The sequence below is a fragment of the Micromonospora cathayae genome (assembly GCF_028993575.1).
Lineage (GTDB): Bacteria > Actinomycetota > Actinomycetes > Mycobacteriales > Micromonosporaceae > Micromonospora > Micromonospora cathayae.
Window position 1 is genome coordinate 2,781,728 of sequence record NZ_CP118615.1, and the last position, 113,309, is coordinate 2,895,036.

The window sequence follows — 113,309 nt, forward strand, 5'->3', positions numbered from 1 at the left end:
CCTCGTGGCTGTATCCGGTGTGCCATCGACCGGGGCCGGCCTTCGCCAGGTGTACCGGCTTCCCGATCGGCGGGCCCGATGACGAACGTGCGGATCACGCGCCCGGCCGTGGACGGCTGGCATCCGTCGGCTCTGCGCTTTCCAGGACGGACCAGCCAGCAGCAGGCGACCGAGGCGCGCAGGGACCTCGATCGGCGGTTGGCCGCCTGGCGCGCCGAGCAAGGGCTAACGCAGACGCAGCTCGCCAAGAGCATCTGTTACTCCCACAGCTCGGTCGCCAACGCCGAGATCGGGCGGGACACCAGCGTGCGCCGGTTCTGGCAGGACGCCGACCGGGCGGTCGACGCACGAGGGGCGTTTCTGGCGGCGTTCGACCAGATGGCCGCGCTGGTACGGGGACTTCCACACCCAGCAGGCGCAGGCGCGGGACGAGGATCGCCAGCGCCGCGCTGGCCGGACCGTCACCCGGGCCACTCAAGCCGCGACAGGTGACTGTCGGGGCGGAACGGTGGTCGTCGGCCGGTGGACCGGGCAGGAGACCCGCGCGCTACGCGAGGCGCTCAGGATGACCGTCCACGACTTCGCCCGCCACCTCGGGGTGGCGCCCGAGACGGTTTCCGGCTGGGAACACCGCCGCCACACGTCCACCCCTCGCCGAGAAGATCACCGGCCAGCAGATGATCACCGAGTACCACGAGGACAACCGGATCGGCGACTACATCTGGTGGGTCGGCAGCACGGCGAAGTTCGCCAACCACTACCCGAACTGGCAGTACGACTACGACATCCCGGCGATCCTGACCGAGATGTATGAGGTCAACTGGGAGACGTGGGTCAGCCGGCGTTGACCAGCTCCCGGTACTGCGGGGAGTCCAGGAAACGCGGGACGATCTCACCGTAGGCTCGCCCGAACTTCAGGGCGCGTACGTCGGCGCCGTCGACGAACCGCATCGCCGCACCTTCCCCGCACACCACATCCTCGTCCCTGGCGTCGGTCGGCGCGTAGAAGATCGAGAACTCGCCGACCGCGCCGGGGAACTTGGCCGAGGGGGCGGTGCCCTGCCAGAACAGGCGCAGCTCTTTGACCTTGAGGCCGGTCTCCTCCAGCAGCTCCCGGTTGGCGGCCGTCAGCGGGTCCTCGCCCGGCTCGATGTTGCCGCCGGGCAGGCACCAGCGGTGGGGATCTACCCGGGTGTTGCCGTCACGCAGTTGCAACAACAAACGGCCCTTCGGATCGACCAAGATCACACCGGCGATTCGCGTATCCACTCGCACAGTCACGCACCGTAGCCTAACCCTGGTCGCAGCCATCGCGAGGAGAAGCCCGGCCGCCTGGACCAACGACACCATCGCCAACGGCCAACTGACCAGTTCCACCCGCTACGACGACGCCTACCGGCCCCTGTCCTCGACGGTCACCACCTCCACCTCCACCGCCAACGGGGCCCTCGCCGGCACCTACACCACGGCGACGTACAAGGTCTGCGTACCGGGGCCTACGCCCGTCGACCTGACGTCCCCTACCGACGCCGGAACAAGAGTGTCGCCGACCTGCTCCCCGACCTTGAGAACGCGTTCGCGCGTCAACCGGCCTGACACTACGGTCGACCGATGAGCCGTACCGATCTCGACGTCCTGGTCATCGGTGCCGGCGTATCCGGTCTCACCACTGCCGTATGCCTGGCCGAGGCCGGTCTGCGGGTGAGGATCTGGGCGGCCGAACTGCCCGAGGGGACCACCTCGTACGCCGCTGGGGCGATGTGGGGTCCGTACCTTGTCGAGCCCGTCGACCGGGTGCGGGTGTGGGGCGCTCAGACGCTGGACGTGCTGCGGCACCTCGCCACCGACCCGGCGACCGGGGTGCGGCTGGTCTCCGGGGTCGAGGCGTCCCGCACGCCTGTCGAACCGCCCGGGTGGGGCAGCCAGCTGGACGGGTTCCGGATGTGCGAGCCGGGTGAACTGCCGGACGGCTTCGCCACCGGGTGGCGGTACACCGCCCCGCTGGTCGACATGCCCGTCTACCTCGGCTACCTGCGCGGGCGGCTGGAGGCGGCCGGCGGCGAGATTGTGATCCGCCGGATTCGCTCGCTTGGTGAGGCCGTTGGTGTGTCCCCGGTGGTCGTCAACTGCTCCGGGATGGGTGCCCGTGACCTCGTACCCGATCCCGACTTGGCCCCGATCCGCGGGCAGCTCGTTGTGGTCGAGAACCCCGGCATCACCGAGTTCTTCTCCGAAGACACCGGGCCCTCACCGGACCTGCTGCACTTCTATCCTCAGGGCGAGACCCTCGTTCTCGGCGGCACCGCCCAACCCGGCGAGTGGAACCGGGAACCCGATCCGGAGACGGCCGCAGCGATCGTCGCCCGCTGTGCCGACGTCGAGCCTCGCCTGCGTACCGCCCGGGTCGTTGATCACCGGGTGGGACTACGCCCCACCCGGCCGTACGTTCGGGTTAAGGAAGAGCAGCTTGGTGACGCGAAGGTGGTCCACAACTACGGCCATGGCGGGGCTGGCCTCACTCTCTCCTGGGGCTGTGCCCTCGAGATCGCACGTCCAAATCTGATCGCCTGATACAGCCCGCCTCGCGATCCTGTAGTGCTTGCCATTCCTCCGAGGCTCGCCTGCCGGGGCCCACTCGTTGGCGAAGGTCTCTATCTGGCGGAGGCGTGTCGGTGGGCAAGCCTTTGCACTGTAGGGGGAAGTCGCCAGGGTAAGCCATCTCAGATGTCACCTATCGGTGCAGCAGACCCGATTTCGGGGTCCACCCGATGACGCTGTTCACGTGGCTTCGCTAGGCCGATATCGACGCCGGCGTCACGCCCGGGACGGCCAGCACCGAGTCAGCCGAGCTGCGGGAGGCTCGGAAGCGGGTCAGGTTGTCGGAGCAGGAGAACGAGGTCCTGCGCCGGGCCGCTGCGTACCTGTCGCAGGCGAACCTGCCGGAAGGGGCTCTACCCGCTCGTGAGCGAGCTGGCCGCCGACGGGATCCCCGTGGCGGTGACGTGCCGGGTACTGACCATCGCTCGTCAGCCCTACTACCGGTGGCTCGTCCAGCCTGTGGGCGATGCCGACCTCGTTGCCGCCTACCGGGCGAACCCGCTGGTGGACGCCCACCGCGATGATCCGGAGTTCGGGTACCGGTTCCTGGTCGATGAGGCCCGCGACGCCGGGCAGCTGGTGGCCGAGCGCACCGGGTGGCCGATCTGCTCGGGTAACGGCTGGTGGAGCGCGTTCGGCAAGCGCAAGTGTCGCGGTAAGGGCGGCAAGGTAGGCCCGCCGGTGCACGACGACCTGGTCTGCCGGGACTTCACCGCCGTCGGCCCGAACCGGCTGTGGCTGGCCGACATCACCGAGCACCACACCACCGAGGGCAAGCTCTACCTCTGCGCGATCAAGGACGTCTGGTCGAGGCGGATCGTCGGCTACTCCATCGACTCGCGGATGAAGTCCCGCTTGGCCGTCACCGCCCTGGACAACGCCGCCGCCAGACGCGGTGGCCTGGCCGGGTGCGTGCTGCACACCGACCGCGGATCCCAAGGCGGCCTCATGGGCCTTCACCAAACGTGCCCGCGACTCCGGCCTGATGCCGTCCATGGGCAGCATCGGCGACTGCTACGACAACTCGATGATCGAGGCCTTCTGGTCGAGGATGCAGGTCGAGCTGCTGAACCGCCGCCGCTGGCGCACCCGTATCGAACTCGCCAACGCAATCTTCGACTACCTCGAGATCTGGCACAATCGCCAACGCCGGCATAGCAGCATCGGCATGCTCACCCCGATCGAGTTCGAGCGGGCGTCCGCGGTGGCATGAGATCACTTATCCGACTCCGGTCAACCCGGGGCAGACCAGGCCCCCATCGGCAGAAGCCCCACCTGTTCCTTCTTCTTCGCGTTCACGCTGATCACCGGCTGCCCGGCAGCCTGATGGTCTTTGACCTGGTTGTTGAGATAGCGGGACTGGATATCCCGTACCGCGTCCTGCGGTATCCCTGCAATTACCGCATCCGGCCGATTGCTTCGGCCAGTGCCGCCGCAACGTCAGGTCGGGAGAAATCCCAGACCATCAGCAGTCCGTCTGGGCTGGTGACGGTAAGCCTTCCATACAGCATGATCGGCAGTTGTCTGTTGTTCTTGAAGCGGCGATCCGGGCCGCCGGACTTGTTGCTGTACTGCCACGTCGTCCCAACACACTCGGCGTCGGTTGGCGGCGTATCCGACTCGATGAACCGTTGGGCCTGCGCATGGGCGTTCACTGCGGCGTACGGGAGGCCGGCGTAACGGTGACCGTGGCGGACGATCACCCGGTCCGGCAGGAAGTACAAAGAGCGGTCTTCTCCATGCAGGCTCGGTACGGCGATGTTCGTCACGAGCATGGGCGGACCAGCCAGATCCACCGAGGCTGGGCTGCGGCGGTTCAGGGCTGCGGCTCCGGCGTTGACTTTCCGCTGATATGGAGTGTTGAGAGCACCTTCGGCTTCGACGTGCCAGACGCGCTGCATACGGCTGACGAAGCTGCTGCTCGTGGTGAAGCGCTCGTAGTTGACCGCCGGTACGTCGTCAACCTGGTAGAAGACGACGACTGATCGCCGCGCAAGGTCGCGCTGCCACAGCCACCACACTGCGGGTAGGCCGGGCACGAGCAGCAGGAGCCCGAACGGTGCAGAGAATAGGGCCAGGACTGCGACGGCGGCAGCGGCCCACGGCCACAGCAGGTGCCGTTGGGCTGCGGTCTGGATCTGACCGATCAGGTCGGAGGGATGTGCTGCAACCAGCTGCTGTACCGGCGTACCGGACAACTCCTGCATGACGATCCCGTCGTTGTGGGTCGCTGGCAGCATCGACGGCGGCGATCCGGGTGAGGTTGGGGTGGGTGCCCGGCCGCCGAAGTAGGTCGTGCCGAGACCGGCAACGCGGACGTAGTTGCCGCGAGGCCCAGTCCCGACACGGAACCCTGGGACACCAGCGGAGACGCCGACGCCAGATGGTGACAGGTTGAATCTAAAGGGGCCCGCTTTGAGGCTGGTCCGCAGGTAGAAACCCATGAGTGCCCTCGCGTCGTCGCTGACAATGCGGGCAACGATAGGTCTTCGTGCGCGGCGAGATAACCAGACTATCGGATATCAGGGAGCACTGAACGGGCAGACCCACGTGGAAGACGGCAAGATCAGATAACGACCATGCCGCCGACGGGCATGGCGGGGAAGCCTTGCTATATCGCGCGACGTGGTTCTCGTGCCGTGCAGCCTTCACCGCTTATCCGGCTGGCTCGTGTGGTGGTTCGGGGTGAGCCACCCCGGGCCCCCATCAGGGGCCAAGGCCGAGGCGAGACAGGCTGACCGAAGCGCATCACCAAGCCGGATGCCTTTCTGTCGGTAATCAGACTGAAGTCGTCGCTCGGGTATCCGTGGTCGGCTGGATGGCTGCTCTGCTGATCTGAGTCGTCGATGTCCGGTCGGCGGCTACGGCGCTACTTTCGTCGGGCAGTCATGATGCCTGGGGAGAGCAATGGGATATCGCTTCAACGCGCCACCGAACTGGCCGCCGCCGCCTGCTGGGTGGGTGCCGCCTACGGGTTGGAGACCGGATCCTGCCTGGGGCCCTCCTCCGGCGGGGTGGCAGTTGTGGATTCCGGACTCGCCGGCTCCGGCACCGGCGGTACCCGTTACGGCCGACGCGCAGGCTGATGGCGCTCCTGTCGTCGTCCCGCCGCAGCGCAATGGGAGTCCGGACATTCCTCTGTTCGGTGCTCGGGGCAAGGCGCGTGAACTGAACGTGGAGAACGCACAGCTCCGTAGCGAGCTGGACCAGTTGCGCGTCGAGCTGACGGGCTTGCGGGCGGAGATGTCACGGCTCGGTGTGCTCTCAGCGATGGAGTTGGAGCAGCACCGGGACCGGCTCAGCCGCGAGGTCGCCGACCTGACCGCGAAGGGCAAAGCGCGGAAGGCCGAGCTCGAGCGGCATCTGCGTGAGCTCCGGCAGCAGATTGTGGTCACTGAGGAGACGGCACTGCTGCAGGAAGCTGGGGTCTATCAGTATCGGCATCCCCTGTCGGACGCGGTCGCCTATCAGAGCCAGCTCAGCCGGCTTCAGGACCAGATCAAGGCCATGACCAGGAAGGACGGGGGAGCGGTCAAGGCGGCTACCGGGTGGACGGTCAACGGCTCGGCCGCAGAGGGTCGGGTCATGATCCGGGACTTCTCCAAGCTCATGCTCCGCGCCTACAACGCCGAGGCGGACAACCTGGTGCGCGGGTTGAAGCCGTACAAGCTCGACTCGGCTGTAGATCGGCTGGGGAAGGTGACGGTCACCATCGCCAAGCTCGGCAAGACGATGCAGATCCGGATCGCTGAGGAGTACCACCGGCTGCGGATCAAGGAGTTGGAGCTGACCGCCGACTACCAGGAGAAGCTGGCCGAGGAGAAGGAACGGGAGCGGGAGGAGAAGGCCCGGCTGCGCGAAGAGCGACGTGCGCAACAGGAGATCGAACGCGAACGCGCCCGGCTCGACAAGGAACGCCAGCACTACGCGAACGCCTTGGCCGCTTTGCAGGCCAAGGGTGATGCTGACGGTGCCGCCCAGATGCAGGACCGGTTGGCCCAGATCGACACCGCGATCCAGGACGTCGACCACCGGGCCGCCAACGTCCGGGCCGGCTACGTGTACGTGATCTCCAATCTCGGCGCGTTCGGCGAGAAGATGGTCAAGGTCGGCATGACCCGTCGCCTGGACCCGCTGGACCGGGTACGTGAACTCAGTGACGCCTCGGTGCCCTTCAACTTCGACGTCCACGCCCTGTTCTTCTCCGACGACGCTGTCGGTATCGAGGCGCAGATGCACGCACGGCTGGCCGACCGAAGGGTCAACCTGGTCAACCACCGTCGCGAGTTCTTCTACGCCACGCCGGAGGAGGCCAAGGAACACCTGCTGGCGTTGACCGGCAGCCTGCTGCAGTACGAGGAGGTCCCGGAAGCCCTGGAGTACCGGCAGAGCCTCACCCAGGCCCAGGAGCAGCCAGTCGCGACCACATGACATGCCAAGGCAGAACCGCCGGTGGCCGCTGAGCCGGTGAGTCCAACGGATCAATCGTGCCCGCAGCCGATCCGACGACTGCCATGAGCAATGGTCGCCGGCGGGCCAGCCGTTACGACCATGAGCAAGTGGTATCCCGAGATGGAGAGGTACGTATGCCGTCGGGTGAACCGTTCGTCTATGGGTCAGCGGTCGGCAGCGCAGTTGTTGTCCCGGGACCATCCGCATACCGACAGGTCCGAGGGGCGTGATCTGTCCCGGCGCGACGACAACGGCAGGCTGATCCAGGGCTACCCTCTGACGACGACAACCCGCCTTCGCAGCTCAATGATTTCGCGCGCTGCCAGCGTTCCAGATGATCCGCCACCGAAAGGGCTCTACCTGCCCTTTCTGTCTCCCTGAGAGGAGGACGGGTGTCCCCGTCCGAGTCCCCCTTCCACCTGTGGATCGCGATGGACGACACGCGCACCGTCGTCGCCCTAGCGCCGCTCAAGGTTTCCCGCAATCCGGCACGGCACGAGTGGGGAAGCATCACCGACCTGCGCGCCGAGCCCGAGACCGAGAGGCCCGAGAGCGTTCCGCGCATCATCGTGTTGTCGACATTGGTATTGATCGGCTCCTTCGGACTGTGCCTCACCGGAGCGCCAGGGCCGGTGGTCTTCTTGCTTGCCGTTCTCGCGCTAGGTGTCGGGTCGGCGTCCTACCTCTACAAACCTCCGCCGGCGATGGTGGTGGCACGGGATGAGGCGACCTTTCCGGAACTTCACCGGACCCTGGAAAGCGCCCGTGAGCGCACCGAGTTCGCTGATCTGCTCCGGATGGCTGAGCGAGCTGGAAGGGTCCTTCCCGCCGTGGAGGCCGCCGTGGATCCAGCTGAGGGCGGGGAACTGCTGGCCCAGGTGCTGTGGGAGGCCGCCGACGTGCTCAGCCGACGGCAGCAACTCCGCCCGCAGGTGGCCAGGCCCCCATCGGCGTCGGCCGGCCCGGCGGCTACCCGCGCCGCGCAGACGCTCGCGGAGCAGCGGGGGGCAGCGCAGGCGCTGTGGATGCAGACCGAGGCGGAGTTGGAACGCATTCAGACCGCCCTTGAGCTTGCCGCTGTCGCCGGAGAGAACGTGGCACACGATTCAGGTGCCCTTGACGTGGTGCGAGAAGCATACGAGGAACTGGTTGCCGTATACGGAAACCGGCACTAGGACCAGCCAGCGCACCGGGGGCCGAACTAACGTTTGCAACGCTCGCCACCGCTTGAGACCCGATGCCACGCGGGGTGCTCCTTGGGTGCTCCGGCGCGATGGACGGGCCGACGCTTGATGGACCGGGCGGGACGCTTTCCCGCTGAAGCTGGGGGCTGACCGCGAACAGATGGACTTACGCCGCCGGGTTGGATGCAACAACTCGACTAACGTCTATCTCTTAATCCGCGGGTTCGGGGTTCGAGTCCCTGGCGGCGCACCAGCAGCAAGGCTCTGACCTGGGTTTTCACCCGGGTCGGAGCCTTTCTTGCTTCCGTGGCGGTGGGCCGGTGCTCGGTGGGTGCTCGGGAGCCGTTGGACCGGTGCGGCTGCCGGTGGACGGGTGCGTGTCGGTGGACGTCCGGTCCGGGCCGGTTCGGTGAGGGGGTCTGGTGTCGGTGCCGGTGGTGATTCCGGACGGGATCCGGGCTGACGTGGAAACGTTGTGGCGTCACCACGACCTGGGCCACGAGTTGCGTCGGTGTGACGTGGGGATCGGGTTGGGTAGTCATGACCTCGGTGCGGCGGTGGTCGCGACCCGCCTGTTCCACGAGGGCCTGTTCCCGTGGATCGTGTTCACCGGCGCGAACGCTCCGACGACGGTGGAGCGGTTCCCGCGCGGTGAGGCGGTGCACTACCGGGAGTACGCGGTCGAGCATGGTGTGCCGGCGGAGTCGATTCTCGTGGAGCCGCGGGCGACGAACACGGCCCAGAATCTCGACTATTCGCGCCGCCTGCTGGCGGAACGCCGGATCCCGGTGCGTTCGGTGTTGCTCATGTCCCGGCCGTACCAGCAGCGCCGGGCCTACGCCACCTGCAAGCTGATGTGGCCGGAGGTCGACGTGGTGTGCGCGTCGAACCCTCTTGAGCTGGACGACTACGTGGGCAGCATCGGTGACCCCCGGCGGGTGGTGGACATGCTGGTCGGGGACACGCAGCGGATCGAGGTGTACGCCGAACGCGGGTTCGCGGTTCCGCAGAAGGTGCCGGACGAGGTGCAGGCGGCCTTCGGTCGCCTGGTGGCGGCGGGGTACACGAGCCGGCTCGTCTGAGCGGAGTCGGTTACCAGCGTGGCCCGCCCGGTCGGATGCCCATTCGTTCGCTGAGTTCGACGGCCGGCCGGGGCGGTCGGGGGCGGGTGAGGATCTCCCGGACCAGGTCGCGGGAGAGCCGGTGGTCGCGCACCTGGTCGGGGCCGATGACCTCGGCGTCCAGGAGGGCGGCCAGCGCTTCGTCGATGCGGTTCCATCGAGCGAGTGCGCGTGCGGTCTCGATGGCCTGTCGGACCTGCCGTTCGACCGGAAGTGCGGTGGTGTCGAGCAGTGGTTTCGGCTTGAAGGTCCGGGCCTACGACACAGCGGGCCACTCCGCCTGAAACAGCACCAGTTGCCCACGTGCTGACACGCTGTGCCGGTCCTGGCCGCACTGTCTCGTGCGGCCAGGACCGACGTCTGACACCTGAGCTGGCCGGTCGGTTGTCGCTACGGCAGCGAGTTGAGCACCATGGCGCCGATGTCACGGCCGAGTTGGGCAGCGTCCTGGGAGCCGGAACGGTCGTTCATCATGACCGCCACCACGATGCCGTCCTCGGGGTAGATCCGTAGGTAGGCGAGGGCGCCCGTCCACGAGCCGTCCTTGGCGACCACCTGGTGGCCGTTCTCGACGCCGGTGTTCCAGCCGTAGGCGTAGTTGCTGTCGGCGTCCGGCGCGGTCCACATGGTGTCCAGCGACGCCTGGGTCAGGATCTGGCCCGCCGCGAGCTTGGCGCCGAACCGGCCCAGGTCGTACACGTTCGACTGGATCCCGCCGCCGAGGGTCTTCCAGTCCTTGTTCTCGAGCGGCGCCTCCGCGTTGCTGGTCGTGTACTCGGTCATCCGCCGGACGCCGGCGCTCAGGTCCGCCGGGGCGAGCGTGCCGAGACCGTAGGGAGTGGTCAGCTTCGTACGCACCAGGTTCTTGATGTTGTCGCCGCCGGCTGCTTCGAGACCGGCGCCGAGCAGGGTGTAGCCCGGGGTGGAGTAGTGGTAGTCCGGAGGCGCGCATACCAGCGGCTCGTCCCAGAACTCGTCGGCGGCGGCGAGAGCGGTCGCGTACGGCACGTTGTCGAAACCGGACGTGTCAATGTCTCCGTAGTGGCCGACGCAGCCGCGGCTGCTCAACAGGTCGCCGACCGTGTGGGTGTGGTGCGCCGGCATCGACGGCACGAGGTCGCGGCTGGCGTCGTCGAGGTCGACCAGCCCCTGCTCGACCATCCGCATGGTCAGCACGCCACCGACGGCTTTACTCACCGACGCGATGCTGCCCACGTGCCCGCTGTCCATCCACACGTTGTCGTCGATGTCGGCGAAGCCGAAGCCGCGCAGGTACTTCGCCTGGTTGTTGTGGAACACCGCCACGCTGACACCGGGCACGGCGGTGCTGTCCAGTTCGGCCTGGATCCTGGTGTTGACAGCGGTTTTCAGCGCCCAGTCCGGACGGTCGTTGTTCTGCCGCCAGATCCCGGCGTACCGCACGCCGCCGGCGGTGTCGTACTTGTTGTAGGCCACCAGCCGGTAGCCCTCGTCGGAGTAGCGGTGCCAGTAGTTGGCGAAACCCGCGGCGGTCATGTCGCGGCGTTCCACCCAGCCGCGGCCGTTGCGGTTCTCCACCCAGATGCCGGCGTAGCGCTGACCCGCGGTGGTCCGCACCGACTCGAACGTCAACATCCGGTAGTCGCGCTGAAGCTCGGCGAACTTCGTCGAGAACTCGGCGGAGGTGAGATCGCGCCACAGTGCCCACGCGAGGTTCTCGGCGTTCTGGACCCAGATCACCGAGTAGCGCAGGCCCTGCGAGGTGTCGTACACGTCGATGTCGATGGGCATCCGTCCGGCGCGGCGCTGCTCGTCGAACTTCGTCGAGAACTCGGCGCTGGTCAGCCCTCTGAACGAGGTCCAGGACAGGTTTTCCACGTTCTCGACCCAGACCCCGGCGTAGCGACGTGCCCCGCCGACGAGGTAGGTCTCCTGCTCGGTCAGCCGCATGCCCTGATTGCTGGCCTCGACCCAGGCGGCATGAAACCCTGCGTCGTCGAGGTCGCGTAGCTCCTTCCAGCCCCGCTTGTCGGTGTTCTGCTGCCACACCGAGCCGACCCGGTACGCACCACCGGTGGTGTCGATGTCCAGGTCGTCGATCAGGTAGCTCTTGCTGTGCGTGGCGAACGAGGTCGCGAACTGGGCGCTGGTCTGGTCACGCAACGACAGCCACGAGACCGAGTCCGGATCGAAGATCGGGGACGGCACGCCCGGCACCGCCAGTGCTGGCGGGCCGCTCAGCGCCGCCCCGGCCAGGACCGTGGCGAGCACGACGGCCACCCGTCTGCGCATGGTCATGATGCACTCCTGACGTCTGATGTGCCTGTCCGGCACAGGTGAGACGAATGAGTGCCTACGGTCCGGCAGTCCATGGGCAGGCACTGCCGATTCTGAACTCGGTTGAACGCAGGGCTGAACATCGTTGAACAGATGAACCTGTCGGGGCATTGACCGAAGTCGTCAACGTGGTGAACGCGGCGGCTATCGTGTTCCAGGAGGGTGGCCGGATGACCGACGACAGGGGCATGTCAGACCTGACCCGCATGTTGCGCCAGCTACGGCGGCGCGAGGCGAGGGTGCGGGGCGGGGCGGAGCTGACCTACCGGGAGTTGGCCACCAGGACGGGCTGGTCACTCGGGATCATCGCGCAGTACTTCTCCGGCAAGTCGCTTCCGCCGGTAGACCGGTTCGACGTCCTGGTCCGGCTGCTGGGCGCCTCTCCTGCTGAGCTGGGCGTCCTCGCGACGGCGCGGGACAGGGCCGATGACCATCGACGCGGTCCCACCCCGGCGGCGGGCGGCGTCACCCCGCGTCGTGCCGACGTCAGACTGCTCGGACCGGTGGAAGTGGTCGGGCCGGGCGGCCGGGCGGCGCTGGTGGGTGTGCGGCAGCGAGCCCTGATCGGCCTGCTGGCCCTCGAAGCCGGCCGAGTCGTCACCAAGACCCGGCTGGTGGACGCGCTGTGGGGCGAGGCACCACCCCGGACCGCGATCGAGAGCCTGTACAGCCATGTCGCACGGGTCCGCAGCTCCCTCGACGCCTGTGGACTGCCGGGCCTGCTGATAACCCGTGCCTCGGGATACGTCCTCGCGGTGCGGCCCGACGAGGTGGACGTGACCCGCTTTGCCGAACTGGCAGCTCAAGCGCGACGGGCCCTTGCCGGCGGCCGGACGGCCGATGCCGCCGCAGGTCTTCGTGACGCGCTGGCCCTCTGGCGGGGTGACGCGCTGGCCGACGCGCAACCGGCCGGCTGGGTGGCGGCGGAGGTCGACCGGCTGCACGAGATGTGGCTCGGCGCGCAGGAAGATCTGTTGGACGCGCGGCTGCGTCTCGGCGAGCATGTCCTCGCTGTCGATGAGCTGGAAAGGCTGCTCGTCACCCGTCCGGCCCGGGAGCGAATTGTCGAACTGCTCATGGTGGCCCTCTACCGGGGTGGACGGCAGAACGAGGCTGTCGAGGCGTACCAGAGGCTGCGCGGCCATCTTGCCGAGCAGTTGGGCGTGGAGCCCGGCCCCCGGGCGGCACATGTGTACACAGCCGTGCTGCGCGGGTCCCCCGAGCTTGATCTCGATTCGGGCGACGCGGCCCGGACGGGGATACCCAGACCGGCGCAGCTGCCGTCGCGAGTGGGCCATTTCGTCGGCCGCGACGGGGAGCTCGCCGTCCTGGGTGGCCTGCTGAAGGGCTCCGCGAAGGCCGGCCGGTTGGGTGTGGTGTGCGGCCCGGCAGGCATGGGCAAGACCGCGCTCGCGGTGCAGTGGGCACACCGGGTCGCCGGCAGGTTTCCCGACGGGCAGCTCTACCTTGACCTGCGCGGTCACGACCCCGCCACCGCGATGCCGGTCGCCGAGGCGCTGACGCACCTGCTGCGCGGGCTCGATGTGCCGTCCGACCGGATACCGGCCGATCCGGCCAAGCTGGTCGGCCTGTACCGGTCGGCGCTGCACGACCGGCGCGTCCTGATCCTGCTCGACAACGCCGCCGCGGCTGATCAGGTGACCTCACTGGTGCCCCCGTCGGGTGGCAGCCTGCTGCTGGTGACCAGCCGCAACCAACTGGCCGGCCTCGCGGTGGACTACGCCGTGATCAGTGTCGACGTTGACGTGCTCTCGGCCGGGGAGGCGCTGACGCTGCTGAACAGGGTGCTGGGCGTCGACCGCGTCGACCGGGAACAAGCCGCTGCCAGCAAGCTCATCGACCTGTGCGGTCGGATGCCCCTGGCCCTGCGGATCGCCGCGGCCAAGCTCGCCACCCGCCCGCCGCGGCCGATCGCGGAGCTCACCGCCGATCTGGCTGGTGCCGACCGGCTTGCCATCCTGGCCGTCCCAGGGGACTCGCGCAGCATCAGAACCGTCTTCGCCAGCGCCTACCAAGCCCTGAGCCCAGCCGCCGCATGCCTGTTCCGCCGAATGGGCCTGCACCCCGGCACCACGTTCGCGCTGGCGCTCGCGGCCGCGGTCGTCGGCGCCTCCCTCGCCCAAGCCCGCAGCGCTCTCGACGAACTGGTCGGTGTCCACCTGCTGATCGACATGGGCACCGGCCGCTACCGCTTCCACGACCTCATCCGCCTCTACGCCGCCGAGCAGGCCGAGTCCCACGAGGACGACGTGAGCCGGATCATCGACTGGCATCTGATCGTGGCTGAGGCCGCCAACCGGGTGTTCGACCCGGCACGCGACCGGGCGGGACCGCTGTCGGTCCACCCGCCCATCGAAGCCCCGTTTCCCGCCGATCGTGACAGCGCCCTGGCCTTCCTTGATGAGGAGCGCGCCAATCTGCTGCCGGTGGTGCGCCACGCCGGCGAACAGGGCCACGACCGCGCCGTGTGGCAGCTCGCCTATCTGCTGACCAGCTTCAATCTCGTACGTGGGCACCGGGCCGACCAGGCCGAGATGTGCCGCTTCGGCCTGGCCGCAGCGCAGCGCCTCGACGACCCGACGGCTGAGGCGCTGATGCGGAGTCTGCTCGGCATGGCCTGTAACGGCACGCAACGTTACGCAGAGGCGCTGGAGCACCTGCAACACGCACTGGAGCTCACCCGGACCCTCGGCGACAAGCGGGGGCAGGGCATGGCGCTCAACAACATCGCCATGGCGTACGGCCGGTTGGGCCGGCTGGACGCGGCAGCCGACGCGTTCGGTGAGGCCCTGGCGCTGCACACCGCCGACAGCCACCCGCCGGGCATTGCCCTTGCCCTGAACAACCTCGGCCACATCTACACCCTGATGGGCAGGCCGGAGCTCGCCTTCGAGCCGCTGTCGCAGGCGCTCGCGCTCGCCCGGGAGATCTGCCACTCCCCGCTGGAGGCGTCCGCGCTGCACAGCCTCGGCGAGGTCCACCTCGCCGAGGCGGAGCACGACAGCGCGCTCGACTGCTTCACGAAGGCTCTGACGATCCGGCGACGGATCGGCGAACGGCGCCGGGAGGCCGAAACGCTCAACCTCATCGGCCGCGCCCTCCAGGGTCGTGGCGACCACGCAGCCGCCACCGGACACTTCCGGCAGGCATTGGCGCTCAGCGTGGAGCTCGGCGACCGGCACCTCGAGGCGGCGACCCTGGCCCACCTGCGTGATGACCAGCCGGCTGAAGGGGTCTCACGAGCCTAGCAGGGTGACCACGGCCACGCCGTCGACGACGGTACCGTGCGAGGGCGCAAAGGCCCGGACGTAGAACCAGCGCCGTTGCGGGGCTTCCGGACGCGACAACAGCTTGACCGGCAGCGCGACCAGCGTCGCCCCCGCCGGCACGGCCACCACCCGGTCGGTGACGCCGACGAAGTCGACGCCCGCCTGGGCGGTCCCGTCCGCAGTTTCCCAGCGCGCCGTCATCACTGGTCCCGGTGGCGGAACCAGATAGATGGCGCCTTCGACCAGGTCGCACAGCCGCCGTTGTTCACCGACTATCCACGGCTCACCGGGCGGGGGCGTCTGGTCGACGACCCACTGCGGGCAGATCTGGTCGTCCACCGCCCAGGCAAACCCGAGGCCATCGTCATCGAGAATGCGCCCGTACCCGACGCCGTGGGCCACCCTGACACCCGGACTCGGGTTGACGAGCGTCACCCGGAAGTCTTCCAGCGCGGGTTCCGGCACGCTGTCGAGCGCCACGGTGACAGTGATCCTTCGGGTGGTGGAATCCCCCGCAGCCCAGCGCAGCTGGCCCGCTGACAACGCGAAGTCCACGCCCGGCTGGGCGCCGCCGGCCGTGACCGCGTAGGCGACCTGGCCCGAGGCCGCACACCCGCCCGAGAACACCGTGAAGATCAACCTGCCGGCGCCCTCGCTGACCGTCACCTCGGGATTGATGACGATCACACGCTGGCAGGCCGCCAGACCCGGACTGCCGACAGCCACCAACGAAGCCGCGACGACGAGGAGCGCAGCGACACATCTGGCGAGTACCCGCCTCAACTCTTGCACCATACGAAGCATCCTCGGTCCGCCGCCTTGCACGAAGCTTGTGGGCCGGTCCTCCGTCCGGCCGGTCGCCGACCCTCGTCTGGACCGGTCCGCTCACGGTCCCGGACCGGCGTGTCGGCCAGGTCGGCGAGGGGGACGTCGAGGGCCTGGCTGAGTGTCGGGACCGCCCGTCGGCTCGTCCGGTCCGCGCGGGATGTGGGTGGACCGTGTCCGCATCGGAGCGGGGTGGGGACGGCCGCTCGGACGCGACCGTCCCCAGGGGTACCGCAGGTCCGGTCAGCGGTTCGCGGCCCCGCCGCCGGCGGCTGGCTGGACGCGTTCGAACCGTACCCGGCTCAGCCATCCCGGGAAGTCGCTGAGCACGTACAGTTCGCCGTGCACGTCGGCGTCGATCGCGGTCGGCTGGGTGGGGAAGTTGCCGATGGTGGCGGTCTCGTAGCCGCCCGTGGATTTGGGACGTACGGCGAACGCGAGGGTGGAGCAGTAGTCACTCGCGATGTAGGTCCCCCGTGCCTCCGGGGTGGCGGACCCCCGGTACACCACGCCGCCGGTCACCGAGCAGCTTTCGGTCATGAAATGTTCGTACTCGAAGACCGGGTCGGTGTAGACCACGCCCGGGCGGCACTGCGTCTGGTCGAACACCGGGGTGCCTTCCCGGCAGGACCAGCCGAGGTTCGCCCCACCCTGCCACGGGCGGATGTGGTTGACCTCCTCGACCAGGCCCTGGCCGACGTCACCGATCCACAGTGAGCCGTCGGCCGGGTCGACGGAGAACCGCCACGGGTTGCGCAGCCCGTAGAGCCAGATCTCCGGCCGCGCACCGCGCTTGTTGACGAACGGGTTGCTGGTAGGTACGCAGTAGGGCTTCGCCCCGCAGGTGCGGGTGACGTCGATCCGCACGATCTTGCCGAGCAGGGTGCCGAGGTTCTGACCGGCCTTGTACGGGTCGTTCGCGTGGCCGCCGTCACCGAGGGACCAGTAGAGGTAGCCGTCGCGGCCGAACGCCACCTGTCCGCCGTTGTGGTTGTTGTACTCGGCATGCTCCTGGGTGAGCAGCACCTGTAGCCGCTCGGGCGCGCTGATCGGCAGTCGCGCCAGGGTCAGTGCGCCGGCCGGCAGGCTCGTGTAGGCCACGTAGAGCATCCCGGTCCGCGCGAAGTCCGGCGCGGGCGTGATGCCGAGGAGACCGCGTTCGTTGCCCGACGGGTCGATCCGGGCGGTCAGGTCGAGCACCGGCTCGGCCGCCAGGCCGGTGTCGGGGTGGTAGGCGCGGACGGTGCCGTTCTTCTCCGCGATCAGCATCCGGCCGTCCGGCAGCCCGGCGAGCGCGATCGGACGTCGTAGGCCGGAAGCCACCTGTTCGGACACCACGGTCAGCTCGGTGAGGGGCACCGCCCTGGTGTGGGGTGTGTCGGCCGGCCCGGTGTGGGGTGTGTCGGCCGCCGAAGCCGGTGGCACCAGGAGCGGGGACAGGACCAGAGCGAGCAGCCCGGCCAGTGCGGGGGCTGGACGACGGCGCCATCGTGACATGTTCTCAGCTCCTCGATCGGGGTGGAGGACGCGGAGCGTTTCACGATACATCAGCCTTTGTCGATTTTGGGATCATGGGCCCGCGCCGGTGAAGCGCGACGGACGCGAAGAGATCGACAAACGTCGGCCTGGCCGGTCTGCGCGACACGGTCCGGCGGGGTGGCGGCCGAAGGGGACGACCGCCACCGCGCGCCGGTGCCGCGCCACGGTGGTACGGGGTTGTCGGACGGTCAGTTGCGCCTGCTCCACTGCTGGTTGCCGCCTCCGTGGCACGCCCACAGGTGCAGTTGCGTCCCGTTGGCGGTGCCGGCGTTGGCGGCGTCCAGGCAGAGACCCGACTGGGCGGAGGTGATGGTTCCGTTGCTGGTGAAGTTCCACTGCTGGTTCGCGCCGCCGTGGCAGTCCCAGATCTGTACGACGGTGCCGTTGCTGGTGCCCGATCCGCTGGCGTCCAGGCACTTGTTGCCGTAGACGGTCAGGGTGCGGCCGGCGGTGTAGGTCCAGCGCTGGTTGGTGTTGCCGTGGCAGTCCCACAACTGCACCCGGGTGCCGTTGCTCGTGCTGGAGTTGGGGACGTCGATGCAACGGTCGGACGGGCCGTTCGCGATCATCACGTTCGGCTGGTTGGCCGGCGGCGTGGTCGGCACCGGGTTGCTGGGCGTCGGGCCGCTGGTCGGCGGGGTGGACCCGAACTGGGTGAAGAACTTCCACACCTCGGGCTTGACCCAGCTCCGCGCGCCGCTCTCACAGCCGGCGCAGCCGTCCACCGGACCCTGCTGGTGGCCGCCGTCGAACGGGGCCCAGACCACCGGGTAGCCGGCCCGGCAGGAGTAGGTGGTGACGATGTGGGTCAGGCTGCCCCGGGCGGGCTCGGGGGCGTTCTGTGTGGCACAGCCGTTGTTCCTGAGCCACCTGTCGCGCAGCGACCGGCCGCTCTGGATGTTGTCGCTGATCCCGTGGATCCCCAGGTACGCCACGGGCTGGGTGCCGCCGGTGCAGCCACTGATCTCGCCCGGGGCGGCGATGGCCGCGACCGCCCGGAACACGGTCGGCCGGGAGCACGCCAACGAGTAGCTCATCGCGCCGCCGTAGCTGAACCCGACCGAGAAGCGTTGCGTCGTGTCGACGCAGAGCGCGTTCTCGATGACGCGGATCATGTCGTCGGTGAAGGTCACGTCCTCGCCGTTGGTGTTGGCCCAGCCGTTGCCGATGCCCTGCGGGGCGACGAAGACCGTGCTGTTGTTCGACTGCGACAGCATGCCGTAGTAGGCCCAGGCGTAGCCGTCGCTCCCGCCCGAGGCGACGTCGTTGGCGGTGCCGCCCCACCAGTGGAACCCGAAGGCCAGCCGGTGCGGGCGGGTGTTGTCGTAGCTGTCCGGGAGCCGGAGAATGAAGCTGCGGCTCTTGCCGCCGCTGGAGATGGTGTGGGTGCCGCTGTTCAGCCCCGGGGCCTTGCCGCAGCCGGCCGTGGTGGCCGCGGCCGCCGGTGTCACGTTCGTGACGACGTACGCGCCGGCGGTGGCCAGGACCATGGCGGCCAGGACGGCCCCTATCCAGTGGGCCGGGCGTTTGCGAGGTGACACAGGTTCGTCTCCTTACCGGGAAGGCCGCCGTCCGGCTCCGGGGGGCGAGCCGAACACCAGCGCCTGAGCCGTACCGACCGGACGCGTGGGCGTGGACCGAAGCGTCGACGTCGGCGGGAGGGTGGCCGAAGCCGTGGCGGCGGCCGTCGACCGGGCCGGTGTCACCTCGACCCGACGTGTCGGGCCCAGGCCGGTATCTATCGATGGTTATATTCGTATGACGTACGATGTTCGTCAAGTCCTGGCTGCTGGGAGCTGACCGGTCGCCCGCCGGGCGCGGGCTCGGCGGCCTGCCCGTCGGTCGGGTAGCGGCTCGACGCCGTGCTGACCTGCCGCCCGACCCGGCGGGGACCGGGCGTCGACGGGGCGCCTGAACCACCTCCCGATCCGCTGAAACCACGTCCCCGTCTCACGCGTCATCCGATCTGAGTCGACCGAGGACCCCAGCCGGCAGGGCTGTCGGCCCCGGCGACCGAGGCAGCCGGGAGGAATCGTGTTGGTGCGTAGATGGCTCGTTGGTGCGGGTCTGGTGGTGTCGGCCGCTGCCGCGATGGTGCACGGAGGGCTACCGGCGTCCGGGAGCGCCGCGATGAAGGAAGCGGCGGCTGGGGCGGCGGTACCGGCAGCGGCACCGGTGGCCGGGACGGCGTCGGTGGGCGGGGCGGTGCCGGTGGGCGGGGCGGGGTCGTCCGGTGTCGCGGCGGCCGGCCCGGTGACGAAGCCGACCGTGGACCCGGTCCTGTCCGGCACGCGCCGGGTCACGATCGTACGGGTGGGTGCCTTCGAGTCGGGGCTGTCGCTGCTCGACGGCGGGCGGCTGGCCGAGGTGGACGACGACCGTGGCCGGCAGGTGTTCGTGCCGACCCCGCTGGGCGCGGGGGAGTTCCTGGTCAAGTCGTACTACGGTGGCGGCACCGGGCAACCGGTGTGCTGGCAGGCGTACAACCCGGGCAACAGCCAGCCGCTGGTCGTACGGGGTGCCACCTGCCGGGCGGGCGACCCGGCCCAGCGGTTCGTCATCGCACCCGCCTCCGCCGGAGGTCTCCGCGAGTACCTGATCAGCAACCGGTGGGCGTACCTGCGCGACTCCGCGCGCTCCGGCCTGATCCTGGAGGAGCTGGGTGACGCCCCGCCGTTCAGCAGCTTCCGGTTCAACGACGTCGGACCGGCCCCGCGCCGGCGGTGACCCGGTCGGCGGTCCGGCCGGCGGTGTCCGGCCGGACCGCCGGCGTTGCGCGCGGTGCCGCGACTTCCAGGACCAACCAGGCGCGACTTCCAGGATCAACCAGGTCGGGTGGAGACTTCTTGCCGATGCGTGACGCTGCCGAGTTCGACGTCTTCTACTCCGCGTCCGCACACCGGGTGCTGGGACATCTGTATGTGATGATCGGCAACCGGGTCGAGGCGGAGGACGCGGTGGCGGAGGCGTACGCCCGCGCCTGGGACCGCTGGGCGGTGGTGCGGCAGTGCGACAGTCCGGAGGCGTGGGTGCGTCGGGTGGCGTACCGGGTGGCGGTGAGCGCGTGGCGTAAGACCGTCAACCGGATGCGGGCCCATCGGCGGGAGGCGACCGAACAGCGGGTCGACGCCGTCTCGGTCGATCATGTAGCGATCGTGGCCGCGCTGCGGCACATCTCCGCCGAGCAACGTCGGGCGGTGGTGCTGCACCACCTGGTCGGGCTGAGCGTGGCCGAGATCGCGGCGGAGGTCGGCGCCAACGAGAACACCGTCAAGACCCGGCTGGCCCGGGGGCGGCGGGCCCTCGCCACGCACCTGACCGAACCGGAGTACCACGGCGTGGACGAAAGGGCGCAGTCATGAGCTCCGACAACCAGCTCGACGACGCCCTGCGGGCGCTGGCCGGGCAGGGCGGGCGGGGGAGGGTCCCGGCCGCCGTGGACGTCCGGCGTCGCGGCGACACCCGCCGCCGGCGTCGACGGGCGGCCTCGGTCTCGCTCGCCGCCCTCGCCGTCGTGGTGCTCGGCGCGGGGGTCGCGCTGACCCGCCCTGACGACGCGCCGCCCACCATGCCGGTCGGCCCGGTGGCCCCGACCGCCGGCCCGGTCGCGTCACCCGGGCCGACCGACCGGTCACCCGGCTCGACCGGCCCGTCACCCGGCTCGACCGGCGGCGGCTCTCCGCCGCCCACCGGTTCGTCGAGCGCACCGACCGGATCGTCGAGCCCGCCGGCCGGCCCGTCGGGCGGTGATCGGCTGCTGTCCGGGCAGCGTCAGGTCACCATCGTGCGGGTGGGCGGGACGGGCGGGCTGTCGCTGCTCGACGACGGCCGGTTGGCGGAGGTCGACGGTGACGAGGGACGCCAACTGTTCGTGGTGGTGCCGCAGGGGCAGCCCGACACGTACCTGATCCGCACCGCCGAAACGGGCACCGACCCGACCGGCACCTGCTGGCACGTCCGTTCGTCGGGCAGCCAGCCGCTCCGGGTCGAGGCGGCCCCCTGCGCGCCGGACGAACCGCGGCAGCAGTTCACCGTCGTCCGTGACGGCGCGTCGACGTACGTCATCAGCAGTCACTCGGCCTACCTGCAGAACTCGCCGACCCGGGGGCTGATCCTCGAGGAGGCCGGCGACGCGCCGGTGACCACCCTGTTCCGGCTGGTCGACAACGGGCCCGCACCGGAATGACCGGCTCCGGCGGCGGTACCGGGGCCGGAGCCGCGGCGTGGTCCGGCCCGGCACCACCCGCCTGGTCCGACCACAATTATGTATAGACGACAGTAAATTAATAGTTGCGTCCGGTGCGGCCTGCGACCTACGCTTCGAGACGACATAACGCAACTGCGGGCAAGAGAGTGTGAGCGGGTGGCGGGAATCCCCGGCGGCACAAAAGGGGTGCCGGCGGGGTGCTTGTCGCCCGGAACGCGCGTGGGCCTTGTCGCCGTTCGTTGCCTTTTCCGGTCAGGAATCCGCTCACGGTCGAGCACGTCGGCATCGTCCCGTGCCTTCCGGCGTGTCGGCCGATGTTCGCCCGGTGGCCCGGCTGTCGCGCGCCGACGCCGGAGGCCGGCGGACATGTGCTGTGGGCGGCAGACGAAAGGAACGGTACGTGAGGCCAACCGTCTCCACCGCCCGAAGGTCACTGCTGGCAGCCGCGCTGCTCGCCGCCACCGTGCTGCCGGCAGTGATCGCGAACCAGACGCCGGCCTCGGCCGCCGTCCAGCAGACCTACCACGTCGCCCCGGACGGCGACGACGCCAACCCGGGCACTGTCCAGGCGCCGTTCAGAACCCTGCAACGTGCCCGGGACGTCGTGCGTACGGTCAACGCGAACATGACCGGCGACATCCAGGTGTACCTTCGGGGTGGACGGTATCCGGTGACCAGCACCATCGATTTCGGGGCGGCTGACTCCGGCACCAACGGCCACCGGGTGCTCTATTCCGCCTACCCCGGCGAGACCCCGGTTCTCGACGGTGGGGTGCAGGTGACCGGGTGGACCCAGCACGGCGGCAACATCTGGAAAGCGCCGCTGGACCGCGCCAACAAGCTGCGCGCGCTCTACGTCAACGACAAGCGGGCGTACCTGGCGTCGAAGACGATCAGTTCGGCGGGCTGCTACGGGACGTACACCATCACCGCCGGGCAGGCCGCGTGGGCCTGGGAGTCGGGGTCGCAGTGCGACGGCGCGAAGTACAGCCTCAACGACTTTCCCGCCGTCGCCCGCAACCACGACGACCTCGAGATCGAGACGGCGACCACCTGGACCACCGCCATCGTGGGCGTCCGCCAGGTGACCACGAGTTCCGACGGCGCGAACCGGGTGGCGCTGTTCCAGCAACCGGGTGCCGCCATCGCACAGGGCGCGTTCAACGGCAACGCCCAGCCGGGCGGCTCCCACAAGGTGATGAACGCCTACGAGTTCCTGGACGCGCCGGGCGAGTTCTACTTCGACAAGATCGCCCGGACCCTCTACTACTACAAGAGCAGCACGGAGAACATGTCGACCGCGACGGTCTACGCGCCGAACAACGTGACCACCGTGCTGCGGGTCGCCGGCAGCTCGACGAGCAGCCACGCGCGCAACATCACGTTCTCCGGGCTGACCGTCCAGCACTCCGACTGGAACCTGGTCAACGTCGCCGGCTCCGCCTTCAAGCAGGCCCAGCAGGGGAACCTCGGCGCGTTCGCGTACGCGAAGCGGAACTTCCACGACTACTACTACCGCAACGTCGACGTCACACCGGGCATCATCCAGATCGAGAACGCCGACGGGATCCTGCTGCACCGCAACCGGGTCCAGCACACCGGCGCCGACGGCATCAACATGGTCAACGACGTGCAGAACACCCAGCTGACCGGGAACCACACCAACGACATCGCCGGATCGGCCGTCACCGTCGGCCATCCCCAGCACGTGTACATCGGCGACCACACGTCGAGCAACCGGGAGAAGTGGTCCCCGCAGGTCGAGGGACTACCGAAGAACATCGAGATCAGGAACAACTACCTGTACGACAGCGCGGTGCTGTTCAACGGGCACAGCCCCATCTCGGCGTACTTCGTGGACACCCTGACCGTGCAGCGCAACCGGATCGAGAAGGCCCCGTGGTCCGGTATCACGCTGGGTTGGGGCTGGTGGAACTTCGACGGCTCGTCGGGCTCGATCGCGCCCAACCGGCCCACCACCACGGCGCGGAACAACACCATCAGCCACAACCACATCATCGACACGGTGCAGCGCCTCAGCGACACGGCCCCCATCTACACGCTGGGCAGCCAGCCGGGGACCACGATCACCGACAACTATCTCCAGGGCGTGCCGGCCGGTCACAAGTACGGCCTCCACCCGGACGAGGGCTCGGCGTACATCACCTTCCGGGACAACGTCCTGAGCGTGGACAAGAACATCACCTGGCTGCTCAACTCCGACGACTTCGGCCGCAAGCACGACCTGAGCGTCACGCAGACCCACGGGCCGATCAACAAGGTCTCCAACAAGAACCTGCCCAACAGCACCATCCACGACATCCTCGTCTCCTCCGACTACGTCTGGCCGGCCCCGGCGTACGGCATCGCCGCCAACTCCGGCCTGGAGGACGCGTTCCGGGACATCGTCCCGGCGGGCAACCTGTCCCTGCCGAACCACGTCCTGCCGGCCAGCACCTTCGTCAGCAGCGCGACGGCGACGATCCCGATCCGGAGCACCGGCGACGCGACCAGGACGGTCTGGCTGGCTCCCGCCGGCACGACCACCTTCACCGCCGGCCCGACGATGACCCGGGCCGGGGGCACCGCCACGTCCATCGCCGTGCCGACAGCCCAGGGCGAGTACCGGCTCTACGTCCTCGACGCGCAGGGCAACCGGTCCGCCGAGTCGGGCTCGCTCGTCCGGCAGCAGGGCACCGGCAGCGGCCAGCAGGGCGGCCGGCTGGTGGGCGGACAGTCCGGCCGCTGCGTCGAGGTGCCGAACTCCAGCACCACCAGCGGCACCCAGGTGCAGCTGTGGGACTGCGGCGGCGGCACCAACCAGCAGTGGACCCACACCGCCGGCAAGCAGCTGACCGTGTACGGCAACAAGTGTCTCGACGCGAACAACGCGGGCACGACCAACGGCACCACCGTCATCATCTGGGACTGCCACGGTGGACTCAACCAGCAGTGGAACCTGAACGCCAACGGCACCATCACCAACGTCCAGTCCGGACTCTGTGTCGACGCCAACGGCGCCGCCACCGCCAACGGCACGAAGATCATCCTGTGGTCGTGCAACGGCGGCACGAACCAGCAGTGGAGCCTGCGTAACTGACCGCACGTACCCGGGGCCGGGTCGGCCCGACCCGGCCCCGGGCCTGCCGCTGCGTGCCCGCGAGGCCCGGACCGGCCGGGTGGCGGTCGTCGCGCGCGGTGCCACCGGCCCTGCGCCCCAAGGTTGGGAGCGCGCCCAAGGCGGGTCACCGCCCCTATCCTTGGCGCGACGTACCGTCACACTCTGGGAGGGACTGATGAGGCAACGCGAGTTGTCCGGCAGTACGGGGATCCAGGTCAGCCAGCTCTGTCTCGGTGCCATGCCGTTCGGCACCGACGTCGACGAGGAGACCGCGTTCGCGATCCTGGACCGCTTCGTCGAGGCGGGTGGCACCACCATCGACACCGCGAACTGTTACTCGTTCTGGGTACCCGGCGGCGTCGGCGGTGAGAGCGAGACGGTGCTCGGCCGTTGGCTGTCCCGGCGGGGTGGCCGGGACGGCCTGGTGCTGGCGTCGAAGGTGGGCTCCGGGCCCGGGGCGCACGGCGGGGCCGAAGGGCTCGCCCCGGAGGTGATCCGTACGCAGCTCGCCGGCTCGCTCCAACGGCTCGGCGTGGACCACCTGGACCTGTACTACGCGCACCGGGAGGACCGCGACACCCCCGACGAGCAGACCCTGGCGGCGTTCCACGAGGCGGTGATCGAGGGAAAGGTCCGGACGCTGGGGGCCAGCAACCACGCCGCCTGGCGGCTGGCCGAGACCCGGGCGCTGGCCGAGGCGCGGGGCTGGACGCCCTACACGGTGGTGCAGCAGCGGTACTCGTACCTGTTGCCCCGTCCGGCGACGGCGTTGCCCGAGGGTGGGCACGTGCACGCCAGCGACGATCTGCTGGACCTGGTCCGCAGCCGGGGTCTGACCATGTTCGCGTACAGCACCCTGCTGTGGGGTTCGTACACCCGGCCGGACAGGCCGCTGCCGGAGCACTACCAGCACCCGGGCACCGAGCGTCGGCTCCAGGCGCTGCGGGAGGTGGCGGACGAACTGGGGGTCACCGTGAACCAGGTGGTGCTGAGCTGGCTGATCGGCGGGGACCCCGCCGTCGTGCCGATCGTCGGCGTCAGCTCGGTGGCCCAGCTCGACGAGGTCCTCGCCGCGGTCGACGTGGATCTGCCGGTCGAGCTGCGTAAGCGTCTCGACGAGACCTGCTGAACGGGGTCGTGCCGGCGACCGGGCAGGGGCATCCCCTGCCCGGTCGTGTGCCCGGCCAGGGCCCCGTTCCGCTCTCCACCCGTGCGGGAGCGGAACGGGCCCTGTGGCCGGGCCGGGCGGCGAGATCGACGACCCGCGACCGGCGAGCTGGTTCGTGCGGCGTCACCAGGTCAGCGGAAGGGTGTCGACGAACCGGGTGAGTGTGCCGGCGAGGAGCTGGTGGTCGCGGCGGGAGGGGTGCCAGTCGCAGCCGAGCTTGTCGAGGCCCAGAACGTTGTCGTCGAAGTAGAGCGACCGGATCCGGGTGTCGCCCCGCTCCGCCCGGGTCCGGACGATCTGCTGGACCGAGGTGGCGAGCGCCGTCGTGGGGGACAGGTCCGGGTAGGTGAGCACGATGAACGTGTCGGGGCCGTACCGGGTCCGCAGCTTGTCGAGAAAGGCCAGGTAGGCGCTCCGGAAGTCGGCGGCGAGCTGGTCGATGGTCGTCCACCGCTCGCCGGCGTTGAGGGCGGTGGAGAAGTCGTTGATGCCGAGGCCGACCACGACCAGCTGCGGTTTCCAGGTACCCGGGTTCGGCCATACCGTGCTGTCCGGGTGGGCCTGGAGGTCGGTCTCGTAGTAGGTGCGGAAGGTGTCCGTGCCCTGACCGTTGTAGTTGCGCACCATGCCGAGGCCGGACTGGGCGATGAGCTGGTAGTCGGCGTTCAGGCCCTGCGCGGTGAGGGCGCCGAAGGTGACGTCGGCGTTGCTGTTGCGGGCGATCCCGCCGGTGCCGGAGCAGTCCCGGGTCGTCGACATGTTGCCGTAACCGGCGGTCCAGGAGTCACCGAGGAACTCGATCTGTCGGCTGCGGGCGGCGGGTTTGGTCAGGATCGCGCCGCCGGGGGCGGCGACGAGGCCACCGAACTCGCCCGCGGTCCACGGGCTCTCGGTCCGCTTGACGAGTCGTACGGTGTGGTCGCCGTCGGCGAGGTCCCGGACCCAGTAGGTGGTCCGACCCGGGGTGACCAGGGTGGCGACGGTGGTGCCGTCGATCTGGACGGTGTAGTCGTTCTGGGAGTCGTCGAGGACGATCCCGACGCCGGTGCCGCGGAAACGGCCCTCGAAGTAGACGCCGGGCCACGTGTACCGGACGTTGTCGCCTACCGTCGTGACCCGGCCCACCGTGCTCACCTGACCCGGCCCCCCGGTGGGTGGCGGGGTGGTGGGTGGCGGAGTGGTGGGCGGTGCGGTGGTGGGTGGCACCGGGCCGTGGCACGGCACGCCGTTCAGCGCGAAGTCGGTCGGTACCGGGTTCGACGGGTTGTGCCACGAGCCGACGAAACCGAACTGGGTGCCGGCCCCGGTGTTCATGGTGCCGTTCCAGCTGGCGTTGGTGACCGTGACCTGGCCGGCGGACTGGGTCACCGTGCCGCCCCACAGCTGCCCGATCACCTGCCCGGCGGCGAACGACCAGGTCAACCGCCAACTGGTGAGCGGATCGCCGAGGTTGGTGAGTCCCACGTCCACGCCGAAGCCGCCCGGCCACTGGCTCGTCACCGTGTAGCTGACCCGACAGCCGGCGGCGGCCTGTGCGGAGACGGCGGTGGTGAGTGTGGCGGCGACGGCAGCGGCGGTGAACACCGACACCGCCGACCGGAACCGGAAACGGGTGGGTGGCATCCGTAGTCCTCCGAGGACCGCCGCGAGGGCCGCCGGCCGTCGTACGGATCGTTTCGCCGTCTTCGTTTGCGCGTCGGTGGCGAACGGGTCGGTGGTGGCGGCCACCGGGGTGGCGGCCGTACGTCCGGAGGGCGAGGTTCGCACTGGTGTACTCCCGTGGAGTCGGCGCGCTGCTCGGTGACGCTGCGGAGCGCGTCGCCCGAGGGCCCGTACGCGTCCGGGTCACACCAGGATCGACGGGTGTCCACCGGTGGAGGTCGGCGTCGTCCTCGTCGATGCGCTGGCAGCGGGGTGTGCTGTCCGTTGGCGTGGTGCGCCACCGACGGCTCGTAACGGTTCTCGGCGCACGTGTTTCGGTCTGTAGCCAGCCCGGCTCCGGGTCGGATTATTCCGCACGGCTTTTACGTGCGTCAATCTATCCTGGTGCTCGTCGGCCCGGCTCCGGGAGGCCCGGGTCCCGTGTTCTGCGACGACGTCAGGCTGCTGGACGGTGACCAGCCGAGCGAGAACCCCGACGCAGCACCGGGTGCGCTGCGCCGCTCGGCCCGCGATCGAGAACCAACGATACGGACGATGTCGGCAGGCCGCGTCGACCAGCACAATCCGCGGATGGACTCCTGGTTGACGACGGTCGGGTTGCCGGTCGCGCTCGGCATCGTCATGCTCGGCCTCGGGCTGGGCCTCACCATCGGTGACTTTCGGCGGGTGGCGGCGTATCCGAGGCTGGTGCTCATCGCCCTCGGCTGCCAGGTGGTGCTGCTGCCGGCGATCTGCTTCGGTCTGGTCCTGCTCTTCGGGCTCAGGCCCGAGCTGGCCGTCGGCATGATGCTGCTCGCCGCCTCACCCGGCGGAACCACCGCGAACCTCTACAGCCATCTCTTCGGCGGCCACGTCGCCGTCAACGTCACGCTCACCGCGGTCAACTCGGTGCTCGCCGTGTTCACCCTGCCCGTGGTGGTGAACCTGTCGGCGGATCACTTCCTGGGCGACGCGGCACCGATCGGGCTCCAGTTCGGCAAGGTGCTCCAGGTCTTCGCGATCGTGCTGGTGCCGGTCGCCCTCGGGATGGCCCTGCGGTCGCGCTTCCCCGGGTTCGCCGACCGGCTCGGCCGACCGGTGAAGATCCTCTCGGTGGTGGTGCTGGTCGCGGTGATCCTCGGGGCGGTGCTCAAGGAACGGGCCAACCTCGCCGACTACTTCCTCGCGGTCGGCGCGGTGGTGCTGGTCTTCAACGTGATCAGCCTGCTGGTCGGGTACGGCATGCCGAGGCTGGCCGGGGTCGGTCGGCGCGAGTCCATCGCCGCAGGCATGGAGATCGGCATCCACAACAGCACGTTGGCCATCACCATCGCCATCAGCCCTGCGCTGCTGGACAGCACCGAGATCGCGGTCCCGGCCGCTGTCTACGGCATCGTCATGTTCTTCACCGCCGCCGTCTTCGGCTACCTGGTCAGCCGGGGACGTGACCCGGTCGGGGCCGGCCGGGGCCGGACCGCGTGAGCCGGACACCGGCGAGGTGGTCGTTCGGGCCGCTCGGTCGAGGCGGAACCCGGGCGAGGTACGGGCGGCTGGTCGCTCGCGCAGGCCAGCGCGCCAGGTACGCCTATGATCAGGGCCGCGGGCAGGTCCCGTCCTGATCCACCACGCTGGTGCAACTGGCACACCTGAACGAAGGACGCACATGGCCCGCCCCTACAGTCCCGGACCGAAGCCGTTCGTCTTCACTGTCGGTGACGGCAACGACCAACAGGTCTCGGTGGGCGATCCTCAGGCGGCCTACGAAGCGTTCGCTGCGTTCTTCCGGGGTCGAGAGTCCGACACCTACGCCATCGAGGACGAAGCGGCGGGGCAGAAACTGGTGCTCATGCCCCGTCTGGGGGTGATCTCCCGGATCAAGGACGGGGACCAATCCCGGTCGGAGCACCTCAAGGTCGAGCGGGCCAACCGCTACCTCACGGGCGCGATGCTGTTCTTCGAGAACGGATATGCCGGCCTCGACTACTTCGGCCAGTGGTTCTCCGACCTCGCCGACCTCGACGCGTCGCCGGAGACGCGCGGTGCCGCCCGTGCCGCCACCTTCACGACGGAGGCAGCGGCAATCCACGAAGTCGGCCGGATCTGGGCGAATTCCGGCATCGTCGACCCGAGCGACCAGTACCACGTCTTCTTCGACTCGCATGACGTCGACCGTGACCGCGCCGAACGAGCCGAACTCCTCCAGCTGATCGCCTTCCTCGGGCTCGAACGCGTCGACGCCCCGGCCGGGGCCGCCGGGGGCGAAGTCTGGGTGCGTGCCGACCCGCGCCTCGACGCCGAGTATGAGCGGTGGTCGTGAACAGACGCATGAGAGACGTCGTTTTCACCCGGAGCGGCAACGGCTGGATCCCGGACGTGATCCGCGAGGACGGCGAACTGAAACTGATGCTCGCCGCCGGGGCCGACGCCAACCATGAGCCCCGCACGTTCACGTTCCCGATCGGGGACGCCCATCTTGCGGTGATCCGGGAGGACCTGGCTCGACACCTGCTGCTGTGGAGTGCGGTCCTTCCGCTGTGCGATGACGCCGGAACCCGGGGCCGGCTCGACGAGAACGCTGCCGTCGCGCTCCTGGACCCGGTCCTGCTCTCCTCGCCCGCGGACGTCGACGCGCTCTTCCGGCGCATCCGGTGGGACCGGAACCGGCTCGTCGCCCATGGTGCCGACATCGATCTGCTTGAGCGCGGTCAGGTCTGCGCGGCGATGCGTGCGGCGACGGAGGGGGCGGACGAGAAACGTGCTCAGGAGTACCACGCGGACCGCCGTCGCGCCGAGCGCGAGGTGGTTCTCGGGCCCCTCGACGCTGGGATCCTGAGGTACACCGGCCAGTATCTGCATGGCGCGACCATTCCCAGGCGGCTGCCCGACGCCGTCGACCCCGCACTGCTGCCCCAGGTCCTGCGCGTGATCGCCACCGCGGAGCAGGCGTGCGCCGGGATGCGGATCGGCCTCGATCCTCGGCGCGGGAACCGGGCCACCGACAAGCGTGACTGGGATCGGATGGCGGCGACGGTCGACGCGGCCGTGCGCCACGCACACCCCGAACTCGTCGACGACGCGGTGCGTACGGTGAGCTTCCTGATGTGCTCGGAGGCTGTGGACCGCTCCCGGAGCATGCCCGTGGACGACGCCGAGGAGACTGCCGACGACCACGCCGGCCCCGGCGCGGGTTCGGGAAAGACGGCCCTGTCGTTCACCGATGACAAGGGCGGCGAGAAGAAGTGGCTACGGGACGGTTCCCGTACCGCCTCCGCCGTGTTCTGGGAGTTCGTCGCCGACCGCTCCGCCGCCGACAACGAAGTGTTCACCATCGAGGACGAGGAACTGGGCGAGGGGATCCAGCTGCACTTCTACGCGGACTCCATCGCCCGGATCACGACGGTGCGACCCGGGGAAGCCGGGTCGGATCCGCAGTACCAGGTCGAGTACAGCCTGGTCGACGGGATCGGCGGGTACCGGAACCTGGTGAGCGCCTTCGTCCGTGGCGGCTGCGCCGCACTCGAACAGCACGGTCCCTGGATGTCGGACGTCGCCGAGTTCGAGCGCGCGCGTCGGCGGCGCGACGCCCGGTAGCCCCGGAGGAAACCACGCCCGCGCCGTTCTGCCGGACGAAGCACGTCACGATGGCCTGCTGCCGGCTCCTCAGGCACCTGATAGGTGAGTACGCCGGCGACGGGCCGGGGCACTTAGGCGCGAGGCCGGTGTCGGTCGCGGTGTCGGCGGTTCTGGGGGTGGCTCTGTGTGAATTGGAGCCGCCCCGGCTTCCGGTGGTGCTGGGATCGCCCCTGAGCGGATTTCGTCCGCGCTCGCATCGACGACGCCGGCGGTGGGTGGAGCAACGGGCTCCGGGTCTGGGCACGGGGATCCTCAGCCTGAGCTGTATCAGTGAGTGACGCGCCTTGGACACTCCATCTACTCCCCGGGTCGGAGCCTTCTCGTTTCCGCGCCGCTGGTGACGACCGGCGGCACCTGAGTTGCCGAGCCAGTTGCGTGGCTCGTCCTCACCGCCCGTCTTCCGGGTCGAGCCCGGCGATCGCGACCAGGTCTTCCGCGGGGATCCTAAGGACCTCAGGGATGTGGGAGAGCACGCTCCGATGTGGATTCATGTAGCCGCTGCGGAGCCCCATGATCGTGGCCATCGACAGGCCGCTCCCCTTGGCCATCTCCGTTACGGAGATGCCGCGCAAGTCCATCATCCTGCTGAAGACAGATCCGAAAGGGTGCGGTTCCGGCTTCCCTGTGTCTGTGGAGCTCGGACCGATGACCATGTCACCAAGCTTGTAGCGACGCTCGGGGCAACCGGAACGGTGGTGACGCCTCGAGGCGGGATGCGCCCTCCTCGGCTGGATCGCATGTGCCGGGAGGGTGGCACTTTTTCGGATAAGACCACGCCGTCCCTAGTCGACGTCGAAGGCGCTGGATCGCCATCGTGACCCTCTCCGGGGCTACGGCAACATGAATGATCTTGTTACGATTGGGGACTCGCCGCAGGCCGCGAGATCGCCCGGATCTGACCCGGAGCGACCACTGTGCTCAGGTCCCGATGCACGCTTGCGCCGAGCTGACCCGTCTCGTGTCCTCCCCGCCTCGGCCTGCGGCGTCGATCCTGATCGACCTTCAAGGGGGAGCCGCGTGTCTCACCTTGTTGCCATGCGCGGTCGTAGCCCGGCCGCCCCGATCGTGACCGGTGACCTGGTCGGCGGGCGGGAGGTGGCCGGATTCGCGTACGCGGAGGATCCGGTGCCGCCCACCCGGGACAACGACCGGTTGTTGTTCGACGGGGACCAGGGGACGACCGACGTTCCCGAGACCATCGTCCCGACCGACGCCCGGGAAGCCGAGCTGCGCGGGGTTGCTCCCCTCGACCGGCTACCCCAGCAGTCGCGGCTACCGGCCGATGACGTCTCTCCCGGACTGACCAACCGGGTGGAGGCGATGCTGGGCCGTTCGGACGCGCCCTGGCGCGCGATCGCCCGGCCGCTGATCGAGGCGTTGTACGAGACGGGGCACGACGTGTGGCTCGCCGGCGGGGCGGTCCGCGACCTCGTGCTCGGGGCCGGTCCGGCGGCGGTACGGGACCTCGACCTGTCCGGTACGGTGCCGCCCGGCAGATTCCACGAGATCGCGTACGACGTCCTGGCGCTCCTCGGCGGCACCGAGAGCGACATGCGGCTCTCCCCCGACAGTCTGGTCTGCTGGACCGAGCCCGAGAAGCCCCAGCTCGCGGAGACGGCGCTCGTCGAGTACCGCAGCCTCGCCCTGTCCGGCTTCCCGTTCCCCGGGACCAGCAGCGACTTCGGCGACGATGCCCGCCATCGCGACCTGACCGTCAACAGCCTGCACTACGACCTGCGGCGGGCGATCGTGATCGACCCGACCGGGCGGGGCATCGGTGACCTGATCGGCCCGGTACGTCGGATCTTCTGCTGCCGGGCATCGCTCGAACCCCGCGAGACGGCCGCCGTCGTGCTCCGAGCGATCAAGTTCGCGCTGCGGTGGGAGGGGGAGGGCGTCACGGTCGAACTCGGTGAGTTGCGGGAGTGGGCCGACCGGCTGCCCTCCGGCCACTGGTCGGGGCTGGATCCCTTCGTGTGGAGGGGAATCCGGGACGACCACCGGGAATACCTCAAACATACCCCAACCGACCGGCAGCTCCAGGTCGCCCGGCTCATCGGCCCGGCACCCGCCCGGTTGATCGGCGATCTCTTGGAGGTGCGGTCATGACCAGCAGGCACCGGCCGCTGAGCACCTGGGTGGCCCGGGTGTCCCCGTCGGGGCTGCTCGGGCCGGTCAACGACGGACGGGAGCGCGCGGACGCCCGTACGTTCTCCTGGTTCGAGAGCGACTGGACGCGGGCCCGGCTGCCCGCCGCACGGGCCGGCCGGGCCGCGCAGATGTCGCTCGCGCTCGTCGAGGACGGTACCGGCGCGGCCGTCGCCGAACTCGACAACTACGGCCGCCCCCTACCGGTGAGTGAGGCGGGCCTGGCGGTCGTCGCCGACGTGGAACGGCGATGGCCCTCCGTCGACGGCGACGCGGGCTGGGCCGCCCTCGCCACCGAACCGCTCCAACTGCGGCACCTGCTGCTCAGACGCCTGGTCACGGAGTCGGCCACCCCACCGCCCGCCGGGCTGTTCCACATCCTCGACTGGCATCTCGTGGCGGACCTGGCCGTACAGCTCACCGGCACGACGGCGGGGCGATCCACCGGCGGACCCCGGATCGCACTACGACACTGGTTCTCGCCGGCGGTACGGGGCCTGACCGCCGGGCTGGAGCAGCTCGACGCCGGGCACCGCGCAGGTCGACCCGACGCCCGGCATCAGGGCACCCAGGGTCTGCTCGCCGCGTTGGAAACGGCCGACGTCCTCCGGATCCCGGAGCCCACCCGCTTCGCGTTGGCCGATCTGCTCGCCGCGATCGCGGACACCCAGCCGATGTACGCGCTCGCCGCGCGCGCCCGCGGCCGCGCGTTGACCGGCCTGCCGGACGGCGACGAACTCCTCCGCATCGCCCTGTCACCGGAGCTGGTGCCCGATGCATCCCCTGGGGGGCGCGAGCAGCAGACCGACGTCATCGGCGACCCCGGGTTCACGCTGTCGGTGACGCGCACCGCCGAGGGAGAGCTCATGATCTCCGTATCCGTCACGGCCGGCGACCCGTCGGCCCTGCCCCTCTTCCTCTCCGTCGAGGTACGACTTCCGGAAGCACCGGCCGAGGACCGGTCGTACTGGGTGGCGCTGAGCCACGAGGACGACCGGCTGACCGGCAGCTTGAACCTGCCGTTGCCCCGGTCCACGTTCGTGGTCAGCGCAGCGGACCTGCCGGTCGGCGCGGCGGCGCTGCGGTTCGTCGACCCGGCGGTCCTGCTGAGCTCCATCCGGTCCAGCGACTTCGACACGGCAAACGCGTGGTTGGAGGCCGCGGAGGACCTGCCCGACGGGCACGCCGTCCGGACGGCCGCGATCCGCTTCGGGGAGCAGCGGTGACCACCACCGAGGAGACGATCGCCGGCACCGAGGAGGCGGTCGCCGCCGCTGATCTGGCGCAACTGCTCGAGATGAACCTCGACGAGGCGGAACGGTACCTGCTGATCGGGAAGTCGCAGCATCTCGTCCGGGCCGTCCGGCAGGCCGTCGAGAACGGTGCGGTCGGGGCACTGGAGCAGGCGTGCACGGGGCAGACCAGGCGGCACAGGGCACTGCCGGCGCTCTCCGAGAACCGCGTGCGGCCGGACGTCCTGGGTCCGCCGTACCGACCCGTGTCCCAGTCGACCGTCGCACACGCTCTGCGGGCACTGGCAGCCCTCGGGTTGGCGTTGACCGTCGAGCAGGATCACGATCCGACGCCCCGGGCCTACCTGGCGATGACCGAGCAGTGGCTGGCGGCGTCCCGTCTCTGTCTGCCGTCCGAGGGGTCCGAGGGGGAGGCCGACCCGGACGAGGTGTCCGCGCTGCTGCGGGCCCTCGGTGTCCCGGCGGACAGCCGGATCGGCATGCTCACGGACGGTGGCACGCTGCGGGATCCGGTACGTTCCACCGCCTGGATCTGGCTGCTGGACCTGTCCGGACGGCTGCCCGGCCGCACGAAGGGGCCGTCCTGCGGTGTGGTCTTCGACCAGGGCGAGCGCGGCGGGCGGGCGACCCTGACGCTGAGCGTCGTGCCGGGTCTGCCGCCGGTGCTGGCACCGGATCCCGCCACGATGACGCTCTGCGCCGTGGACGACGCCTTCCAGCAGATGCTCGTCAGCGTGCGGCGGATGTCCGGGAAGCTGCCCGGCGCCGTGCTGTGGTCGGTGGCCAAGGACGGCCGGCAGCTCACCGGCATCACCGGGCCGTCGATCGGGGGTGCCTTCAGTGTGCTGCACCACGACCTGACCCATCACCGGCCGGTGCTGTCCCGCCTGGGCTTCAGCGAACGACGCCCGGACACCGTCATCGTGGGAGCCGTCGACCACCACAAGCCTGACCTGCTGTGCTCGGTGGGCGGCTACCCGTCCAAGCTGAAGGCGATGCGACAGCGGGACCGGCTGATCGTGCCGGAGAGCGACTACGAGGAGGTCGTCGAACTCGACCGCATCTCGGGCGCGCATCCGACCATCCTCGGAGCGGCCACCCTCGCCGAGGCGGCCCGGCTCAGCCGCCGACCCCAGCGACGGAAGGTGCAACTGGTGGCGCTGCTGCTCGTCGGGGTCCTCGCCATCGTCGCCGGTGGGGTCGGCCTTCGGCAGTGGCTGGTGCAGCGGGCAACCGCCGCCAACCTCGAGGACGCCCGGCTGAGCAACGCCGCCAAGGCGCTCCAGGACCGCGCCGCCGCCGTCGCCGCGGGCGATCCCGCTCTCGCCCTACGCCTGGCGGCGGCCGGCGTGTCGCTCGCCCCGCAGTCGGCCACCCGCGGCAACCTGGTCGGCCTGCTCGCGTCCACCCGCTACCGGGGAGGGCTCCCGCCGGGGGAACCGCAGGGACCGACAACGGACGTGCAGCTCAGTTCCGACGGCCGGGTCATGCTCACGACGACGGGGCAGCGCGAGGCGGTGCTCTGGACCGGGGACGGCGCCCAGCGGTGGACCGAGCGGGGCCGGTTGAAGCTCGCGACCTGGGACCTGCCGAGCCTCAGTCCCAACGGCCGGTTGGTGGCAACCGCCGACGAGGACGCGCTGCTCCTGTTCAACGTGTCCGATCCCGACCGCCCCCGTCGGATCGCCCGGATACCCACCGACGCGGCCGGTCCGGTGGCCTTCAGTCGGGACGGACGGCTGCTGCTGACCGCGACGGTTCCGCCACTCGCCTGGAACGTCGCCGACCCCGCACATCCGAAACGGGCCGGAGCATCCGGCGGTGAGGTGAGCGGGGGCACCAGGATCGCGGTGTGCGGAGACGACGCCTCGGTGGCGGTCGCCGGTGCTGGCGAGGTCATCCTCTACCGGTTGGCCGACGACGGCGGCACCCGTCGGGTCGGGCGGCTGCCCGGCGACTACGCCGAGCCCGTCACGTCCCTGGCCTGCACGGCCGCCGGCAGGCTGGTGACGGGCACGAGCGGTCAGATCGGCGTCGGCGACGTCGACGGTACGGTCGCGGCCTGGGACGTCAGCTCCCCCGACCGGCCCCGCTCGGAAGCTGTCCTGCCCGGTACGAAGGGCGCGATCGACGACGTGGCCGTCAGCCCGGACGGCAGGTTCGTCGCCGCGACGGGCGGGCACGGGACGGCGGTGGCGGCGTTACCCGGCGCGTTCGCGGAGCGGCCCGTCTTCGGCCCGGTCACCGTCCTGGCGGGTGCGGGCGGCATCTCGTTCGATCATGACGGCGCGCGGCTCCTCTCGTCCGGGACCGGCGGACCGGCGGTCGAGTTCTGGGACGTCGCGGACCTCACCGGCATCGCCGGTGCCCATGACGGCGCGTACTTCAGTCACCGCTACTCGGCGGCCGGTGACCTGCTGGCCGCACCGTCCTACGACATGGACGACGGGATCGTCGCCCTCTTCCGGGTGCGGCCCGACGGGAAACCGCAGCCGCTGAGCAGGATCACGACCGCCTACGGCGACCCGGGAGGGTCCTCCCGGGTCGTGGCCCTCGCTCCCGACCGCGGCACGTTGGCCGCCGTCACCCCCGGCGGTATCGGGATGTGGAAGATCACTGATCCTGCGGATCCCCGGCCGGCCGGAGGACTCGACACCGATGCCGCCCTGGTCGACCTGGTCTTCACCCGCGACTCGTCGGTGCTCGTGGGCGTCGACACCGATGGCGAGGCCAGCGTGTGGGACCTGGCCGCCCCGGTCTGGCCCCCACCCACCAGCATCCGTCGGAAACTGTCCACGGTCCCCGGCGCGCCCACCGACGACCACGGCGCGCGGCGGAAGTGGGGCGCGGTGGCGGTCAGCGTGTCCGCCCCGCTGATGGCCACCGCCTCGAGCGACTACGGCACCGTCGCCCTGTGGCGGACGGACGACCCCCGCCGTCCCGAGCCCGCCGCGACGATCAGGTTGCCGGAACCGCCCCCGGACTGGGAGAAACCGCTGGTGGTCGCGCTCTCCGCCGACGGCACCGTGCTCGCCGCCCACCGCGGCGCCGGGACCGGCCTGCGGCTGTGGGACGTGACCGACCCGGACGCCCCGGTCGCCGCGGGCACCCTGACCGGATACGCGTCGACGGTCAACGTCGCGACGTTCGCCCCGCGGGGACGACTGCTCGCCACCGCCGACGGGGACTCCCAACTGCGGCTCTGGGACGTCAACGATCCGGCCCACCCGGTCCCGCTCCTCACCACCAGCGCGGGAATGCAGGGACACCCGCCACACCTGTCGGCGGCGTTCGCCGGCACCGGCACCACCGTCTACTTCGGCGGTGAACAGATCTACAGCTGGCCGGTCGCGGAGGCCGTCGGGATGAGCGCGGACCCACTCGCCTACGCCTGCCAGGTGGTCGGCCGGGGCCCCGACCAGGCCGAGTGGGACAGCGTGGCACCCGGGCAGCCCTGGCGAGAGGTGTGCCGATGAGCTCGTCGATCGCCACGCGCCAGAACGACCGGTACGCCCTGGACCTGCTCGCCGCGCAGCGCGTCCTCTACAGCGAGGTCAAGCGGCTGCGGCGGCTGCGCACCGGGCTCACGGCCGGGGCGGCGGCCGGGAGCATCGCCCTCGCGTCCGCGATCGAACCGGCCCGCGTCCCGGTCGGTCTGCTCTCCGGCACCGGCCTGCTGCTGTTCGGACTCGTCGCCGCCGGCCGGGAACGCCGGCACCGGCAGATCGCGGCGACGATCCAGGAGGAGTTCGACACGTACGTCTTCGGGCTGCCCTGGAACGCCCTGCTCGCCGACCCTCCGCCGACGGACCTGGTCGTCCGGTACGCCAACCGCCGTCGCCGACGCGTCCCCGACCGGGATCTCACCGACTGGTATCCGCCGCCGGCCGGCGGCAACCACGTCGCCGACATGCTCATGTGCCAGCGGGTGAACGTCTCGTGGAGCACGCCCCTGCACCGGTCCTGGGCGACGTTCCTCGGGGTCGTGCTCGCCGCCCTCGTCCTCGCCGTGACGGTGCTCGGAGTCACCGGACCGTTGAGCGGCACCGACCTGGCCGTAGCGGTGATCGCGCCGCTGCTGGCCCCGGTGCAGGGTCTGGCCGAGGCCCTGCGCGACAACGTCGTGCACGCCCGGCAGAGCGCGCGGCTGCACGCCGAGATCCTTGCCCTGTGGCGGTCGGCCCGGGACGGGGCCACGACGGTGACCACGTCCGACTGCCGGCAGGTGCAGGACCGACTCTTCCAGCTGCGCGCGGCCGGTCCCCTCGTACCGGACCGCCTGTACCGCTGGCGGCACCGTCCCCTGGCCGACGCCGTCCAGGCCCAGGTCGACCACCTCTCCGCCCGCTCCCGCTCCGGGAAGGAGCTTCCATGATCCGTCTGACCGCGCTCGCCGGCCTGATGGCCTCCGTCGCCCTCGCCGCGCCCTCCCCGGTCGCCGGCGACGACGCCGAGTTCACCGTGTACCAGACCTTCACCGCCTCGGCCGGATCCGGCGACCCCGGCGCTCCGGCACTGGCGGTCTGGATCCGCGACGCCGTCGCCTGCGAGACGTCCGGCGGCGGCAGCGCTGACCTCGACCGGCTGGCCGCCGACTTCACGCTCCGCGCCGACGCCCGGGTCGTGTTCGGCGTCGGCCTCGACGACCAGGAGGAGAGCGAGTACGGCAGCGCGGGCGTCGTCCTGCGGGGCGGGCCCGCCGAGTTCCTCGCCCTCGCACCGGTGGCGGGGACGGAACCGGGCCGGGTCGCCCTCGACATCTCCTGCCGGGCCTCCGACGGCTCGTGGACCACGATCGTGAAGCACACCTGGGAACATCCCGGCTTCGAGAGCCTTCCGTTGCTCATGCCCGACGCCGAGGTCGAACAGGGCGCACCCGTCGCGGTGTACGACGTGACGGGGGTCTACCAGGAGCAGTTGGTGGACCCGGCCGTGTTCACCGCCGAGATCGACGGCATTGTCGCCACGATCGAGCCCGCCGACGAGAACGGTGCCGCGGCGGTCCGGCCGAAGGAGCCGCCGCGACCCGGCGTACACGTGCTCACCCTCACGTTCGAGGGACGGGAGCTGGTGACGCCGTTCGTCCAACGCGACGGGGCCTCCGCGGGGCCCTCCCCGGTCGCCGGGTCCTCGTCGCCCGCGGAGCCGGCCGCAGCCGCCGGACCCGCGTCGTCGAACCCGGGCCGGTGGGCCTGGCCGCTGACCGCCGGCTCGGCCCTCGTCGTCGTGCTCGTGACGATCGTGGTCCTACGCCGACGTCGCCGTTGAGCCCGGAGCGGGCCTCAGGGGCACGGGTCGGTGGGTGCCCGGCTGTCGGTGGGTGGCCGGCCGTCGGTGGGTGGCCGGCTGTCGGTGGGTGGCCGGCCGCCCGACGGGAAACGTCAGCCCGTCGCGCGGACCACGGTCGGCAGGTGCCGGGTGCTCAGGAAGAAGGTGCCGATGGCGGCGGGTCCGTGGGCCTGGCCTTCTGCGGGTAGATCGTCTCGTGTCGGGCGAGCATGGCGACGAACTCGCTGATCTTCCGTTCGCGGGTCTGGGCCCGTTTGACGGCGTTGAGGCGGTGGATGAGGGCGAACCGGTTGGTTTTGGTGAGTACGTCGAACATGGCCTGGGCGGCGGGGTCGGTGGCGATGGCGGCGAGGAGGTCGTCCGGTACCTCGGCTTCCGATGGTGGGGCGTAGGCGGCGGCCCACCGGCCGTCCGCCTTGGCGGCTTCCACGGCGGCGCGGCCGGTGGGCTGCATGCGTCCCTGGGCCTCAAGTCGGGCCACGTGCTCGACGTTGCGTTGTGACCAGGAGCTGCGGGGGCGGCGTGGGGTGAACCTGATCCAGGAGGTCTCCTGGTCCCGTTTGCGGGCCTGTCCGTCGATCCAGCCGAAGCACAACGCCTCGTCGACCGCCTGCTGCCAGGTCAGTGTGGTGACGGTGCCGCCTTTCCTGGTCAGGGCGAGCCAGACGCCGGGCGAGGTGGCGTGGTGGGCCGACAACCAGGCGCGCAGCGCCTCGGCGTCCGCGACGATCAACTCTTCCAGCTCGGCGCCCGCCATGACGGCAGACTAGCCGCTGCGCCGTGGCCGTGGCCCGCTGGCCGCCCGGGGACGTCGTCGACGGTCGGCCCGGTCGCGTGGTGGCGCGAACACCGGCATCCCGCCGGGCGGTCGCCGGCCCGGTCGGGACACCGGGCCAGCGACCTTCTCCGGGGGGAGCGGTCGTACCGGGTCAGCGGGCCGGGGGCGGGGTCCAGCCGGTGGGCAGCTGCCCGATCCGGACCCGCTGCGGGTGGTCACCCACCGCCACGCTGGCGACCTTCTGCCCGGTGGCGAAGCTGATCGCGGTGACCCGGTCGGTGTCCGACTCGGAGATCACGCAGTCCCGGCCGTCCCCGCTGACCGTGGCCCAGTACGGCTTGCCCGCCGTCACCAGCGGGCCCGGCTGCAACGTGGCGCGGTCGACGACGGTGGCGTAGTTGTCCATGGTGCCGGCCACGCAGAGCTTCGTCCCGTCCGGGCTCATCGACAGCCCGTGGTGCCGGGAGTCGTTGACCCAGGTGGTCCGGTCCTCGCTCGTGTTCGGGTTCTTCGGCAGGGTGGCGATCCGGGTGATGGCGTCGCCGGCCACGTCGTACTCGACGACCCCGTTGAAGAAGGAGACCTGGAAGTACAGCTTCGACTCGTCGGGGGTGAAGACCGCCGGGCGGACCGCGTCGGACAGGTCGCGGCGGCCGGCGGCGTCGAGCCGGGGCCGCATGTCGATGGTCCGTACGGTGGCGAAGCTGGTCGCGTCCGCGATGGTGATCTTCCGGTCGCCCTTGGTCCAGTCCTGGCTGGGGTCGTCGAGCGAGGTGGTGACGTCCCCGATGGACAGGTTCCAGATGCGCCGGCCACCGTCGGTGTAGATGTTCTCGTGCGGCTTGTCCCCGGTCCTGAACGACCCGACCTCCCGCCCGGTGGCGATGTCGAGCACGTGCACCCGGTTGCCCAGCGAGGCGGACACCGCGACCCTGGTCCCGTCCGGGGAGACCGCCATGTGGTCCGAGCGGTACCCGGAGACCGGGAACCGCCAGCGGACCGCGCCGGTGGCCACGTCGATCGACACCACGTCGGCGAAGCTGGGCCGGGACGCGACCACGGCGGTACCGTCCGGCGTGGTGTACATGTCGTCGACGAGCTGGTCGTGGCCCTCGCCCGGCCCTTCCCGGACGCCCAGGTAGAAGGCCAGTCTGATCGGGTTCAGGTAGATCTCGCGGAGCCGTTCGGTCTTGTCGGGGATCACGTTGATCCGGCCGAGCCGGGCGTAGTCGCCCCGGGACCGGATGACGTCGACCGTGCCCTCCCAGTTGTTGCCGACGAACATCACCTCCTGAAGGGCGGTACCGTCGACCGGACCGTCGGCGGGTCGGTGAACCTGGCCACCGGGACGGGTGACGCCGGGACCAGTGACACCGGTACCGGCGACGCCGGCCGGTTCGGCGGGACCGGCGGCGCCGGCCGGAACCGGGCCGCCGCCGGCGACGACGAGGAGGGCGAGCGTGGTGGCGGTGGCCCCGTGCCAGCGGGGACGGCGACCACGGGCGCGCGGGGGCAGGGGTGCTGCTGCTGTCATGGGACCGCTCCTGACCGAGGGGGTAGCCGTGCCGGCGTTCCGCTCGGCGCGGCGCGGTGTTACTTTGCGGTAACAGAAGGAAATCAGTCGAACCTGGACTCCCGGTAGGTGCCGGGAGCCAAGACCCGGGCGGACCGTTGTGCCCCGACCACAGCGGCCGTCGAGGGGAGCGGGGCTGATGGCGCTGCCGGACCGGCTCGTGCCGCTGGGCGCGCTGCTGCGCGACATCGCCGCCGACCAGCGGATCGTGGACGAGATGGTCGAGGCGGCCCGGACCGGCTCACCGGAGATCGCCCGGCTGCCGTGGGCGGAGAACCGCCGGCACGTGGCCGCCCTGCTCGCGGCCGGGCTCTCCTCGTTCGAGCGGCTGACCGACCCGACCGAACGCGACTTCGCCGAGGCGCGCCGGCTGGGTGCCGCCCGGGCCGCCCAGGGCGTTTCGGTGACCGGCCTGCTCCGGGGCGTCCAGGCCGCCCGGCGGGTGGTGGTGGAGACCGCCCTCGGCCGGGGGCGGGCGGCCGGCATCCCGGACACCGCGCTGCTGGAAGGGCTGCTCGACCTGGACCGGTACGCGGGCGCGCTGGAACGGGCCCTGGTGGACGGTTACCACGCCGCCGAACGGGAGCTGGCCCACACCGAGCAGGACGCCCGCAACCGGGTGCTGCGTACCCTGCTGGCCGCCGGTCCGGGCGACCGGGCCGCCGACGGCACGGCCGGCAACGCGGTCGGCGGTCCGGCAGGCGGTGCGGTCGGTCCGGCCGGCGGCACGGCCGGCGGTGCGGTCGGGGGGACGGCCGGCGGCTCGGTGGACGGGTACCGGGCGGACCTGGTCCGGATCGGCCTGCGTCCGGACGGGAGCTACCACTGCGTGGTCACCGACGTGACCGACCCGGCCCGGATCCGTACCGCCGAGCGGCGGCTGTCCCGCTGTGGCGCCGTGTTCGGCACGGTCGACGACCGGCTGACCGGGCTGTCGCCGCACCGGCCGGCGGCCGACGCGTTCGACGGTACGACGCTCGTGGTGGTGGCCCCGGCCCGACCGCTGGCCGACCTGGCGGCGGTGCACGGGCTCTGCGCCGCCGCGCTGCGGGCCGCGACCGAGGCCGGGCTGCGCGGCCGGCACGGGCTGGTCGACCTGGCCGGCGAGACCGCGCTGGCCGCGCAGCCGGCCCTGGCCGACCTGCTCAGTACGACGATGCTGGCGGCTCTCGACCCGGCGGACGGGTTCCACCGGCAGCTGGCCTCGACCGCGCTGGTCTACCTGGACCACGGGCAGCGGCTGGACCACACGGCGGCGGCCCTGCACCTGCACCCGAACACGGTCCGGTACCGGTTGCGGCGGTTCCAGGAGCTGGTGGCGGTCCCGCCGCCGCTCGCCGAGCCGGGCGGCGGCCGGTGGTCGGTGCTGGTCACGGTGCGCTGGTGGTGGGCGCTGCGTACCTGGCTGGCCGGCGCGGAGGGCGACGGAACTCCCGCGTCCCGCCTCCGGCGCTGACCGACGGGCCGCGGTCGGGCGAGGGCGGGCCGCGGTCAGGGCACGGGCGGGCCCGCGGTCAGGGCACGGGCGGGTCGTCGGGTGACGGGCGGGCCCCGGGTGACGGGCGGGCCGCAGTCAGGCGGCGGCGGGCCGCGGTGGTCGGACGCCGGGCGGGCATTGACGGCGCGGTGACGCCGTGGTGACGCGGGCGCAGCAAACTCGCTGGTGGGTGAGCGGGTCAAACCGGCCACACCCAGTCCCGCAGCGGCCGTCGGAGGGGATCCCATGATCAGGACGATGGTCTGGATGCGTACCCGGGAGGGTTGTGAGCAGCTCTTCGAGGCCGAGTGGCTGGCGGCGGCGGAAAAGATCCGTACCCTCGACGGCTGCCTCTGCCAGGAGCTGATCCGGGACGCCGACGACCCGCGCAGCTACCTGATCGTCAGCGACTGGACCGATCGGGAACGGCTCGACGCCTTCGGTCGTAGCGAGTACCGCGACCACCTGATGCGCGTGATCCAGGAGCTACGGGAGTCCGCGCAGCGCAACACGTACCAGGTTCTGCGCACCGTCCGCGGCGAGCCGGAGGAGCTCGTCCGTCCGATCTCACCCAAGGAGCAACCATGGTCTTCCGCAACGTGATCGTCTGCCGCATGGTCCCCGGCAGCGAAGAGACGGTCGGTAACGTGTTCGGGCACTACGACCGCACCACCCGGCCGCAGGACCTGGGCGTCATCGGGCGGTACCTGCTGTCGCACAACGGCCTCTACATCCACATCATCGAGCGGAAGCAGGACCCGAAGGTGTCCGGCCAGAACCGTGGCCTGCCCGCGTTCCAGAAGATCGCCGAGGAGATCGGGCCGTACGTGACGCCGTACCCGAGCTACTGGCAGAAGGCGTCGGACTCGGTGGCGAAGGAGTTCTACCACTGGGCACCGGACGGGGAGCGGCCCTCGGAGACCAGGTTGCAGGTGATCGTGGGCCGGATCAAGCCCGGTGCCGAACCCGACGTGGCGCGGGTCTTCGCCGAGTCGGACGCCGGGTCGCTGCCGGCCGAGATGGGGGTCGCCGGCCGCTGGTTGTACTCGATCGAGGACGTGTACGTGCACCTGCTGGAGCAGGACACCTCGGTCGCCGAGGCGCTGCGTCCCGACCACCGCAAGCCGGCCTTCGCGAAGGTGATGCAGGACCTGGCCCAGTACATCAGCCCGTTCGCGCCGGAGAAGTGGCAGAACCACCGGGACTCGCTGGCCACCGTCTTCTACCACTGGCAGGCGCGGGACTGACCAACGTGACCGTACGGTGCCGCCGGGGGATCGCCCCTGTGCGGCACCGTGCCGTTGGGGCCCGGCCCGCTCACCCGCCGCCGCCGGGCCACTACCAGGATTGCGGTGAGCAGGTGCGCGATGCTATCGGGCATCTGCGCGGTGGACGGAGGACCGCTGCGGGGATCGCGGTCCTGGTATCTCTTCCTCCCGTACTCCTGCGGGAATCCCACGGCTCCTCCAACCCGGTGGTCCGCTCGGGGGCGCGATGCTAGGCCGCCGACCGCCCCGGCCCACCCGATGATGTCGTGATGCCGACTCGCCACAGCTCGCCGCAGTCGGCTGATCCTGCCTGAACGGTGCCGCCGCGCCTTCCGGCGGACCAGCCGACCGTCCCGAGTAGACGGACGCCGTCGTCCGATGGGACAGAGGTGAGGTCTGTGCAGGCCACGGGGTGACGAACGGGTCGACTCTCCACATCGGACGGGCGTACGATCCGGATATCCACGACCGACGTCGAGGCCGACGGCGTCGTCCGGCCGATCACAGCAGTAGGCGGTGGTGCCGGCCGCTGTCGCGCCGGGTGGTCCGCCACCCGGCCGGACCTGCTGGTCGGCAGAGGAACCGCCCAGCACACCGATCCCATCGGCGATCCGGCCTCTGGTCGCCGCGTCCGACGGATCACCGCGAGGACTTGCGCCGACCCCGGAGGTGGACATGTCGCCCGACAACATCGATCTTCGCGTACTGGCCGAGCGGCCGGTGGTGCGCGACGATTCTCCGAGCGAGGTCGACCTGGTGGTGCACGTGGCCACCAGCCGGAGCATCGGTGACCAGCCGGCGAGCCACGCCCTCAACCTCTGCGTGGTCATCGACCGGAGCATAAGCATGTCCGGTCACAAGCTGGAAGCCGCCAAACAGAGTTGTGTCGAGATCTGGGAGAACCTGAACCCGGGCGACCACTTCACGGTTCTGGCGTTCGACCACGACGTCTTCCGGGTGAGCAACCCGCAGACGCCGCCCGACCAGGTCAAAGACCGGATCATGGCGCTGGGCGCCGGCGGCTCCACCAACCTCGCGAAGGGCTGGTACCTGGGCCTGCTCGAACTCCAGAGCTACAGCACCGACCGACACCTCAACCGCATGATTCTGCTCTCCGACGGTCAGGCGAACCAGGGCGAGACCAAGCCGTCGCTGCTCGGCGCGGAGTCCGGCCGGGCGCGCGACGAGCTGGGGATCACCACCTCGACCGTCGGGATCGGCACCGACTTCCAGGAGGACATCCTCGCCGCGATAGCCCGCGCCTCCGGTGGGAGGTTCTGGTACATCGGCGACTCCAGCATCCAGGACATCATCCGCGAGGAGTTCAGCGGCGCGCTGTCGGTCTACCTCGAACGCCCGAGCGTCCGGCTCGACCTGCCGGCTCCGGCATCCGTGGTCGCCGAGTACCACGACCTCGCCAGGGTGGCCGGTCGCTACCGCCTGCGTCCGATCAAGGGGAACGACCGGTTCGCGTTCGGTGTGCGGCTGCTGGTCGATCCCGCGCAGGTCGACGGCGTCGAGCTGCCCGTCACCGCGACGCTGCTCGACGGCACAGGGACGGTCGCGTCGACCACGACCGTCCTCCGGCTGGGTGGCCTGGCGGAGTACGCCAGCAGCGTCGAGGACCCGACCGTCGCCATGGTCATCTCGCGCTACCTGACGGCGAAGACCGACGAGGAGATGGTGGAACAGGTCGATGCGGGCGATGTCAGCACCATGATCACGATGCTGGACAAGCAGTCGAGCCTGATGATGGAGATCGAAGGCAAGCTCGGCGGCGTCATGCCGCTGTCCTGGGAGGCGATGACCGAAGCGGAGCGGCTGAAGAACGAGCGGCTCCTGGCGGAACAGCGCATCGAGCGGGAGCAGCTCCTGCGGGAACTCGAGGAGAACGAGTCCCTCCGGGTGGTGGGCGAACTGATCGACCTCGTCCAGGGGCTCGGCGCGGACGACCTCGTGCGTGACCTGGAAGGCCGGATCCGCAAGCACTACCGGCACCGGTCGTACCGGGATCTCGACTACCACGGGCACAGCCCCGTCGACGTGTCCCGGGACCGTTCCGAAGTGACCGGTCTGCTCCAGGCCGCGATCCGCGTCGGTCAACGCGTCGCCGCGGACCACCCGTACGCCCGGGAGGAGATCTCCGCCATCGTCAGGAGGATCGGTGAGCAACTGGTGCGCCTTTCCTGAGCGGAGCTGGTCGCGTGTCGGTACGTCGATGAGTGGCTACCGGGCCGGTGAGGGCCGGTACGGCCTGGCGTACACCGTGGACACCACGGTCGGTCCCTTTCTCAACGGTCGCGTCTCGGCACGCTTCCGGGTCGCCGACCGGGAGCGGGCCTGGGGCGCCGGGGTGGTCTGTCGCGCCGACTCGGACCGGACCTTCGTCGCGTTCTACCTCACCGCCGATCCGGACACGCCTGACTCCTCCCACGCCAGGCTGGCGGCCTTCAAGTACGGCCGGATCGTGGCGAGCGCCACCCGACGTACACCGATCCCGGTGAGTTCCGGCGAGTTCCACCTGTCGCTGCGCTTCTTCTCCGGTGACCTGGTCGGCGAGGTCCGCTGCGACGGTGAGACGACGTCACTCGCGCATCTCGTGGCCGAGGTCCCGTTCGGCGGACACGCCGGCCTGGTGCGGTTCTACGACTCCCGGGTTTTCGTGAAGGACATTCAACTGGAGGAACTCCGGATGACACCGGTGCTTCCCGAGGAGGCAGAGGTGCCACCAGCGCGGAGCTATCCATTCAAGGTCTTCCTGTCGCACTCGCAGGATGACCGGCCCCTGGTCCGTAAGCTGACCGAACAGCTTCGCATGAACGGTGTCACCTACTGGGTCGACGAGGAGCAGATCCAGTTCGGCGACCAGATCATCTCGAAGATCGAGGACGGGCTGCGGGACAGCCGGTACGTCGTGGCGTGCCTGGGTGACGGCTTCACCAGGTCCGGGTGGTGCCGGGCCGAGTACGGCTCGATCCTCTACCGGGAGTTCAGCGGTGACACGTCCCGTCGGGTCATCCCGCTGACCCTCGACGGTTCCGTGCCGTCCACCGCCGTACCGTTGCTGCTGTCCGACAAGCTGCGCGTGGACTTCACGGATCCGGACAGCTTCGGTGCGTTCCTGAAGTTCCTGAAGAACGAGTCCTGAGTGAGTGTCCGATGGTGAACTGGGAACTCGTGGTCGCCGCAGCCAGCATGATCGCGGGTGTCGCGGCAGCCTACTTCGGGTACGTCGCCGTGCGTGGCCGGCTCCGCAGCCCTCGGCCGCACCCCGCCGGGACGGACACCGCCAGGACCGGTGCCTCGTACGACGCCTTCGTCTCCTACGCCGAGGCCGACGAGGCGACCGCCGAATGGCTCGCACGGGGCCTACAGGACCGTGGACTGCGCGTCTTCCTCGCGAAGTGGATCGGCGTGGGCCTGGTCGAGTACGCGGAGAAGGAACGCGCCCTGGACGCGACGGTCAACGGTGTGCTCCTGTTCAGCAGGGCCAGCATGGGTCGGGCCGACCTGCGGGACGAGTACGCCGCACTCCTCCAGCAGGTGCACGCCGGTGGTCGCCGGTTCGTGCCCGTCCTGGTCGAGGCGGTGGACCTGCCGCCGTTCGCCCGGATCCGCCGGCCGCTCGACCTGACCGGTCGCGGAAACTCCACGGCCGCCCTCGATGAGCTGGCCCGCGCGGTCGGCCGCCCGAACGCCGGTCGCTGAGGCCGGCCGCACTGGTCGACCAGGCCGTCCGGCGGCTGTTCGTGGCCCACGGAGCCCGGCCCGGAGTAGTCGCCGAGGTGCCGCCCGGCCGGCTGCCCCGAGCGTGACGGTACCGGCGGTCAGCAGCTCGAACAGCTTGCCGGGGCGGTCGTCGATGACGGCCGCCCACTCCTCGGCATACGCCCCGGCCAGCTCCGGGTCGGCGCACAACCGGCGCGCGTTGATGACACCGCGGCCGGTGAGCCGGTAGTAGCGGCGGCGGGGTCTGCCGGCGCGGTGTGCTCGTCCCGGCGGGCGGTGACCCAGCGGCGCGAAGGGGCGTGGCGGCCTCGGCCGCCACGCCCCCGAGTGCGGTGTGTCGGGCGCTGGCCCGGTCAGGCTGTCTGGCAGCTGACCGTGGGCCAGGTCCAGTTGCCGTTCGCCATGATCGTGATGCCGAAGTTGTTACCGTTGCCGTTCGGTCGGGCGGTGACGGTGCCGCTGGTGCCGCTGACCTGGGCGTTCCAGCTGTTCTGGATGCTCTGGCCGCCGTTCAGGTTGAGGGTGACCACCCAGTTGTTGGTGCCGCTGACCGCGACGTTCAGGTTGAACCGGTCACCCCACCGCTCGCCGGCCGACAGCACGGCGGTGCAGTTGCCGCCGGACGGCGGGGGAGTGGTCGGGCCGGTGGTGGGGTTGCCACTGCCGCCCTCCCAGACGGTGATGTCGGAGCTGCCCTGGCTCTGGTAACCCTCGGTGGCCATGATCTGGTACGAGTGGTTGCCGAGGTTCAGGCCGGCGCGGGCCCAGGCGTCGAAGTGGTTGGCGGTGGTGATGGTGCCGCTGCTGCGCTTCGACTGGCGCACGCTCCAGTACTGGTAGAACGTGCAGTTGTTGCCGTCGATGCACGGCGCGTTGACCCGCTGGCTGCGGAGGATGTCGTAGGTGCCGCCGTCGGTGGTGACCGTGCCCAGCCGCTGGGCGCCGGTGCTCGGGTTGTAGCTGCCGAAGTTCTCCACCACGTAGTACTCGATGAGCGGGTTGCGCGTCCATCCGTACAGGGCGAGGTAGGTGTTGTTGTTGCCCGGGTTGTAGCTGCCCGAGTAGCTGACCGTACGGCGGGTGCCGGTGGCCCAGCCCTTGCCGCCGACCCAGTTGTTGGTGCTCCGGTCCCAGCTGCTGCTGTAGCGGCCGTCGGCGCGCAGCGTCATGCTGGCGTTGCCGCTGTCCTTCCAGAACGAGAAGTAGTAGCCGTTGTGGGTACCGGTGGCGTTCTGGGTGAGGGTCCGGTCGGCCTCGGCGTGCGCGCTGGGGGCGGCGACGACCGTGCCGCTGACGGCGAGCGCTGCGGCGCACATGGCGCCGAGGAGCAGCCGGATGCGGCTGCGCCTCCCCGGTGGGGTCGAGGTGTGGTTCATGGACGTCTTTCCTCCTCGTGACCGTTGGCGGGCGGCCAGCAGCGGCGGTGCGACCCGACGGGGGCGGCGGCCGGTTTCGGCGGCCGGACGATCGGGGTAACACCGCGCGGTGGGGTGGTGCTGGTCGTCCCGCGCGACCCGGGGGGTGGGTCGCGGTGGTGGCGTCGACAGTGATTCAGCACTGTCGATGGCGACGCTATTGACCCGGGCTACAACCTGTCAACAACTTTCGGAAATGTTACGGAAACAAGTTCGGGTCGTCGGCGTCCCGCACGGGGATGGACCGGCGCTGGCCAGGGCCTTGCCGGGCTGGCCGATCCGAAGCAACGGCTCCTCCGTGTCCGGCGTCGGGGGAGGGTTCGGGGCATCGGATCCCGAAATTTTCGGGACCTTGTGCTTCGGCGCGTACGCCCTGCGGAGGTTCTTGTGCGGTGAGACGAAACTCGTCGCCCTGCGCGACTCGCACGTGGGCGAGGGTGCGGTAGTCACCGCCGATGACCAGGATCGCCGCCTGCCTCTGCCTTAGCGCGTGGACCTGCGGGTGTTCGCCCTGGAGGGTGACGAGTCGGAGGACGCCTCCCTGCGGAGCGTCTTCGCCTGGTCGGTCAACGCGCTCTGATGCACCGCCATGTCGCTCCCAACGTGGGACTCGGTGCCCGGCCGGGTCCACCGTGGAGCATCTGGTGGACGCAAGCGCCGCCCAGTCACGTGACGACGGTGATCACGTCTGCGGCAGCGGCCGGCCCGGGGTGAGGGCTGGTCCGGTCTTCCGGGTGCGCCACCAGATGATCGCGGTGATGACGACGACGGCGAGGGTGGGGACGAGTTGGTACGGCGTGCCGACTCCGGCTGAGCGGTCCTGGAGTGCGGTACCGAGGTCCACCCGCAGGGTCGTGGCCAGGACGAGGGAGAACGTGTTGAGTACGGCGTGGAGCATGACCGCGATCTCCAGCCCGCCGGTGCGCCAGGTGATGATGGCCAGTCCGGTCCAGAGCACGAAGTACCAGACGTTGATGTACGGGTCGGTTGCGCCGTGCACGGCCGTGAACAGCGCGCTCGAGACCAGTACCCCGGCGACCAGTCCGGCCCGTCGGCTGCGGGTCCAGCTTCCGATCACCCGGAACATCAGCCCCCGCACGCCGTACTCCTCGCCCGCCGCCTGGAGCGGGGTGAGGAGCATCGTGCCGATGAAGATGGCGACGAGGTCGGTCTGCGACCAGGGGGCCTCCTCGACGGGCGTGAGAGATCCGAGGGCGTTGACCACCAGCCAGGCGGGGCCGAAGACGAGGAGCGATCTGCCGAGCAGGTCGAAGCGGAACCGCGACGTCACGGAGTGCAGGGACGCGCCGGGTACGCCGTAGAGCCACCGCTGGATGAGCATGCTCCAGGGGATGAGCAGGCCGAGGGCGAGCATCGTACTGGCGTGGTAGAGCGGCGTGTAGTCGGTGCCGCCCAGGATCGGCGGGGTGTTGCCCATCCGTACGTCGATGACCGCGGTCGCCCTGCCGAGGACCGTCGGGAAGATGACGAGCCCGGCCAGCAGGAGAATGATCGCGAGAATGCCGCGACCGATCCGGCGTTTGTCGCCGGCTAGTACCCGGTGGTACTCGGTTCCGGTGGGAACTGACTGCCCGTTGCGGGGCTCGGCCGGGGTGAGTAGCGAGTTCGGCTTGTGCAGCGTGGTCATCAGATTCCTCCTGTGGATAGGGGGTTACTTTCCGGCCTGGTCGAGCACGCCGTAACGCAGGCGGAGTGCCCGCTCGGTGCTCGCCAGAATGGCCCCGACAGCGAGGGCGACGTTGAGCCAGATCGGTAGGCGGACGGGCGATTCGAAGGTTCCGATGTTCTCGGCGATCGGGGGGATCTGCGATATCGGTCCGGCGAGTTGCAGCAGGTTCAGGCCCACGCCGAGGAGGAGCATCAGCACCGAGAGGACGCTGATCGAGCGGCTCAGCGTCGGGTGCTCGCGTTCGACGCGGGCGCGGCGTCCTTCGGCGGACTTCGGATCAGGAATGAGCCGGTGTTCCGCGCCGGCGGTGGTGACGTAGTGGCAGCGCTTGAGCCCGAACGCGCTGATCGCCACTTCGATGGTGCCGCCCTCGACGGGGAAGGCCGCCGGGAGCTTGGACTCGGCGTGGTGCCTGCCGTCGAGATACAGGTGCGCTCTGGCCCTGCCGCCGTCCGGGTCGGTCCGGCGTGGGATGTCGACGGCGTACACCGTCTGCCAGCCATTTTCGTGGGGCAGCGGGAGGTAGAACAGTGCGCGGAAGGGTAGCTGCCACCAGCGGAGGCGTTTCAAGGCCCGCCCGTCTCCGCTCCTGATCCGCTTGGCTGCCCGCTGTCGCCGCCAGTCCTCGATCACGTTTCCTCGCTCGCCGTTGGCTGCCGCTGCTTACTAATACGCTGTGCTAGTGGCAACGCTAGCACAGCGTGCTAGTACGATGTACCAGGGAGGTGGCGGATGGCACGGGACGACCGGAACACCGGCTCACGGGAACGGATCCTCGCGGCTGCGGCGGCGATGATCGCCGAGGATGTGACCGCGCGGTTGAGCGTGCGTGCGGTCGCGGCGCGGGCCGGGGTGAGTACGGGCTCGCTCAGGTTCCACTTTCCGACGCAGCGCGCGTTGCAGGACGCCGTGCTCGCCAGGATCTACGGCCAGATGTTCCCCGACGACCCGATCCACGACCGGTCGCTACCCGCCCGGGATCGACTGGTCAACTGCCTCCGGCAGGTGCTCGCCCCCGCCGGTGTCGGGGAGCAGGCACGTGAGGCGTGGGGCAACGCGTACCAGATGTTCATCGCACCGGAACCGACCGAGGAGGTGCGCGCGACGTATCTCGCCGTGGAGCGGGAAGGATGGCGCCGGATCGAGTACTGGCTGACGGTGCTCGCCGACGAGGGCGCGCTCCCCGGGGAGGACCACGCACGCCGGGTGCGATTCCTGCTCACCGTCCTCAATGGGCTCTCCATCGAACGAGCCCTGCCTGCCGAGGACTCGATCCTGAAGTCCGAGACCGAAACCCTCTACATGGCCGTGGACTGTGTCCTCGACGCCCCGACCGCGTGAGGGGCATCCCGTGCCGGGCGTCAGGGTTGCCGGGTCAGGCCGATGGTGGTGGCGAGGCGGGTGACGTCGGCGGGGGTGGGGCCGGCGCGGACGATCGCGGCGAGCAGGGCGTGGGCGGCGGGCCGGAGGCGTACCTCGGTGGGGGCGATCTGGTCGGCGGCGACGATGGTGCGGCCGGCGGCGTGGTGGTCACCGGCGTCGAGGTGGGTGCGGGTGATGTCGATGAGGTGGGCGGCGCGGTGTTCGGCGGGTAGTCGCTGCCAGCCGAGGTCGCGGGTGGCGTGCCGGTGCACGGTGAGGGCGGTGTGGTGGTCGCCGAGGCGTGCGGCGACCAGGACGCGGGCGAGTTCGACGGTGACCGGCGCGAAGCCGTCGTCGTCGTGGTGGTGTCCGGCGGCGTGCCGGGTGGCCTGGTGGGCGGCGCGGTCGAGGAGGTCGTGGGCGATGCCGGGGTCGCCGTGGGTGGCGGCGGCGATGGCCGCTTCGGTCAGGAGGGTGCCGGCGAGCGCGAGCTGGTCAGGTGGCGGTTCGCGGTACGCGGCGAGGTCGATCGGGCGTACGGCGGCGATGGCGGCGGCCAGGGCGAGCCGTCCCCGCCCAAGTGCCCGTAGTGCCTGGGCGAGGGGAATGGCCGCCTGCGCGGCGCGGTGGGGGTCGCCGGCGGCGGCGGTGACGGCGCGGTCGGCGGCCAGCCAGGCGGCCTGTGGGTCGCCGAGCTTGATCAGGGTGTGGGCGGTGAGCCGGTACACCTGGACGAGGAGGTGACCGGCGGGCCAGGCGGTGGCTGTGGCGGCCCGGGGGCGGGCGGCGTGGCGGGCGGCGCTGATCAGGTCGGGCAGCATGCGCAGTACGTGCTGGTGGTGGGCGTGCCGGTAGGCGGTCTGGGCGTAGCCGACCTGCTGGTGGAGTTCGGCGGTCGATGGTGGCCGTTCGGGTGCGGTGGGGGTGTCGTAGGTGGCGAGGGCTTCGCGGACGTGTTCGACGGCGGCGGCGGTGCTGCCGGTGGTGGTGGGTGGGCGGCGGGTGTTGCGGCCGAGCAGGATGGCGGTCGACACGCCGAGGGCGGCGGCGACGGCTTCGATGGTGGGCAGCCGTTCGAGCCGGCGGACGCCGCGTTCGACCTTGTCGACCCAGCTCTTGGACTTGCCGATCCGGTCGGCGAACACCTGCTGGTTCATGCCCCGGCGGGCGCGGAGCTGGGCGATGCGCCGGCCGATCGGCAGGTCCCGGCGGTCCGGCTGGCGGGGCGCGCTCACCGCCGGTCCGCCGGGCCGACGGGCTCGGTGTATTCGCCGCAGCGCGGACACCACCGCGACTTGACCTTGAACGCGAGCAGCCCGACCAGGAACCCCGGCACCAGCCCACCGAACACCACGGCCACGATCACTTCGGACACCACGAACACCCTCACCTTCCGCCGAGGCCGGGAGAGCGGTGGCGACCAGCGTTGGCGGCCCGCGGGTACGCCCGGGGACGGGCACAGCGCGGACACGGCAGGGCTCTGACCTGGATGCGCAACCCGAACAGGAAGCTCAACATCAGCCCGCCGAACACGATCATCGAGATGCCAAGTACCACGATCACCTCACTTCCTGGCGAGACCGGAGGACGGGGGAGTCACCGCCCGTGACCGGTGCGCCGCTCGTTCAGCGTCCTCACCTACGACATGCCGAGGTCAGCGCATCGGCAGTGGCGAGTGTCGCGTGATTGCCCGATAGCTTGCTGTAGCCAGAGTGGAGCATCATGTGATGCAGCGCAAGAGCGTCGGTCTGATTTCGCAGAGACTGTACGTGAGCGATGGCGGACGATGAGTGATCTTTGGTGCAGAATCAGGACATGCCTCGATTCACGCCCCCGACGCCCCGATCCCGTCGACTCGGCCGCGAGCTGCGCAAGCTTCGGGACGCCAAGGGACTCACCGGCGCGGAGACCGCGAAGCTCCTGCGCTGCTCGACGTCCCGCATCACCCGGATCGAGTCGGGCGAGATCAGGCCACGACCGGGCGACGTCATGGAACTGCTGGTGACGTACGGCGTCAGGATCGACGAGGAACCGGGTACGTCCCTGTTGGAGCTGGCCCGGGACCTGCGTGAGGAGGGTTGGTGGCAGCGGCTCGGAGGTAAGTACGCCACCTACATCGCGTACGAGATCGAGGCCGCCGAACTCAAGAACTTCGAGCCGATGCTGGTGCCCGGTCTACTCCAGACCGAGCGGTACGCCCGCGAGGTCAACATCATCGGCCGCGAGACCGACCCGGCCACCGTCGACCAGCGGGTTTCTGCCCGGATGACCCGGCAGGAGGTGCTGCACCGGCAGCCGAAACCGCTGCGGCTGCACGCGATCCTGTCCGAGGCGTCCCTACGGACGGAGGTGGGCGGCCCGGACGTGCTGCGCGAGCAGCTTCACCACCTGGTCAAGGTGAGTCAACTGCCCAACGTCACGATCCAGGTGCTCCGCTTCGAGGCTGGCGCGCACCTGGCCGACAGCAGTGGCTGGGCCCTGCTCACGTTCGAGCAGGACGATCCGCCGCTGGGCTACATCGAGACGCTGGCCGGTGAGCTGTTCCTTGAGTCGAACGCCGACCTGGCGCGGCTGACGGCGGCGTACGACAATCTGAGGACGTTGGCCAGGTCTCCGGCCGAGTCGATCAAGTTCATCAAGGAGCTGAGCGAGCATGGAGCGTAACGTCTGGCGTACGTCGACCCGTTCCGGCAGCAACGGCCAGTGCGTCGAGGTCCGCGACCGGGGCGTGGAGATCGACGTACGCGACTCCAAGGTTCCCGCCGCTGGCGTGCTGCGCTTCACGCCTGCGGCATGGGCCGCCTTCACCCGCACCTTCAAGGCCGCCGAGTAGTTCACGTCACGGCGTACAGGAACACGGCTCCGATGGGGATGATCACGAGGATTCGGGACAGGGAGACGCCATGAAGGCGCTCGACAGCCAGTGGCGCACCAGCAGCCGCAGCGGCGGCAACGGCGCGTGCGTGGAGGCCCGGTACGCCGACCACACCACCCAGGTTCGGGACAGCAAGGACCAGCAGGGGCCAGTGCTGGCGTTCGGCGCTGCTCAATGGAACGACTTCGTTGAGGGCATCAAGGCCAACGCGTTCAGGGCCTAAGAAGCGAGTTCCTCGGCGTAAGCGGACTCGTGCCGAGGTGGGCGTTGATGCAGGCCGCGTCAAGGGCTGAGCCGGCTAGGCAGCACGCTCAGAGACACGACCAGGAGCGCGGAAGGGAGCGGGCGTGATGCTGCGTCCGAAGATGGTCCTGCTACCCGCTGGCTGCCGGGGTCACCGGCGATGCGACGCGGCGGGGCCAGGTCCAGGCGGAGCGCAGGACGAAGGCCAGGAGCAGCACCTCGATTCCGATGGAGAGGCCGTAGAAGGAGGCCCAGTCCCAGGACTCCCCTACCGCGTTGAACACTGTGACGGGGAGGTACAGCGATGCCACGACGAGGTTCGTGGTGCGGTTCGCCCGGGCGGGTAGCGTCATGGAGAGCATCACCATCAGGGCCGGGATCGCGATCAGCGCGAGGAACACGGTCATCAATGCCGGGCTGATGTCGAACTCGAAGACCCTGCCGACCAGGATGCCGTCGATGGTCCCGGGCTTGTAGAGGTGGTAGTAGTCGACGTAGATGTAGAGGAACATGAAGCTGGTCCATGCGGCGGCGAGCTTGGCCTGCACGGGGACCGGCGGGTTGTCGAGCAGGTTCGGGGTCGTCGTTCGGATGGTCATCGGTTCTTCTTTCGAGAGGAGTGGTCCGGCCGTCAGACGGTGACGACGACCTTCCCCCGGGTGTGGCCGGCCGCGACGTACCGGAGGGCGTCGGCTGCTTCGTCGAGGGGGTAGGTGCGGTCGATGACGGGCGTGACCTGCCCGGTCGTGAGCAGGTCGGCCAGGGTGAGCAGGTCCTGACGCTTCCCGACGGACGTGAAGGGCCTCAACCGCTGACGGGTGAACCCGGACAGCACGCGCGCTTTGGCGATCCGACCGAGGGGGCCGAGCCAGCGTCCGCCGCGTCCGCTGTTGGGGATCAGGGTGCCGGTGGGCGTCAGCGCGCGGCGGACGGCCGCCAGGGGCTGTGCTTCCACGTTGTCGAGGATGACGTCGTAGCGCTTCCCGGTGCGGGTGAAGTCGGTCCTCGTGTAGTCGACGACGTGGTCGGCACCGAGCGACCGGACCAAGTCGACGTTGCGGGGGCTGCACACACCCGTCACCTCGGCGCCGAACGCCTTGGCGATCTGTACGGCGAAGGAGCCCACGCCGCCCGACGCGCCCGTGACCAGCACCGTCTGGCCCGGTCGAACGTTCGCGATGTCGCGCAATGCCTGCAACGCCGTCATGGCCGACGTGGGCACCGCTGCCGCGTCCACGACCGACAGGTTGGCGGGCACGGACACGAGGTTGTCCGCCGGGACGCGGGCGTACTCCGCGAGCGTTCCAGCGGTGCTCCAGCCGAACACCTCGTCGCCGGGGCGCAGAGCGGTGACATCCTTGCCGACCGCTGCCACCACGCCGGCGAGGTCCCTGCCAGGGATCCCGTGACGCGGCCGGCGGAACCCGAACACCAGGCGCACCACGTACGGCTCTCCGGTCATGACGAAGTAGTCGCCCGGATGTACCGAGGCCGCGCCCACCTGGACGAGCACATCGCGTCGACCGGGCAGCGGAAGCCCGACCTCGGACGACTCGAGCACTGAGGGCGGACCGTAGCGGTGCTGGACGGCGGCCCGCATCGTCGCCGCCCCGCCCGGACTGGCCCCTGGTACCAGGCGTGCTGATGGGTGCGATCGCTGTTCGTTCCCCACCGGAGCCTCCTCACGTCCGAGCCGCGACCCGCGCTGACTCGTACACCGTACGTCGTACACCGTACTATTCTCGTACGATGTACGATTGTCAAGCCGTTCGAGGGAGCGAGGAGATCCGTGTCTGCGAGGAAGCAACGCCAAGTCGCGTCAGACGCGGGGCTGAGCAAGCAACGGGTGGTGGTCGAGGCGATCCGGCTCGCCGACCGCGAGGGGGTCAACGGGCTGAGCATGCGCCGGCTGGCTGACGCGCTCGGCGCGGGCGCGATGTCGCTCTACCACTACGTGGCGAACAAGGACGAGTTGCTGGACGCAATGATCGACGTCGTGTTCGAGGAGATCGAACTCCCGCCCGAGGAGACCGACTGGCAGTCGGCGATGCGACGGCGGGCGGTGTCCGCCCGACAGGTTCTCGCCCGCCACCCGTGGGCGATCGGCCTGATGGAGTCGCGGACATCGCCGGGGCCCGCGCACCTCCGCCACCGCGAAGCGGTCACCGCCTGCCTGCGGAAGGCTGGCTTCCCGGTTCTGATGGCGACGCACGCCAACTGGTTGCTGGACGTCTACGTCTACGGGTTCGCCCTACAGGAAGCCAGCCTGCCGTTCGACACCGCCGGTGAATTCGCGGACATGGCCAGCGACGTCTTCCTGCCCCAGCTTCCTCCTGACGAGTTCCCCTACCTCAACGAGTCCGCCGCGGCGCTCGTCGCTGCCGGCTACGACCCGGCAGAGGAGTTCATGTTCGGGCTCGACCTCGTCCTAGCCGCCCTCGAGCCCCTGAGAGCCTCCGCATAGCGACGCTCACGGACCGTAGCTCAGAACAGGGTCAGCGGCTCGGCCGGGCTCGGTTCGGTCGGGATCGGGTCGGGCAGCGGTGCCAGGCCGGGCAGCTTCGCCCGTACCTCGTCGTGGAAGCGGCGGGCGAGCAGCGGCGCGTCGGCGTTGTCCGGGGTGTGCACGAACATGGTGGGGGAGCGGCCCTCGCGCAGCCAGCCGACCACCACGTCCACCCAGCGCTGCCAGCCCTCGACGGTCCGGGTGTCGTCGTCGCGGCCCAGGTAGCGGACGATCGGCCGGTCGGTCAGCGCGTCCGTACGCAGCGGCATGCGGGGTTTCTTCGTCCAGGCGTCCCGCTCCGCGTCACTGGTCGGCGGGGAGGCGAAGAACGCGGTGGTGTCGAAGGGCACCCACTCGGCGGCCACCGGCGCGAGCGCCTCTTCGAGCAGCCGCGCCGCCTGCGGATCGGTGAAGAAGGCGGGATGGCGGACCTCCACCGCGTACCGGTGGTCCGTGGGCAGCCGGCGCAGGAAACGGGCGAGGGTGGGTACGTCGGTGGGGCCGAAACCACCCGGCAACTGGAGCCAGAGAGCGTGCGTCCGGGGGCCGAGCGGCTCGACGGCGTGCAGGAAGGCCCGCAACTCCTCGTCGGCGGCGGTGAGTCGCCGGTCGTGCGTGACGGTGCGGGGCAGTTTGAGGACGAACCGGAACCCGGGGTCGGTCTGCTCCGCCCACGATGCCACCGTGTCCCGGGCCGGGGTGGCGTAGAAGGTGGTGTTCCCCTCGACCGCGTCACACCAACCGGCGTAGTGCCGCAGCCGCTCGTGCGGTGCCAGCGGGTGCGCCAGGATTCGCCCGGACCAGGACCGGTGGGTCCACATCGCACAGCCCACGTGAAGACGCATGGGTCCAGGTTCTCACCGGCCACCGCCGGCACGTCAGCCGGTGGTCAGCCGGCCACCGCCCACCGCTCGGGCCGGGGCTCCGCGACCGGCTCGACCGGCCGGTGCCGCTCCCGGCCGGGCAACCGGAGCAGGCGGTACATGGTGGCGGTGAGCAACCTGGCGGCCTCACCTGGCCGCCCGGTCAGCGCCTCCGTCACGGCCTGCCGGTCGACGGGTCGGATCGCCCGCAGCTGCGGAGCCAACTCCCGGTCGGGATCCAGCCGACCGGCTGCGGCGGTGACGAGAGCCTGCGGTGATCCGCCGTTGACGACTTCCGGGCGGGCCGGCAGCGTCAGCACGGGACGCCCGACGGCGGCAGCGTAGGTGGTGACCGAGCCGTGGTCGCCGAGCACCTGATCGGCGGCGACGAGGAGGCTGCGCCAGTCCTCGGCGGGATCCGGCAGCAGTAGTCCGGCCGCGAGGCAGTCCCGGAGCCAGGCCCGGATCTGGCGGTGTCCGTGCGCCGCCCAGATCGCGGGGTGGAGCAACGCGGCCGTTCGGAAGCCGGACGCCGGGAGTTGCGCGATCAGTTGCGGCAGTAGCTCCGGCCAGCGGGCGAACAGTCCGTCCTGCCCCCAGGTGGAGCTGACCACGACGAGCTGCTGGTCGTCGGCGAGGCCGAGCGCCCGGCGGTACCGTCCGCGCAGCGGCAGGCTGGTGACGAGCCGGTCGAAGCACGGGTCGCCGACCACCACCGCCGTGGGGACCGCCTCGGGGCACTGCCGCCCGAGCACGGTCAGTTCGGCGTGGTGGGCGAGCGCGAGCGCGGTCGCCACCGGTCGTCCGTCGTGCGTCAGCCGTTGGGCGTCCAGGCCGTACACGGGTGGTTCCGTCGACGGCGGTCCGCCGGCCGGGCGGGGACGGACCCGTTTGCCGCGCCCCGCGCCGTGCGCCATCACCAGCAGGGGCGCGTGTACCCGTTGCAGACTTCCCAGCGACGCGGCGAGCGCCAGGTCGAAGCGCTCCCGGACGGCCATCTCCCAGGGCAGTACGAGCGCCCCCAGCCGGTCCAGGAAACGGGCCACCGGCCGGTTGAACACGTCGGGCGCGACGGTGAACACGACCTGCACGCGCGGGTCCTCCTCGACGGGCCCGACGACGTCGAGTAGGCGTTGGCAGCTCGCCATCGTGTGCACGACGACCAGTGCCGTACGGGAGACGGATCGGGTCACCCAGTGTTCGGCGTCGATGCCGACGGGGGTTCTCGGCCATTCGCCCAAGGGAACGTCCGCATCCTTTCGTGTGCCCGGCAGCACCGCACGGCCACCGGTCACCGATGACGGTCAGTCGAAGGTGTTGACGGTGAGCCACCGGTCCAGCAGGGCGGCGTCGCCGAGGACCTCGACGCCGTCGCCGCGCGGCGGACGTCGCCCGTACGCGATCAGGAGCAGGTCGGTCATCGGCGCGCGGACCGCGACGGTGGCCCGGCCGTGGGCGTGGGACCAGGTGAACGGCTCGCTGCCGAGGTCGATCAGCCACTCGGCCCCGACCTCGGGGGCGGTGTCGGTGGCGTGCAGGTGCACCGAGCGGCCGGCGTCGGGCGGTGCGGGCCGGTCGTCGTGCTGGCCGGACGTGGACGCCGGGGGCCGGGCGGCGTCGGGTGGGAGCGGGCGGGACATCCTGGCCATCCACTCGTCGAGGGCGTCGGCGGCGGTCTCCGGGCCGACCGCGAACGGGGTGCCGAGGGCCAGAGCCACGTCGGCCCGGTGCACCAGCATCTCGTGCGCCCCGCGCCGGGCCCAGAACGCCGCCCGCTGCATCGTCGGGGCCGGGCTCCACACCGGGGCGTCCGGCCCGGCCGCGCGCAGCGCCTCGACGGTACGGGTCGCCCGTTCGACGAGTTCGGCGGCGAGCTTCGCGGGGTCCTCGTCCCGGTACCCGGCGACGTCCCGCAGCGCGGTGGGGGCGACCGGCCCGGTGGCCCGGGTACGGATGACCGTGTCCACCCACTGTTGCGCGCCGAGCAGGTGCCGCAGCAGGTTGTTGAGGGTCCAGCCGGGGCAGGTGGGGATCGGCAGGTTGGGGTCGACGCCGTCCAGGGTGTCCCGCAGCAGGGTGATCTGGTGCAGGATCTGGGCGCAGTGGTCGTCGTGGGTCGGTCGCCGCATAGGAGAACGGTAGCCATGAATGCCGTGCCGACTGATCGCCGAGCGTGCTCACTTTGCCGACGGCGCAAGCCGGCCCAGCGCAGGCGCGCGGTGGGTCAGCGCCGCACTGTGGGGTCAGCCGGTGTGCAGCACCGGGCGGTGGGTCCAGCCGGTGCGCGGTGGCGTGCGGTGGGTCAGCGGTGTGCGGCGAGGAAGTCGGCGAGCACCTGCGAGTGGGTGGAGAAGGCCAGCTCGGTCGGCTCGGTGAGGACCAGCCACTCGGTGGCCTCGGCGGTGGGCGCGGACGGCGGCAGCTCCTCGATCCGCTGGGCCGGCAACGCCCCGAAGATCATGATGGTGCCGCCGGCCGGGGCGCTGTGCACCGCGAAGAGTCGTACGCTGCCGGCCTCGCCGGTCAGGCCGGTCTCCTCCCACAGTTCGCGGACCAGTGCGTCCCGCCACTCCTCACCGTGTTCGATGAAGCCGCCCGGCAGGGCGAGCAGCCCCCGGGCCGGTTCGATGTCCCGCCGCTGGACCACCACGCCGAGGCCCTCGGGGGTGTGCACCGGCAGGATCGCCACCGCGACCGGGATCGGGTTGCGCCAGACGGTGTGCCCGCAGGCGGTGCAGTTGCGGGGCCAGTCGGCCCCGGCGGGATAGGCGGTGCCGCAGCCGGAGCAGTGGGAGTGGGGAACGCCGCTCATGTTCGCTGACGATACGCGGCGTCGGCACCGGGTCCACTCCGGCCGGTTCCCGTCTCCTCCGCCACCGGCGGGCGGGGCGGTGCCCCCCGACACCGGGTCGGGTTGCGCGTGGTCAGGGTACCGATCTTCCGGTCAAGTGGTGGATGACGGCGATTCAACCGGAAGATACCTTCTTCGCGTTCTTTCCGGCACCCTGTCCCTTCGCGGAGTCGGCGACCCTCCGGCCGGTCACCCGGGGACGAGAAGGGGCCCCTCCCTGACCTCCGGAGGCAGCGCAGGAAGGGACCCCTGTCGACGTACGGGCGGGCTATGCGCCCGGGGCGGCTCCGCTGCCGGCGGCGGCCGGCATGGCCGGGGCGGCTCCGGCGTCGGTACCGGCCGGGGTGGCCGGCGCGGCTCCGGCGTCGGTTGCCGCCGTCCCGACCGGGTCGGGGAAGCCGTACCGCTCGGCGTGCTCCGGGTCGGTCGGGTCGATCTGCCGGACGCCGGCGTCGGCAAGCCGCTTGTTCACCTCGTCCAGCCGCTCCCGGACCAGGGCAGCCTCCTCCTCGGTGACCCGGCCCCGGTGCGGCTTCCCGGCGTGCTCGATCGTCGCGTAGTCGATCTTCTCGGTGGCCTTGCGGGCCTTCGGCGGTCGGACCCGCTCGGCGGTCCGCAGCACCTGCGCCATCGGGGTGTCCGTCGCCATCGAGTCGAACTCGCTGGCGGTCAGCACCACCCGGCGCGGCTCACCGTCGGTCGTGTCGTGGATCTCCACCACCGCGACGTCCAGCGCGGCGTCGTCGATCGCCTCCACCTCGGTCGGGCTGATCTCCACCTGCACGGGCCCGGTCACCAGGTCAGGGTGCTCCAGTACGACGACCCGGACCACGTCGTCGTCGCCTGCGAGGACCGTGCCGCTGAAGTCGGAGACGTGGATCGTCTTCTTGCCCATGCGCTGCGCTTCTCCTGTCGGAAGGGGCCATGCGGAACGCAGAAGAACCTACCCGACAGGTGTGCGAAGACCCGCCGCCGGAGCGTCCGGGTGTGTCGCCCGTCGACGGCTGTCAGAGGCTGCGGGCCGCGCTCGCCGCAGGTCGGCGTACCGGGACAGGCGGAGAGGTGTGGTGCGTCAGCGGGCGTCGAGGTGGTGCTGGGCGGCGCTGGTCGCCGGACGGCGGTTCAGCGCCACCCAGGACCGGTTGGTGTCCGTCCGGCGGCCCCGGCAGCCGACGTACGGTGCCTGCGCGGGCGGGACGGCATCGCCAGACATCACTGGCCAGAGTCGCCCGGTGTCGCGTTCTTGCAGGTCGATCGGCTGCTTCAACATGACGAACACCGTCCCAAAGAAAGTTGTCCATGTATGGAATTAGATGTGACGCACGGTGGTGGTGTCAGGTTCCCGGGACCGGCAACCGGACCACGAACCGGCACCCATCGGTGATGTTCGCTACCTGTACCCGCCCGCCGTGCGCTTCAACCAGCCCGTGCACGATCGCCAGCCCCAACCCACCCGACCCGTCCCCGCCCGGCCCCGAACCGGGTGGGGGAGGCGGGGTCCGGGCCGGCTCGCCCCGGAACGCCACGTCGAACAGGCGCGGCAGGTCACCGGCCGGGATACCGCCGCAGGTGTCCGCCACCGCCAACCAGGCGTGGTCGGCCTCCCGGCCACCCTCGACCGTCACCGTGCCGTCCGGCGGGGTGTAGCGCACCGCGTTCACCAGCAGGTTCCCCACCACCCGGGCCAGTTCCGGCTCGCTGGCCAGCACCGTCGGCCAGCCCGCCTCCACCGCCACCAGCCGGATCCGCCGGGCGGCGGCCAGCGGCGCGGTCGCGGCGAGCGCGTCCGAGACCACCTCGCCCAGCGGCACCGCCGCCAGCGACAACCGCAACGCCCCGGCGTTGATCCGGGACAGTTCGAACAGGTCGTCGACCAGCCGGGTCATCCGATCCGTCTCCACCCGGATCCGCCGGTGGTACTCGGCCACCGTCGCCGGATCGTCCACCACCCGGTCCTCCAGCGCCTCGGCCATCGCCCGCAACCCGGCCAGCGGGGTACGCAGGTCGTGCGACACCCAGGCCACCAGGTCCCGCCGGCCCTTCTCGACCCGCCGTTCCCGCTCCCGGGCCTGGTCGGCCCAGACCGCCGCGGCGGCCAGCCGGCGACCGAACAGCCAGCCCACCGCCAGGCTGACCACCGCCGCCGCAGCCACCGTGATCAGCACCACCTCCAGGTCGTGCGCGGAGAGGAACATCGCCTCGGCGACCACCGCCACCCCGGCCACCACCGCCGAGACGGTCACGCCGAGCAGCACCCCGATGTGCGCGGTGATCGACCGGCCGCGCAGCAGCCGCAGCGCCAGCGCGCCGAGCAGCCCGACCCCGAGCGCCGCGCCCAGCGCGGCCGTGAAGATCAGCGCCAGGTCACTCATCGGCGGTCGGGGCGGTCGGCTCGTACCGGTAGCCGACGCCCCACACGGTGACGATCCGGCGGGGTCGGGCCGGGTCGGTCTCGACCTTCTCCCGTAGCCGCCGCACGTGCACCGTCACCGTCGACTGGTCGCCGAAGCTCCAACCCCACACCCGGTCCAGCAACTCGGCCCGGCGGAACGCCCGCCCCGGATGCCGCATCAGGTGTGCCAGCAGGTCGAACTCGCGCAGGGTCAACGCCAGCTCCCGGCCGTCCAGGATGACCACCCGGGGGCCGGTCCGCAGCTCCAGCCCGCTGTCGCGCAGCACCTCGGGCTCCACGCCGGCCGGTTCGCCGCCGGCCCGGCGCAGCACCGAGGCGACCCGCAGCACCAGCTCGCGCGGCGAGAACGGCTTGCTGAGATAGTCGTCCGCGCCCAGTTGCAGGCCGAGGATCCGATCCGCCTCGTCACCGCGCGCGGTCAGCATGATGATCGGTACGCCGTCCGGCCGCTGCCGCAACCGCCGGCACACCTCCAGGCCGTCGAGGCCCGGCAGCATCAGATCGAGTACGACGAGCTGCGGCGGCTGCCGGGCCACCTCGGCCAGCGCGACGGCCCCGTCGGTGACGTGGTCGACCAGGTAGCCCGCGTGGGTCAGGTACCGGCAGACCACGTCGGCCACCGTCCGGTCGTCGTCGACGACGAGCACCCGCTGCGGCACCCGGCCACCTCCCCTTCGTACGGTCACCCCCCGCTGGTGCCGGTCAGCGTAGCGACGGGCGTACCGCCGGCCGGCCGGCGTGCTGCTTGCGGAATCCTTACCGAATCCGGTTCGCGGCGCGCGTACCGTGATCAGGTGCTGGACCGACGGCTGTACCTGCACCTGGTGACCTGGCTCGGGCAGTGGCCGGCCGGGCCGGGACTGCACGTCGTCGGCTCGTCCCGGCGGACCCGGCCGGCCTGGGACGGGCGGCTCCGCCCGGCGCTCGGGGTGGCCGCCCCCGGCAGCAGTGTGCTGTCCGTGCCGCCGGACCGGGTCGCGGCGGTCCGCCGCCTGGCCACCGAGCTGTCGTTCCCGGGTCTGTTGACGGCGCTGCCCCGGGCGGTGGGCCATCCCGCCTTCGTGGCCCGTGACGCGGTGTTCCGGTGGAGCACCGCGCCGAGCCCGCTGCCGGACGCGGGGGAGTGGGTCGACCCCGCCGATCCGGGCTTTCCCTCCTGGCTGCGCCTGTTCGACCGGGAGGTGCTGGTGGTCCGGGACGCCGACGGGCGGTACCTGGCCGGGGTGGGCGTGAAACGCCACGACCGGTACGGCCACGAGCTGGCCGTCGGCACCGTACCGGCCGCCCGGGGGCAGGGGCTGGCCCGTCGACTGGTCGCCCAGGCGGCCCGCCGGGTGCTGGACGAGGGCGGCGTCCCGACGTACCTGCACCGGCCGGACAACGTGGCCTCGGCGCGGGTCGCCCTGGCGGCGGGCTTCCCCGACCAGGGCTGGCGATCGTACGGCGTCTATCCCGACTGAGCGGTGCGGCGGGCCGGTGTGACGTCCGGCACAACCGGGTAGGGGTGCCGGCATGGCAGATCAGCACACATCGGAGCCCGATCCGGAGCCGGTACGGAAGGTCCCTGCGGCCCGCGACGGCGCGTCCCGTACCGAAGGCCCGGACGGCCCGGCCCGTACCACCGGTCCGTCCCGTACCACCGGCCTGGCCCGTACCGGCGGCTCCGGGACCACCGCGCCGGACGGGTCGGACACCACGGCGGAGCCGGCCCGTCGCCGGGACCGGACCCGTTACCTCTACCTGGCGGTCATCGTCGCGGTGCTCGCCGGCATCGCGGTCGGACTGATCTTCCCGGACGTCGGCGAGTCGCTCGCGCCGCTCGGTACCGGCTTCGTCGCCCTGATCAAGATGATGATCGGGCCGGTGATCTTCTGCACGATCGTGCTCGGCGTCGGCTCGGTCCGCAAGGCGGCCCAGGTCGGCAAGGTGGGCGGGCTGGCGCTCGGCTACTTCCTCACCATGTCCACGGTCGCCCTGGCGATCGGCCTGGTGGTGGGGAACCTGATCCACCCCGGTTCCGGGCTGGCGCTCAACGACGCGCTCGCCGGGGCCGGTCAGCAGGCCGCCGAGGGGGAGGCCGAGGGGACCGTCGACTTCCTGCTCGGCATCATCCCGACCACCCTGTTCTCCGCCCTCACCGAGGGTGACGTGCTTCAGGCGCTGCTGGTGGCGCTGCTCGTCGGCTTCGCGGTGCAGAGCCTCGGCGCGCGCGGCGAACCGGTCATCAACGCCATCGCGGTCCTGCAACGGGTGGTCTTCAAGGTCCTCGCCATGATCATGTGGCTGGCTCCGATCGGCGCGTTCGGCGCGATCGCCGCCGTGGTCGGGGCGACCGGCGTGGACGCCCTGAAGAGCCTGGCCCAGATCATGCTCGGCTTCTACGCGACCTGTGTGCTCTTCGTCTTCGTGGTCCTCGGCGCGCTGCTGTGGTTCGTCGCCCGGATCAACATCTTCACGCTGCTCGGCTACCTCGGCCGGGAGTTCCTGCTGATCGTCTCGACCTCGTCGTCGGAGTCGGCGCTGCCCCGGCTGATCGCCAAGTTGCAGCACCTCGGGGTGAGCCGTCCGGTGGTCGGCATCACCGTCCCCACCGGCTACTCGTTCAACCTGGACGGTACGGCGATCTACCTGACCATGGCCAGTCTGTTCATCGCCGACGCGCTCGGCAAGCCGCTCGCCGTGGGCGAGCAGATCAGCCTGCTGCTCTTCATGATCATCGCGTCGAAGGGCGCGGCCGGCGTGACCGGCGCGGGCCTCGCCACCCTCGCCGGCGGACTCCAGAGCCACCGGCCGGACCTGGTCGACGGGGTCGGGCTGATCGTCGGCATCGACCGGTTCATGTCCGAGGCGCGGGCGCTGACCAACTTCGCCGGCAACGCCGTCGCCACCATCCTGGTCGGCACCTGGACCGGCGGGTTCGACCGGGACCGGGCGCTGGCCGTGCTCCGCGGCGAGGACCCCTTCGACGAGGCGACCATGCTGGACGACGACCACCACGGCCCCGGCGCCGACGACCAGGACGCCACCGGTGCCGACGTGCACGGCGCCGACCTGTCCGGTTCCGGCCTGCCCGCCGACGGTACCGAGGCGGACACCCGGACGGCCGCCCCGACCGGCCGCGGCACCGCCTGAGCGGGTACGGCGACCGGACAGCCGATCTCCGATGTCAGTGCAGGGCCGGCCCGGTGGCGGGGCGCGGACCGTGGATCCCGGGCCGGATCCACGGTCCGCAGCCTCTCTTCCCCCAGGTCCGAACAGGTGCCAGGCGACCGGCCATCCCGGTGAGGTAACGCTATGTGTCGAAACGGCTTCGGGCAACCCCCCAAAGCCTGGTACGCGATGTCCGGAAGTGGGCTTGACCTGCGACTATTCACATCCCTTAGCCTGTTCATCCGGTGACGCACCGTATGAGTTCCAGCGGGGTGGGACGATGGCGGCGGCCAGGGTTCAGCGGTACGGCTCTCGGAACGGTGGGACGGTCATGGAACTTCGGGTACGGGACGTCGACCCGGCCGGCGTGGTGCTGACCCCGGTGGGCGAACTCGACATGTCCACCGTCGGCGAGCTGGAGACCGCGCTGACCGCCGCCCTGGCCCGACCCGGCCTACGGGAGTGCCTGGTCGACCTGGCCGAGGTCGGCTTCCTCGACTCGACCGGACTGCGGGTGCTGATCGACGGACTCACCCTGGCCGGGGAGCGGGGCGTGGTGCTGCGGGTCGCCAATCCGCGACCGGCCGTGGAGCGGGTCCTGCGGATCACCTCGATCGGACCGCTGCTGGGCCTGCCCGACGCCACCACCCCGCCCCCGCCCGGCTCCCGACAGCTGGGCTGACCGTCCACCCGAGTCCCAGGGATCTCCGCCGCCCGGCCGACCGCTCCGAGTCCCAGGGATTCCGCCGGCCGGCTGGCTGTTCAGCCGAGTCCGAGGAGTTCCGCCGCGGCCCGGCCGTTGGCGTGGCTGGCGCCGTACGTGGCGACGAAGGCGCGGACGCCGGCCGGTCGCCAGCGCCCCGGCCAGCCCATCTCCACCACCGTCACCGGATGGACCGCGGCCAGCCCCTCGACCAGCTCCGCGCCGCCGGGCAGCCGGTGCAGGTGCCGGCCGACCAGCACGATCGGCCGGTCCCCGGCGAGGGTACGCAGGGCGGAGAGGTCGGTCTCGCCGGCGACCACCCGTACCTCGTCGGTGCCGGCCAGATGCGGGCCGAGACCCCACGGCACCCTGCCCTCGGCCATGGTGGCGGTGGCGTGCACCTGCACCACCAGCGGCCGGTCCAGGCCGGCGACGGCCCCCTCCACGGTGACCGCGCGGCGCGCGACGGCGTACCCCAGGTCGGTGGGGGCGACCGGGGCCGGCGCGGCGGCCCGGGTCCAGGCGGCCAGCTCGGCGGTGCGGGCGGCGGCCTCCTCGACCCGATCCCGGGCCAGCCGGCCGTCGCCGAGGGCTGTGACGATCGCCGCCACCACCTCCTCGACCAGCGTGGCGTCCACCTTCGCGCCGATACACAGCAGGTCCGCGCCGGCGGCCAGGGCGGCCACCGCGGCCGGGCCGACCCCACCGGCGGCCACCGCCGCGCCCTTCATCTCCAACGCGTCGGTGATCACCGTGCCGGTGAAGCCCAGCTCCCGCCGGAGCAGGTCGACCAGGACGGCCCGGCTGAAGGTGGCCGGCCCGTCGCCGGTCAGCGCCGGCACCCGGATGTGCGCGGTCATGATCGCCCGGGTGCCGGCGGCGACGGCCGCCGCGAAGGGCGGCAGGTCGCGCTCCCGCAACACCTCGAGAGGTACGTCGACGGTGGGCAGTTCCAGGTGCGAGTCGGCGACCGTCGCGCCGTGCCCCGGAAAGTGCTTGGCGCAGGCGGCGACCCCGGTGGACTGCAACCCGTCGACCGCGGCGGCGGTGTGCGCGGCGACCCGCAGCGGGTCCGCGCCGAACGAGCGGGTGCCGATCACCGGGTTCTCGTCGGCGCTGTTCACGTCCACCGTCGGGGCCAGGTCGACGGTGATGCCGAGCGCGGCCAGCTCCGCCCCGATCGCCGCGTACACCCGGCGGGTGGACGCCACGTCGTCGACCACGCCGAGCGCGGCGTTGCCCGGGTACGGGCTGCCGGTGGCGTGCGCCAGCCGGGTGACGTCACCGCCCTCCTCGTCGATCGCGACCAGCACGTCGGCGCGGGCGTTCCGCAGCGCGGCGGTGGCGGTGGCCAGCTGCGCCGGGGTGTGCACGTTGGTGCCGAACAGGGTGTAGCCGGCGAGTCCCGCCCCGGTCAGGTCCAGCGCCCACTCCGGCGGGGTCGGGCCCGGGTACGCCGCCAGCAGCGTGCCGAGGGCGAGTCGGCGAAGTCCTGGGTCCAGGCCCACGTGGATCTCCTTCTTCGGGTCGTCAGGATCTCGGGTCGGCGGTGACCGTTACGCTACGGTCACCCCAGCTGGGTACGATCAACAAGGTTTACCAAAACCAGAGGACGTGGCATGAGTTCGACGCGGCTGCCCGGCACCCCTCGCCTGTTGCGGGCGCTCAACGACCGCGCGGCGCTGGAACTCCTCCTCGAACAGGGGCCGCTCACCCGGGCCCGGCTGGGCGAGCTGACCGGGCTGTCCAAGGTGACCGCCTCGCAGCTGGTCGAGCGGCTGGAGGAGCGCGGGCTGGTCACCCGGGTCGGCGAGCAGGCCGGCGGACGCGGGCCGAACGCCCAGCTCTACGCCGTCCGGCCGGGCAGCGCGCACGTGATCGGCGTCGACGTCGGCGCGGACCGGGTGGTGGCCGCCTGCGCCGACATCACCGGCGCGGTGATCGGCCGGGTGGAGCAGTCCACCCGGGACACCGACGACCCGGTGGGCGTGGTGCACACCGCGGTCGTGCAGGCGGCCAGTGACGCCGGCGCCCCGCTGGAGACGGTACGCCGGATCGTGCTGGGCACCCCCGGCCTGGTCGACCCGACCACCGGCGACATCACCTTCGCGTTCAACCTGCCCCGCTGGCACCGGGGGCTGCTGGCCGCGCTCCGCGACGACCTGTCCACCCCGGTGGTCTTCGAGAACGACGTCAACCTGGCGGCGGTGGCCGAGGCGCAGTCCGGCGCGGCCCGGCAGGTGGCCGACTTCGTGCTGGTCTGGGTGGACGCCGGGGTCGGTCTGGCGATCATGCTGGGTGGCCGGTTGCACCACGGAAGCAGCGGCGCGGCCGGTGAGATCGGCTACCTTCCGGTCCCCGGGGTGCCGATCCCGCGGGACGTGTCGCGCCGGGCCAAGCCGGCTTTCCAGCAGCTCATCGGGGCGGAGGCGGTCCGCGTGGTGGCCCGGGAGCACGGCTTCCCGGCCGACGACGCGGCGGCGGCGGTCCGCGCGGCGATCACGGCCGGTACCGCCGGCGGCCCGCTGCTCGACGAGCTGGCCCGCCGGCTGGCCCTCGGGGTGGCGAGCACCTGCGTGGTGCTGGATCCACCGCTGGTGGTGCTGGCCGGCGAGGTGGGTCGGGCCGGCGGGGCGGCCCTGGCCGAACGGGTGCAGCACGAGGTGGCCGCGATCACCCTGGTCCGGCCGAGGGTGGTGCCGACCGGGCTGAGCGAGGAGTCGATCCTCCAGGGCGCGTTGCGTACCGCCCTGGACGCCGTCCGCGACGAGGTGTTCGGCTCCACGGTCGGCTAGGCCGGGCGGCTCCCTCATGCGAAAGAATTCTTCACCAGCGGCCCGTGAGCTGCAAGGTCTTGTCAGTGATGCGCGTCGCCCGTGAGGTGCACCGGGACGGGCACATGGTTGGATGGATGGGTGACTGCTGAGCTGATCCCCGGCGCGGACAGCGCCGCCCCCGCATCTCCAGCCGTCGACACGGACACGGTGATCAGCCTCGACGGTGTGGGCGTACGCCGCTCCGACACCGCGCTGCTGCACGACGTCGACTGGCGGGTCGAGCTGGACGAGCGGTGGGTGGTGCTCGGCCCCAACGGCGCCGGCAAGACCACCCTGCTCAACCTGGCCGCAGGTCGGCTGCACCCGACCACCGGCGCCGCCCACGTGCTCGGCGAACGCGTCGGCCGCACCGACCTCACCGAACTGCGTACCCGGATCGGGCTGACCACCGCCGCCCTCGCCGAGCGGATCCCCGCCGAGGAGCGGGTCACCGACGTGGTGCTCACCGCCGCCTGGTCGGTGGTCGGCCGGTGGCGGGAGACGTACGACCCGACCGACGAGGCCCGGGCCCGCGCGCTCCTCGGCCAGCTCGGCGTCGCCCACCTCGCCGAGCGCGGCTACGGCACCCTCTCCGAAGGCGAACGCAAGCGGGTGCAGATCGCCCGCGCGCTGATGACCGACCCCGAGCTGATGCTGCTCGACGAGCCCGCCGCCGGGCTCGACCTGGGCGGCCGGGAGGACCTGGTCGCCCGGCTGGCCGAGCTGGCGTACGACCCGGACGCCCCGGCCCTGGTGGTGGTCACCCACCACGTCGAGGAGATCCCGCCCGGCTTCACCCACGCGCTGCTGCTGCGCGACGGCGGCGTGGTCGCCCAGGGGCTGCTCGGCTCCACGCTGACCAGCGACAATCTCTCCAAGACCTTCGGTCTGCCGCTGTTGGTCGAGCGCTCCGGCGACCGCTTCACCGCCCGCGCCGCCTGAGCCGTCACCGCTGCCTGAGCCGTCACCATCGCCTGAGCCTTCACCGCCTGAGTCGTCATCGCCGCGTCGTTGGAGGAGCCTGTGGTGCCGCAGACCCGGGTCGTCGTCGTGGGCAGCGCCAACATGGACCTGGTCGGCGCGGCCGGAACCCTGCCCCGCCCCGGGGAGACGGTGCTCGGCACCGACTTCGTCATGGTCCCCGGCGGCAAGGGCGCCAACCAGGCCATCGCCGCCGCCCGCGCCGGTGCCTCCTGCGCCTTCCTCGGCGCGATCGGGTCGGACGCCTTCGGGGTCACCCTGCGCGCCCGGGTCACCGCCGCTGGTGTCGACACCGACCAGCTCCGGGTCAGCTATGGCACCTCCGGGGTGGCGCTGGTGATGGTGAACGCCGAGGGTGAGAACCAGATCCTGGTCACGCCCGGCGCGAACGCGGCCTTCACCGGGCTCACCGAGGGCGAGCTGACCGCCGTACGGGAGGCGGACGTGCTGGTCGCGCAGCTCGAGATCCCGGTGGAGACGGTGACCGAGGCGGCGCTGGCCGCCCGGTCCGCCGGCACCCGGGTGGTCCTCAACGCCGCACCGGCCCGCCAGGTACCACCGGAACTACTGGCCGCGGTGGACGTGCTGGTGGTCAACGAGGTCGAGGCCCGCGCGCTCACCGGACGGGGCCGCGAGGACCCGCACGCGCTGCTGGAACTGGTCCCCCGGGCGGTGCTGACCCTCGGCGGCCACGGCGCCTGGTACGTCGACCGGGACGGCACCGGCGTGCACGTCCCGGCGGTCAAGGTCGACGTGGTCGACTCCACGGCGGCCGGCGACGCGTTCACCGCCGCCCTGGCCGTGGCCTGGGGCGAGGGCCGGGACCTGCACGACTCGGTCTGCTGGGCGGCGGCGGCCGGAGCGGCCTGCACCCGCCGCTTCGGCGCGTCCGTCGCCCTACCCCACCGCCCCGAAATCAACGCCCTCTACACCCCACCCCCACCCACCCCCTAACCCCGCCCACCCGCCCACCCGCCCACCCGCCCACCCCGCCCACCCCAACCCCCAACCCCCTTCCCCGCCCGCACGCTCCCGCCCCACCCCCGCTCGCCCCGTTGATCATGAAGTTAGTGTCGCGACACGCCGAAGCGGGCGACAACAACTTCATGATCAACGGGGCGAGCGCGTGGGGGTGGGTGGGGAGGGGCGGGTGGAGGGGGGTGGGTTAGGCGGGTGGGTCGTCGGTACGGCGTTCACCTCGGCGGCGGAGCATGCCCAGGCCGGGGATACCGGCCACCGCGAGCTTCAGGTCCCGGGTCACGTCGAGCAGGTCGTGCAGGTCCGGTCCGACCCGGTCCAGGGTGGCCAGGATCGGCAGGATGTCGGCGGTCAGGTGTTCCTTGAGCTTCGGCAACTCGTCGACGAGCCGGATCGCGGCGGTCACCTCCTCGTGGCTGAGCTGCTCCACGAACCGGGCGGCCATCGGGGCGGCCCGCCGCAGTACCGGCTCGTACGCGGCCAGCAACTGCTCGGCGGTGGCGGCGGCGCTCCGGGCCGTCTCCACCGTGTCGGCCGCCCGCCCGGCGACCGTCTCCGCCGCAGCCACCACCGTCGCGGCGGACCCGGAGACCGACTCGGCCACACCGACCACCCGGCCTGCCGTGGAGGTCACCTGCTCGGCCTCTCCGACCAGGCGGCTTGCCGTGGAGGTCACCTGGCCGGCCTCGTCGACCAGGCGGCCTGCTGTCGAGGTCACCTGCTCGGCCTTTTCGACCAGTACGGTCGCGCGTGCCGCGACGACCGTCGCGTTGTCGATCGCGGTGGTCGCGGCGGCACTGATCACCGCGACCTCGCGGACGGCCGCCTCGGCGTCGGTGAGCACCTGGTCGGTCCGGTCCAGCGTCCGGTCGACCCGGTCGACCACCCGGTCGGTCCGGTCCAGTGTCCCCTCGATCCGGTCCACCACCCCGTCGATCCGGGCGACCAGCGCCTCCACGGCGTCGAGCACCGCGAAGGCACGGGCTGGGACGGCGGCGAACGAGGCTGCGGAGCCGAGCGCCTGATCGAGCGCGGAACGGGTCAACCCGAACACGGCGGTCGGGCGGGGGAGGGGGATCGCCATGGGAACAAGTGTGCGTCGTACCGGCCACCACCCGCCGTCCGGGCCGCGGACGTGCTCAGCGCCTCCGGCCGGCCGGGGCGGCGCGGGCGACCCGTACCGCCCACCAGACCAGGGGAACCTGGAGCGGGAGCCGGCCGAAGGCGACCGCCCGCCGGGCGGTGCCCTGGTGCCGCCAGTCCATCGCCATCCGCACGTTGGCCGGGAACACCCCCACGAAGAGCGCGGCGGCGGCCGATCCACCGGCCCGGCGGGTGGCCGGGTGGGTCACCGCCGCCGCCACGGCCAGCTCGGCCACCCCGCTCACGTACGTCCAGAAGCGGGCCGGACCGGGCAGCGACCTCGGCACGATCGGATCGTAGAACCGGGGCCGGGTGAGGTGGGTCACTCCGGCGAAGGCGAGCAGGCCGGCCAGCGCGAGCGCCCCCCGGTCCGTCCGGTCGGTCACCTGTCCCCCTGCTGTTCGACGGCGCGCTGCACGGCGCGGTAGATCTGCCCGAACCGTAGCGCGTCCGGGGAGGTGAGCAGCAGGATGTCGTGTCCGAGATGCCGGACCCACAGCTCGTGCACCCGGTCCCCGCGCTCGTACGAGCGGTCCAGCCAGCCCAGCGGCAACTCCAGGAACGGGGCGAGCACCAGCGCGCCGACCGCGAAGGCGGCGATCACGATCAGCGCCAGCGTCCAGTCGCCCCGGTCCTGCGCCGCCGCGCCGAGCACCGACACCGCGCAGACCAGCGCCACCAGCGGCGGCAACGACAACAGCAGGACCAGCGCGCCCCGACCCAGTTTCCGGGACCGCTGCCCCATGGTGGTCCGGCCCCGGGCGTGCCAGACGTACGTCACGTCGGTCAGCCGTAATGTCAGCCCTTCCACCTGGATCGACTCGGAGGTCACCTGCACCGTGTCGTCCTGGTAATAGAGCGTCATCTTTACAGTGAACCCTGTCGGCGCGACATCGGCACCTCCGTACCGCCGGCTGAGTGGTTGCGCAGTCGGTGCCCCGGCCTGACACCCTGTAACGATGACGAGCAGATGGCGTGACGCCGGTGTCGGGCTCGGTGTCCTGGTGGGGCTCGGCGCACTGGTGGCGGTACCGGCGGTGGTGTCGGCCGCCCTGCCCTCCCAGGGACCGCCGGTGACCCGGCCGGTCGACGTCGGGTACGGCGTCCGGGTCGACCCGCCGCCCGGCGCGCGACTGGACGTGGCCGAGTCCCGGCCGGGTACCGGTGAGGTGGTCCTGCGTACCGGCGAGGGCCTGCGGATCCGGCTCAGCGCGGTGGCGTACCAGGGTGACCCGGCGCCGTTCACCGCGCACGCGCGGCACCGGCTGGCCCGCGACGAACTGCTCCGCCCCGCCGGTCGACCGGAGCCGTTGCGCGCGTCCGGGCTGCGCGGCGAGTGGGGTCCGCTCACCGGGGAGCAGCCGGCCTGTTACGCGGTGCTCACCGGACCGGAGGTGGCGGTCACCGCGCTGGTCACCCCGGTGCCGGACTGCGCCGCGCTGCCCGCACCGGTCCGGGCGGCGCTGACCGGCCTGCGGTTGGACCCGTCGTGAACGGGGCCTACCCGCCGACGGGTACCCCGGTTGGACCCGTACCGAACCGGGCCTACTCGCCGGCGCGTACCCCGGCGTTCTGGCTGCTGGTGGCGGTGGTGACGGTGGGCGCGCTCGGTCCGCTGCTGCTGCTCGGCCTCGGGGCCTGGGTGGCGCCCCGGTCCGCGCTGGCCGCGCTGCCCCTGCTGACGGTCTACGCGGCGCTGAGCCTGGCCGTGCTCCGTTGGTTGGACCAGCTCGGCCGGCGGCCGTGGTGGCTGGTGCTGCTCGCGTTCGGTTGGGGTGCCACCGCAGCGGTCATGGTCGGTGCGCTCTCCGGCTACACGCTGGACGTCCTGCTGGCGCAGCTCACCTCGCCGGAGTTCGCGGCCGCCTGGGGGCCGGCCCTGGTCGCGCCGACCGCCGAGGAGACCGCCAAGGGTGCCGGGGTGCTGCTGCTCCTGCTGGCCGCCCGCCCGTACCTGCGTACCCCGTTCGCCGGCGCGGTCTACGGCGCGGTCGCCGGCGTGGGCTTCGCCACCGTCGAGGATCTCAGCTACGCGCTCACCGCCGCCGACGCGACCCTGCCCGACCACGCGCCGGACGCGTTGCGCGTCGTCGCCCTCCGCGCCGTCGTGCCCGGCCTGGTCGGCCATCCGCTCTTCACCGCCCTGGTCGGGGCCGGCATCGGGTACGCCGTGTTGCGCACCGACCGCCGCCGGGCCCGCCGGTGGGGGATGCTGGCCGGGGCGTTCGCCCTGGCCTGGCTGGTGCACGCGGCGGTCAACTCCCCGCTGGCGCTGCGCGGCACCGAGGTCCTCGGTCAGCTGCCGGTGGTCTCGCCGATGGCCGGTTACTTCCTGGTGGTCGGGGTGCCGGGCGCGCTCGGCTGGTACGCCCTGGCGGTGCTGCGCCGTCGGGAGGCGGCCCGGCTCACCGCCCGACTGGCCCCACCGGAGGACGGCGCTACCGGACCGGTCGGGGGAGGTGGACCGGACGGCGCTCCCGGACCGGAAGGCCGTCCCGGACCGGTCGGGGGAGATGGGTCGTTCGGGAAAGATGGGCTGGTCGGGGGGTACGGGTGGGGCGGGGGAACCGGGCCGGGTCGGTCGGGGGTGGCCGGGCCGGTGTTCGCGGTCGCCACCCGGGACGAGGCCGCCGCGCTGGCCACCGTCTGGGCGCGTACCAGGACCGTCCGCGCGGTCCGGCGTGCGCACGGCCCGGTCGCCGCCCGGACCCTGCGTCGGCTGTACGCGGCCCAACTCGCCTTCCTGGACCTGCCCACCGCCGGGACCTGGCGGGCGCGGGCCGAGCTGACGTCGGCCCGGACCAGGCTGGGTGAGCTGACCGGTTCGGTCGAGGGGCCGGTACCGCCCGCCGCGCCGACGGCGCCACGCTGGCTGCTGCCCGGGGCGGTCGCCCTCGGTGTCGCCGGCCTGCTGCACTGGCTGGTCCCGGCGCTGGCCGCGCTGGTGCTGGCGAACCGGCGGCAGCGGCCCGCCCCGCTGGCCGTCGCGGTGGCCGTCACCGGGTACGTCTGGTTGACCGGTGCGCTGCTCGCGTTCCTCTGACCCGGTGGGAGCCGACCGGGCACCGCGACCCGGGCTGCCCGGGGCGGTCGTCCGGCGGCAGCCGGGCCGGCGCGTCCACCGGACGTCGCCACCGCCGCGAGGATCGCCGCCGACGTCGTCGCGCTCTGGGCCGCCGCGGCGACGCCGACGAGCAGCGCGTCCGGGCCGGGCCCGGCGGCGGTACCGCCTACAGTCGACGGTCATGACCGAGCAGGAGCGCAACATCGGGATCGTCCGCCGGTACCTGCGTGCCTTCGTGACGAAGGACCTGGCCGAGGTGCGGTCGGTGGTCGACGAGGACGTGCGGATCTACGGTTCGGGCACCGCGGTCCGGGGGCGGCGCTTCGCCGAGCAGGCGGTGGCCTCGCCCGGTCTCACCGTGCTCGACCAGGAGATCCTGGAGCTGTACGCGGCCGGCGACCGGGTCGTGGTGTCGATGGCGCAGACCTACCGGCACGACCGGACCGGCCGGACGGCGGTGCAGAGCGCCTGCAAGATGTACCGGCTGTCCGGGGGACGCATCGTGCAGTTCTGGGGCGAGCAGGACCTGTACGGCCTGCTGCGCGGGCTGGGCCTGCTGCCCGACGTGCCGGTCAGTTTCGCCTGACCGCCGTCGGTCTGCCGAGCGACCGGTCCGCCGTCGGTCAGCGCCGCCGGACGGGTTGGTCGCGTTCCATGGCGCGTTGCAGCGCCCGGTAGATCTTCCCGAACCGGAGCGCGTCCCCGGTGCGGACCAGCCGTACCGGGCGGCCCTGCCAGCGGATCCAGATCTCCCGTTGCCGGCTGCCCCGGGCGTACGACCGGTCGAGGAACTCGAACAGCACGTCGGCGACCGGGCCGACCGCGAGGCCGACCAGCACCGACGCGCCGACGATGGCGATGGTGACCGTCCAGGACCGGTGCAGCCAGATCGCCACCGCGATGCCCAGCAGGGCGGCTACCAGCGGCCCGGCCAGTGCCGCGCCGAGCGCGCCCCGGCCGGCGAGCACCCGCCAGGAGCGGCTGCCCTTCTGGTGCCAGACCTGGCTGATCTCGGCCAGCGGGAAGCTCCGCCCGTCGACCCGGACGGCGGTGGACGTGACCTGTACCGACCTGTCGTCGTAGAACATGACCATCGTGCGACTCCCGGTGGCGGGGGCTGACACCAGACTACCTGCCCCAACGATCCGGGCCGTAAGGTTGGCACGCGACTTCGACGAGGAAGTGAGGGGCAGCGTGGGCGAGTTCGTGCGGCTGGAGACCAAGGACGGCATCGGCACCATCCGGCTGGACCGGCCGAAGATGAACGCGCTGAACAAGCAGGTCCAGGAGGAGTTGCGGGCCGCCGCCACGGCCGCCGCCGCCGACCCCGAGGTCCGCGCGGTCATCGTGTACGGCGGGGAGAAGGTCTTCGCCGCCGGGGCGGACATCAAGGAGATGGCCGACATGTCCTACGTGGACATGGCGGAGCGGGCCGCCGACCTGTCCAGCGCGCTCGGCGCGTTCACCCGGATCCCCAAGCCGGTGGTCGCCGCGATCACCGGGTACGCCCTCGGTGGTGGCTGCGAGCTGGCGCTGGCCTGCGACTGGCGGGTGGTGGCCGAGGACGCCAAGCTCGGCCAGCCGGAGATCAAGCTGGGCATCATCCCCGGTGCCGGTGGCACCCAGCGGCTGGCCCGGCTGGTCGGCCCGGCGCGGGCCAAGGATCTGATCATGTCCGGCCGGATGATCGACGCGCAGGAGGCGCTGCGGATCGGGCTGGCCGACCGGGTGGTCCCGGCCGCCGACGTGTACCTGACCGCCGTCGAGATGGTCAGGCCGTACCTGGACGGGCCGGTGCAGGCGCTGCGGGCGGCGAAGCTGGCCGTCGACGGTGGCCTGGACATGGACCTGAACTCGGGCCTGGCCTGGGAGAGTCAACTGTTCGCGGCGCTGTTCGCCACCGACGACCGCAGTGAGGGCATGGCCGCGTTCGTCGAGAAGCGCAAGCCCCGGTTCACCGGTCGCTGACCGGTGGTGGCGCGGGCGAGCACGATCAGCCCGCCGCCCGCCGCTCCCGTCGCCGATGCGCCGCCCCCGGCGGGTGCGCCGACGCGACCCCGAGTGTGCCGACGCGTGGACACGCCGGGTCGAAGCTTCTTCACGTTCGAGGTGACCGGCCGGTAACCTCGGACCGGTCACGCGACGGAGGGGAGCGGTCATGGCGGAGCGGATCGAGGGGCACGGCGGGGAGTTGGCGCTGGCGGCGCTGCGCGCGTACGGCGTACGTGAGATGTTCACCCTCTCCGGCGGGCACGTCTTCCCGCTCTACGACGCCGCGCACAAGATCGACTTTCCGGTGTACGACGTCCGGCACGAGCAGTCGGCGGTCTTCGCGGCCGAGGCGGTGGCGAAACTCCAGCGCCGCCCCGGCCTGGCCGTGCTCACCGCCGGCCCCGGCGTCACCAACGGCATCTCCGGCCTGACCAGCGCGTTCTTCAACGCGTCCCCGGTGCTGGTGCTCGGCGGCAGGGCCCCGGCGTTCCGTTGGGGCTCCGGCAGCCTCCAGGAGATGGACCATCTCCCGCTGGTCCGGCCGGTCACCAAGCACGCCGAGACGATCTTCGACACCGACGACATCCCCGGCATGGTGGCCGCCGCGCTGGACGCCGCGCTCACCCCGCACCGCGGGCCGGCCTTCCTCGACGTACCGCTGGAAGTGGTCTTCTCGGTCGGCGAGGCCGACCAGCCGGCGGGCCCGGCGCTCGCGCCGCTGGAGGCGGACCCGGACGAGGTACGGCGGGCCGCCGAGCTGATCGCCGGCGCCCAGCGACCGGTGATCATCGCCGGTTCGGACGTCTGGGCCGGGGACGCGGTCGACGCGCTGCGGGCCGCCGCCGAGGCGCTCGGCGTGCCGGTCTTCACCAACGGCATGGGCCGGGGCGCGCTCCCGCCGACCCACCCGCTGTCGTTCGCCAAGGCCCGCCGGGCCGCGCTGGGCGGCGCGGACGTGGTCGTGGTGATCGGCACTCCGCTGGACTTCCGGCTCAGCTTCGGCGACTTCGGCGACGCGCAGGTCGTGCACGTCGTCGACGCGCCCAGCCAGCGCGCCACGCACGTCGAGCCGGCCGTCTCCCCGGCCGGTGACCTGCGGCTGATCCTCACCGCGTTGGCCGACCACCCCGGCGACCGGGTCGACCACGCCGACTGGATCGCCGAGCTGCGCGCCAAGGAGGACGCGGCGAAGGCCCGCGACGCCGGGGAGATGGCCGCCGAGAGCGACCCGATCCGCCCGGCCCGGATCTACGGCGAGCTGCGCAAGGTGCTCGCCCCGGACGCGGTCACCATCGGCGACGGCGGCGACTTCGTCTCGTATGCCGGCCGCTACCTGGAGCCGGCCCAGCCCGGCACCTGGCTCGACCCCGGCCCGTACGGCTGCCTGGGCACCGGCATGGGGTACGCGATGGGGGCCCGGATCACCCACCCGGACCGGCAGGTCTGCGTGCTGATGGGCGACGGCGCGGCCGGCTTCTCGCTGCTGGACGTGGAGTCGCTGGTCCGGCAGAAGCTGCCCGTGGTGATCGTGGTGGGCAACAACGGCATCTGGGGGCTGGAGAAGCACCCGATGCGCGCCATGTACGGCTACGACCTGGCCGCCGACCTCCAGCCCGAGCTGCGGTACGACCAGGTGGTCACCGCGATGGGCGGGGCGGGCGAGACCGTCGCCAAGGCGGTCGACCTGGGCCCGGCCCTGGAACGGGCCTTCGACGCCGGGGTGCCGTACCTGGTCAACGTGCTCACCGACCCGACCGACTCGTACCCGCGTTCCTCCACGCTCGCCTGACCGGCGGCAGCGTCTGAGCAGCTAATTCGGCGGCGCTCCCCGCCCGGCACGGTTACCGTCGGCCACGGCACGACCGAAAGTTGTCACACCCCTCGGTCATGCTGGCCGGATCACTGTGCGCGTACGGAACGGGGAGTTGTCCATGACCCATGCCATCCGGGCGGAGGGGTTGGTCCGGCGCTTCGGCGCGACCACCGCTCTCGCCGGAGTCGATCTGGAGGTGCCGAGCGGGTCGGTCTTCGGCCTGCTCGGCCCGAACGGGGCCGGCAAGACCACCACGGTACGGGTGCTCGCCACCCTGCTGCCCGCCGACGAGGGGCACGCCACCGTCGGCGGGTACGACGTCGCCCGGGACGCCCACCGGGTCCGCCAGCTGATCGGGCTGACCGGCCAGTACGCCTCGGTCGACGAGACCCTCACCGGCGCGGAGAATCTGCTGCTCATCGGCCGGCTGCTCGGGCTGGGCCGGGCCGACGCGAAGGCCCGCGCCCGCGAGCTGCTCGCCGACTTCCACCTCACCGACGCCGGTGACCGGGCCGCCAAGACCTACTCGGGCGGCATGCGCCGCCGCCTCGACCTGGCCGCCAGTCTGGTCGGCCGGCCGCAGGTGCTCTTCCTCGACGAGCCGACCACCGGCCTCGACCCGCGCAGCCGCAACGAGCTGTGGGACATCGTCCGCAACCTGGTCGCCGAGGGGGTGACCGTGCTGCTCACCACGCAGTACCTGGAAGAGGCCGACCAGCTCGCCAGCGAGATCGCCGTGGTCGACCACGGCCGGGTGATCGCCCAGGGCACCCCGGAGGAGCTGAAGGCGAAGACCGGCGGGCAGACGCTCACCGTCCGTCCCGAGCGGGGTGACGACCTGCCCACCGTCCTGACGATCGCCGGGCAGGTCTCCGGGCACGCCCCGGAGGTCGCCCACACCACGGTCACCGTGCCGGTGAACGACCCGACGGTGCTGCCGACCGTGGTACGCCGTCTCGACGAGGCCGGGGTGGTGGTCGCCGAGCTGGCGCTGCGCGGCTCCAGCCTCGACGAGGTCTTCCTCTCCCTCACCGGCCACCGGGCCGAGCCGGGCACCCCGGAGCAGCCCGAACTGGAAGGGAGCCTGGCATGACCGCCGTCACCGCGCCCGCCCCGCTGGCCCCGGCCCGCCGGCTCAGCCCGGCAGCCGGGCTGTCGCACACGCTGACCCTGGCCTGGCGGAGCCTGGTCCAGATCAAGCACAACCCGATGGAACTGCTCGACCTGAGCATCCAGCCGGTCATGTTCGTGCTGCTGTTCACGTACGTGTTCGGTGGGGCGATCTCCGGTTCCCCGGGGGAGTACCTCACGTTCGCGCTGCCCGGCATCATCGTGCAGAACGCCTTCTTCGCCACCATGACCACCGGTTTCGGGCTGAACAACGACCTCACCAAGGGCGTGTTCGACCGGCTGCGCTCGTTGCCGATCGCCCGCTGGGCCCCGCTGGCCGGGCGGATCCTCGCCGACACGGCGAAGCAGGCCTGGTCGGTGTCGCTGCTGCTCGCCGTGGGCATGATCCTGGGCTTCCGGCTGCACAACGGGGTGCTCGGTCTGCTCGGGGCGTTCGCGCTGCTGCTGGCGTTCTCGCTGGCGGCGGCCTGGGTCTCGGTGCTGGTCGGGGTCATGGTCAGCGAGCCGGAGAAGGTGCAGATCTTCGGGTTCATGGTGATCTTCCCGTTGACCTTCACCAGCAACGCCTTCGTCCCCACCGACACCATGCCCGGCTGGTTGCAGACCTGGGTGGAGGTGAACCCGGTCACCGTGCTCGCCGACGCGCTGCGCGGTCTGCTGGTCGGTGGGCCGGTCGCCGGCCCGGTGGTCCAGGCGCTGCTCTGGGGGGCCGCGATCGCGGCGGTCTTCGCCCCGCTGGCGGTCCGGGCGCTGCGCCGCCGGGTCTGACTGACCGGCCCGGACCGGGCTTCCGGCCCGGGTCCCGGTCAGCACCGGGGCCCGGGTCAGTACGTCGGGTCCGGGACCCGGTGGGGACCGGTCCGGGTCAGGACGTCTGGTCCGGGTCGGTACGCCGCTCCGGGGTGTCGGCCCGGTCGGGGTCGCGCTCGCGGCGCTGATCCTCCTCGCGGCGCAGGTCCTCCTCGCGTCGGCGCAGGTCCTCCTCCCACCGCCGGAACAGTTCCTCGTCCCGCTGCCGGGCCGAGTCGGCGAGGGACTTCAGAAACTCGGGGTTGTCGTCGGGGGCGATCGGGCCCGGACGCGGCGAGGCGGCCCGGGGCGCACCGCCGCCGCTGGCCGGCCGGCCGGCGACGAACCAGGCGATCGGGCCGAGCAGCGGCACCACCAGGATCACCGGCACCCACAACGCTCTCGGCAGCGCCCTGACCTGGTGCTTTTCGGCAGAAAGACAGTCGATCAACGCCAGTGAGGCGATGACCACCTGGATCACGATGAGGAAGAGGAAGACCCGGACCATTCACCAATCATGACGCACTCCGAGCAGGTCACCACAGCGTCGGCAGGACGAGCAGGGTGCCGAGCAGGGCGTACCCGACGGCGGCGAGAGCGACCAGCGGGAGCCTTCGGCCGCCACTGGGCGCCGGGCCGGTGCCGGTGGCCCGGGGCCAGCAGACCCGGACGGCCAGTCCCCAGACGAGCAGGGCGGAACCGGCAGCCAGCGCGCCGACCGGCCCACCGCCGAGGGCCAGCCGGACGGTCAGCACGGTGACCGCGGTCAGGGCCAGCGCGGTGCGCCGCCAGGCGAGCCTGGTCCGTTCGGGTTGCAGCCCCGGGTCCACGCTCATCCCGGGACCCCGCGGAACCGCGTCCGGGCGGCCCGGGAACCGGCGGGACACCAGCGGAGACGTCGCCGCGAGCGGCCGGTCCCGGTCGGGCCGGTCACGAGCGGCCCACCGCGCGGGCCAGGACCGCCACCACCAGCAGCGCCGCCCCGAGCCCCACGGTCAGGGCGAGTACGGCCGGGAACCGGGAGGCGGGCAGGTCCTCGCCGAGCCGGATGGCCCGCTCGGTCCGCGCCCAGTGGTCCACCGCCCGGACGGCCACCGTACCGCCGAGCAGCAGCAGCACGATCGCGATCACCTCGCGCAGGTGGTCCAACGGCAGCGGCGGCAGGAACTGGGCGGCGGCCAGCCCACCGGCGATCAGCGCCAGTCCGGTTCGTAGCCAGGCCAGGAAGGTCCGTTCGTTGGCCAGCGAGAAGCGGTAGTCGGGACGGGTGCCCACCGTCCGCATCTCCTGCGGGTCGAACCACCGCCTGATCGCCTGCCACACAGCGTCATTATCCCGTCGAACCCGGACGTAGCCTGGAGTGGTGACCGATCTTGATGCGAGCACCCTGCGGACCGCGTACGACAACCAGCTCCGGCCGGACGTCCCGGACCCGGTGCCGGACGGTGTGACGGTCGAACGGGACGGCCCGCTGACCCGGATCGTCGGTCTCGACCACCGCGGTTTCCTCACCTACCGTGACCTCGACGGCCTGACCGGTGCGGAGCTGGACGCCCTGATCGTCCGCCAGCGGGACCTGTTCCGGGGGCGGGGCGAGGCGGTCGAGTGGAAGCTGCACGGCCATGACGAGCCCGCCGACCTGCCCGCCCGGCTCCGGGCGGCCGGATTCGTGCCGGAGGAGCCGGAGACCGTCGTGGTCGGGGCGGTCGCGCCGCTCGCCGCCGCGATCCCGGTCATCCCCGAGGGGGTACGCCTGCGGGAGGTCGCCGACCGCGCCGACCTGGAACGGATCGCGGCGATGGAGGCGGAGGTCTGGGGGAGCGACCGGAGTCACCTGGTCGACGGGCTGGCCCGGGAGATCGCCACCGATCCGCAGGCGCTGACGGTGGTGGTGGCCGAGGCGGGGGAGACGGTGGTCAGCGCCGGCTGGGTCCGGTACCCGCCGGGCACCGGGTTCGCCACCCTCTGGGGTGGGTCGACCCTGCCGCGGTGGCGACGCCGGGGCGTCTACCGGGCGCTGGTGACGCACCGGGCCCGGCTGGCCGGGCAGCGGGACCGCGCCCTGTTGCAGGTGGACGCGTCGGCGCAGAGCCGGCCGATCCTGGAACGGCTCGGGTTCGTCCCGGTCACCACGACCACTCCGTACGTCTACACTCCGTGATCATGGGCCAGTCGCTGACCGCCGAGGAGAAGTTGACCCTCAAGACCGGCGCGTTCGGTGCCGTCTTCCTGGTGTCGAACGCCGACCCGGGGCTGCTGGCCCTGGTCCGGGAGAGCTTCGCCGCCTCCGGGGTGATCGCGGGTGCGCGTGGGGTGGTGAAGGACGCGCTCACCTCCGGGCCGCTGCCTCGGCTGCCGGAGGGTTCGGCCCAGCAGGTCGAGTTGGCCGCTCTGGGGGCGTTGGACCGGGCGCTGGCGATCCTGCGGGAGAAGGCGCCGGGCGAGGTGGCCGCGTACCGGTCGGTGGTGCTGACCGCCGCGGACCGGGTGGCCCGCGCGCACCGGGGGGTGGATCCGGCCGAACAGGTGGCGATCGACCGGATCAGGGCCGTCCTGGACGGTACCGACTGACCGGGGCGGTCGCGGGGTGCGGGGCGGGGGTCCAGAGGGTCCGGACGGCGAGCCGGACGCACCGTTCGCGCAGCCGTCCGCAGGCGCACCGGTACGCGCTCGGGGGCACCCGACGGCGGCAGGCCGTCGCCGGGGCAGCCGCCGACGTGGCTGACCGTCCTATCCCGTCTTGCCGCGACATGTCGTGAACCTCCCGATTCGCGACTGTAGCCGCTGGTGGGCCTTCGGGTGAGCTGTGTCACGCTGAGTGCCCCGAAGGGCGATGCTACTGACAGGTAACATTGCCGGTGTGGGTAACTGCACGACAGCCTGCGGTTGACCGGCGTCCCGGAAAGCGCGAGGCTGCGCCCGGGACCGGGCGAGCAAAGCCATCACCAACAGGAGGGGTCGTCGAAGCGCGATGAACATCGTCGTACTCGTCAAGCAGGTGCCCGACTCGGGCGCGGACCGCAACCTGCGTAGTGACGACAACACCGTCGACCGCGGCTCGGCGAACAACGTCATCAACGAGATGGACGAGTACGCCATCGAAGAGGCGTTGAAGATCAAGGAAGCGCACGGCGGCGAGGTGACCATCCTGACCATGGGTCCGGACCGGGCGACCGAGTCGATCCGCAAGGCGCTCTCCATGGGGCCCGACAAGGCCGTCCACGTGGTGGACGACGCCCTGCACGGCTCCTGCGCGGTGGCCACCTCCAAGGTTCTCGCCGCCGCCCTCGGCACGCTCAACGCCGATCTGGTGATCTGCGGTGCCGAGTCCACCGACGGCCGCGTCCAGGTGCTGCCGCACATGCTCGCCGAGCGGCTCGGCGTGGCCGCGCTGACCGGCGCGCGCAAGCTCACCGTCGACGGCGGCACGCTGACCGTCGAGCGGCAGACCGAGGAGGGCTACGAGGTCGTCACCGCCTCCACCCCGGCCGTGGTCTCCGTCTGGGACACCATCAACGAGCCCCGGTACCCGTCCTTCAAGGGCATCATGGCGGCCAAGAAGAAGCCGGTGCAGACGCTCTCCCTGGCCGACCTGGGCGTCGCGCCCGGCGAGGTCGGCTTCGACGGTGCGACCAGCACGGTCGTCGAGCACAGCAAGCGTCCGCCGCGCTCCGGCGGCGCCAAGATCACCGACGAGGGCGACGGCGGCGCGAAGCTGGTCGAGTTCCTCGCCACCGAGAAGTTCGTGTGAGGGGTCCGGACATGTCTGAGGTTCTCGTCGTCGTCGAAGCCACCCGGGAATTCGGCGTCAAGAAGGTCACCTGCGAGATGCTCACCCTCGCCCGCGAACTGGGCACCCCCGCCGCGGTGGTGCTCGGTGGCCCCGGCGCCGCCGAGGCGCTGAGCGCCAAGCTGGGCGAGTACGGCGCGGAGAAGATCTACGCCGCCGAGAGCGAGGAGATCGACGGCTACCTGGTCGCCCCCAAGGCGACCGTACTGGCCGAGCTGGTCGGCCGGGTGCAGCCGGCCGCCGTGCTGCTCGCCTCCTCCCAGGAGGGCAAGGAGATCGCCGCCCGGCTCGCCGTCAAGCTGGACAACGGCATCCTGACCGACGTCGTCGCGCTGGCCGCCGACGGCACCGCCACCCAGGTCGCCTTCGCCGGCTCCACCATCGTGAAGTCGAAGGTCACCAAGGGTCTGCCGCTGGTCACCGTCCGACCCAACTCGGTCAACCCGGTGCCGGCGGCGGCCAGCCCGGCCGTCGAGCAGCTCACCGTGACCGTCACCGACACCGACAAGCTGGCCAAGGTGGTCGACCGGGTCGCCGAGCAGAAGGGCTCCCGCCCGGAACTCACCGAGGCGTCGATCGTCGTCTCCGGTGGTCGGGGCGTCGGCAACGCCGACAACTTCAAGCTGGTCGAGGAGCTGGCCGACCTGCTCGGCGGCGCGGTCGGGGCGTCCCGGGCCGCCGTCGACTCCGGCTACTACCCGCACCAGTTCCAGGTGGGCCAGACCGGCAAGACCGTCTCCCCGCAGCTCTACGTCGCGCTCGGCATCTCCGGGGCCATCCAGCACCGGGCCGGCATGCAGACCTCGAAGACCATCGTCGCGGTCAACAAGGACGGCGAGGCGCCGATCTTCGAGCTGGCCGACTTCGGGGTGGTCGGCGACCTGTTCAAGGTCGTCCCGCAGGCCGCCGAGGAGATCCGCAAGCGCAAGTGAGCGGTACGCACGCACCGGGGCCGCGGAACCGTCAGGTTCCGCGGCCCCGTCGCCGTACGGGAGCTGATCGGCGGGCCGGGGAGCTGAGCCGGCCCGCCGATCAGCTCGTCAGGGTGCCCCGCAACAGGCTGTCGCCGGAGTGGGCGGTGTCGTTGTCGTACTGCTCGGCCGACACGTCGACCACCGAGTACCGGTCGAGGTCGACGTTAGGGGGCAACGGTAGCAGCGCGTCCGCGCCGCCGCCGAGCACTCCCACCGAGAACATCTCCATCGTGGCCGGGTCGATCAGCCACACCTCGTAGTAGCCGGGCACCTCGGGCAGGTTCGCCACGTGCAGGTGCAGCCGGCCGTCGGCGAACACCCGGGCGTCCCCGGTGGCCTCCGGCGGCGTCGCCCCGTACGCGGCCAGCGGCGCGCTCGCCAGCACCTGCGGCGGCGGCTCCGGAGCGTCCGGGCGTACCACGGTCAGGGTGCCGACCACGCCGAGCACCGCGGCGGCGGTGGCGGTCAGACCGGTCGCCAGCCAGCGGGAGACCCGGCGCGACCGCCGCCCCGGCCGGGCGGCCGGTGCCCCCGGTCCGGTCCCTACCGGGCGCGGCCCGGTGCCGTCCTCCGCCGCGTTCCGGCCGGTCGCGCGCCCCCCGGCGGTCGGGCCGGTCCCGCCCCCGGCGGCGTTCGGACCGGTCGGGTGCCCGCGGGCGTTCCGGTCGGTCGGGTTCCCGGCGGGGTACGGGCCGGTGCCGTTGCCGGCGGTGTCCGGGCCGGTCGGGTTTCCGGCGGTGTGCGGGGCGGTGCCGTTGCCGGTGGCCGGCTGCGGGCGGCGCGGGCGGGTCAGCGTCGGCAGGGACTGCGCCGCGGCGACCTCGGCGGTGATGGCGTCCCAGATCTGCGGCGGCGGCTCCGGCAGGTCGCGCAGCGCCTGCGTCTCCGCGCCCAGCCCGGCGACGTGCCGCAGGGCGGCCAACTCGGCCCGGCAGTGCGCGCAGCCGTCGAGGTGGTGGTTCTCGCCGGTGTCCGCCTCGCTCTCACCGAGCGCCAGAAAGACCAGCCGGTCGTGTTCCAGGTGCTGCACCGTCCACCTCCCATCGGCGTTTCAGACTCGCCATGCCACGTCGGATGTGGCTCTTGACCGTGCCCAGCGGCACTCCGGTCACCGTCGCTATCTGCTGGTGGGTCAGGTCGTCGAAGAACGCCAACTCGAGCATCCGCCGCTGGTCGGCGGGGAGCCGGGCCAGCTCGTCGGCGACCACCAGCCGGTCGACGACGCGGTCCGGGTCCGGCCCGGTCGGCTCCGGTTCGGGCAGCTGCCGGACCGTCTCCACCGCCCGGGTCTCCCGGGCGGCCGCCCGTAGCCGGTCCACCACCTTGCGTCGGGTGATCCCGAGCAGCCAACCGACCAGGGAACCCTTCGACGGGTCGAAGGTCTCCCGGCCCATCCAGGCCGCGACGAACGCCGCCTGGGTGACGTCCTCGGCGTCGGTGCGGTTGACCAGCGTGCTGGTCGCCAGGTGGAAGACCGCCCGGCCGTACCTGTCGTACGCCTCCCGCAGGGCCGTCTCGTCGCCGGCGCGGAAACGCGCGGCCAGGTCGTCCTCGGGAGGGCCGGTGTCGGGTGTCTCCGCTGTCACCGGGCGGCTCGCCTTACGTGGGGCATGCCCGACTGTAACTCCCGCAGTCATCGCACCACCCTCCCGGTCGGTCGCTCCGACGCACGTTCACCTGGGTTCTTCGTCGCGGAACGGCCATCCGGATGCGGATCGGACGCGGAAAAGAAAAGTTCCCGACCCCGCATCCGGCCGGCGGGACGCCGACGTAACCCGTTCCGCAAGCCAGGCCTGGCGCGTACGGCACCTTCCCCAGCGAGATCGGCACCACCCTTCAGGAGGAACAGCCATGCAGGTTTCGTACTTCCGTCGCCTCACCGCGGGCACCGCGGTGGCCGTGGCGACGTTCGCCGGCGTCAGCGCGTTCACCGCCTCCCCGGCGTACGCCGCCACGTCGAAGGTCTCCGTGGTGCACGGCATCCCGGACACCCCGGTCGACGTGTACGTCAACGGCGAGAAGACGCTGGACAACTTCCAGCCCGGCGACGTCGCCGGCCCCCTGGACCTGGAGGAGGGCCAGTACGACATCGCCCTCACCAAGCCGGGCGAGCCGATCGGCAGCGCCATCCTGAAGGTCGACGACGCGCAGGTGCCGGGCGGGGCGAACATCAGCATCGCCGCGCACCTCGACGCCGGCGGCCAGCCCAAGATCACCCCGTTCGTCAACGACACCGCGAAGGTCGACGCCGGCAAGGCCCGGCTGATCGTCCGGCACACCGCGGCCGCCCCGGCGGTGGACGTCCGGGCCGGCGGCACCCCGGTCTTCGAGGACCTGACCAACCCGAACGAGGCCAAGGCCGACGTGGACGCCGGCAGCGTCTCCGCCGACGTGGTCCTCGCCGGTACCGAGACCGTGGCGATCGGCCCGGCCAACCTGAACCTGGCCGAGGGCACCGCCACCATCGTCTTCGCGATCGGTTCCGCCGAGGCCGACAACCTGGAACTGGTCTCGCAGACCATCACCGGGCTGCACTCCGCGCCGAGCGGCGTACCCAGCGGGGACGGTGGCCTCGCCGGCACCGGCCCGCAGACCTGGTGGTACGTGCTCGCCGGAGCCGGCGCGCTGCTGCTGGTCGGCGGCGGGGCCCGGATGGCGACCGCCCGGGCCGGTCGCCGGTGACGGTGCGCAACCGCGGCGCGCTGGCGGCGATGGCCGCCGGCGCTGCCGCGCTCACCGTCGCCACCGTGGTGGCCTGCGGCAGCCAGCCGGCCGAGAACGTGGGCGGTGGGGACGTCGAACGCCTCGCCAGCGCCACCCCGCCCCCGGCCAGCGCCCCCGCCGCCACCCGGGTCCCGGTCACCTCCGGGGACCTGCCCACCGCGGCCGGCACCGTACCACCGACCCGGCTGCGCATCCCGGCGATCGGGGTCACCGCCACCGTCGACGCGGTCGGCATCAACGAACGGACCGACGAGTTCGACGTACCGCCCAGCGTCGACCAGGTCGGCTGGTACCGGTACGGCCCCGGCCTGGAGGCCGAGGCCGGATCGATCGTCGTCGCCGGGCACGTGGACAGCGCCACCCAGGGCAAGGGGGCGTTCTACCGGCTCCGCGAGCTGGACCGGGGCGACACCGTCACGGTCACCGGCAGCGACGGCCGGGAACGCGCGTACCGGGTGGTGGGCCGCGAGGAGTACGACAAGACGAAGATCCCGTTGGAGCGCTACTTCGCCCGGGACGGGTCGGTGCGGCTCACCCTGATCACCTGTGGTGGCCCGTTCGACGCCGAGGCCCGCCGCTACCGGGACAACATCGTGGTCACCGCGGTACCCGCCTGATCCACTCCGGCCTCCCTGCGGACCGGGTGGGGGCGGGCCGGCGGATAGGCTGAACCGCGATGGCATACCTGGATCACGCGGCGACCACCCCGATGCTCGACGAGGCACTCGAGGCGTACGTCGCCACCGCTCGCGAGGTCGGCAACGCGTCGTCACTGCACGCGGCGGGGCGGCGTGCCCGCCGCCGGGTGGAGGAGTCCCGGGAACGGGTGGCCGCCGCGCTCGGCGCCCGCCCCTCCGAAGTGATCTTCACCGGGGGCGGGACGGAGAGCGACAACCTCGCGGTCAAGGGCATCTTCTGGGCCCGCCGGCCCGCCGGCCGGGACCGGGTGGTCTCCAGCGCCGTCGAACACCACGCCGTCCTCGACGCGGTGGACTGGCTGGTCGGGCACGAGAACGCCGAAGCGGACTGGCTGCCGGTCGACGAGACCGGACGGTTGAGCGCCGACCGGCTGCGCGCCACCCTGGCCGGGCACGCCGACCGGGTCGCCCTGGTCACCGCGATGTGGGCCAACAACGAGGTCGGCACCGTCCAGCCGATCGCCGAGCTGGCCGCGGTCGCCGCCGAGCACGGGGTGCCGTTCCACACCGACGCGGTCCAGGCCGTCGGGCAGGTGCCGGTCGACTTCGCCGCCAGCGGGGTGGCCGCGCTGACCGTGACCGGGCACAAGCTCGGCGGACCCACCGGAGTGGGCGCGCTGCTGCTGGCCCGGGACGTCGCGGCCACCCCGCTGCTGCACGGCGGCGGCCAGGAACGTGACGTCCGGTCCGGCACCCTGGACACCGCCGGCATCGCCGCCTTCGCGGTCGCCGTGGAGACCGCGGTGAAGAACCAGCAGGCGTACGCCGCCCGGGTCGCCGCCCTCCGCGACGACCTGGTGGAGCGGGTCCGGCGGGCGGTGCCGGAGGTGGTCTACAACGGTGACCCGAACGACCGGCTCCCCGGCAACGCGCACTTCTCCTTCCCCGGCTGCGAGGGCGACGCGCTGCTGCTGCTGCTGGACGCCCACGGCATCGCCTGCTCGACCGGGTCGGCCTGCTCGGCCGGGGTGGCCCAGCCGTCCCACGTGCTGCTGGCGATGGGGGCCGACAACGACCGGGCCCGGTCGTCGCTGCGCTTCTCGCTCGGCCACACCTCCGTCCCCGCCGAGGTGGACGCGCTGATCGCCGCGCTGCCGGCCGCCGTGGAGCGGGCCCGCCGGGCCGGCGCGATCCGCTCCGCCCGCACCTGACCCCGCCGGGCTGCCCGCGCCTGCCGTCCGCCTGGTTGCCTGCCCCTGCCCTCCGCCGGGCTGCCCGCGCCTGCCGTCCGCCGGGCTGCCCGCGCCTGCCCTCCGCCGGGCTGCCCGCGACGGACCCCGCCGCTGCCTGCCGTCTGTCGGACTGCCCTGCCGTCCGCCGGGCGGCCGGCGCGGCCGGGTGGTCTACCGCCCGCCGGACCGCCGTGGTCCGTACCGCCCGCGCCTGAGGGCCTGGGCGGAGCTACCCTCGGACACGGTGAAGGGAGCGTGTCGGTGAGGGTGTTGGCAGCGATGTCCGGCGGGGTCGACTCGGCGGTCGCCGCCGCGCGGGCGGTGGCGGCAGGGCACGACGTGACCGGTGTGCACCTGGCGCTGGCCCGCAACCCGCAGACGTACCGCACCGGGGCGCGCGGCTGCTGCACCCTGGAGGACTCCCGGGACGCCCGGCGCGCCGCCGACGTGCTCGGCATCCCGTTCTACGTGTGGGACATGGCCGACCGGTTCCACGCCGACGTGGTCGACGACTTCGTCGCCGAGTACGCGGCCGGGCGTACCCCGAACCCGTGCCTGCGCTGCAACGAGAAGATCAAGTTCGCGGCGGTGCTGGACCGGGCGGTCGCCCTCGGCTTCGACGCGGTGGTCACCGGTCACCACGCCCGACTCGGCCCGGACGGCCTGCTGCGCCGCAGCGTCGACCTGGCCAAGGACCAGTCGTACGTGCTGGCCGTGCTCACCCGGGAACAGCTCGACCGGTCGATCTTCCCGCTCGGCGACTCCACCAAGGCGCAGGTCCGCGAAGAGGCGGCCCGGCGTGGACTGGCCGTGGCCGACAAGCCCGACTCGCACGACATCTGCTTCATCGCCGACGGCGACACCCGGGGCTTCCTGGCCGAGCGGCTGGGCGAGACGCCCGGCGACGTGGTGGACGCGCTCACCGGCTCGGTGGTCGGCAGCCACAGCGGCGCGTACGCGTACACCGTCGGCCAGCGGCGCGGCCTGCACCTGAACCGTCCCGCCCCGGACGGCCGCCCCCGGTACGTGCTCTCCATCACGCCGAAGACCAACACGGTCACCGTCGGCCCGGCCGAGGCCCTCGAGGTGACCGAGGTACGCGCCGAACGTCCGGTCTGGACCGGCGTCGCCCGGCCGACCGCGCCGATCGAGTGCGAGGTGCAGTTGCGCGCCCACGGTGACGTGGTCCCGGCCACCGTCACCGCCGACGCCACCGGGCTGCACGCCACCCTGCACCGCCCGGTCCGGGGGGTCGCCGCCGGCCAGGCCATCGTCGCGTACCGGCCGGACCCCGCCGGCGACGTCGTCCTCGGCTCCGCGACCCTGACGTAGCGCGTCGTCCTCGGCCCCGTGGCCCTGACGCGGACGTCGTCCTCGGCTCCGCGACCCCGACGGAGAGCGTCGTCCTCGGCTCCGCGACCCCGACGTAATAGCCTGGCGGCCGTGACTGATCAGGTGTGGCCCTGGCCCCGTGGCGCGTCGACCGGTATCGGCTCGCTGCCCGGCACCGACATCGCCGAGGCGCAACGTGTCGTCCTCGGCGAGCTGCCCGCTCTGCCCCACCTGCCCGAGCTGCCCGCCCGGGGTCCGGGCGCGGACCTGATCGGCCGGGGCGCCGGGCTGCTGGTGGAACTGCCGGTGGAGCTGTACGCGGCACGCTGGCGGATCGCCGCCCGCCCGGGGCGGGACCTGCGGCGGTCCCGGGACCTGATGGAACGGGACCTGGACCAGCTCGCCGAACAGGCCGAGGGGTACGCCGGGCCGGTCAAGGTGCAGGTCCCCGGGCCGCTCACCCTGGCCGCCGCCCTGGAACTGCCGGTCGGCGGCCGGCTGCTGCGGGACCCGGGCGCGGTCCGGGATCTCACCGGCTCGCTCGCCGAAGGGCTGCGCGGCCACGTCGCGGCGGTCACCCGGCGGCTGCCCCGTGCCTCGGTGCTGCTCCAACTCGACGAGCCGTCGTTGCCGGCGGTACTGGCCGGGCGGATCCGCACCGAGAGCGGGCTCGGCGCGTACCGGGCGATGGAGTCTGAGGTCGCCCGGTCCCTGCTGCGCACGGTGATCGAGGCCGCCGGGGTACCGACCGTGCTGCACTGCTGCGCCCCGGACGTGCCGCTGGAGCTGATCCGCTCGACCGGCGCGGTCGGTGTCGCGTTGGACCTCGCCCTGGTCACCGACCTGGACCCGCTCGGCGAGGCGATCGACGCCGGGCTCGGGCTGCTGGCCGGGGCCGCGCCGGCGCTGCCGCCGCCGGCCGGTCGCGCCCCGACGTCGGCCCAGGTCGCCGACGGGGTACGCGAACTCTGGGACCGCCTCGGCTTTCCCCGCGCCCGGCTGCCCGAGCAGGTGGTGGTCACTCCCGCCTGCGGCCTGGCCGGGGCCACCCCCGGATACGTACGTGCGATCCTCGCCGCCTGCCGGGACGCCGGCCGGCGACTCGCCGAGGAGTAGGTTTCCTGTCGTACCCGGTGGGCATGATGGCCGGCATGATTGGACAGCTACGTTCCGTGGTGGTCGACTGCCCCGATCCGCGTGCCCTGGCCGCCTTCTACGCCGAGCTGCTCGGTCTGTCCGTCGCCGAGGAGGATTCCGACGGAGACGACTGGGTGGTGCTCGGCGGCCCCCGGGGCCGGCACCCCCGGATCGCCTTCCAACTGGCTCCCGAGCTGCGCCCGCCGACCTGGCCGGACCCGGCCGTCCCGCAGCAGTTCCACCTCGACGTGTCGGTGGACGATGTGGACGCCGCCGAGCAGCGGGTGCTCGCGCTGGGCGCCCGGCGGCTGCCGGGGGAGGGCGACGACTTCCGGGTCTACGCCGACCCGGCCGGCCACCCGTTCTGCCTGGTCTTCTAGGACTGCCCCGGCTGCGTCGGCGGACCGGTTCCCCGCCGACCCAGCCGGCTCCCCGGCCCTCAGCCGTTTTCCCCCGGCGGGTCCTCAGCCGCCCAGCCCGCCGACCCGCCGGTTCCCCCGGCCCTCACCGGGCCGCCGCGCCACTACTCCCCTGGCGTCGGGTTGCGTGGCAACCGTCCCACGGGCTGCCCCCCGCTCGCAGGTTGCGCCGACCGGGCAGCATGACCGTCATGATCGACGCCGCGCCCCGCCGCGCCTCCGGGTCCCTCTTCGGTCTCGCCTACGGTGACGCGCTCGGCAAACCCACCGAGTTCCTGACCGTCGACGAGATCGTCCGCCGGTACGGGCCGACCGGCCCCCGGGAGCTGACCGGGAACCCGGCCCTGGTCACCGACGACACCCAGATGGCGCTGGCGGTGGCCTGGGCACTGCACGACGCCCCGGCACTGACCCCGGCCGTGGTCGAGCCGCTGCTGCGCCGGCGCTTCCTGGACTGGGCGGCCAGCCCGGACAACAACCGGGCTCCCGGCATGACCTGTCTGCGGGCCTGCGCCGAGTTGTCCCGGGGAATGCGCTGGCAGGAGGCGACCCAGGCCGGCTCGAAGGGCTGCGGCGCGAACATGCGGGTCACCCCGGTCGGCCTGCTCGACGTCGACCTCGACACGCTCGCCGGACTGGCCCAGTTGCAGGCCGGCCTGACCCACGGCCATCCGACCGGGTTGGCCGCCAGCGAGCTGACCGCGTACGCCGTCCGGGTGCTACGGGCCGGCGCGACCCTGGCCGAGCTGCCGGACCTGCTGGTCGGGCACGCCCAACGGCAGCGCCGGGTCTACCACCACGACTGGCTGGGTGACCTCTGGCAGCGTCCGGGAGTGACCGATCCGGCCATGTTCATCATGCGGGGCTGGGACGAGTGCCTGGCTGTCCTGGCCCGGCTGACCAGGGCGCTGGCCGGCCCCGACGACGGTGGCGATCCGTGCCGGTACACCGGGGAGGGCTGGGTGGCGGAGGAGGCGTTGGCCACCGCGCTGTTCTGTGCCGTACGGCATGCCGACGACCCGGTCACCGCGCTGGCCCGGGGGGCGACCACCGGCGGCGACTCCGATTCGATCGCCGCCCTGGCCGGCGCGTTCCTCGGTGCCGCTTACGGCATGGCCGCCTGGCCGGCCGACTGGGCCACCCGCATCGAGTACGCCAACCAGCTCACCGCCTTAGCCTCCCCCCAGGACTAACCCCCTACCCCTCCCTTCCCCCTCCCGGCCGCTCCGGGCACCTCTCGCCCCGTTGATCATGAAGTTAGCGTCACCGACACGCCGGATTGACGGTAATAACTTCATGATCAACGGGGCGAGAGAGGGGGCCGGGGCGGGGGTTCGGTGGGGAGGGGGCTTGCGTGCTCGCTCGCTGTCAGTGGGGGAGGTGGGGGAGGGTGTGGAGGTGGCGCCAGAGGGGGCGGTCGCAGGTGCCGGCGCGGTCGCGGAAGGCGTCCAGGGGGACCCGGATCGGCTCGCCGACGTCGAGGAAGCTGTCGTGGTCGGCGTCGGGATCCCAGTCCCGGGTGGGGATGGGAATGTGGTCGTCCCGGCCGCTCTTGTCCTGGCTTGTGATCTTGAGCACTTCGGCGCTCCGCTGGTCGGCCCGTAACACCAGGCAGGGGCGCACCTTGGAGCCGGTCCCGTCGGCGAACGGCACGTCCGCCCACCAGATCTCGCCGGGTCGGGGCGTACCGGTGGGGGTGGGTCGTCGGTCGCGCGGACGTGGCGGCGCGGCGGGCCGGCCGGGGCGTCGGGGCGGGCGGGTCCGGTCGCGTGGACGCGTGGGGCGACCGCCGGTGGTCCCGGCCGGTGGGCGACGGCCCCCGGTCCCGGCCGTGGGCCGTCGGGCCCGGTACCGCCACTCGCTCCACGCCCAGCCGGCTGCCACCGCCGCCAGCACCGCCCCCGCCCACAGCAGCCACTCCGGCATGCCCCACCACCTTCCCCCTGGTCACGCCCGGGTCGCCCGCCGATTGTCCCACCCGCCCGATACGGTGCCCGGGTAGCGTGATCGGCGAGGGCGCGGGGTGTCCGCGACCTCAGGGCGTGGAGGGTCGCAACGTGTCCGAGGAAGCCATTCCCGAGCAGGTCAGCCCGGCCCAGGAGGCGGCGGCGGGAGCCGAGCCACCGGCCGGGGTCAAGGAACGGCACGCCACCCTCAGCCAGGAGCTCACCGACCACCAGTACCGCTACTACGTGCTGGACGCGCCGACCATCAGCGACGCCGAGTTCGACCGGCTGCTGCGCGAGCTGGAGGCGTTGGAGGAGGAGTACCCGGCGCTGCGTACCCCGGACTCGCCGACCCAGCGGGTCGGCGGCACCTTCTCCACCGACTTCGCCCCGGTCACCCACGCCGAGCGGATGCTCTCGCTGGACAACGCCTTCGCCGACGAGGAACTGGCCGCCTGGTCCGAGCGGGTGGTCCGGGACGCCGGCGGCGAGGTGCCGTACCTGTGCGAGCTGAAGGTCGACGGGCTGGCGATCAACCTCACCTACCAGCGCGGCCGGTTGGTCTGCGCGGCCACCCGGGGCGACGGCCGCACCGGCGAGGACGTCACCGCCAACGTCCGCAGCATCCGGGACGTGCCGAGCGAGCTGAGCGAATCGGCCGAGTTCGGCCCGCCGCCGGAGCTGCTGGAGGTGCGCGGCGAGATCTACTTCCCGGTCGCCGGCTTCGCCGACCTGAACGCCGGCCTGGTCGAGCAGGGCAAGCCGCCGTTCGCCAACCCGCGCAACGCCGCCGCCGGCAGCCTGCGCCAGAAGGACCCCCGGGTCACCGCGTCCCGTCCGCTGCGGCTGGTGGTGCACGGCATCGGCGCACGGGAAGGGTTCCAGCCCGCCACCCAGTCCGAGGCGTACGCGGCGCTGCGCGCCTGGGGGCTGCCGACCAGCGAGCGGTGGCGGGTGGTGCCCGACCTGGCCGGCGTCGCCGGGTACATCGCGTACTACGCCGAGCACCGGCACGACGTCGAACACGAGATCGACGGGGTGGTGGTCAAGGTCGACCCGGTCGCCATCCAGGGCCGGCTCGGCTCGACCAGCCGCGCCCCGCGCTGGGCGATCGCCTTCAAGTACCCGCCGGAGGAGGTCAACACCAAACTGCTCGACATCCGGGTCGACGTCGGCCGCACCGGCCGGGTCACCCCGTTCGCGGTGCTCGAACCGGTCCGGGTGGCCGGCTCCACGGTCGCCCTGGCCACCCTGCACAACGCCCGGGAAGTCGAACGCAAGGGGGTGCTGATCGGCGACACGGTGGTGCTCCGCAAGGCCGGCGACGTGATCCCCGAGGTGCTCGGCCCGGTGGTCGAGCTGCGCCCGCCGGACGCCCGCCCGTTCGAGATGCCCACCCACTGCCCGATCTGCGGCTCCCCGCTGGCCCCGGCCAAGGAGAGCGACGTCGACATCCGCTGCCCGAACTCGCGTACCTGCCCGGGGCAGCTGCGGGAACGGCTGACCTACCTGGCCAGCCGCCGGGTGCTGGACATCGAGGTGCTGGGCGAGAAAGCCGCTGCCGCGCTGCTCGAGTCGGGTGCCATCACCGACGAGGGCGACCTGTTCGCCCTGGACGACAAGCGGCTGGCGGAGGTGCCGTTCTTCGTCAACAAGGACGGCAGCCTGGGCAGCAACGCGGCCCGCTTCCTGGCCAGCCTGGACGAGGCCCGGCAGCGTCCACTCTGGCGGGTACTGGTGGCGCTCTCCATCCGGCACGTCGGCCCGACCGCCGCACAGGCCCTGGCCCGGCACTTCGGCTCGGTCGAGGCGATCCGGGCGGCCAGCGAGGAGGAACTGTCGTCCGTCGAGGGCGTCGGGCCGACCATCGCGGCCAGCCTCACCGAGTGGTTCGGCGTCGACTGGCACCGCGCGCTGGTCGACAAGTGGGCCGCCGCCGGGGTACGCATGGCCGAGGAGAGCGTCGACGAGGGGCCCCGTCCGCTGGAGGGGATCAGCGTCGTGGTCACCGGCACCCTCGCCGGCTTCTCCCGCGACCAGGCGGCCGAGGCGATCCAGTCCCGGGGCGGCAAGGTCAGCGGCTCGGTCTCGAAGAAGACCGGCTTCGTGGTGGTCGGCGAGAATCCGGGCTCGAAGGCGGAGAAGGCCGCCACCCTCAAACTTCCCGTGCTCGACGAGGCCGGGTTCCGGGTGCTGCTCGAATCCGGCCCGGACGCGGCCCGGGAGGTGGCCCGCCGGGAGGAGTGATCCCGGCGGACCGCACGATGTCGGCCGGCGGCGGCTGGGAGGTCGCCGGCCGGGAGGAGTGATCCCGGTCGCGGGGTCTTGCGGGTGACTGGCGGCGTATACCAACTTAGTTACGACTACGACCGATTCGCGGCTGTCCTGCCGGGAAATTCCTCGCCACAGGCGTTTGATGGGGAGCACGGCGTGGCACCGGGCCACGCCGCCCGACCCGGACCGACACCTCGGGAGGTGCGATGGACGCCGCCGACCTGCGGAACTGCGTACCCCCTGCCCGGGTGGGGCCGTTCTTCGGGTTCGTCGGCGCGACGGTCGTACTGGCCCTGTTGCTCGCCGGCCGGCCGCTCGGCATGCTCCCCGGTGACCTGCCCGAACTCCCCGCAGCCTTCTGGATCATGGCGGCGCTCGCCGTGGTCTGCGACGCGCGGCCCTTCGTACCGCCCGGCCAGCGGCACACCTCGGCGGTCTTCCCGTCGATCTGCTTCACCTTCGCCATCCTGATCGCCTGGGGGATCGGACCGGCGGTGGCGGTACAGACCGCCGCGGTGGTCGTCTCCGGGTGGCGGATGCGGCACGCCGCCTGGCGGAGCATCTTCAACGCCGCCCAGTACGCGTCCGCGCTCGCCGTCGCGTACGCGGTCGTCCAGCTCGGTCCCGGCATGGCCTTCGACGACGACCGCCTGCACTGGAGCGGCGCGGTCGCCGTGGCCGGCGCCGGGCTGGCCTGGTTCGTGGTCAGCTACGGCCTGGTCAGCACGGCGGTACGGATGCGCTTCGGTGATCCGTGGTGGCCGACCGTCCGGCGTGGGCTCGGGTTCGAGCTGCTGGCCACCGGCTCGCTGCTGCTGCTCGCCCCGGTGCTGGTGGCCGCCGCCCGGGCCAGCGCGGCACTGATCCCGCTGGTGCTGGTGCCACTGTTCGCGGTCTACCGGATGGCCCGCCTCTCCGCCGACCAGGAGCGGCTGGCCGGGCTCGACCCGCTGACCGGGCTGCCCAACCGCAAGGCGCTGCTGATCGAGGTCGCCGAGCAGGTACGCCGGCATGCCGAGCGGGCCACCAAGGGCGCGCCCAACGCGCACCTGGCGTTGCTCCTGATCGACCTGGACCGGTTCAAGAACGTCAACGACGCCCTCGGGCACGAGGTCGGTGACCGGCTGCTGGTGGCGGTGAGCGCCCGGCTGACCTCGGCCCTCGGCTCCCGGGACCTGGTGGCCCGGCTCGGCGGCGACGAGTTCGCGGTCGTCGCGACCGGGCTGACCGGGGTGGACGACGCCCGCCGGGTCGCCGACCGGGTGGTGCGGGCGCTCGCCGAGCCGGTCCCGTTGGACGGGCTGCCGCTGGACGTGGGCGGCTCCATCGGTATCGCTCTCTACCCGGAGCACGGTGAGGACTTCGCCACCCTGATGCGCCACGCCGACGTGGCGATGTACGACGCCAAACACCGCAACGACACGGTCGCGGTGTACGCCGCCGAGTCCGACCACAACTCCGCCGAGCGGCTCGGCCTTCTCGCCGACCTGCGCCGGGTGCTGGAGTCCGGTACGGCGTCGGCCGGCGGTGCCATCCCGGTCAGCGGTGCGGTCCCAGCCGGCGGTGCTACCACGGTCGGCGGTGCTACCACGGTCGGCGGTGCTGCCCTGGCCGCTTCGGCGACGGCTGCTCCGGCCGGTCCAGTGACGGATGCTCCGCCCCGTTCTGCTGCGGCTGCGCCGGCTGGTGCGGCGGGGACCGATCCGGCTGTTCCCGCTGGTCCGGACCGGCCGGTCGATCCGCGTCCGGCGGCCGATTCGGGTCGGTCGGCCGATTCGGGTCGGTCGGCCGATCAGGGTTCGCCGGTCGATTCGGGTCCGTCGGTTGATTCGGGCCTGTCGGGCGCTACGACCGGTGCCCGGGGCGGCGATGGTGCCGCGTTGCCCACCTCCACGCCCGCCGCCGACGTCCCCACGGTGCCTGCTCAGGCGGACGGTGCGGATGGTCGTCGGGGCGGCCGGTGGTGGGGTGGCCGGCGGCGGAACCGGAGCGCGGCGCACCAGGACGAGCTGATCAACCAGATCATCACCAGTGCCGACCCGGTCCGCCGCCGCGCCGGTCGCCCCGGTGATTCCCCCGCCCCGTCGACACCCGAGCCGGACCGGTCCGTACGCCGGAAGAGGCCCGGCGGGGCGGAAGGGGCCGGGACGTCGGGCGGGGCGGAAGGAGCCGGGACATCGGGCGTGGTGGACGGGCCCGGGAGGTCGGGCGTGACCGGCCGGGACCGGCCGGGTCCCGGAGCCGTAACTCCGTCCGAGCTGTCGGGCCCTGGCGTCGCCGGGCCGGCCGGCCTGTTGTCGACCGGTACCTCCGAACCATCCGGCCCGATACGGTCCGGTACCGCCGACATGCCCGCCCTGGGGAGCCTCGGGCCCGCCGGTCCCGATCCTGTTCCAGCGGGGGCCATCGGCACCGGGGCGCAGGTCGAGGTCGGCGATCCGGGCGTGATCACGATGTACTACCAGCCGCAGGTCTGCATCGCCACCGGGGAGGTGGTCGGGGTCGAGGCGCTGCTGCGCTGGCGGCACCCCCGCCGGGGCATGGTCGACCCGGAGGAGCTGATCCGGGTCGCCGAGCAGAGCGCGGTGATGCGACTGCTCACCCGCCGGGTGGTCGACGACGTGGTGACGCAGCTCGCCAGGTGGTCGGCCGCCGGCAGCACGTTACGGGCGGCGCTCAACGTCAGCGTCCGGGACCTGCACACCGGGGAGATCGCCGAGCAGATCGCCGACCGGCTCACCCGGCACGGGGTACGCCCCGAACGGCTGCAACTGGAGATCACCGAGGGCGCGCTGATGGCCGACCCGCGTCGGGTCCTCGACACCATCTCCAAGCTGCACCGGATCGGGGTGGCCATCGCGCTGGACGACTTCGGCACCGGCTACTCCTCGCTGCAACACCTGCGGCGGCTGCCGCTGTCCGAGGTGAAGGTCGACCGGTCGTTCGTTCTCGGCATGGCCGACGACTCCGACGACGCGGCGATCGTCCGGTCGATGATCGAGCTGGCCGGGGCGCTCGGCCTGCGGGTGGTCGCCGAGGGCGTGGAGGACGAGCGGACCTGGCGGCTGCTGCACGCCGCCGGCTGCGACGTGGCGCAGGGGTGGTTCTTCGCCCGCCCGATGCCGGCCGACGAACTGACCGCCTGGCTGGCCCGGTACCGGCCGGTCCGCCCGACCGGGGTCACCCGGACCCGGTCCCGGCGGCACGGCTGACGACCACCGCACGCCCGGCGGCACGGCTGACCGGCGGCGGCGCGGACCGGCGGCGGCGCGGAGGGGGAGTCGGGGACGGGGCTGACGTGCGTGACAATAGACTCGCTCGGGTCACCGTGTGGGTTTTCGCCGCACGGTCGGCGTACCGCCCGAACCAGCAGCAGCACCATCACGAAGGGGGCACCGATGGCCGCCATCTCCCGCGAGGAGGTCGCGCACCTGGCGCGCCTGTCGCGGCTCGCCGTCACGGAGGAGGAGCTGGACACCTTCGCCGGCCAGCTCGACGTGATCCTCCAGGCGGTCGCCCAGGTCGGTGAGGTCGCCGCGGCGGACATCCCGCCGACCTCGCACTCGGTGCCGCTGACGAACATCCTCCGCGAGGACGTCGTGGTGCCCGGCCTGACCCCCGCCGAGGCGCTGTCGGGCGCACCGGACGCCGAGGAGCAGCGGTTCCGCGTCCCGCGGATCCTGGACGAGGATGTGGCTTCATGACCGACCTGATCACGCTGAGCGCGGCCGAGCTGGCCGGCCTGGTCGCCTCCGGTGAGACCTCCGCCGTCGAGGTGACCCGGGCCCACCTGGACCGGATCGCCGCCGTCGACGACCGGGTGCACGCCTTCCTGCACGTCGACACCGACGGCGCGCTGGCCGCCGCCCGGGACGTCGACGCCCGCCGGGCCGCCGGCGAGCAGCTCGGCCCGCTGGCCGGGGTGCCGGTCGCGGTCAAGGACGTGCTCACCACCAAGGGCGTGCCGACCACCGTCGGCTCGAAGATCCTGGAGGGCTGGCGTCCGCCGTACGACTCGACGATCGTCGAGCGGCTCCGCGCCGCCGGCACGGTGATGCTCGGCAAGACCAACATGGACGAGTTCGCGATGGGCTCCTCCACCGAGTACTCCGCGTACGGCCCGACCCGTAACCCGTGGGACCTGGACCGCATCCCGGGCGGCTCGGGTGGCGGCAGCGCCGCCGCGCTGGCCGCGTACGAGGCTCCGCTGTCCATCGGTTCGGACACCGGCGGCTCGATCCGCCAGCCGGGCGCGGTCACCGGTACGGTCGGCGCGAAGCCCACCTACGGCGGCACCTCCCGGTACGGCCTGGTGGCGTTCTCGTCCTCGCTGGACACCCCCGGCCCGTGCGCGCGTACCGTGCTGGACGCGGCGCTGCTGCACGCGGTGATCGGCGGACACGACCCGCGTGACTCCACCTCGATCCCGCAGCCGGTGCCGGACGTGGTGGCCGCCGCGAAGCTCGGCGCGACCGGCGACCTGACCGGCGTGAGGCTGGGCATCGTCACCGAGTTCTCCGGGGACGGGGCCGAGCCGGGTGTGCTGGCCGCGTTCCGGGACTCGGTGGAGGCGCTGACCAAGCTCGGCGCGGAGATCGTCGAGGTGTCCTGCCCGAACTTCAAGTACGCGCTGCCGGCGTACTACCTGATCGCGCCGAGCGAGTGCTCGTCGAACCTGGCCCGGTTCGACGGGGTGCGGTTCGGGCTGCGGGTCGGCGACGACGGCAACCGGTCGCTGGAGGAGGTCATGTCGCTGACCCGGGACGCCGGTTTCGGCCCCGAGGTCAAGCGCCGGATCATGCTCGGCACGTACGCCCTGTCGTCCGGCTACTACGACGCCTACTACGGGCAGGCGCAGAAGGTCCGGACGCTGATCACCCGGGACTTCACCGCCGCCTTCGAGCAGGTCGACGCGCTGATCTCGCCGACCACGCCGTTCGTGGCGTTCCCGATGGGCTCGCGCACCTCCGACCCGTACCAGATGTACCTGGCGGACCTGTTCACCATTCCGACGAACCTCTACGGCGGGCCGGGCATCTCGGTGCCGTGCGGCCTGTCCGAGGGGCTGCCGGTCGGGTTCCAGGTCATGGCCCCGACCATGGCCGACGACCGGATGTACCGGGTCGCCGCCGCGCTGGAGAGCGCCGTCGGCACGTTCACCCCGCCCGCGCTGTGAGTCAGGAGCTTCGATGACCACGACCCTGCCCGCGTACGACGAGGTCGTCGCGCGCTACGAACCGGTGATCGGCCTGGAGACCCACGTCGAGCTGGGCACGAACACCAAGATGTTCTGCGGCTGCCCGACCGACTTCGGGGGCGAGCCGAACACCCGGGTCTGCCCGGTCTGCCTGGGCCTGCCCGGTTCGCTGCCGGTGGCGAACAAGGCCGCCATCGAGGCGACCATCCGGATCGGGCTGGCGCTGAACTGCTCCATCGCGTCCTGGTGCCGGTTCGCCCGGAAGAACTACTTCTACCCGGACATGCCGAAGAACTTCCAGATCAGCCAGTACGACGAGCCGCTCTGCGTGGACGGGTACCTGGACGTCGAGGTGAACGGCGAGCTGGTCCGGATCGGCATCGAGCGGGTGCACCTGGAGGAGGACACCGGCAAGACCCTGCACGTGGGCGGGGCCACCGGCCGGATCCACGGGGCGACCGAGTCGCTGGTCGACTACAACCGGGCCGGCATCCCCCTCGTCGAGATCGTCACCAAGCCGGTCCCCGGCACCGGGGCGCTCGCCCCCGAGGTGGCCCGCGCGTACGTCACCGAGCTGCGCGACGTGCTCCGCTCACTGGGCGTCTCCGACGTCCGGATGGAGGAGGGCTCGCTGCGCTGCGACGTCAACACCTCCCTGAACAAGCCCGGCGAGGAGTGGGGCACCCGCACCGAGACCAAGAACGTCAACTCGCTGCGGTCGGTGGAGCGGGCGGTCCGTTCGGAGATGCTGCGCCAGGCGATGGTGCTCGACTCGGGCGGCCGGATCACCCAGGAGACCCGGCACTTCCACGAGGACACCGGCGACACCACCCCGGGCCGGTCCAAGGAGACCGCCACCGACTACCGGTACTTCCCGGAGCCGGACCTGGTGCCGCTCGCGCCGGACGCCGACTGGGTGGCCGGGCTGAAGGCGGCCCTGCCGGAGCTGCCCCGGCTGCACCGCCGCCGCCTCCAGCAGGAGTGGGGCCTGTCCGACGCCGACATGCAGTCGGTGCTGAACGCCGGCGCGGTCGAGCTGATCGAGGCGACCGTGGCCGCCGGGGCCACCCCGGCCGCCGCTCGCAAGTGGTGGCTGGGCGAACTGTCCCGGCGGGCCAACGAGACCGGCGTGGAACTGGCCGATGTCGGGGCCACCCCGGCGCAGGTCGCCGAACTCCAGGGCCTGGTCGACGCGGGCAAGCTCAACGACAAGCTGGCCCGGACGGTCCTGGAGGGCGTGGTGGCCGGCGAGGGTACCCCGACCGACATCATGACCAACCGGGGTCTGGAGGTCGTCTCGGACACCGGCGCGCTCACCGCCGCCGTGGACGAGGCGATCGCCGCCAACCCCGACATCGCCGACAAGATCCGCAGCGGCAAGGTCGCCGCCGCGGGCGCGCTGGTCGGGGCGGTCATGAAGACCACCCGGGGCCAGGCCGACGCCAAGACCGTCCGCGAGCTGATCCTGGAGCGCCTCGGCGCATCCTGAGCGGTACCGTTCTGCCAGCCGGGGCACCCTGTCGCACCTGATGCGGGGTGCCCCGCCCCACACCACCCTCACCCCTCAGCAGGAGTTCAACGGTGAACCCTCAGCCTGCCCGTATCGACGTGCTCGACGAGATCCAGCGGCGGGTGCTCTGGCTCGCCACCCGGATCGTGGACGCGGCCAACCACGACCGGTCCACCGGCGACGGGGTGAAGGTGGGTGGGCACCAGGCGTCCAGCGCGTCCCTGGTGACGGCGATGACCGCGCTGTGGTTCGCCCACCTGGACGCCGCCGACCGGGTGGCGGTCAAGCCGCACGCCTCGCCGGTGTTCCACGCCATCCAGTACCTGCTGGGCAACCTGGACCGGTCGTACCTGCCGAGGCTGCGGGCCCGGGGCGGGCTCCAGTCGTACCCGTCGCGCACCAAGGACCCGGACGAGGTGGACTTCTCCACCGGCTCGGTGGGTCTGGGCGCGGCGGCCCCGCTGTTCGCGGCGGTCACCCGGCGGTACGTGGACGCGCACTTCGGGGAACGTCCGCACTCCCGGTTCGTGGCGCTGATCGGCGACGCCGAACTGGACGAGGGGAACATCTGGGAGGCGGTCGCCGATCCGGCCACCACCGGCCTGGGCAACGTGATGTGGCTGGTCGACTTCAACCGGCAGTCGCTGGACCGGGTGGTCCCCGGGGTGCGGATCGACCAGTGGCGCGGCCAGTTCGAAGCGGCCGGCTGGCACGTCGTCGAGGTCAAGTACGGTCGCCGGCTCGCCGGGGCGTACGCCCGGCCCGGTGGCGCGGTACTGCGCGACTGGATCGACGCGATGCCCAACGAGCAGTACCAGTCGCTGTTCGGGCTGACCGGGGACGCGCTGCGCCAGCGGTTCCTGGACGGCGCGCCGGACGGCGTCGCGGCGTTCGTCGCCGACATCGACGACGACGAGCTGGGCCCGCTGGTCACCGACCTCGGCGGGCACGACCTTCAGGCCATGCTCGACGCGTACGCCCAGTGCGACGCGGTCACCGACCGGCCGAGCGTGGTGTTCGCGTACACGGTGAAGGGGTGGGGGCTGCCGATCGCCGGCAACCCGCGCAACCACTCGGCGCTGCTCAGCTCCGAGCAGGTGGACACGCTGCGCACCGCGCACGGCCTGACCCGGGATACCGAGTGGGACCGGCTCGACCCGACGTCGGCGGCCGGGATCTGGGCCAACGCCCGCCGTGAGGCGCTGTCCCGCCCGCCCCGCGAGCGGGCGCTGCCGGTCACCGTCCCGGAGACCACCCGGGTACGCGCCAACAAGCCGATCTCCACCCAGGAGGTCTTCGGCCGGGTGCTGGTGGACCTGGCCCGGGACCCGGAGGTGGGCCGGTACCTGGTCACCACCGCCCCGGACGTGGCGACCTCCACCAACCTGGCCGGGTTCATCAACAAGACCGGCGTGTTCGCCCCGACGAAGCAGCGGTCCTGGTCGGAGGACCGGATGCTGCGCTGGGAGCAGCACCCCGCCGGGCAGCACATCGAGCTGGGCATCTCCGAGATGAACCTGTTCCTGCTGCTCGGCCAGCTCGGGCTGTCCTGGGACCTGTCCGGGCAGCCGCTGCTGCCGGTCGGCACGGTCTACGACCCGTTCGTGCTGCGCGGCCTGGACGCCTTCCTGTACGGCACCTACTCGGGGTCCCGGTTCGTGGTGGCCGGCACCCCGTCCGGCATCACCCTGGCCCCGGAGGGTGGCGCCCACCAGTCGACCATCACCGCCTCGGTGGGGCTGGAACTGCCCGGGGTGACGTTCGTCGAGCCGGCGTACGCCACCACCCTGGACTGGCTGCTCTGCGACGCGTTCGGGCAGATCGCCCGGGGCGGCGCGGCCACCACCACGGCCGCGCCCACCGAGGACGGGGCGTACTACTTCCGGCTGAGCACCCGCCCGATCGACCAGGCCCCGTTCGAGGCGGCCCGCGCCCGGCTCGGCGACGCGGTGCTGCGCCGGCAGGCGGTCGCCGGGGCGTACCGGCTGGTGGACGCCCACCAGGCGTACCCGCAGCTGGCGGACGCCCCGGTGGTGCACCTGGCCGCGTCCGGGGCGGTGCTGCCGGAGGTGCTGGCGGCGGCGGCCGAACTGGCCGACGAGGGCATCGCCGCGCACGTGGTGGACGTGACCTCGCTGGACCGGCTGTACCGGGCCTGGCAGCGGACCCTGCGGCAGGGCGTCCGGACGGCGACCGTGCCGAGCGTGCCGGGGGTGCTGCGCGCGGCGTTCCCGGACCGGGCCCCGGTGGTGACCGTGCACGACGCCGCCTCGCACGCGATGGCCTGGCTCGGGTCGGCGCTCGGGGTGCCGGCGGTGCCGCTCGGGGTGGACGAGTTCGGCCAGTCCGGCACCGTCGCCGAGCTGTACGAGCTGCACGACCTGCTGCCCGGCAGCATCGTCAACGCCGCCCTGGCCGCCCTCGCCCTACGCTGACCGCTGACCCTCGGTGCCGGTCAGCGGGTCGGGGTGGGGGTGACCGGCACCGGGGCACCCTCCTTCGGCTTCTCCACCACCCGCCGTTCCAGGTTCACCTGCGCCTGCCCGGTGCCGCCCACGGTGATGTCGTCGTACGCCTGGAGCAGCTTGTCCTGGTCGAAGTAGAGCACGCTCATCGACAGCGGGGTCGGCTGCTCGCCCTCCAGCCCGCGCAGTCCCGCGCCGCCGGTGGAACCCTGCACCATGAGCTGGGTCGGCATCTGCCCCGGCTGCTCGGGCAGCTTGGAGACCTGGCGGGAGTGGGTGTGCCCGGAGAGCACCAGCGGGCAGGTGCCGGAGAGCGGCCCGGCCGAGGCGGGGTCGTGCACCAGCGCGATGTTCACCGGGGTCGGTGACTCGCGTACCGTCTTGGCGAGCGTGTCCCCGACCGTGATCATCTGGTCGGCGGTGGTCTTGTCGAGCCCACCGGCGGCGGGCGCGGTGCTCTTGTCCGGGGTGAACCGGGGGTCGCCGATGCCGGCGATGGTGAGGCCGGCGACCGTGGTGGTCGCGTTGTCCAGCACGATCGCGTTGGGTTGCCGGGCCACCGCGGCGGCGGTCTTCGTCGAGTCGTGGTTGCCCCGGATGTAGAGGTACGGCTTCTTCAACAGCCCGATCGAGCCGACGTAGTTCGCCTCCGGCTCGCTGCCCCAGTCGGTGATGTCACCGGTGTCGATCACCACGTCGATGTCGAACTGCTCGACGACCGTCCGGATGAGCTGCCAGCCGGTCGGGTTGAGGTGCATGTCCGACACGTGCAGCACCCGGGTGGTGTTCGGGGCCGGCTCGTACACCGGCAGCGCCGAGACGGTGGTGTAGAGCTGGCTGACGTTGCCGACCAGCCGCTGGAGCTGCTCGGCGTACTTCGTGTAGTCGTTGGCGATGCGGCGGGCGTCACCCACGATCGCCGGGGCGTTGACCAGCAGCCCTTCGTAGCGGGGCTCCTCGATCGACTGGGGCCGGATGCTGGTCGCGGCCAGGCCGAGGCTGCTCGCGGTGACCACCAGCGACAGCCCGCCGGCCCAGGCCGTCCGGCGGGCGTTCCGGAAGACCAGCCCGGCCAGGATCAGGGTGACCAGGAGGGTGGCCCCGACGGTACGCATCCCGAGGCGCAGCGCGCCGTCGCGGACGTCCTGCACGGCGGACTGGCTGGCCCGGTTGATGCTCGCCGGGTCGTCGATCAACGCCTCGACCCGACCCTGGTCCAGCGCGCCCAGCTCCACGTTCAGGTGGGTCGGGCCGTCGTGGCTGTCGAGCAGCAGCGCACCCAGCGGCGGGATGTCGATGGTGGTCCCGCCGGTCACCGACGGGGTCAGCACCATCTTCGCCTTGAACGGCCCGATGTCGGTGTCGACCTGGCCGCCGGCCAGGACGCCGAGGACGGTGCCACCCAGGCCGATCACCAGGATCGCCAGTGCCACCCCCAGCCGGCGGAGTCGACCGACCCATCCCGAGCCGGGGGGACGACCGGTTTTCGGCTGCTCGTTCTCGTGCCCGTCCATGGTGAGATTCTGACCTGCCCAACAAGGGATCTTGGTAAACCCCGGGTTCACGTTCCCGGCCAAACCCGAGCGTATCCCCAGGTCAGCGCCTTTCGGCACGGCCAGTGGATCAGCCTCGCGCCGGGCGGGTCAGCCCCGCCCGGTGCCGCCCGGCTGCGGTGCCGTCCAGCCCGGCCCGGTGTCGCTCAGCTCCGGCCGGCGCCGCCGCCGGCGAAGACCAACCGGAGCAGGCGGTCGTCCTCCGGCTGCGGGTCGCCCCGCCCGTCGTGGTTGGAGGTGCTCACCCAGAGCGAGCCGTCCGGGGCGGCGGCCACCGCCCGCAGCCGACCGTACCGGCCGGTGAGCAGCTCCCGGGGCTGACCGAGGACCGTACCGGAGTCGGTCAGCTCGACCAGCCAGAGCCGCTCCCCGCGCAGGCAGGCGGCGGCCAGCAGCCGTTCCACCACCGCCGCGCCCGAGCAGGACGCCTCACCGGTGCCCCACTGCACGATCGGGTCACGGTAGCGGCGGTCGCCGGCCTTCCCCTCCACCTCCGGCCAGCCGTAGTTGCCGCCCTTGGTGATCAGGTTGACCTCGTCCCAGGTGTTCTGGCCGAACTCCACCCCGTACATGCGCTTGCCGGCGTCCCAGGCGATGCCCTGCACGTTCCGGTGCCCGTACGACCAGACCGGGGAGTTCGGGAACGGGTTGCCGGGAGCAGGCTTGCCGTCCGGGGTGATCCGGAGGATCTTGCCACCGAGGCTCTCGAGGTCCTGGGACAGCGGACGGTTGCCGCCGTCGCCGGTGCTGGCGTAGAGGAAGCCGTCTGGGCCGAAGGCCAGCCCGCCGCCGTTGTGGATGCCGGCCACCGGGATGCCGGTCAGGACGGGTGTCGGCGTGCCGCCGAGGGTGAACCGGACGATCCGGTTGTCCCGCTCGGTGGAGTAGTACGCGAAGACCGTCTTGTCGGTGGCGTAGCCGGGGGAGACGGCGATGCCGAGCAGACCACCCTCGCCGGACGCCTCGACGTCGGCGATGGTCTGCACCGGGGTCACCGTCAGCCCGTCCGGCCCGGACGTCGGCCCGACCTGGAGGATCCGGCCGTTGTCCCGCTCGGTGACCAGGGCCCCGCCGTCGGGCAGGAAGGCGATCGCCCACGGCACCCGTAGCCCCTTGGCCAGCACCGTGGTCACCACCTGCTGCCCGGCGTCCGCGTCGGCGCTGGCCGAAGGGGTGGGCAGGTTCGGCGGTTCGCCGGCCGGATCCGGCTCCGGTTCACCGAGACTGCAACCGGCGGTGGCCAGCAGCAGGGCCGTGGCGGAGGCCGCCGCCGTCGTGCGGAGGCGGCCGATGCGGGAGTACGGGGGACGGACGCTCACCCGGACCACCCTAGCCGTTCGGCGGCACCACCCCCCGGGGCCGACAACGGACAGTCGGGACTCGCCCCGGGCCGGTTCGGCGAGGTCCGCGTGACACACCCCGAGAAAGACGGATATGTCATCCGGTACCACCCGGATGCCGTGCGAGACTGCCAGCCATGGTGATCACCGACCAGCCGGCACATGGCCCCGTACCGGTCGGCCTGCCGGCCCGGCGTCGGATGCTCACCCCCGGCCGGGTCGCGGTCGGTCTCGGCGCGCTGGGGGTCGGCTACCGGCTGGCGATGCTGCTGGCCGAACTGCCCCCGACCAACAGCGACGAGGCGGTCAGCGGGCTGGTCGCCACGCACGTCGCGCAGGGCCGCGAGTTCCCGCTGTTCTTCTACGGTCAGTACTACATGGGGGCGCTGGAGGCGTACCTGGCAGCGCCGCTGTTCGCCCTCGGCGGCTCCGGCACGCTCGCGCTGCGGCTGCCGAACCTGCTGCTCTACGCGCTGTTCCTGGCCCTGATGTGGCAGCTCACCCACCGGTTGTACCAGCCGTGGTTCGCCACCGCCGTGGTCGGTCTGCTCGCCCTGGGCTCCGACCGGATCCTGAAGAACCAGTTGATCGCCGGGGGCGGCTACCCGGAGATGAACCCGGCCGGCGCGCTGCTGGTCCTGCTGGCGGTCACCCTCGGCCTCGGCACGGTACGCCGCCGCCGGCTCGCCCTCGCCGGCTTCGGTGTGGTCGCCGGCCTCACCCTCTGGGACGACTGGCTGGTCCTGCCGTACGTGGCCGCCGCCGGGGTGCTGCTGGTCGCCGGCACCCGCCGCACACCGGCCGGTCGGGACGGCGTGCCACCGGCCCGTCCGGCCCGTCCGGGCCGTCTGGCGTTGGCCGCTCTGGGCCGTGTGGCGTTGGCCGGTCGGGGGCGTCGCGGGCTCCTCGGTGGGGAGGGTGTGGCGTTGGCCGCCGGTCTCGCCGTCGGCCTGCTGCCGATCGTGGCGCACAATCTCACCGCCGCCCCCGAGCACCGCTCACTCGCCGTCTACCGGCAGCTCGGCGAGGGCACGGCGGGCGAATGGGCGGACCGGCTGCACGGCGGCGTGCTGCTCGGACTGTCGATGGGGACCAGCTTCTGCGCCCCCGGACGGTGCGCCGACTGGCAGCTCTGGTGGGGCGTGCTGGCCCCGCTGCTGCTGGTGGTGGCCGGGCTGGTCGCCCTGCGGGCGCGCTGGGCGCTGCGTCCGACCCGCTGGCCGGGGGACGTGGCCCGCGCCGAACGGATCCGGCAGGGCGGGCGGCTCGCGCTGGTCGGGGCGGCGGCGGTGAGCCTGCTCGCGTACGCGGTCAGCGCCGCCGCCGGCCGGACCCCGGTGGAGAGTTCCCGGTACCTCTCCTGCCTGCTCATCTCGCTGCCGGCGCTGCT

The 113,309-nt window shown here is 71.9% G+C and carries 102 protein-coding genes and 3 pseudogenes (2 of these 105 running past the window's edge); 66 read left to right on the plus strand and 39 right to left on the minus strand.

All coding sequences use genetic code 11. The features are described from left to right. The 3 genes from PVK37_RS12935 to PVK37_RS12945 all read left to right on the plus strand — a co-directional run. Positions 1-82, plus strand: partial view of a helix-turn-helix domain-containing protein gene (locus PVK37_RS12935; protein WP_275034160.1) — the 3' portion only. 470 nt of this gene lie to the left of the window's left edge; the window shows 82 of its 552 coding nt (coding positions 471-552); the start codon falls outside the window, past its left edge; the stop codon is at positions 80-82. Continuing rightward, positions 79-492 (plus strand): helix-turn-helix domain-containing protein, encoded by a 414-nt coding sequence (locus PVK37_RS12940; RefSeq protein ID WP_275034161.1) that lies wholly within the window; start codon positions 79-81, stop codon positions 490-492. Before PVK37_RS12935 ends, PVK37_RS12940 begins: the two co-directional genes overlap by 4 nt. Before the next feature lie 185 nt (positions 493-677). Next, positions 678-848 (plus strand): hypothetical protein, encoded by a 171-nt coding sequence (locus PVK37_RS12945; protein ID WP_275034162.1) that lies wholly within the window; start codon positions 678-680, stop codon positions 846-848. On the opposite strand, the gene PVK37_RS12950 is transcribed toward PVK37_RS12945, so the two are convergent. Beyond that, positions 835-1,269: an NUDIX domain-containing protein gene (locus PVK37_RS12950; protein ID WP_275035098.1), complete on the minus strand. Its 435-nt coding sequence runs from the start codon at positions 1,267-1,269 to the stop codon at positions 835-837. The two genes, PVK37_RS12945 and PVK37_RS12950, sit on opposite strands and share 14 nt — an antisense overlap. A gap of 342 nt (positions 1,270-1,611) precedes the next feature. Between PVK37_RS12950 and PVK37_RS12955 the strand changes: the two genes are divergently transcribed. From PVK37_RS12955 to PVK37_RS31885, 3 genes and pseudogenes are all read left to right on the plus strand, one after another. Further along, the gene (locus PVK37_RS12955; RefSeq protein WP_275034163.1) at positions 1,612-2,571 is read left to right on the plus strand and encodes an FAD-dependent oxidoreductase; all 960 of its coding nucleotides are present in this window, start codon (positions 1,612-1,614) and stop codon (positions 2,569-2,571) included. A 708-nt stretch (positions 2,572-3,279) separates the two neighbouring features. Continuing rightward, a pseudogene (locus tag PVK37_RS31880) lies at positions 3,280-3,555 on the plus strand (DDE-type integrase/transposase/recombinase); the annotation flags it as partial. A gap of 70 nt (positions 3,556-3,625) precedes the next feature. Then, positions 3,626-3,811, plus strand: coding sequence for an IS3 family transposase (locus tag PVK37_RS31885; protein WP_423791031.1), 186 nt, complete (start codon positions 3,626-3,628; stop codon positions 3,809-3,811). A gap of 56 nt (positions 3,812-3,867) precedes the next feature. On the opposite strand, the pseudogene PVK37_RS12965 reads toward PVK37_RS31885, so the two are convergent. Together PVK37_RS12965 and PVK37_RS12970 are read right to left on the minus strand one after the other, a co-directional pair. Beyond that, a pseudogene (locus PVK37_RS12965) lies at positions 3,868-3,969 on the minus strand (ISAzo13-like element transposase-related protein); the annotation flags it as partial. 26 nt (positions 3,970-3,995) lie between these two features. Next, positions 3,996-5,042 (minus strand): DUF4236 domain-containing protein, encoded by a 1,047-nt coding sequence (locus PVK37_RS12970; protein WP_275034165.1) that lies wholly within the window; start codon positions 5,040-5,042, stop codon positions 3,996-3,998. Between the two features lie 730 nt (positions 5,043-5,772). Between PVK37_RS12970 and PVK37_RS12975 the strand changes: the two genes are divergently transcribed. From PVK37_RS12975 to PVK37_RS31890, 4 genes are all read left to right on the plus strand, one after another. After that, entirely contained in the window at positions 5,773-7,029 is a 1,257-nt protein-coding gene (locus PVK37_RS12975) for an SNIPE associated domain-containing protein (protein ID WP_275034166.1), read from the plus strand. 413 nt (positions 7,030-7,442) lie between these two features. Continuing rightward, positions 7,443-8,225, plus strand: coding sequence for a hypothetical protein (locus PVK37_RS12980; protein WP_275034167.1), 783 nt, complete (start codon positions 7,443-7,445; stop codon positions 8,223-8,225). Between the two features lie 431 nt (positions 8,226-8,656). Beyond that, complete coding sequence (locus PVK37_RS12985; protein ID WP_275034168.1) at positions 8,657-9,316, plus strand: YdcF family protein; 660 nt, start codon at positions 8,657-8,659, stop codon at positions 9,314-9,316. 121 nt (positions 9,317-9,437) lie between these two features. Next, the gene (locus PVK37_RS31890; protein ID WP_275034169.1) at positions 9,438-9,665 is read left to right on the plus strand and encodes a hypothetical protein; all 228 of its coding nucleotides are present in this window, start codon (positions 9,438-9,440) and stop codon (positions 9,663-9,665) included. Positions 9,666-9,745: 80 nt separating this feature from the next. On the opposite strand, the gene PVK37_RS12995 is transcribed toward PVK37_RS31890, so the two are convergent. Then, positions 9,746-11,632, minus strand: a complete 1,887-nt coding sequence (locus tag PVK37_RS12995) for a serine hydrolase (RefSeq protein ID WP_275034170.1) — start codon at positions 11,630-11,632, stop codon at positions 9,746-9,748. 149 nt (positions 11,633-11,781) lie between these two features. On the opposite strand from PVK37_RS12995, the gene PVK37_RS13000 reads away from it, so the two are divergent. Further along, positions 11,782-14,940: a BTAD domain-containing putative transcriptional regulator gene (locus tag PVK37_RS13000; RefSeq protein ID WP_275034171.1), complete on the plus strand. Its 3,159-nt coding sequence runs from the start codon at positions 11,782-11,784 to the stop codon at positions 14,938-14,940. On the opposite strand, the gene PVK37_RS13005 is transcribed toward PVK37_RS13000, so the two are convergent. From PVK37_RS13005 to PVK37_RS13015, 3 genes are all read right to left on the minus strand, one after another. Next, positions 14,929-15,756 carry a Calx-beta domain-containing protein gene (locus tag PVK37_RS13005; RefSeq protein ID WP_275034172.1) on the minus strand — a complete coding sequence of 276 codons (828 nt, stop codon included), beginning with the start codon at positions 15,754-15,756 and terminating at the stop codon, positions 14,929-14,931. The genes PVK37_RS13000 and PVK37_RS13005 overlap by 12 nt on opposite strands. Positions 15,757-16,029: 273 nt before the next feature. Continuing rightward, positions 16,030-17,283, minus strand: coding sequence for a PQQ-dependent sugar dehydrogenase (locus tag PVK37_RS13010; RefSeq protein WP_275034173.1), 1,254 nt, complete (start codon positions 17,281-17,283; stop codon positions 16,030-16,032). Between the two features lie 230 nt (positions 17,284-17,513). Then, positions 17,514-18,815 (minus strand): RICIN domain-containing protein, encoded by a 1,302-nt coding sequence (locus PVK37_RS13015; RefSeq protein WP_423791076.1) that lies wholly within the window; start codon positions 18,813-18,815, stop codon positions 17,514-17,516. 640 nt (positions 18,816-19,455) lie between these two features. On the opposite strand from PVK37_RS13015, the gene PVK37_RS13020 reads away from it, so the two are divergent. From PVK37_RS13020 to PVK37_RS13040, 5 genes are all read left to right on the plus strand, one after another. After that, the gene (locus PVK37_RS13020; RefSeq protein WP_275034175.1) at positions 19,456-20,052 is read left to right on the plus strand and encodes a hypothetical protein; all 597 of its coding nucleotides are present in this window, start codon (positions 19,456-19,458) and stop codon (positions 20,050-20,052) included. Positions 20,053-20,177: 125 nt separating this feature from the next. Next, entirely contained in the window at positions 20,178-20,687 is a 510-nt protein-coding gene (locus tag PVK37_RS13025; protein WP_275034176.1) for an RNA polymerase sigma factor, read from the plus strand. Next, complete coding sequence (locus tag PVK37_RS13030; protein WP_275034177.1) at positions 20,684-21,511, plus strand: hypothetical protein; 828 nt, start codon at positions 20,684-20,686, stop codon at positions 21,509-21,511. Before PVK37_RS13025 ends, PVK37_RS13030 begins: the two co-directional genes overlap by 4 nt. Before the next feature lie 421 nt (positions 21,512-21,932). Then, positions 21,933-24,632 (plus strand): RICIN domain-containing protein, encoded by a 2,700-nt coding sequence (locus PVK37_RS13035; RefSeq protein WP_275034178.1) that lies wholly within the window; start codon positions 21,933-21,935, stop codon positions 24,630-24,632. 196 nt (positions 24,633-24,828) lie between these two features. Continuing rightward, positions 24,829-25,782 (plus strand): aldo/keto reductase, encoded by a 954-nt coding sequence (locus tag PVK37_RS13040; RefSeq protein WP_275034179.1) that lies wholly within the window; start codon positions 24,829-24,831, stop codon positions 25,780-25,782. 162 nt (positions 25,783-25,944) lie between these two features. On the opposite strand, the gene PVK37_RS13045 is transcribed toward PVK37_RS13040, so the two are convergent. Beyond that, positions 25,945-27,444 carry a cellulose binding domain-containing protein gene (locus PVK37_RS13045; protein ID WP_275034180.1) on the minus strand — a complete coding sequence of 500 codons (1,500 nt, stop codon included), beginning with the start codon at positions 27,442-27,444 and terminating at the stop codon, positions 25,945-25,947. Positions 27,445-28,053: 609 nt separating this feature from the next. On the opposite strand from PVK37_RS13045, the gene PVK37_RS13050 reads away from it, so the two are divergent. The 3 genes from PVK37_RS13050 to PVK37_RS13060 all read left to right on the plus strand — a co-directional run bounded on the left by PVK37_RS13050 (position 28,054) and on the right by PVK37_RS13060 (position 31,053). Then, positions 28,054-28,944 (plus strand): bile acid:sodium symporter family protein, encoded by an 891-nt coding sequence (locus tag PVK37_RS13050; RefSeq protein WP_275034181.1) that lies wholly within the window; start codon positions 28,054-28,056, stop codon positions 28,942-28,944. A gap of 181 nt (positions 28,945-29,125) precedes the next feature. Next, entirely contained in the window at positions 29,126-29,779 is a 654-nt protein-coding gene (locus tag PVK37_RS13055; RefSeq protein ID WP_275034182.1) for a DUF6357 family protein, read from the plus strand. Continuing rightward, on the plus strand, positions 29,776-31,053 hold the full coding sequence (locus PVK37_RS13060) for a DUF6357 family protein (protein ID WP_275034183.1): 1,278 nt from the start codon (positions 29,776-29,778) through the stop codon (positions 31,051-31,053). Before PVK37_RS13055 ends, PVK37_RS13060 begins: the two co-directional genes overlap by 4 nt. A gap of 428 nt (positions 31,054-31,481) precedes the next feature. Here the strand turns inward: PVK37_RS13060 and PVK37_RS13065 are convergent, their stop codons facing one another. Beyond that, the gene (locus PVK37_RS13065; RefSeq protein ID WP_275034184.1) at positions 31,482-31,676 is read right to left on the minus strand and encodes a helix-turn-helix domain-containing protein; all 195 of its coding nucleotides are present in this window, start codon (positions 31,674-31,676) and stop codon (positions 31,482-31,484) included. A 454-nt stretch (positions 31,677-32,130) separates the two neighbouring features. Here PVK37_RS13065 and PVK37_RS13070 point away from each other — a divergent pair, with 454 nt between their 5' ends. The 5 genes from PVK37_RS13070 to PVK37_RS13090 are packed head-to-tail and all read left to right on the plus strand — an operon-like array spanning position 32,131 to position 39,764. Continuing rightward, positions 32,131-33,204, plus strand: coding sequence for a nucleotidyltransferase family protein (locus PVK37_RS13070; protein ID WP_275034185.1), 1,074 nt, complete (start codon positions 32,131-32,133; stop codon positions 33,202-33,204). Then, positions 33,201-34,469 (plus strand): hypothetical protein, encoded by a 1,269-nt coding sequence (locus tag PVK37_RS13075; protein ID WP_275034186.1) that lies wholly within the window; start codon positions 33,201-33,203, stop codon positions 34,467-34,469. Before PVK37_RS13070 ends, PVK37_RS13075 begins: the two co-directional genes overlap by 4 nt. After that, complete coding sequence (locus PVK37_RS13080) at positions 34,466-37,972, plus strand: WD40 repeat domain-containing protein (protein ID WP_275034187.1); 3,507 nt, start codon at positions 34,466-34,468, stop codon at positions 37,970-37,972. The genes PVK37_RS13075 and PVK37_RS13080 overlap by 4 nt, the downstream gene beginning before the upstream one ends. Continuing rightward, on the plus strand, positions 37,969-38,871 hold the full coding sequence (locus PVK37_RS13085; protein ID WP_275034189.1) for an S-4TM family putative pore-forming effector: 903 nt from the start codon (positions 37,969-37,971) through the stop codon (positions 38,869-38,871). The genes PVK37_RS13080 and PVK37_RS13085 overlap by 4 nt, the downstream gene beginning before the upstream one ends. Then, complete coding sequence (locus PVK37_RS13090; protein ID WP_275034191.1) at positions 38,868-39,764, plus strand: hypothetical protein; 897 nt, start codon at positions 38,868-38,870, stop codon at positions 39,762-39,764. The genes PVK37_RS13085 and PVK37_RS13090 overlap by 4 nt, the downstream gene beginning before the upstream one ends. 154 nt (positions 39,765-39,918) lie before the next feature. Here the strand turns inward: PVK37_RS13090 and PVK37_RS13095 are convergent, their stop codons facing one another. Together PVK37_RS13095 and PVK37_RS13100 are read right to left on the minus strand one after the other, a co-directional pair. Continuing rightward, positions 39,919-40,542, minus strand: coding sequence for a YdeI/OmpD-associated family protein (locus PVK37_RS13095; protein ID WP_275034192.1), 624 nt, complete (start codon positions 40,540-40,542; stop codon positions 39,919-39,921). A 172-nt stretch (positions 40,543-40,714) separates the two neighbouring features. Continuing rightward, the gene (locus tag PVK37_RS13100) at positions 40,715-42,097 is read right to left on the minus strand and encodes a YncE family protein (RefSeq protein WP_423791032.1); all 1,383 of its coding nucleotides are present in this window, start codon (positions 42,095-42,097) and stop codon (positions 40,715-40,717) included. A 178-nt stretch (positions 42,098-42,275) separates the two neighbouring features. On the opposite strand from PVK37_RS13100, the gene PVK37_RS13105 reads away from it, so the two are divergent. From PVK37_RS13105 to PVK37_RS13130, 6 genes are all read left to right on the plus strand, one after another. After that, positions 42,276-43,592, plus strand: a complete 1,317-nt coding sequence (locus PVK37_RS13105) for a helix-turn-helix domain-containing protein (protein WP_275034193.1) — start codon at positions 42,276-42,278, stop codon at positions 43,590-43,592. Positions 43,593-43,859: 267 nt separating this feature from the next. Continuing rightward, positions 43,860-44,216 carry a putative quinol monooxygenase gene (locus tag PVK37_RS13110; RefSeq protein ID WP_275034194.1) on the plus strand — a complete coding sequence of 119 codons (357 nt, stop codon included), beginning with the start codon at positions 43,860-43,862 and terminating at the stop codon, positions 44,214-44,216. After that, positions 44,198-44,860, plus strand: coding sequence for a TcmI family type II polyketide cyclase (locus PVK37_RS13115; protein WP_275034195.1), 663 nt, complete (start codon positions 44,198-44,200; stop codon positions 44,858-44,860). Before PVK37_RS13110 ends, PVK37_RS13115 begins: the two co-directional genes overlap by 19 nt. A gap of 696 nt (positions 44,861-45,556) precedes the next feature. After that, entirely contained in the window at positions 45,557-47,071 is a 1,515-nt protein-coding gene (locus PVK37_RS13120; protein ID WP_275034196.1) for a vWA domain-containing protein, read from the plus strand. A gap of 28 nt (positions 47,072-47,099) precedes the next feature. After that, entirely contained in the window at positions 47,100-48,029 is a 930-nt protein-coding gene (locus tag PVK37_RS13125; RefSeq protein ID WP_275034197.1) for a toll/interleukin-1 receptor domain-containing protein, read from the plus strand. A gap of 11 nt (positions 48,030-48,040) precedes the next feature. Beyond that, on the plus strand, positions 48,041-48,589 hold the full coding sequence (locus PVK37_RS13130; protein ID WP_275034198.1) for a toll/interleukin-1 receptor domain-containing protein: 549 nt from the start codon (positions 48,041-48,043) through the stop codon (positions 48,587-48,589). Positions 48,590-48,963: 374 nt separating this feature from the next. On the opposite strand, the gene PVK37_RS13135 is transcribed toward PVK37_RS13130, so the two are convergent. From PVK37_RS13135 to PVK37_RS13145, 3 genes are all read right to left on the minus strand, one after another. After that, positions 48,964-49,986 carry a glycoside hydrolase family 11 protein gene (locus PVK37_RS13135; protein ID WP_275034199.1) on the minus strand — a complete coding sequence of 341 codons (1,023 nt, stop codon included), beginning with the start codon at positions 49,984-49,986 and terminating at the stop codon, positions 48,964-48,966. Between the two features lie 721 nt (positions 49,987-50,707). Continuing rightward, entirely contained in the window at positions 50,708-51,673 is a 966-nt protein-coding gene (locus PVK37_RS13140; RefSeq protein WP_275034200.1) for a CPBP family intramembrane glutamic endopeptidase, read from the minus strand. A gap of 24 nt (positions 51,674-51,697) precedes the next feature. Next, a complete protein-coding gene (locus tag PVK37_RS13145) occupies positions 51,698-52,348 on the minus strand; it encodes a hypothetical protein (protein WP_275034201.1) in 651 nt (216 codons plus the stop codon). Positions 52,349-52,447: 99 nt separating this feature from the next. Here PVK37_RS13145 and PVK37_RS13150 point away from each other — a divergent pair, with 99 nt between their 5' ends. Continuing rightward, the gene (locus PVK37_RS13150; RefSeq protein WP_275034202.1) at positions 52,448-53,056 is read left to right on the plus strand and encodes a TetR/AcrR family transcriptional regulator; all 609 of its coding nucleotides are present in this window, start codon (positions 52,448-52,450) and stop codon (positions 53,054-53,056) included. A gap of 20 nt (positions 53,057-53,076) precedes the next feature. Here the strand turns inward: PVK37_RS13150 and PVK37_RS13155 are convergent, their stop codons facing one another. Next, positions 53,077-54,312 carry a helix-turn-helix domain-containing protein gene (locus tag PVK37_RS13155; RefSeq protein ID WP_275034203.1) on the minus strand — a complete coding sequence of 412 codons (1,236 nt, stop codon included), beginning with the start codon at positions 54,310-54,312 and terminating at the stop codon, positions 53,077-53,079. Continuing rightward, the gene (locus PVK37_RS13160) at positions 54,309-54,452 is read right to left on the minus strand and encodes a hypothetical protein (RefSeq protein ID WP_275034204.1); all 144 of its coding nucleotides are present in this window, start codon (positions 54,450-54,452) and stop codon (positions 54,309-54,311) included. Before PVK37_RS13160 ends, PVK37_RS13155 begins: the two co-directional genes overlap by 4 nt. Before the next feature lie 440 nt (positions 54,453-54,892). Here PVK37_RS13160 and PVK37_RS13165 point away from each other — a divergent pair, with 440 nt between their 5' ends. The 3 genes from PVK37_RS13165 to PVK37_RS13175 all read left to right on the plus strand — a co-directional run bounded on the left by PVK37_RS13165 (position 54,893) and on the right by PVK37_RS13175 (position 56,175). After that, positions 54,893-55,741: a helix-turn-helix domain-containing protein gene (locus tag PVK37_RS13165; RefSeq protein ID WP_275034206.1), complete on the plus strand. Its 849-nt coding sequence runs from the start codon at positions 54,893-54,895 to the stop codon at positions 55,739-55,741. Then, entirely contained in the window at positions 55,731-55,910 is a 180-nt protein-coding gene (locus PVK37_RS13170) for a DUF397 domain-containing protein (protein ID WP_275034207.1), read from the plus strand. Before PVK37_RS13165 ends, PVK37_RS13170 begins: the two co-directional genes overlap by 11 nt. Before the next feature lie 70 nt (positions 55,911-55,980). Continuing rightward, positions 55,981-56,175 (plus strand): DUF397 domain-containing protein, encoded by a 195-nt coding sequence (locus PVK37_RS13175; protein WP_275034209.1) that lies wholly within the window; start codon positions 55,981-55,983, stop codon positions 56,173-56,175. Positions 56,176-56,326: 151 nt separating this feature from the next. Here PVK37_RS13175 and PVK37_RS13180 read toward each other — a convergent pair whose 3' ends face one another. Both PVK37_RS13180 and PVK37_RS13185 read right to left on the minus strand, forming a co-directional pair. Next, entirely contained in the window at positions 56,327-56,794 is a 468-nt protein-coding gene (locus PVK37_RS13180; protein WP_275034210.1) for a DUF6326 family protein, read from the minus strand. A 32-nt stretch (positions 56,795-56,826) separates the two neighbouring features. Continuing rightward, on the minus strand, positions 56,827-57,795 hold the full coding sequence (locus PVK37_RS13185) for an NAD(P)-dependent alcohol dehydrogenase (RefSeq protein ID WP_275035100.1): 969 nt from the start codon (positions 57,793-57,795) through the stop codon (positions 56,827-56,829). A 189-nt stretch (positions 57,796-57,984) separates the two neighbouring features. On the opposite strand from PVK37_RS13185, the gene PVK37_RS13190 reads away from it, so the two are divergent. Beyond that, complete coding sequence (locus tag PVK37_RS13190; protein ID WP_423791033.1) at positions 57,985-58,659, plus strand: TetR/AcrR family transcriptional regulator; 675 nt, start codon at positions 57,985-57,987, stop codon at positions 58,657-58,659. Positions 58,660-58,679: 20 nt separating this feature from the next. Here PVK37_RS13190 and PVK37_RS13195 read toward each other — a convergent pair whose 3' ends face one another. The 8 genes and pseudogenes from PVK37_RS13195 to PVK37_RS13230 form a co-directional block, all read right to left on the minus strand. Further along, positions 58,680-59,522: a DUF72 domain-containing protein gene (locus PVK37_RS13195; RefSeq protein WP_275035101.1), complete on the minus strand. Its 843-nt coding sequence runs from the start codon at positions 59,520-59,522 to the stop codon at positions 58,680-58,682. Positions 59,523-59,590: 68 nt separating this feature from the next. Beyond that, complete coding sequence (locus PVK37_RS13200) at positions 59,591-60,757, minus strand: UDP-N-acetyl glucosamine 2-epimerase (protein WP_275034213.1); 1,167 nt, start codon at positions 60,755-60,757, stop codon at positions 59,591-59,593. Positions 60,758-60,868: 111 nt separating this feature from the next. Next, positions 60,869-61,693, minus strand: coding sequence for a maleylpyruvate isomerase family mycothiol-dependent enzyme (locus PVK37_RS13205; RefSeq protein ID WP_275034214.1), 825 nt, complete (start codon positions 61,691-61,693; stop codon positions 60,869-60,871). Positions 61,694-61,866: 173 nt separating this feature from the next. After that, positions 61,867-62,376 carry an NUDIX domain-containing protein gene (locus PVK37_RS13210; protein WP_275034215.1) on the minus strand — a complete coding sequence of 170 codons (510 nt, stop codon included), beginning with the start codon at positions 62,374-62,376 and terminating at the stop codon, positions 61,867-61,869. Between the two features lie 430 nt (positions 62,377-62,806). Then, positions 62,807-63,310: pseudogene (locus PVK37_RS13215) on the minus strand (hypothetical protein); the annotation flags it as partial. Between the two features lie 177 nt (positions 63,311-63,487). After that, the gene (locus PVK37_RS13220) at positions 63,488-63,628 is read right to left on the minus strand and encodes a hypothetical protein (RefSeq protein ID WP_275034216.1); all 141 of its coding nucleotides are present in this window, start codon (positions 63,626-63,628) and stop codon (positions 63,488-63,490) included. A gap of 121 nt (positions 63,629-63,749) precedes the next feature. After that, positions 63,750-64,787: a sensor histidine kinase gene (locus tag PVK37_RS13225; protein WP_275034217.1), complete on the minus strand. Its 1,038-nt coding sequence runs from the start codon at positions 64,785-64,787 to the stop codon at positions 63,750-63,752. Continuing rightward, positions 64,780-65,514, minus strand: coding sequence for a response regulator transcription factor (locus tag PVK37_RS13230; RefSeq protein WP_423791034.1), 735 nt, complete (start codon positions 65,512-65,514; stop codon positions 64,780-64,782). Before PVK37_RS13230 ends, PVK37_RS13225 begins: the two co-directional genes overlap by 8 nt. Positions 65,515-65,622: 108 nt before the next feature. Here PVK37_RS13230 and PVK37_RS13235 point away from each other — a divergent pair, with 108 nt between their 5' ends. From PVK37_RS13235 to PVK37_RS13245, 3 genes are all read left to right on the plus strand, one after another. After that, a complete protein-coding gene (locus tag PVK37_RS13235; protein WP_275034219.1) occupies positions 65,623-66,288 on the plus strand; it encodes a GNAT family N-acetyltransferase in 666 nt (221 codons plus the stop codon). A gap of 52 nt (positions 66,289-66,340) precedes the next feature. Next, a complete protein-coding gene (locus tag PVK37_RS13240) occupies positions 66,341-67,960 on the plus strand; it encodes a cation:dicarboxylate symporter family transporter (RefSeq protein WP_275034220.1) in 1,620 nt (539 codons plus the stop codon). A gap of 349 nt (positions 67,961-68,309) precedes the next feature. Next, complete coding sequence (locus PVK37_RS13245) at positions 68,310-68,660, plus strand: STAS domain-containing protein (RefSeq protein WP_275034221.1); 351 nt, start codon at positions 68,310-68,312, stop codon at positions 68,658-68,660. A gap of 80 nt (positions 68,661-68,740) precedes the next feature. Here PVK37_RS13245 and PVK37_RS13250 read toward each other — a convergent pair whose 3' ends face one another. Next, complete coding sequence (locus PVK37_RS13250; protein WP_275034222.1) at positions 68,741-70,189, minus strand: glycoside hydrolase family 3 N-terminal domain-containing protein; 1,449 nt, start codon at positions 70,187-70,189, stop codon at positions 68,741-68,743. A gap of 111 nt (positions 70,190-70,300) precedes the next feature. Between PVK37_RS13250 and PVK37_RS13255 the strand changes: the two genes are divergently transcribed. From PVK37_RS13255 to PVK37_RS13265, 3 genes are all read left to right on the plus strand, one after another. Next, positions 70,301-71,476: an ROK family transcriptional regulator gene (locus PVK37_RS13255; protein WP_275034223.1), complete on the plus strand. Its 1,176-nt coding sequence runs from the start codon at positions 70,301-70,303 to the stop codon at positions 71,474-71,476. 120 nt (positions 71,477-71,596) lie between these two features. Beyond that, the gene (locus PVK37_RS13260) at positions 71,597-72,439 is read left to right on the plus strand and encodes an ABC transporter ATP-binding protein (protein WP_275034224.1); all 843 of its coding nucleotides are present in this window, start codon (positions 71,597-71,599) and stop codon (positions 72,437-72,439) included. Positions 72,440-72,523: 84 nt separating this feature from the next. Then, a complete protein-coding gene (locus PVK37_RS13265; protein ID WP_275034225.1) occupies positions 72,524-73,432 on the plus strand; it encodes a ribokinase in 909 nt (302 codons plus the stop codon). Positions 73,433-73,643: 211 nt separating this feature from the next. On the opposite strand, the gene PVK37_RS13270 is transcribed toward PVK37_RS13265, so the two are convergent. From PVK37_RS13270 to PVK37_RS13280, 3 genes are read right to left on the minus strand one after another with little or no spacing between them, the layout of a single operon-like run. Then, complete coding sequence (locus PVK37_RS13270) at positions 73,644-74,540, minus strand: hypothetical protein (protein WP_275034226.1); 897 nt, start codon at positions 74,538-74,540, stop codon at positions 73,644-73,646. Between the two features lie 55 nt (positions 74,541-74,595). Further along, the gene (locus tag PVK37_RS13275; RefSeq protein ID WP_275034227.1) at positions 74,596-74,985 is read right to left on the minus strand and encodes a DoxX family protein; all 390 of its coding nucleotides are present in this window, start codon (positions 74,983-74,985) and stop codon (positions 74,596-74,598) included. Beyond that, on the minus strand, positions 74,982-75,464 hold the full coding sequence (locus PVK37_RS13280; RefSeq protein WP_275034228.1) for a DUF6232 family protein: 483 nt from the start codon (positions 75,462-75,464) through the stop codon (positions 74,982-74,984). The genes PVK37_RS13275 and PVK37_RS13280 overlap by 4 nt, the downstream gene beginning before the upstream one ends. A 94-nt stretch (positions 75,465-75,558) precedes the next feature. Between PVK37_RS13280 and PVK37_RS13285 the strand changes: the two genes are divergently transcribed. The 3 genes from PVK37_RS13285 to PVK37_RS13295 all read left to right on the plus strand — a co-directional run bounded on the left by PVK37_RS13285 (position 75,559) and on the right by PVK37_RS13295 (position 78,249). Then, on the plus strand, positions 75,559-76,092 hold the full coding sequence (locus tag PVK37_RS13285; RefSeq protein WP_275034229.1) for a hypothetical protein: 534 nt from the start codon (positions 75,559-75,561) through the stop codon (positions 76,090-76,092). Beyond that, on the plus strand, positions 76,089-77,642 hold the full coding sequence (locus PVK37_RS13290) for a PrsW family intramembrane metalloprotease (RefSeq protein ID WP_275034230.1): 1,554 nt from the start codon (positions 76,089-76,091) through the stop codon (positions 77,640-77,642). The genes PVK37_RS13285 and PVK37_RS13290 overlap by 4 nt, the downstream gene beginning before the upstream one ends. A gap of 202 nt (positions 77,643-77,844) precedes the next feature. Next, positions 77,845-78,249, plus strand: coding sequence for a nuclear transport factor 2 family protein (locus tag PVK37_RS13295; protein WP_275034231.1), 405 nt, complete (start codon positions 77,845-77,847; stop codon positions 78,247-78,249). 37 nt (positions 78,250-78,286) lie between these two features. Here the strand turns inward: PVK37_RS13295 and PVK37_RS13300 are convergent, their stop codons facing one another. Beyond that, complete coding sequence (locus PVK37_RS13300; RefSeq protein WP_275034232.1) at positions 78,287-78,757, minus strand: DUF6232 family protein; 471 nt, start codon at positions 78,755-78,757, stop codon at positions 78,287-78,289. A 100-nt stretch (positions 78,758-78,857) separates the two neighbouring features. Between PVK37_RS13300 and PVK37_RS13305 the strand changes: the two genes are divergently transcribed. The 4 genes from PVK37_RS13305 (at position 78,858) to PVK37_RS13320 (ending at position 83,367) form a co-directional block, all read left to right on the plus strand. Then, positions 78,858-79,631: an enoyl-CoA hydratase-related protein gene (locus PVK37_RS13305; RefSeq protein WP_275034233.1), complete on the plus strand. Its 774-nt coding sequence runs from the start codon at positions 78,858-78,860 to the stop codon at positions 79,629-79,631. Positions 79,632-79,821: 190 nt separating this feature from the next. Continuing rightward, complete coding sequence (locus PVK37_RS13310) at positions 79,822-81,444, plus strand: acetolactate synthase (RefSeq protein WP_275034234.1); 1,623 nt, start codon at positions 79,822-79,824, stop codon at positions 81,442-81,444. A 142-nt stretch (positions 81,445-81,586) separates the two neighbouring features. Further along, a complete protein-coding gene (locus tag PVK37_RS13315; RefSeq protein ID WP_275034235.1) occupies positions 81,587-82,561 on the plus strand; it encodes an ATP-binding cassette domain-containing protein in 975 nt (324 codons plus the stop codon). Next, positions 82,558-83,367 (plus strand): ABC transporter permease, encoded by an 810-nt coding sequence (locus PVK37_RS13320; RefSeq protein ID WP_275034237.1) that lies wholly within the window; start codon positions 82,558-82,560, stop codon positions 83,365-83,367. Before PVK37_RS13315 ends, PVK37_RS13320 begins: the two co-directional genes overlap by 4 nt. Positions 83,368-83,464: 97 nt before the next feature. Here the strand turns inward: PVK37_RS13320 and PVK37_RS13325 are convergent, their stop codons facing one another. The 3 genes from PVK37_RS13325 to PVK37_RS13335 all read right to left on the minus strand — a co-directional run bounded on the left by PVK37_RS13325 (position 83,465) and on the right by PVK37_RS13335 (position 84,672). Then, complete coding sequence (locus tag PVK37_RS13325; RefSeq protein WP_275034238.1) at positions 83,465-83,896, minus strand: PLD nuclease N-terminal domain-containing protein; 432 nt, start codon at positions 83,894-83,896, stop codon at positions 83,465-83,467. A 28-nt stretch (positions 83,897-83,924) separates the two neighbouring features. Further along, a complete protein-coding gene (locus PVK37_RS13330) occupies positions 83,925-84,224 on the minus strand; it encodes a DUF202 domain-containing protein (protein WP_275034239.1) in 300 nt (99 codons plus the stop codon). Positions 84,225-84,318: 94 nt separating this feature from the next. Further along, entirely contained in the window at positions 84,319-84,672 is a 354-nt protein-coding gene (locus tag PVK37_RS13335) for a YidH family protein (protein WP_423791077.1), read from the minus strand. A gap of 79 nt (positions 84,673-84,751) precedes the next feature. Between PVK37_RS13335 and PVK37_RS13340 the strand changes: the two genes are divergently transcribed. The 4 genes from PVK37_RS13340 (at position 84,752) to PVK37_RS13355 (ending at position 88,110) form a co-directional block, all read left to right on the plus strand. Beyond that, complete coding sequence (locus tag PVK37_RS13340; protein ID WP_275034241.1) at positions 84,752-85,549, plus strand: GNAT family N-acetyltransferase; 798 nt, start codon at positions 84,752-84,754, stop codon at positions 85,547-85,549. Next, entirely contained in the window at positions 85,546-85,959 is a 414-nt protein-coding gene (locus PVK37_RS13345; RefSeq protein WP_275034242.1) for a hypothetical protein, read from the plus strand. Before PVK37_RS13340 ends, PVK37_RS13345 begins: the two co-directional genes overlap by 4 nt. A 400-nt stretch (positions 85,960-86,359) precedes the next feature. After that, positions 86,360-87,139: an electron transfer flavoprotein subunit beta/FixA family protein gene (locus tag PVK37_RS13350; protein ID WP_275034243.1), complete on the plus strand. Its 780-nt coding sequence runs from the start codon at positions 86,360-86,362 to the stop codon at positions 87,137-87,139. A gap of 11 nt (positions 87,140-87,150) precedes the next feature. Next, the gene (locus PVK37_RS13355) at positions 87,151-88,110 is read left to right on the plus strand and encodes an electron transfer flavoprotein subunit alpha/FixB family protein (RefSeq protein WP_275034244.1); all 960 of its coding nucleotides are present in this window, start codon (positions 87,151-87,153) and stop codon (positions 88,108-88,110) included. A 100-nt stretch (positions 88,111-88,210) separates the two neighbouring features. On the opposite strand, the gene PVK37_RS13360 is transcribed toward PVK37_RS13355, so the two are convergent. After that, a complete protein-coding gene (locus PVK37_RS13360; protein WP_275034245.1) occupies positions 88,211-89,182 on the minus strand; it encodes an anti-sigma factor in 972 nt (323 codons plus the stop codon). Further along, the gene (locus PVK37_RS13365; protein WP_275034246.1) at positions 89,136-89,738 is read right to left on the minus strand and encodes an RNA polymerase sigma factor; all 603 of its coding nucleotides are present in this window, start codon (positions 89,736-89,738) and stop codon (positions 89,136-89,138) included. The genes PVK37_RS13360 and PVK37_RS13365 overlap by 47 nt, the downstream gene beginning before the upstream one ends. Positions 89,739-90,003: 265 nt before the next feature. Between PVK37_RS13365 and PVK37_RS13370 the strand changes: the two genes are divergently transcribed. From PVK37_RS13370 to PVK37_RS13400, 7 genes are all read left to right on the plus strand, one after another. Then, positions 90,004-90,834: a DUF4397 domain-containing protein gene (locus PVK37_RS13370; protein ID WP_275034247.1), complete on the plus strand. Its 831-nt coding sequence runs from the start codon at positions 90,004-90,006 to the stop codon at positions 90,832-90,834. After that, positions 90,831-91,493 (plus strand): class F sortase, encoded by a 663-nt coding sequence (locus PVK37_RS13375; protein ID WP_275034248.1) that lies wholly within the window; start codon positions 90,831-90,833, stop codon positions 91,491-91,493. The genes PVK37_RS13370 and PVK37_RS13375 overlap by 4 nt, the downstream gene beginning before the upstream one ends. Before the next feature lie 59 nt (positions 91,494-91,552). After that, positions 91,553-92,725, plus strand: a complete 1,173-nt coding sequence (locus tag PVK37_RS13380) for a cysteine desulfurase family protein (protein ID WP_275034249.1) — start codon at positions 91,553-91,555, stop codon at positions 92,723-92,725. A gap of 282 nt (positions 92,726-93,007) precedes the next feature. After that, positions 93,008-94,078: a tRNA 2-thiouridine(34) synthase MnmA gene (gene mnmA / locus PVK37_RS13385; RefSeq protein ID WP_275034250.1), complete on the plus strand. Its 1,071-nt coding sequence runs from the start codon at positions 93,008-93,010 to the stop codon at positions 94,076-94,078. 111 nt (positions 94,079-94,189) lie between these two features. Further along, positions 94,190-95,194: a uroporphyrinogen decarboxylase/cobalamine-independent methonine synthase family protein gene (locus PVK37_RS13390; protein ID WP_275034251.1), complete on the plus strand. Its 1,005-nt coding sequence runs from the start codon at positions 94,190-94,192 to the stop codon at positions 95,192-95,194. Positions 95,195-95,229: 35 nt separating this feature from the next. Next, the gene (locus PVK37_RS13395) at positions 95,230-95,595 is read left to right on the plus strand and encodes a VOC family protein (protein ID WP_275034252.1); all 366 of its coding nucleotides are present in this window, start codon (positions 95,230-95,232) and stop codon (positions 95,593-95,595) included. Positions 95,596-95,825: 230 nt separating this feature from the next. Next, positions 95,826-96,827 (plus strand): ADP-ribosylglycohydrolase family protein, encoded by a 1,002-nt coding sequence (locus PVK37_RS13400; RefSeq protein WP_275034253.1) that lies wholly within the window; start codon positions 95,826-95,828, stop codon positions 96,825-96,827. A 175-nt stretch (positions 96,828-97,002) separates the two neighbouring features. On the opposite strand, the gene PVK37_RS13405 is transcribed toward PVK37_RS13400, so the two are convergent. Next, a complete protein-coding gene (locus tag PVK37_RS13405; protein WP_275034255.1) occupies positions 97,003-97,560 on the minus strand; it encodes a type II toxin-antitoxin system PemK/MazF family toxin in 558 nt (185 codons plus the stop codon). A 131-nt stretch (positions 97,561-97,691) separates the two neighbouring features. On the opposite strand from PVK37_RS13405, the gene ligA reads away from it, so the two are divergent. The 6 genes from ligA (at position 97,692) to PVK37_RS13435 (ending at position 108,996) form a co-directional block, all read left to right on the plus strand. Further along, positions 97,692-99,827: an NAD-dependent DNA ligase LigA gene (gene ligA, locus PVK37_RS13410; protein WP_275034258.1), complete on the plus strand. Its 2,136-nt coding sequence runs from the start codon at positions 97,692-97,694 to the stop codon at positions 99,825-99,827. A 233-nt stretch (positions 99,828-100,060) separates the two neighbouring features. After that, a complete protein-coding gene (locus PVK37_RS13415) occupies positions 100,061-103,066 on the plus strand; it encodes an EAL domain-containing protein (protein WP_275034260.1) in 3,006 nt (1,001 codons plus the stop codon). Between the two features lie 186 nt (positions 103,067-103,252). Continuing rightward, positions 103,253-103,558, plus strand: a complete 306-nt coding sequence (gatC, locus tag PVK37_RS13420) for an Asp-tRNA(Asn)/Glu-tRNA(Gln) amidotransferase subunit GatC (RefSeq protein WP_275034261.1) — start codon at positions 103,253-103,255, stop codon at positions 103,556-103,558. Further along, positions 103,555-105,030, plus strand: a complete 1,476-nt coding sequence (gene gatA, locus PVK37_RS13425) for an Asp-tRNA(Asn)/Glu-tRNA(Gln) amidotransferase subunit GatA (protein ID WP_275034263.1) — start codon at positions 103,555-103,557, stop codon at positions 105,028-105,030. Before gatC ends, gatA begins: the two co-directional genes overlap by 4 nt. 13 nt (positions 105,031-105,043) lie before the next feature. After that, positions 105,044-106,540: an Asp-tRNA(Asn)/Glu-tRNA(Gln) amidotransferase subunit GatB gene (gene gatB / locus PVK37_RS13430; RefSeq protein WP_275034264.1), complete on the plus strand. Its 1,497-nt coding sequence runs from the start codon at positions 105,044-105,046 to the stop codon at positions 106,538-106,540. A 92-nt stretch (positions 106,541-106,632) separates the two neighbouring features. Further along, the gene (locus PVK37_RS13435; RefSeq protein WP_275034266.1) at positions 106,633-108,996 is read left to right on the plus strand and encodes a transketolase-like TK C-terminal-containing protein; all 2,364 of its coding nucleotides are present in this window, start codon (positions 106,633-106,635) and stop codon (positions 108,994-108,996) included. A 20-nt stretch (positions 108,997-109,016) separates the two neighbouring features. On the opposite strand, the gene PVK37_RS13440 is transcribed toward PVK37_RS13435, so the two are convergent. Both PVK37_RS13440 and PVK37_RS13445 read right to left on the minus strand, forming a co-directional pair. Then, complete coding sequence (locus PVK37_RS13440; protein WP_275034267.1) at positions 109,017-110,540, minus strand: metallophosphoesterase; 1,524 nt, start codon at positions 110,538-110,540, stop codon at positions 109,017-109,019. Positions 110,541-110,725: 185 nt separating this feature from the next. Next, the gene (locus PVK37_RS13445; protein ID WP_275034268.1) at positions 110,726-111,898 is read right to left on the minus strand and encodes a PQQ-dependent sugar dehydrogenase; all 1,173 of its coding nucleotides are present in this window, start codon (positions 111,896-111,898) and stop codon (positions 110,726-110,728) included. A gap of 221 nt (positions 111,899-112,119) precedes the next feature. Here PVK37_RS13445 and PVK37_RS13450 point away from each other — a divergent pair, with 221 nt between their 5' ends. Next, on the plus strand, positions 112,120-113,309 hold the 5' portion of the coding sequence (locus tag PVK37_RS13450) for a hypothetical protein (protein ID WP_480212898.1). 514 nt of this gene lie beyond the right edge of the window; 1,190 of the gene's 1,704 nt are visible here — the first part of the coding sequence; it begins with the start codon at positions 112,120-112,122; its stop codon lies off the right edge, out of view.

What these genes read in the sequence shown, in the direction of transcription:
- PVK37_RS13415 (WP_275034260.1), top strand. Translation starts at nt 100,061, where the DNA reads ATGGACGCCGCCGACCTGCGGAACTGCGTACCCCCTGCCCGGGTGGGG.
- PVK37_RS12995 (WP_275034170.1), bottom strand. Translation starts at nt 11,632, where the DNA reads ATGACCATGCGCAGACGGGTGGCCGTCGTGCTCGCCACGGTCCTGGCC.
- PVK37_RS13075 (WP_275034186.1), top strand. Translation starts at nt 33,201, where the DNA reads ATGACCAGCAGGCACCGGCCGCTGAGCACCTGGGTGGCCCGGGTGTCC.
- PVK37_RS13245 (WP_275034221.1), top strand. Translation starts at nt 68,310, where the DNA reads ATGGAACTTCGGGTACGGGACGTCGACCCGGCCGGCGTGGTGCTGACC.
- PVK37_RS13320 (WP_275034237.1), top strand. Translation starts at nt 82,558, where the DNA reads ATGACCGCCGTCACCGCGCCCGCCCCGCTGGCCCCGGCCCGCCGGCTC.
- gatC (WP_275034261.1), top strand. Translation starts at nt 103,253, where the DNA reads ATGGCCGCCATCTCCCGCGAGGAGGTCGCGCACCTGGCGCGCCTGTCG.
- PVK37_RS13310 (WP_275034234.1), top strand. Translation starts at nt 79,822, where the DNA reads ATGGCGGAGCGGATCGAGGGGCACGGCGGGGAGTTGGCGCTGGCGGCG.
- PVK37_RS13150 (WP_275034202.1), top strand. Translation starts at nt 52,448, where the DNA reads ATGGCACGGGACGACCGGAACACCGGCTCACGGGAACGGATCCTCGCG.
- PVK37_RS13100 (WP_423791032.1), bottom strand. Translation starts at nt 42,097, where the DNA reads ATGACAGCAGCAGCACCCCTGCCCCCGCGCGCCCGTGGTCGCCGTCCC.
- PVK37_RS13050 (WP_275034181.1), top strand. Translation starts at nt 28,054, where the DNA reads ATGGACTCCTGGTTGACGACGGTCGGGTTGCCGGTCGCGCTCGGCATC.
- PVK37_RS12945 (WP_275034162.1), top strand. Translation starts at nt 678, where the DNA reads ATGATCACCGAGTACCACGAGGACAACCGGATCGGCGACTACATCTGG.
- PVK37_RS13315 (WP_275034235.1), top strand. Translation starts at nt 81,587, where the DNA reads ATGACCCATGCCATCCGGGCGGAGGGGTTGGTCCGGCGCTTCGGCGCG.
- PVK37_RS13055 (WP_275034182.1), top strand. Translation starts at nt 29,126, where the DNA reads ATGGCCCGCCCCTACAGTCCCGGACCGAAGCCGTTCGTCTTCACTGTC.
- PVK37_RS13175 (WP_275034209.1), top strand. Translation starts at nt 55,981, where the DNA reads ATGAAGGCGCTCGACAGCCAGTGGCGCACCAGCAGCCGCAGCGGCGGC.
- PVK37_RS13220 (WP_275034216.1), bottom strand. Translation starts at nt 63,628, where the DNA reads ATGTCTGGCGATGCCGTCCCGCCCGCGCAGGCACCGTACGTCGGCTGC.
- PVK37_RS13065 (WP_275034184.1), bottom strand. Translation starts at nt 31,676, where the DNA reads ATGATGGACTTGCGCGGCATCTCCGTAACGGAGATGGCCAAGGGGAGC.
- PVK37_RS13045 (WP_275034180.1), bottom strand. Translation starts at nt 27,444, where the DNA reads ATGCCACCCACCCGTTTCCGGTTCCGGTCGGCGGTGTCGGTGTTCACC.
- PVK37_RS13090 (WP_275034191.1), top strand. Translation starts at nt 38,868, where the DNA reads ATGATCCGTCTGACCGCGCTCGCCGGCCTGATGGCCTCCGTCGCCCTC.
- PVK37_RS13025 (WP_275034176.1), top strand. Translation starts at nt 20,178, where the DNA reads ATGCGTGACGCTGCCGAGTTCGACGTCTTCTACTCCGCGTCCGCACAC.
- PVK37_RS13135 (WP_275034199.1), bottom strand. Translation starts at nt 49,986, where the DNA reads ATGAACCACACCTCGACCCCACCGGGGAGGCGCAGCCGCATCCGGCTG.
- PVK37_RS13130 (WP_275034198.1), top strand. Translation starts at nt 48,041, where the DNA reads ATGGTGAACTGGGAACTCGTGGTCGCCGCAGCCAGCATGATCGCGGGT.
- PVK37_RS13370 (WP_275034247.1), top strand. Translation starts at nt 90,004, where the DNA reads ATGCAGGTTTCGTACTTCCGTCGCCTCACCGCGGGCACCGCGGTGGCC.
- PVK37_RS13335 (WP_423791077.1), bottom strand. Translation starts at nt 84,672, where the DNA reads ATGCGGACGGTGGGCACCCGTCCCGACTACCGCTTCTCGCTGGCCAAC.
- PVK37_RS13140 (WP_275034200.1), bottom strand. Translation starts at nt 51,673, where the DNA reads ATGACCACGCTGCACAAGCCGAACTCGCTACTCACCCCGGCCGAGCCC.
- PVK37_RS13440 (WP_275034267.1), bottom strand. Translation starts at nt 110,540, where the DNA reads ATGGACGGGCACGAGAACGAGCAGCCGAAAACCGGTCGTCCCCCCGGC.
- PVK37_RS13350 (WP_275034243.1), top strand. Translation starts at nt 86,360, where the DNA reads ATGAACATCGTCGTACTCGTCAAGCAGGTGCCCGACTCGGGCGCGGAC.
- PVK37_RS13020 (WP_275034175.1), top strand. Translation starts at nt 19,456, where the DNA reads ATGAAGGAAGCGGCGGCTGGGGCGGCGGTACCGGCAGCGGCACCGGTG.
- PVK37_RS13125 (WP_275034197.1), top strand. Translation starts at nt 47,100, where the DNA reads ATGAGTGGCTACCGGGCCGGTGAGGGCCGGTACGGCCTGGCGTACACC.
- PVK37_RS31885 (WP_423791031.1), top strand. Translation starts at nt 3,626, where the DNA reads ATGATCGAGGCCTTCTGGTCGAGGATGCAGGTCGAGCTGCTGAACCGC.
- PVK37_RS13240 (WP_275034220.1), top strand. Translation starts at nt 66,341, where the DNA reads ATGGCAGATCAGCACACATCGGAGCCCGATCCGGAGCCGGTACGGAAG.
- PVK37_RS12955 (WP_275034163.1), top strand. Translation starts at nt 1,612, where the DNA reads ATGAGCCGTACCGATCTCGACGTCCTGGTCATCGGTGCCGGCGTATCC.
- PVK37_RS13105 (WP_275034193.1), top strand. Translation starts at nt 42,276, where the DNA reads ATGGCGCTGCCGGACCGGCTCGTGCCGCTGGGCGCGCTGCTGCGCGAC.
- PVK37_RS13120 (WP_275034196.1), top strand. Translation starts at nt 45,557, where the DNA reads ATGTCGCCCGACAACATCGATCTTCGCGTACTGGCCGAGCGGCCGGTG.
- PVK37_RS13005 (WP_275034172.1), bottom strand. Translation starts at nt 15,756, where the DNA reads ATGGTGCAAGAGTTGAGGCGGGTACTCGCCAGATGTGTCGCTGCGCTC.
- PVK37_RS12970 (WP_275034165.1), bottom strand. Translation starts at nt 5,042, where the DNA reads ATGGGTTTCTACCTGCGGACCAGCCTCAAAGCGGGCCCCTTTAGATTC.
- PVK37_RS13180 (WP_275034210.1), bottom strand. Translation starts at nt 56,794, where the DNA reads ATGACCATCCGAACGACGACCCCGAACCTGCTCGACAACCCGCCGGTC.
- PVK37_RS13030 (WP_275034177.1), top strand. Translation starts at nt 20,684, where the DNA reads ATGAGCTCCGACAACCAGCTCGACGACGCCCTGCGGGCGCTGGCCGGG.
- PVK37_RS13205 (WP_275034214.1), bottom strand. Translation starts at nt 61,693, where the DNA reads ATGCGGCGACCGACCCACGACGACCACTGCGCCCAGATCCTGCACCAG.
- PVK37_RS13170 (WP_275034207.1), top strand. Translation starts at nt 55,731, where the DNA reads ATGGAGCGTAACGTCTGGCGTACGTCGACCCGTTCCGGCAGCAACGGC.
- gatB (WP_275034264.1), top strand. Translation starts at nt 105,044, where the DNA reads ATGACCACGACCCTGCCCGCGTACGACGAGGTCGTCGCGCGCTACGAA.
- PVK37_RS13165 (WP_275034206.1), top strand. Translation starts at nt 54,893, where the DNA reads ATGCCTCGATTCACGCCCCCGACGCCCCGATCCCGTCGACTCGGCCGC.
- PVK37_RS13380 (WP_275034249.1), top strand. Translation starts at nt 91,553, where the DNA reads ATGGCATACCTGGATCACGCGGCGACCACCCCGATGCTCGACGAGGCA.
- PVK37_RS13070 (WP_275034185.1), top strand. Translation starts at nt 32,131, where the DNA reads ATGCGCGGTCGTAGCCCGGCCGCCCCGATCGTGACCGGTGACCTGGTC.
- PVK37_RS13010 (WP_275034173.1), bottom strand. Translation starts at nt 17,283, where the DNA reads ATGTCACGATGGCGCCGTCGTCCAGCCCCCGCACTGGCCGGGCTGCTC.
- PVK37_RS13395 (WP_275034252.1), top strand. Translation starts at nt 95,230, where the DNA reads ATGATTGGACAGCTACGTTCCGTGGTGGTCGACTGCCCCGATCCGCGT.
- PVK37_RS13400 (WP_275034253.1), top strand. Translation starts at nt 95,826, where the DNA reads ATGATCGACGCCGCGCCCCGCCGCGCCTCCGGGTCCCTCTTCGGTCTC.
- PVK37_RS13280 (WP_275034228.1), bottom strand. Translation starts at nt 75,464, where the DNA reads ATGACGCTCTATTACCAGGACGACACGGTGCAGGTGACCTCCGAGTCG.
- PVK37_RS13300 (WP_275034232.1), bottom strand. Translation starts at nt 78,757, where the DNA reads ATGGTCATGTTCTACGACGACAGGTCGGTACAGGTCACGTCCACCGCC.
- PVK37_RS13330 (WP_275034239.1), bottom strand. Translation starts at nt 84,224, where the DNA reads ATGAGCGTGGACCCGGGGCTGCAACCCGAACGGACCAGGCTCGCCTGG.
- PVK37_RS13405 (WP_275034255.1), bottom strand. Translation starts at nt 97,560, where the DNA reads ATGCCGGAGTGGCTGCTGTGGGCGGGGGCGGTGCTGGCGGCGGTGGCA.
- PVK37_RS13040 (WP_275034179.1), top strand. Translation starts at nt 24,829, where the DNA reads ATGAGGCAACGCGAGTTGTCCGGCAGTACGGGGATCCAGGTCAGCCAG.
- PVK37_RS13210 (WP_275034215.1), bottom strand. Translation starts at nt 62,376, where the DNA reads ATGAGCGGCGTTCCCCACTCCCACTGCTCCGGCTGCGGCACCGCCTAT.
- PVK37_RS13015 (WP_423791076.1), bottom strand. Translation starts at nt 18,815, where the DNA reads ATGGTCCTGGCCACCGCCGGCGCGTACGTCGTCACGAACGTGACACCG.
- PVK37_RS13270 (WP_275034226.1), bottom strand. Translation starts at nt 74,540, where the DNA reads ATGGCGATCCCCCTCCCCCGCCCGACCGCCGTGTTCGGGTTGACCCGT.
- PVK37_RS12940 (WP_275034161.1), top strand. Translation starts at nt 79, where the DNA reads ATGACGAACGTGCGGATCACGCGCCCGGCCGTGGACGGCTGGCATCCG.
- PVK37_RS13115 (WP_275034195.1), top strand. Translation starts at nt 44,198, where the DNA reads ATGGTCTTCCGCAACGTGATCGTCTGCCGCATGGTCCCCGGCAGCGAA.
- PVK37_RS13185 (WP_275035100.1), bottom strand. Translation starts at nt 57,795, where the DNA reads ATGCGGGCCGCCGTCCAGCACCGCTACGGTCCGCCCTCAGTGCTCGAG.
- gatA (WP_275034263.1), top strand. Translation starts at nt 103,555, where the DNA reads ATGACCGACCTGATCACGCTGAGCGCGGCCGAGCTGGCCGGCCTGGTC.
- PVK37_RS13095 (WP_275034192.1), bottom strand. Translation starts at nt 40,542, where the DNA reads ATGGCGGGCGCCGAGCTGGAAGAGTTGATCGTCGCGGACGCCGAGGCG.
- PVK37_RS13225 (WP_275034217.1), bottom strand. Translation starts at nt 64,787, where the DNA reads ATGAGTGACCTGGCGCTGATCTTCACGGCCGCGCTGGGCGCGGCGCTC.
- PVK37_RS13195 (WP_275035101.1), bottom strand. Translation starts at nt 59,522, where the DNA reads ATGTGGACCCACCGGTCCTGGTCCGGGCGAATCCTGGCGCACCCGCTG.
- PVK37_RS13255 (WP_275034223.1), top strand. Translation starts at nt 70,301, where the DNA reads ATGAGTTCGACGCGGCTGCCCGGCACCCCTCGCCTGTTGCGGGCGCTC.
- PVK37_RS13355 (WP_275034244.1), top strand. Translation starts at nt 87,151, where the DNA reads ATGTCTGAGGTTCTCGTCGTCGTCGAAGCCACCCGGGAATTCGGCGTC.
- PVK37_RS13285 (WP_275034229.1), top strand. Translation starts at nt 75,559, where the DNA reads ATGACGAGCAGATGGCGTGACGCCGGTGTCGGGCTCGGTGTCCTGGTG.
- PVK37_RS13085 (WP_275034189.1), top strand. Translation starts at nt 37,969, where the DNA reads ATGAGCTCGTCGATCGCCACGCGCCAGAACGACCGGTACGCCCTGGAC.
- PVK37_RS13295 (WP_275034231.1), top strand. Translation starts at nt 77,845, where the DNA reads ATGACCGAGCAGGAGCGCAACATCGGGATCGTCCGCCGGTACCTGCGT.
- PVK37_RS13325 (WP_275034238.1), bottom strand. Translation starts at nt 83,896, where the DNA reads ATGGTCCGGGTCTTCCTCTTCCTCATCGTGATCCAGGTGGTCATCGCC.
- PVK37_RS13110 (WP_275034194.1), top strand. Translation starts at nt 43,860, where the DNA reads ATGATCAGGACGATGGTCTGGATGCGTACCCGGGAGGGTTGTGAGCAG.